Here is a 115,343-nt window from a genome sequence, read left to right as displayed (position 1 = left end):
TTGCGGTTACTATAATCACCCCGAGAAGGAATGCATTTGCCCGCCGGGTATGGTGCAAAAATATCTGAGCAAGATCTCGGGGCCTTTGCTTGACCGTATTGATCTGCACGTTGAGGTTACCCCTGTTAATTTCGACGAACTATCTGCTGAGCGACTGGCAGAGGAAAGTTCGCATATCCGTGAGCGGGTTATTAAAGCGAGAGAGATACAATCAGAGCGTTTTGGCAATAAGCCCGATCTGCATGCCAACGCCCAGATGAGCCCGCAGATGGTGCGCGATATCTGCAAGATAAACACCGCAGGTCAAACCTTATTGAAACGTGCCATGGAAAAGCTTGGCCTCTCGGCTCGAGCTTATGACAGGATCCTAAAAGTTGCCCGCACCATTGCCGACCTTGCCGGCAGCGAAGAGATCTTGCTGGAACATTTGGCGGAAGCTATCCACTTCAGGAGTTTGGATAGAGAGGGCTGGGCGGGATAGCGAGTTAATGTCATTTCGAGAAAGCGGAAGGGCCGGACCCGTGCGCGTGCGCGACGAGAAATCCTGTTAGATGCGGACAGAGAAAAACTTAGCATTGCTAACAAGATTTCTCCTCGCTCCCGCTCGTTCGAAATGACACTTCAAAAAGTGTTCACGTTCACGCACGTGAACATCGTGAACAGACTCGAACGCCTTATTATCAGGCCATTGATTTTAATGGTGACAAAACAGCGTCATCCTCAATTATCTATCCTTGCGTAAAAACCATCGCGATAGCTGTCACCAATTGGTATCACCTGCCCGCCAATAGTTATGCGGCTGCGTTCTATTGAATTAATATGCCGAAGAGCTACAATATATGACCGATGTACGCGCACAAACTCCCGCTCGGGCAATTGCTCTTCAATTTTCTTCATGGTTTGCAGGCTCATCACACGGCCTTGGCTGGTATGTAATACAATGTAGTTCTGCATACCCTCAATAAACAAAATATCGCGCAGGTTCACCTTTTGAATGCGATGCTCCGCTTTAATGAACAGATATTCGGCATGTTTTTGTTCATCGGCAGGATAAATCTCTTCCGACTGATTTATCCTATTATTGTCCAATACCTGCTGAGCTTTCTCCGCCGCGCGGTAAAACCTGTCGAAGGCAATAGGCTTAAGCAAATAATCTATCACATCATGCTCAAAGCCATCCAGTGCGTATTCAGAGTAGGCCGTGGTGAGTATCACTTTGCATTGTTTACCTGCTATCTTCATAAACTGCAGGCCGGTCAGCTCGGGCATTTGTATATCAAGAAATACCAGATCTATATGTTGATCGCGAATGATGGATAGCCCTTCAATAGGGTTAGTTGTGGTGGCTATCAGTTCCAGAAAAGGCACTTTCCGGGTGTAATCGGCCAGTATATCAATAGCCAGTGGCTTATCATCAATAATTAAACAACGGATACTCATAAGCCTGTTTGCAAAACCAAATTTACGTTATAAAACTCGCCATCATCTTTCACATCCAACTCGTGCTTTTGGGGATAGATGAGTTGGAGACGACGCTTTACATTGCTTAGCCCTATGCCACCAGTATGGTCTTTTTGAGCATTATTCTTTTTATTGCTGATAGCAAAGCTGATAGCTTGGCCGGTAGCTGTAAGATGAATATCTACAGGGTTATCCCGATCATTTAAAACTCCATGTTTAAAGGCATTTTCTACAAAAGAGATAAATATCAGTGAGGCCACCTGTTGCTGCCCCACATAGCCCTCTACGTTAAAATTGATGTAAGCATCGCCCTTGGCACTGATGCGCTGCAGTTCTATAACGTTCTCTAAATATTGTATCTCCCGGCTCAAAGGCATCATATCGGCATTGCCATCGCGCAGCATGTAGCGCAACAGTTCTGATAGTTTAAGCAAAGCATCGGGCGCGCGCTCAGATCTCTGGTACGTAAGCGAATAAATATCATTAATAGTGTTGAACAAAAAATGCGGGTTCATCTGCGAGCGCAGAAACGCCAGTTCGGCAGTTGATTTTTCCTGCAGCAATTCTTGTTTTAACTGCTTATCGCGATACCAGCTCTCGGCAAAGAAATAAAGCTGCCCATAGATGAAATATTTAGGGAAATAGTAAAAGAAAACGTTCTCTACATAATCTGTAACCGGCCAGGGATGGCCGCGATAATTATCGAAATGCAACACCGGGATAAAGAAATAATACTCCAGCACATACCGCAAAGTCACCAGCCCTATGAGGGTTAAAACCGAATACAACACACCATGCACATACCGCTTGTGTACAAAAAATTGCGGCGCCACAAAAAAGTAGCTGGCATAAAAACAGCTGATGGGGATGATCTGATAACAGAACTGGATAAGCACGTTCTTCAGAAATTCGTTTGTTGTTTGCGGGCCTTTACTCAAATGGCTTAGCCAAACGCTGCTGATGAACAAAAAGCTCCAGGCAATAATATGGATATAGATGATCTGCTTGCGCTTCATTGCCTAAATATATAACGGGTTTAGGGTTAACCCGCATAAAAATACACCAACAGGCAAATTTCAATGATTAAAATGAGCATGACCAAAGGTGCCGGTTCATCATTAATAATAGGCGGTTTGTCAATAGCATTCTGTTGGGCTGCTTTGCACTGCGCATTTTGCATGCAAATCTTAACTCGTAATGAAAAAACTCATCGTCCTGTTACTCATTATACCACAGTGCATCCTCGCCCAGGATTATGTTGCCAAGGGCGATTCGTGCTTTGCTTTAAAAGATTACGTATGCGCAGCCACCAACTACGATCTGTATTTGAAAACTGATGCATCAAACGGTATCGCTTATCGCGCGGCAGTTTCATGGAGCCTGGCAAACAATAAGGAGAAAGCGCTGGAAGCAGTACGCACATACGTAAAGTTCAACTACTCTAACGGGATGTACGTGTTCAGTAAAAAGTTGATAAACGATAAGAATTTTGATCTGCTGAAAAACGACCCGCAGTGGACAGCCATTATAGCTGATGTACAAACCAAAGAGCAGGAAGTAATTAAAGCGAGACAAAAACGGGTGGATTCGGCACTCGCCGTGCAGCACAGCATAGAACAAGACGGTATGCTGAAAAAGCTTAATTTTGAGGGCGATGACGCTAAGGCAGCTTACCAAAAAATAAAGCATTACAATCGCTATCCGGCCATCAGCGCCAAATATCTTTCCCTGCAATTTCAATTAACTGACAGCTCGCATACGGCTTTTTTGGTGGTGATGCCGCCTAACTACAATAGCAAAAGATCATATCCGGTGATGTTCTTTCTCCATGGGGCGGTAAACTCAAACCTGGGCTATTCTGATATGATAGAATACCCCGAATGGGAAATGGGTGGCTGGAACCGTTTCTATACCAAATATGCCGGCAATGTGATAATGGTTTACCCACACGGCGGCCGCGATTATAACTGGATGTACCCTGATAAAGGTTTCTTTATGGTACCTGCCATGCTTAGGCAAATAAAAAATATTATTAATGTAGATGATAACCGCGTGTTTATAACGGGCCACTCTAACGGAGCAACCGGCTCCTTCTCGTACCTCATGAAACAGCCATCGCCTTACGCGGCTTTCTATGGGTTTAATACCCGGCCAAGGGTAGCAACAGGCGGCACTTACCCACGCAATATCCTTAACCGATCTTTCTTTAACGTATCAACCGATCAGGATTATTATTTCCCGCCCGGTGCAAACGATTCTTTATCTGTAACCATGAAAAAGATAGGTGCCGATTACCAGGATCATCGTTACAACGGTTTCCCGCACTGGTTTCCTAAGTTTGATGAATCGGAACCGGCGTTTAAAATGCTATTTGCCGATCTGGCCAAACGCAGGCGCAACCCCTTCCGCGCCTCGGTAACATGGGAATGCGACGACATAAAATACGGCCGCTGCGACTGGCTGCAAATAACCGAACTGGACACCACCGCTAAACGCGCCGCATGGCAAACGGATATCAACTTTGCTATAAAAAAATGGATAGATCTGGATAAAGAAAGCAAACCCATTGTGCATGATACCACATTAATGGCTTTTAAATACAACAAGAAATCGGGTGCTGTAGAGGCCGTTTACAAAAACAATGTTTTCACCGTAGAGACCTCAGATGTGAAAGCATTTTCCATCTGGCTATCGCCTGAGATGGTTGACTTGAGCAAACCTGTATCTATAATCGTTAACGGCAAACTGCACAGTAAACAAGAGCTTGGTTATAACAAAGAACTTATCCTTGAAAGCTTTAAAACCTCCGCAGACCGTAGTGCGATCTGGGTAAACAGGATTGATGTAAGGTTGTGAAAAGCACGCCCTTTATACGCGTCATTGCGAGGTACGAAGCAATCTCCTTAAGTAAATCCGTTATGCAAGATGTACAATCGGCCTAAAGAGATTGCTTCGTACCTCGCAATGACGTGTGGGGAATAGGAATGATGTCAACTTTTCGTGCCCGCAACGCGTAAAACAAAAAAAGCCCCGGCTACACAACCGGGGCTTATAACAACAAATAAACTTATAGGGTATTAAAATGGCAGGTCGTCGGCATCATTGCGATAGCCGTCGGTATCGTTGGTGCGGCCGCCGTTAGTACGTGGGGCTGCTTCAGTTTCAAAATCGGTTTTGCGGCCAAGCATGGTAAAGTTCTCGGCAACTACCTCGGTGGTGTATTTTTTTATTCCTTCTTTATCCTCAAAAGAGCGGGTACGCAGTTTACCTTCAATGTAAACCAGCTTGCCTTTTTGCAGGTATTTGGCTGCTACATCAGCCAATCCGCGCCACATTACTATGTTGTGCCATTCGGTTTGTTCTACCTTGCGGCCATCTTTATTAAAGGTTTCTGATGTAGCTAACGGGAAACTCGCAACAGCCACTCCACCCTCTAAATGCCTTACTTCAGGGTCTTTTCCGAGGTGACCAACGAGTATAACTTTATTAATTCCAGACATGCCATAAATTAACGGAAAATTATTTAGAAATTAAAAATATCTTTTATAAATATAAAAATAGTCTTAGGCATAGCCAGCTTGTCCAGGTCATTAATATCCGCGTAAAACCAGTCCTTTTGCATTTCTCCGGGGAATTTATCAAGTATTAAAAAACGGATAAATAGGTGTTGATGGGTTAAAACATGCTTAATTACGCCCGAATTGTCCTTTAAGGGGTTACTTTCTCCGAAAATTTTCATTTCAGGCAAAGCCAAAACCTGCATGGGTTCTAACAACTCATCGGTCTCAATAAGCGGCAAATCATACATATTTGCCCATATATCACTATTGCCACGCTTTTTCATGAGGACGCGTTTCTCATCAAAAATTAACAAATAGTTAAAAAATCGTTGCTTAACTTTTATTTTCTTTAGCTTAACAGGCAAACTGCTCGTGGCATTGGTTTTAAATGCTTCGCACCCTGTGCGCACCGGGCATATACCGCAAGCCGGTTTTTTGGGCTTGCAAAGCATCGCACCAAACTCCATCATCGCCTGGTTGTGCAATGCCGGTTGGCTAACATCCAGCACCTCGTCGGCAAGTTTCTGGAAAAGCTTCTTACCTTTAGGTGAGTTGATAGGCTCATCTATTCCAAAATATCGCGCCAGCACACGGTATACGTTACCATCAACAACAGCCTTAGCCTCGTTTGCAGAGAACGATGATATGGCGGCAGCCGTGTATTCTCCTATTCCTTTAAGTTTAATAAGGTCATTATAAGCGGTAGGAAAGTTGCCCCCGTATTGTTCCTGCACCAGTTTCGCCGTCTTTAACATGTTGCGGCCGCGCGAGTAATAGCCCAATCCCTGCCACAGGCGCAGCACCTCGTCCTCGCTGGCTGCTGCGAAATCGGTAACGGTTGGGTAGCGCTCGGCGAAACGATAAAAGTAGGGCATACCCTGCTCAACACGGGTTTGCTGCAGTATAATTTCTGATAGCCATATTATATAAGCATCGGTGGTTTTTCGCCATGGCAGGTCGCGTTTATTGTGCTGGTACCAGGCAATGAGTTGGGCACTAAAATTCATTCAGTGCAAAGTAACAGTATATCACCGCTGTATCATAATTTGTTAGCTTAAATTGCGCTTTGTGCATGCCCCGAAAAAAAATGCGGTATTTATTTTAAGTTTTAATTTTAAAGCGATACTTTTGCAACCCCAAAACAGTTAAGTATTTATACAATTAAATAAAAGAAAACAGGATATGACCAAGGCAGAAATTATAGCTGAAATCTCATCTAAAACAGGTATCGAAAAAGTGGACGTGCAGGAAACTGTTGAGGCGTTTTTCAAAGTAGTTAAAACCTCAATGGTTGGTGGCGAAAACGTTTATGTAAGAGGTTTCGGTAGCTTTGTAGTTAAAAAGAGAGCAAAGAAAACAGCTCGTAACATCTCTAAAAATACTGCCATTATTATCCCAGAGCACTTTGTACCAAGCTTTAAACCGGCTAAAACTTTTGTTGAGAAAGTAAAAACAGGTAACAAAACTGCTAAAGCAAGCAAATAATAAGGTATGAGAACGAAACAAATAGTAGTTATAGTGGCAGTGGTTGCTGTTATGGGCTATTTGTATTCGTTACCCGTTAAAGGTTTTCTAAAACCTAAAGAAACAACACAGGCAAATGCCAAAATGCCCGCAGCAAAGCCTAAGGCAAGCCTTAGCATTGATGCGGTATCAGCTACAGCAAAGGCGGGTTTAACCCCAGCGGCGCAGCAGCAAATAGGCGTTCTTGAAAATAATTTAAAAACTGCTGCCGAGGCAGATAAGGTACCAGCGCAAAAGCAATTAGCTAAAACCTGGGACGATTTTAACCAGGCAGCACCTGCAGGTTTCTACTACCTGGATATTGCCCGCAAAAGCAATGCCCCGGCAGATTGGATACTGGCAGGTAACCGTTTTAATACTGCTTACAAGCTAACGCAGGATACAGCGGCACAAAGCACTTATATAGTAAATGCTACTGAGGCTTTTACCCATGCCAACCAGCTGCAACCCGATAATCTGGAAGCAAAAACAGGTTTAGGTGTTGCTTATGTTAATGGCGGCGGTATGCCAATGCAAGGTATCACACTATTGCTTGATGTTGTTAAAAAAGACCCGAAGAACCACGAGGCGCTGCTTAATTTAGGCATGTTCTCGATGAAAAGCGGGCAGTTTGAAAAAGCGGTTGAAAGGTTTAAAACCCTGATAGCGCAAAAAGAAGAGGTAGAGCCGTATTTTTACCTGGCCGAGAGTTACAAGCAACTGGGCCGTAAAGATGAGGCTATTGCCGCTTACGAAAAATGTAAGGAGTTAATGGGCGACCCTGTTGCAGGCCAGCGCATTGATGAGTACATAAAGGAATTGAAAAAATAATTTGATCACATAAAAACATTATTACTATGCCAAGCGGTAAAAAACGTAAGAGACATAAAATGGCTACTCACAAACGCAAAAAGCGTTTAAGAAAAAACAGACATAAAAAGAAATAAGCTTTTCTTAACAGATAGCTTATATCCCGCCCGTGTGCGGGATTTTTCTGTGTGTTTTATCCACTTACTAACTTGCGGTATGCCTTATGTGCATGCCGCTTAAGAAATGGAGTAGCAATTGATAAAAGAATTAATTATCGATTCATCCCCCAACGGGGCTACTATTGCATTATTACAGGATAAACAACTTGTAGAACTCCATAAAGAGCAGATCACCAATAATTATACTGTTGGCGATATTTACATGGGCCGCATTAAAAAAATTATGCCGAGCCTAAACGCTGCTTTTGTGGACGTAGGTTACGAGAAGGACGCCTTTTTGCATTATCTTGATCTTGGGCCACAGGTGCAAAGCCTGATAAAGCTGACCAAGCAAGTACGTAGCGGTGGGTATCAATCGAAGCTTTTGGATAACTTTAAGCTTGAGGCCGATATAAATAAGGCCGGCAAGATCTCTGAAGTATTATCTAAAGGGATGCTTTTACCTGTACAAATAGCCAAAGAGCCAATTTCAACAAAAGGCCCAAGGCTAAGTTCCGACCTGTCAATAGCAGGCCGTTATGTTGTACTGGTGCCTTTTTCAGAGGTAATATCTATCTCCAAGAAGATCAAAAGCAACACAGAGCGTAACCGCCTGCGTAAGGTGGTTGAAAGCATTAAGCCCAAAAATTTCGGTGTGATCATTCGTACCGTATCTGAGGGCAAAGGCGTACAGGAACTGCAAAAGGACCTGTTAGACCTTATCTCTAAATGGGAAACTTTTGCAACCAAGCTGCACAGCACAGAACCTTCTAAGAAGATTTTGGGCGAGATCGGTCGTACATCTACTATCCTCAGGGATATTTTAAACCCTGATTTTCAGCATATTTATGTGAACGAGCAGAGTATGTATGAAGAGGTGAAATCTTACATTCATGAGATATCGCCCGAGTTGGAGAACATTGTACGCCTGCACAAGCACAAGGATGTAATTTTTGAGCACCATGGTATTGAGAAACAGATAAAATCTGCCTTTGGCAAAACTGTTAATCTTGCCGGTGGCGCTTACCTGGTTATTGAGCATACCGAAGCACTGCACGTTATTGACGTAAACAGTGGTAACCGTACTGCCAACAAAGAAAACCAGGAAGAGAATGCTTTCCAGGTGAATAAAGAGGCTGCACGCGAAATTGCACGCCAGCTGCGCCTGCGCGATATGGGTGGTATTGTGGTTGTTGATTTTATTGACATGCACAAGCCTACCAACCGTAAAGAGCTTTTTGATTATTTAAAGGCCGAAATGAGCCATGACAGGGCTAAGCACACCATTTTGCCGCCAAGCAAATTTGGTTTAGTGCAGATAACACGCCAGCGCGTGCGCCCCGAAATGAATATTGTTACCAGCGAGGTTTGCCCTACTTGTAACGGTACAGGCACCATAAGGCCAACCATTTTGCTGTTGGATGATATTGAAAACAACTTCAATTACATCCTCGAAGAGCAAAACGAGAAAAATATTACGCTTTGTGTACACCCGTACATTGAGGCTTATATCAAAAAAGGATTATTCAACCGCCAAATGAAATGGTATTTCAAATATGGCCAATGGATAAAGGTAAAAAGCAATCCGGCTTACCAGATAACCGAGTTCAGGTTTTTCTCAAGTAAGGACGAAGAAATAAAGCTATGATAGATGTGCATCCCGATTGCTATCGGGAGTGCAGATGAAGGAAAGAGCAGCCGTTTTAGAAACGGCTGCTCTTTTTGTGTTTATTAAGTTCCTGTTGCCTGCTCCTCATCACCACGTTGATTTATAAGAATGCAGAAAGTGGGTTAGATTGACTGCTATAGAACACTCTTCCAAATTTGCTATGAAGGTGAGATGCCGAAATAAATTCGGCATGACGAAAGTTCATAATTTTTGCTAATTTTAATAGCAAAATAATCTACATATTTGCACATCTGTAATCTGCACATCCAAACAATGGCTAAAACCAAAATTGCTTATTTCTGCCAGAGCTGTGGCTACGAATCACCTAAATGGCTGGGCAAATGCCCAAGCTGCCAGCAGTGGAATACTTTTGTTGAGGAAATACTGGAAAAAGGTAACGCCAGCGTACCTGACTGGAAAACCAGCAGCGCTTCAACATCGCTACAGCGCGCCAATAAGCCGGTTGAGGTAGCAGATATCACCTTTAGGGAAGAGCATCGCCTGCTTACGCCTGATAAGGAGTTTAACCGTGTTTTAGGCGGCGGCATTGTTGCAGGTTCATTAGTACTCATAGGCGGCGAGCCGGGCATAGGTAAATCAACCCTAATGCTGCAGCTGGCTTTGAATATGCCCAATGTAAAGGTGCTATATGTATCGGGCGAGGAAAGCGACCATCAGATAAAGATGAGAGCTGAGCGCCTTCGCGAAAGTGAAAAGTCAAAAGTCAAAAGTCAAAAGTCGGAAGAGGAAAAAGGTTGTTATATATTAACTGAGACCTCTACCCAAAACATATTTAAACAGATAGAAGAATTACAGCCTGACGTATTGGTGATAGATTCGATACAGACCCTGCACTCGGCGCATGTGGAATCTACGCCGGGGAGCGTGTCGCAGGTGAGGGAGTGTACAGCAGAACTGCTGCGATTTGCAAAGGAAACTTCTACCCCCGTGTTCCTGATAGGGCATATTACCAAAGATGGTATGATAGCCGGCCCGAAAATATTGGAGCACATGGTAGATACCGTGCTGCAGTTTGAAGGCGACCGCCATCATGTTTACCGTATCTTGCGTACCATCAAAAACCGTTTCGGGTCATCATCTGAGCTGGGTATTTACGAAATGCTTGGCGAGGGCTTGCGCGAGGTATCTAACCCCTCAGAGATATTATTGTCGCAACGCGAGGATGGCTTAAGCGGCATCACTATATCGGCCACTTTAGAGGGCATGAGACCGATGCTGATAGAAACACAAGCTTTAGTGAGCGCATCGCCTTATGGCACGCCACAGCGCACCGCAACGGGCTTTGACACTAAACGTATGAGCATGCTGCTCGCCGTGCTGGAGAAACGCTGCGGTTTCCGCCTTGGAGCAAAAGATGTATTCCTGAATATCACAGGCGGTATCCGTGTAGAAGACCCGGCTATTGATTTGGGCCTCGCGGCGGCCATCATCTCATCGCATGAGGATATCCCCATTTCTGCCAAAGTTTGCTTTGCGGGAGAGATTGGTTTATCGGGCGAGATCCGCGCTGTAAACCGTGTGGAGCAACGCATTGCCGAAGCACAAAAGCTGGGTTTTGAGCAGATCTTTATCTCCAAATACAACATGCCATCGGCGGCAAAAGATAAAGGTAAGCTTGACCTTTCGCGCTATACTATTGATGTAAAACCGGTAGGCCGTATAGAAGAAGTATTTGGATTGTTGTTTGGGTAGAAAATCTATTTCCAAGAAACTCCGTAGAAGTTAAAGGTCGGTATCCTATCAAACATAAATGATATTCGCTCCGTTAGGTGCGGTACATAAACGCGGTGTGGCATATCTACGGCATGCAATGATAATATCATTGTTCTCCTACCAACCTTTTGCACCAACGGTGCAACCATAAATATTAAGAGAGTTAGGTGATTCGTAAAGTAAGCAAAGTAATATCATCTATCAGCTTACCTTTTACCACGTTATTGATGTGGTGCATCAGGCCTTCGTTGAAAGCATCGGGGGTAAGTTCGCCGTTGTCTATCACATACTCCATCATCTTATCCTCGTTCCAGTTTTTGGCGCTCAGCGATTCAAGATCCATCAGTCCGTCTGTGTAATTAAATAACAGGCTGCCCGGTTCCACATCAATCTCGCCTTCGTTAAGGAAGGGCAGATCATCAAAAGCACCTATCATAGTGGTACCCAGTTTCAGTTGCACAGCCCCACCTTCGGCGTATAAAATAGTGGGGTTATGCCCGGCGTTGATATAGTTGAGCTTTCGGGTCTTCTCGTTATACTTGGCCAGGAAAAGGGTAATGAAACGTTCGCCCTGGGTATTGCGCAGCACTATTTTGTTGAGGCGTTCTACTACAGTGGTGAGGTCATCCTCGATAGCAACCAGCCCGTGCAAACTGGCCTGAAAATTCGCCATAAGCAATGCTGCCGAAATTCCCTTGCCCGATACATCGGCGACACACCACATAAACTCGTTCTCGTTCAAACGGAAAAAGTCAAAATAATCGCCACCGATATCCTGGTGGGGCAGGTACTTGGCATCCACCTCTACACTGTCTTCCTTATGCTCGCGCATGGGTACCAGCATATTCTGTACCTCTACGGCCAGCTCCATCTCGCGTTGAAAACGTTCGGCTTGCAAGCGCTCGCGGAACAATCTTTTGTTCTCCAACGCTACCACAATTACGTTTATCAGTGTCTGGATAAAGTTGAGATCGTTACTGAGCATATCGCCCGAAGTATCAAAATCGCCGATGAGGGCAAAAGCAAGTGCTTTATTTTTATGATAAATAGGAATAAAGTAATTGTAAGTGCTCAACACCTTATCGGTATGCTCATGCAGTGGTGCAGGTGATTTGAGTTTGCTCAAGAGCGGCCAGGTATTGTTTAGCACCGTGGGCGACTCGATATTACCCCCGTACTTAGCAATGCAAGTGAAGGTACTGTTCTTCTCTATCATGAACCTGAACTTGCCTATCTGCAGGTAGTTCTTCAGGATCACCTCAAGCATCTGGAACAGCGTGGTAGTAGGGGTATTTTTATTGATAGCACGGGTTACCTCTAATAAAGAGTTTAACTCCGACTGCCGTTTAAGAAGCAGCCTGATGAGTTCATCTTCGCCCGAGCTTTCCTGGTAGTTTTGCATTTTTGGTAATACCCTGTCTAAAATAGACAAATAATATATTTTAGAAAGTCAAAAATGCGGTTTTTTTAAAATACTGCTAACAACGGTTGTTTAGACATTTATCTAACCACCCTACCCTTCCAGGCATAGCGGCGGGTGTTACCCATTAAACCTACGTACACAAAGTACAGGATATGAATAGGCCCCAAAATGATGAGTAGTGAAACCAGCCCCGGGCGCTTAAAGAATGATGTGATAGGCAACAAGAAGGCTGCCTCTATCAAATATTTTAAAAGAAACTGTACCAAAAATAGCAGCAGATAATTTAAGTTATAAAAACTCATTGCCGCGTTAACCAATAACGATAGGTTAAACAACCAGATACAAACTGCCAGGGCAACAACTTTCTTATCCTTATAACGGGTAGATTTTGAAGCCCACCTGCGCCTTTGCTGCAAAAACTCTTTCAGGGTATGTTTGGCATGGGTATAAACCACAGCATCGCGTTCCTTTAAAAATCCTATTTGGTGGGGGTAAACTTCGGCTACCTTTTGCAACAGCAATTCATCATCGCCTGATGCCAGGTCGTCAATACCTTTAAAACCGCCAACTTCATAAAACACATCCTTACGGTAAGCAAAATTGGCCCCGTTGCAGGTTGATGCACGACCGTTACCAATAAATGCAGCACCAATGCCAATAAGGTAACCAAACTCTAAAGTTTGCAAACGCTCAAACAATGAGGTCTCTTCAAAATAAGTTACCGGCGATGAGATCATTACCGGCTTTTTAATCTCAAAGTATGAAACAATTGTTGATAGCCATTTACTGCCCATGCGGCAATCTGCATCGGTACAAACCATCAGCTCGCCGGTTGAGCTGGCTATCGCTTCGGCAATAGCTTTCTTTTTGTAGGAGTTAAGGGGTTTATCCTCGTTTAACTGCAGCAACTTTACTCCACGGTCGGCATAGCTGCGGATGATGTTGGCCGTATCATCAGTAGAGTGATCATCTACAATGATGATCTCTGTAAGATGTTTTGGATAATCCTGAGCCAGGATATCTTCAATGGTAAGATGGATACGCTCAGCTTCGTTACGGGCGGCGATCAATATAGTTATACGGGTAACAAGCGGGGCTCCATCAAGCTTACTGCGTTTTAGTGCCGCCCATCCTTTTATTAGATAAGCAACCACAAACAGATACAAACCCGTGAGCAATAAAGAAACAGAACTATGCAGTACGATCAAAGAATCTTAATTTAAATACAAATACAGAACCGATAATGGCAGGTATGATCAGGTTGATAAGCCAGATAGATGATACCGCTGCAATAATAGCGATTTGCTGATTGGTTATATACAAAAATAAGTGCATAGCCGTAAAACTACGCACGCCGATATCTAAAAGGTCCAGCGATGGCATAGCCGACTGGATGAAGATGAACACTAATACCGTCATGATCATGCTGAAGAATGGCAGCCCTGGCAACAGCAGGTTAATAACCAAATAATACTGGAACGAGAATACAAAAAAACGAGCCAGGCTATAACCAAACACAGTAAACAATTCGCGTTTATCATATCGCCCCATGATATCAAAAAACCGGCGGAATTTTTTCAGGAAACTTATTTTATCCAACCAACTTACCAATGTGCTGATATTGAAGTACAACATCAGGAACAGTGTTAAAAAAGCAATAGATAAAACTGCTACGCCTGTAAATAGCCAGATATTCCAATTCAAAAAATTCCAAATGAACCAAAGTGTGGCCAGGATACCAACCAGGTTAGTGATCACATTTTGCGCAAAGGCGCCAACAGCCATGGCAAATATCCCGTGGATACGTTTGCGGTTAGGCAAAAACATCACACGACCGCCATACTCACCTATACGGTTTGGTGTAAAAATGGCCCAGCTTAATCCGCAAAAAACGGCCTCAACAGCTTGCCATATAGAAATGGGTGTTAGTTTTTTGGCCAGATACTGCCATTTAAAACTCTCAAGCAACCAGTTAACCACCATTAGCAGCACAACTACAACCATGGTATAAATAACCTGGTTGTGGCCTATGGCCGAAGTTAATTGCTTAAACTGCTGCAAACTATCATTTTTGGTAAGCAGTTTATTGTAGACGAACAGAACCGTTAAAACAAGTATGGATGCTTTAAGCAGGTACGAGAGTATCTTTTTGGCAGAAGCGGTCAAGTATCAATATTTGTACAATGTTACAAAAAGCACCTTGCAGCACGGGTAAATTGTAATTTATTTAACCCGGCGTTAAATGCGTAACAATGTAATAAGTTGATACCTACTACAACCCTATAGGGTATTTGTTTTGATGAAAATCTGCTTACTTCTCAGCAAGCAGATCATCAGTAAGCTTCTCAAATTCGGTAATAAACTCGGTATAGTGTTCGCCGGTGCCCGGGCCGTTAAAGCCTGTGTGGATCTTACGCACATCGCCCTTTTTATCAATGATGATAGTAGTTGGAAAACCTACTACTTTGGTTAACGCAGGCAGGCTTTTGGCAGTTTCTACCTTATTACTGGTGTAGCCGGTTATTAATAACGGATACTGAACATCAAAACGGTTCTTGATCTGCGTAACCGCACGTTGCGATTTGGCAAAATCAGTAGTGCGTTCATAAGCCAGGCCAACTACCTCTACACCACGTTTCTGGTATTTTTTATAGTAATTAACCATATAAGCTGTCTCATCCATACAGTTAGGGCACCATGAACCCATCACCTGCAGGATAACTACTTTATTCTTGAACCTATCATCGCTTAGCGATACCGGTTTGCCGTTGAGATCTTTAAAAGTAAAGTCGATCTTTTTATAACCGGGTTTTAGTGCGGCTAAAGAATAAGCATCCGGCAGTTTTGCATTTTCGTCCCTAACCGCAGTCCACACGGATTTACCGGTTAGTCCTGAGTAGAATTTGCCATCGGTGATCGTGTTGTTATCCGCAACTTTAGCGGTGAATAAAAAGGCATGCCCACCATCAAAACAAGACAGGTAAAGGCTATCACCGTTCACAGTACCTTCCAGAAAACGGTAGTCTCCGGTAGTGGTCAGGAAAGTGCCGGTTACTTTTTGTCCCGCTTGCTTAAACTCCCCAACAGTGGTATCGCGGCCATCGCCCTCTCCCATTATGGCCGACCAGCGACCTTCAACGTTTTTATCCGCTTTGGCAGGCTTTTCAAAGAAACGCCATTTCTGTGCCGGTGTAGCGGTAAACTCCATCGGCACATCTTTATCCGCAAGGTGCTTAATGTATTGCCCCGCTAATTGCTTGCCATTCTGCTTTAGCTTAAACTCCGAATCAAACAAAGGCATTTTTATAAATACCGAATCGCCTTTTGCAGTAACATCTGTCACTTTAAAACGCTCGGTACTGTTTATAATATATAGCTCTTGCTTGCCGCCTGCTGTGGTGACATCAAAATTGAAAGGGATCTCGTTGGCCGATGCGGTTTTTAAAACACCTCTCCATGTACCGGTCTGTAGTTTGGTTTGTGCAGCGCTTATCTGAAAAAGCGCGGCAACAAATACCGCGCTGCTTAATATCTTTTTGAACATCTTGATAAAGTCTATAAAATTAGTAGACTTTACAAAAGTAGTAAAATCGCCGAAATTACTTTAATACCCCGCGCGATATTACAATGCGCTGAATTTCTGAAGTGCCCTCGTAGATCTGGGTGATCTTGGCATCGCGCATCAATCGTTCAACGTGGTATTCTTTTACGTAACCGTAGCCACCGTGGATCTGCACAGCCTCTACCGTAGTGCGCATTGCCGTTTCTGAAGCAAATAATTTTGCCATTGATGCCGCTTGTGCGTAAAGCTGGCCGTTATCTTTCAACCAAGCTGCACGATGGCAAAGCAAACGGGCGGCGTCAATCTCGGTAGCCATATCGGCCAGTTTAAATTGGATGGCTTGCAGATCGGCCAGTGTTTTACCAAATGCCTGGCGTTCTTTTGCGTATTGTACCGATAGCTCATAAGCGCCGGCTGCAATACCCAATGCCTGCGATGCTATCCCAATCCTGCCACCTTCCAGCGTGGCCATCGCGAATTTGAAACCGAAACCTTCCTCGCCTATGCGGTTAGCTTTTGGCACTTTAACATCGGTAAACATCAGCGAGTGCGTATCAGATCCGCGGATGCCCATCTTATTTTCTTTGGGGCCAATAGTAAAGCCTTCCATGCCCTTCTCCACTATGAGGGCGTTAATGCCATGGTGTTTCTTGCTGGCATCCGTTTGGGCCATTACTATATAGGTAGATGCCGTGCTACCATTGGTGATCCAATTCTTTGTACCATTAAGCAGGTAGTGGTCGCCCATATCAATAGCCGTAGTGCGTTGCGATGTTGCATCAGAACCGGCCTCGGGTTCGCTGAGGCAAAAAGCGCCTATTACTTCGCCGGTGGCCAATGGTATCAGGTATTTCTGCTTCTGTTCTTCGTTACCATATTTTTCCAGTCCGTAGCATACCAGCGAGTTATTAACCGATACCACAACCGATGCAGATGCATCAACCTTAGATAGCTCTTCCATTACCAGCGAGTAGGAAATCGCATCCATACCGCTGCCGCCGTATTCTGGAGATACCATCATTCCCATAAAACCAAGCTCGCCCAGTTTCTTTATTTGTTCTGCCGGAAACTTCTGGTGTTCGTCGCGCTCAATAACGCCGGGCTTAAGTTCGGTCTGTGCAAAATCACGCGCCGCCTGGCGTATCATTTTCTGTTCTTCTGATAGTTCGAAATGCATATTGTAAATATAGTATTATGCATGCATAGCAAAAAGGTGCAAACAAAAAAAGAGAGCTCTTTTGAAGCTCCCTTTTCCCCTAATTAATTTAAACTATTGATTAAACCCAAAATAAAAGAACATATTCATCTCAACTTGGGCGCCTGAGAATTCAAAATAAAGCCCTTCAACTCAAAGAAATTTTCATAGGTAGATGAAATATTTTTTCAAAGATGTATGCAGGACCGTTTATCTTTTAACAAACACCAAGCCATAAACGGCAAACCAGCATGCCAATAACAGTAGAGCTATATCGTAATTGATATTCCTAAAAGGGGTAAAAGGTTGAACAAAATGGATAATACATTTGCTTATGACTGAAAAAGAACAGATTAAGGCCTTTTTAACTGTTTAAACACAAAAAGCCAAATTTTAAAAACAGCGTAAAATCACGCGCTTTTCAATCTCTTAAAAAAGTTGAAACTATTTGTCGGGACGGCGTTTTGAGTCATATTATGATAAAAATAGGTGTATATTTATCAGTACCTATCTGTTTTTCCATACAGTTGTTGTACCCATTTTAATACAAAACAGCAATATGACCATAAAATTGAACACACTAAGGCTAATAACCGGGGTTGCCATAAGCAGCATACTCCTCAGCGCCTGCACCGATCAAAATAAAGTTTACGAAGAAAATGATGTGCTGATCAATAACATTGATAAAAGCGCAAAGCCCGGCGACGACTTTTTTAAGTATGCAAACGGTGGCTGGCTAAAGAAACATCCTATCCCGGCGGCCTACTCGGCATGGAGCATATTTAATCTGGTGCAGGAAGATCTTCGCAACAAAATGCTGAAAATAAACGAAGATGCCATGAAAGCCAACGCTGCAAAAGGCAGTAATACGCAAAAGATCGGCGATTTCTATTACAGCGGTATGGATACCATTAATATCGAAAAGCTGGGTTTGTCTCCACTGAAAGAAGAACTGGCGAAGATAGATGCCATCCACGATACCAGATCATTGGTTGATGAGTTTGCCAACCTGCTTACCATTGGCGTTACTACCCCTATTGGTGCCTACGCCGGGCAGGACGAACGCAACAGTGAAAAAATAATGCTGCAGCTTTACCAAACCGGTATTGGCCTGCCTAACCGCGATTATTATTTTAAGAATGACGAGCACACCGTCGCTGTACGTAACGACTACCAACAGAAACACTTGCCCGCCCTGTTCAAATTTTTAGGAAACAATGATGATGCAGCCAAAAAAGCGGCTCAGCAAACCTATACGCTTGAAAAATTCCTGGCCGATAGCTCAAGGACTTTAGAGAACCTGCGCGACCCGTACAAGAACTATAATAAAATGCCGCTGGCGGGTTTAAGCAAGCTGTCGCCATTGGTTGATTGGAAAGCCACTTTTGATAAGGCATACTACGAGAAAGTAGATTCGGTTATTGTTGGGCAGCCGGAATATTTGCGCGCGGTGAATACGGCACTTACTAAATTCAGCCTGGATGACTGGAAAAACTATCTGCGCAAGAACCTGCTATCAGAGTTTAGTCCGTATTTAAATAAGGCGGTGGCTGATGAGAATTTCCGTTTTTATGGTACCGTGATATCCGGCAAAAAAGAACAACTGCCGCGTTGGAAACGTGTGCTGGACATTGAAGAAAACGTAATGGGCGAAGTATTGGGGCAAATATTTGTGAAAGAATACTTCCCCGAGAAAACCAAAAAGCGCTACGAGGATATGGTGGAAGCCGTGCGCACATCCTTTAAGGAGCATATTGATAAACTGGATTGGATGAGTGCCGCCACCAAGAAACGCGCTTATGAGAAGTTGGCAAAGGTTTATCCGAAAGTTGGTTACCCCGATCACTGGAGAGATTACTCGGGCCTTGACATTGATAAGCAGAAATACGTGCAGAACATCATGAACAGCGCTAAATTCGACCGTAAGTTTAACGCAGGCAAGCTGGGCAAACCGGTTGATCGTACCGAATGGGGCATGACACCACAAACCTACAACGCGTATTATAATCCATCAAATAACGAGATCGTACTGCCTGCCGCCATTTTCACCGTACCGGGCACTGCCGATGAAAAGATTGACGATGCTGTAGTTTATGGTTACGGTGCAGCATCAACCATTGGCCACGAGATAACCCACGGCTTTGACGATGAAGGCCGCCAGTTTGATGAAAAAGGCAACCTGAAACCATGGTGGACACCGCAGGACTCGGCTAAATTTACCAGTCGTGCAGATATGCTGGTTAAACAATTTAACGGCTACAAAGTGAACGACCTGTACGTTAACGGCAAGGCAACACTCGGCGAAAACATTGCCGACCTTGGCGGTATTGTAATTGGTTTGGATGCTTTCAAAAAAACCAAACAATATAAAGAAGGTAAAACCATTAACGGCTTAACACCGGTGCAACGTTACTTTATGGGTTACGCCCTGGGTTGGTTGGGCCATAGCCGCAAAGAGACTTTATCAAACCAAATACTTACCGATGTACATTCTCCAAACTTCCTGCGTGTGAACGGGCCGTTCAGCGATGTGCCGGAATTCTATGAAGCCTTTGGGATAAAGAAAGGCGACAAGATGTGGATAGACCCTGATAAACGGGTGAAGATCTGGTAGCACCCAATAAAAAAGGAGAGCTTTTCAGCTCTCCTTTTTTATTGATAAATATTTTAATGTTATCCGAAGATCTGATTAAGCAACCCGGCCAGCCTTACGCCGCCTTTAAGCAATTGTTGATTCATGATACCGATGTACTCAAAGTTGTAACGGTAAACGTTCACTTTGTCGCCATCTTTAACGCCGGCATAGATCTTAGCCGCCAAATGGTTCGATTCTAATATCCACTCGCTTATCGGCGCTTTTTGCCACTCGGTACGTTGCGGAAGTGTGGTATGGTTTATCCATGCAACGTACTCGGTAAAGCTCAGTTGCTGAAAATCTATCAGTTGGCTATCCCAAATAGAGTGCAGGTTGGTTTGGTTATTAAACCAGGTAAGTTTAATATCATTACCGCCTTTATCGGCAAAGTGGCCGGTGTGCATAGGCTGATGTATATCTTCAACAATATGGATCACCATCCGCAGAGCGAGCAATTTATCAGCTTTGCTGATGTTTTTCTTCTTCAGTTCGGCTACCAGGTAATTCAGCTTGGTGTAAGCATCAGTAGTGGTATCATTTTTAAGGTGCTCCTGTAATTCAGAACCGGTCATTTCTTTTTCCATGTTGATGAAATGCCAGTTGTACAGGTAATTATATTTAGGGTCTGACTTGATAAAATCGGCCCAATTGCTGGTGATGGCAATAGACTCATCACCAAGAATAGCCTGTATAGCCTTGCGGGCTTTAGGAGTTAAATAACTATCGGCAATTTGCCCGCAAATACGGTGGCCATTGGTACCCCATGCCATGCTTTGCAATGGCAGGTACATAATAGCTAAACCTAATACGATACGTTTTACTAAATTAAGTTTCATCTGTTTATTACAGTGGTTTTGGATTACAAGTTGTTCTTTTTATTAGTTTCAGATCAATAGGCACTACGCCCGATGTTGGGTTCAGCTCTACTATCGAATCTGCTTTTACTTTCACTTTAAAATATTCTTCATATACACCGCTTCGCAGGCAGCCGCCCGGCACTTTATAGCTCATATCGGGGTTGCAGAATATGCCACGTATATGCAGCGTATCGTTCTTTTGCTCATAAACACCTTTGGCGTATTCGGCCCAGCGGCCACTTTTAGTACAACTATCAGCGCCGGCGTTAACTTTACTAAAGGTTTTTATCTGCACAAAAAACGAATCGCAGTTAAACTTAAGGTTATATAAAGAATAATTAACCAACTGTTGCTGCATTGTTACACTATCCTGCCTCCACTCGCCCTGCAGATACGCCTGCCCTGGTGTTTGGGTATTAGGGTTAAACCGGCAGCCGGTTGTTAGTAAGGTAAAAGCTAAAAGGTAAAAGGCGAAAGGTTTTAAAGTGCGAACGAACGGCCTGTCACCCTGTGTTTGTCGAAGGGTAGCGCGTTGGCCCTGCCCGCAATGGTTCCACTGGCTCACCATGATATTCTTTATAAAGGTTAAAGCTGTAAGATAAAAGGCGAAAGGGTTTTTCATAAACCGTATCTGATAATTCAAAAGCCTCTTCCACAAAGGGGGAAGAGGCTAAAAATTCTACTCCCCCTTCAGGGGGCAGGGGGGCGACTTATTTCAAGCTACCGATCATATCTTCGGGGCGTACCCATTGGTCAAACTGCTCGTTGGTTAGCAAACCAAGGCCAATAGCAGCCTCGCGTAGTGATGTACCTTCTTTAAGTGCAGTTTTGGCAATTTTAGCCGCGTTATCATAACCAATGTGCGGGTTAAGCGCTGTAACCAGCATCAGTGAGTTCTCCAGGTGTTTCTTAATACCTTCGTAGTTCGGCTCAATGCCTGCAGCACAATGATCGGTGAACGATACACATGCATCCCCAATTAAACGGGCCGATTGCAGGAAGTTTGCTGCCATTACCGGTTTAAATACATTCAACTCGTAATGGCCGTTTGAGCCACCGATAGAGATAGCCACATCGTTACCCATAACCTGTGCTGCAACCATGGTTACGGCCTCGTTTTGGGTTGGGTTAACTTTGCCCGGCATAATTGATGAGCCCGGCTCGTTATCAGGAATATGGATCTCGCCGATACCAGAACGCGGACCAGAAGCCAGCATGCGGATATCGTTAGCAATTTTCATTAACGATACTGCAATTTGTTTCAACGCACCGTGGCTTTCCACAATGGCATCATGCGCTGCTAATGCTTCAAATTTATTCTCGGCAGTAATAAATGGCAGGTTAGTGAATTTGGCAATGTACTCGGCAACCTTAACATCATAACCTTTAGGAGTATTGATACCGGTACCAACTGCAGTACCCCCCAAGGCCAACTCGCTAAGGTGATCTAAAGTATTGCGCAGGGCTTTAAGGCCATGGTTCAGTTGCGAAACGTAGCCTGAAAACTCCTGGCCTAATGTTAAAGGCGTAGCATCCATTAAGTGGGTACGGCCTATCTTAACCACGCTTTTAAACGCTTCAGACTTCGCCTGCAGGGTATCGCGCAGTTTTTCAACGCCCGGGATGGTAACGTCTATCAGTATCTTGTATGCAGCAATGTGCATAGCAGTTGGGTAAGTATCGTTTGACGATTGTGATTTATTCACGTCATCGTTTGGGTGGATAAAGGTTTTACCTTCGCCCAGTTTGTTGCCTTGTAAAACGTGCGAGCGGTTTGCAACCACCTCGTTCACGTTCATGTTTGATTGCGTGCCCGAACCGGTTTGCCATATCACCAACGGAAACTCAGCGTCTAAAGCACCGGTTAAAATCTCGTCACACACCTGGCCAATCAGGTCGCGTTTTTCGGCAGGCAGAACGCCAAGATCGGTATTGGTGTAGGCAGCTGCTTTTTTCAGGTAAGCAAAAGCTTCGATGATCTCTTTCGGCATCGATGCCTCGGGGCCAATTCTAAAGTTATTGCGTGAGCGCTCGGTTTGCGCGCCCCAGTATTTGTCGGCCGGTACCTGTACCGCGCCCATGGTATCATGTTCGGTTCTGAAACTCATAATGATAGTATGTTTTAGGGCAGCAAATTTAGTTTTTTATGCTGATGATGCTAAAGGTTACGGGTAATCTTTTTGTTAAAGAGGGGCCGTGTCCTTACTCGTCACGTCATTGCGAGCGATAGCGTGGCAATCCCCAACCTACAGGGCGGCTCTGCAAGCAGGGGATTATTAATGTGTTAATATTTGTTTAAGGTATTAATGAGCTCCCTGCGGTCGGTTGTCCACGTCGCTGACGCTCCTCGCAATGACGTAATGGGATCGCGCAATGGCATGTGGATTAATATTATACCTATCAATCCAGAAATATTGCGAAATTTGTAAGCGATGACTGATCTGAACGAATTTGAGTGCGAGATGCTTGATGCGCTGCTGGAAGCCTTCGGTGTTCCAGACAGCCTTACGCGCGACCAGGTGATGATACTGTTTGATGGTGACGAGGCCGCGGCTTTTGCCATGATCCAGATCTTGCTTCGCGAAGGCCTTATAAAAGTAACCGGCGAGCATGGGCCATACGATATCCCTCAGAAATTGATCCTGAAACCCAAAGGAGAAAAGCTCTTAAAATCGGGCGGGTTTGTTGCGCTTTACAATAAGGAGCAGCAAAAACCGGTTGAAGTGGGCGGCACACTGGCCAAACTGCAGCAGCAGAACATGCGCTTGCAAAACCTCAAGTTATCTAACGAATCGCGCATTCGCGATCTGGAGAAAACCATCAGCCAGTCGCAATTGAAACTATACCTGAGCTGGGCTGCGGCGATAGTAGCGCTTATTATTGGCTTCCTTTTAGGTAAGTTTATATAAAATATCCCCTATATTTTTTTGAGCGGTTCCCCTAAACCGTAACAACTGTATTACACAATAGCATGGTAATTCAGCCATAACATTTCCTTAACCAGGGCAGCGTTAATTTGCCCCAATTCATCTGCACGTGAAAAAACTTATACTATTTGTATCGATAGTTGTATTAAGCTTTAATGCCAAAGCACAGTTCTACGGTGCTTCTGCGTCTTACAAATTGGTTGGAAACCATTGGGTAGAATCAAAGAACTACTACCTGTTAACCTTGCTGCAGAATGATAAGCAAGCCAAAGCCCTGTTAAATGCCGATACAGAACTGACAGCCCTTTCAAAAGCCAAACTTGCCGCACTGCAAAACGCCATGAAAACCTGTACCGATGGTTTATGCCTGCCCTCCGCACTAAAATTTAGCGATGAGGATATTGACCTGGTGAGCCGCCGACTGGCTGCTTTGTACAAAACAGGCAATGCGCTGGATAAATTGGTAAAGCTGCATTTAATTCCTTCGGGATGTTATAATCTATATAAAGATGAGTCGCCGGAGAAATTACTGGTAAAGGCCTGGCAACAAGATGCATCGGCAGTGAACTTCACCATCGGGGTTTACGCTGAGGGTAAAAAGCCAAATTATCCGCAGATTGATTCTATTAGCTTTGATGTACATAAAAAGGCCTACTATACTTTAATGTATGATGCCGCTACCGAGGTTAACGACGCAGTTAAACCTGCCGATGGTTTCTTCGCAGCACCATTACATGCAGCCCTCACCTACCTTGAAATTAATGAACGCAACAACGCCGGCTTTTACGAGCCAATGGCCGATGGCGCAAATAAACCGGCCGTTTTAAAAATTAAAACTGTAAAATGGGCTAACTATCCGTACAGCCACATACTGGTGCCGGGGGCAGGCCCCGATAACCTCAGCACCCCGCTAAGCGGCGAAGGTATGCTGCGTTGCCGCAGTGCTGCCCGTGCTTACTTTGCAGGCAAAGCGCCTTTTGTGGTTGTATCAGGCGGTAATGCGCATCCGTTTAAAACACCAAATAACGAGGCCGTTGAGATGCGCAAGTTCATGATCAACACCCTGCACCTGCCTACTAATGCGGTTATTATTGAGCCGCATGCCCGCCATACTACCACCAACCTGCGTAACGATGCAAGGCTGGTTTTTCGCTACGGTATGCCGTTTGAAAAACCGGGACTGATAGTTACCGACAAGTACCAGAACGACTTTATTGAAAAAATGGATAAGCGCTGCATGCAGGAGCTTAAGTATGTACCCTACAAACTGGGCAAACGCTTATCTGAAACCTCGCTTGAATTTTACCCGCTCATCAGCTCGCTGCAGATAGATGCCGACGAGCCGATGGATCCATAAGAAGATATGAAAACCACACTCGCTGCCGCCGCACTGCTTATCGCAGGGCTATCAACCGCCTTTGTTGCAAGAGATATTGAGACCACACTGTTACGTGAAACCACTGTAGACTCTTTAGGGGCTTGCCAGGGTGCATCAAACCAAAACGGGCGCATCTTTTTATACGGCGACCGCGAAGTGGGCATGATCCGCGAGTTTAAGTGGGAACAGGACAGTCTGGTTTACATCAACAAAGAATATAAGCTTACCCAAAATGGCCAGGATGTGATAGGCCACCCAACCGGCATTGCTTACAATGGCAGCGATAAAGTTTTTATAGGTAACTCCATCCGCCTCAACAAAGAAGGCACGCAGTGGAAGGCCGTTATTTACCAGGTAAACTGGCCCGGGCTGCAAAGAACAGGTACGCTTGATGGTAACCTCATCAGCACTATTGACGACGATGCCTGCATACAGGGCACCCGCCCCGAGTATGTTAAATACAATAACAAATGGTATGTAGCCACTGCCGACTATGGCGATAAAGGCAACGAGGTGCGTTTATACGATCCTGAGAAACTGGCGCATTGCAGCAAAACTTCTGAACCTGGTGTGCTCTTCAAAAAATTTACCTGTACGCCCTGGGTGCAAAACGTGCATTGGGTGGCAAAAAAAGGAATCCTTATCCTGATCCAAAACCAGATAGAAGGCCGCAAATGGCGCTTTACTTATGTTGACTTTAAAAAATCTGTTGATGCCGGTACCATGCAGGTAATTAAACAGGTGGATATCAACAGCCGCATGGATGAACTGGAAGGCTTCACTTTTATCAATGATAGTAAGGGCATTGCGGTAACTTCATCGCGCAAAAACAATGTTAACGTTACCAACACACAGTGGTAAACTTTCAAAAGTCTTAACAAAAAGTTAATCTGCGAGCACTGTTTTCTTAAGACAGCGGCGATAGCTTTGTTGCCATTATAGCAAATGCAACCCCTGATGTTTGCTGTTTAATTAACGTACTACCCACAACACGTTCAAAAATCGTTAAACATTTTGCCTATGTAACACTGTTTCCGCTTCGCATTTATATACAGGCATAAAAACACAAAAACCGGAGTTGCGCCAACAATTGTCCGGTTCAAGTGATCGCTTGTCAATTAACTCATACCATAAGTCGTTTTAACAATTAACATTTAAATGTATGCAAAAAAAGATTAATGTCAATCTTTTGAAGCAGGCATTCAAGGGTATAACATTAGTTATGCTATTGGTGTTTGCTATCCCGGCCTTTGCCGGAAAAAGCGCTGCCAGCACAGCTGCTATCGAAAACATCACCGGTACGGTTGTAGACGAAACCGACCTTCCATTACCGGGTGTAACCGTAAAAATTAAAAACACAAATATTGCTACCAGTACTGACGTTAAGGGCCATTTCTCTATCAATGCCGATAAAGGGGCAACCTTAGTGTTCAGCTTTGTGGGTTACCTTACACAAGAGGTTACTTATACCGGCAATACTATCAATGTAAAGCTTAAGCCATCGGCCAATATGCTTAACGAGGTTGTGGCCATTGGTTACCAAACCATGCGCAAAAGCGACCTTACCGGCGCCATATCAAGCGTTAAAGCAAGCGAACTTAACACAGTTGCACCTACTGTAGGCCAGGCCCTGGTTGGTAAAGTAGCAGGCGTGCAGGTATCGCAAATATCAGGCGCGCCATACCAAACCACCAAGATCCGCGTACGTGGCGTAGGATCATTACTGGCAAGTTCAGATCCGCTTTACGTTATTGATGGTTACCCTACTACCGACATGAACATCAACCCTGAAGATGTTGAATCTATCGATGTGTTGAAAGATGCTGCTTCTGCTGCCATTTACGGTTCAAGAGCATCTGGCGGTGTGGTGATCATAACTACCAAACGCGGTAAAGAGGGTAAGGGCAAATTTGAGTATGATGTACAAACCGGTATAAGCCAGTTAGGCAAAAAAGTAAAGCTGCTTAACGCTGATGAATTTGCCCAGCTGGTTATTGACGGCCGTAACAATGCCTACCATGACCTTTGGGTTAATACAGGCCATACCTGGAACGATGCTATGATGTCTGACAATAACACAACCCGTGTAGCCAATGTTGGTAACGCAGGTAGTGTGCAGATCCCTGATTATCTTTATGACTTCCCAACCCAAACGTTAAAACACCAAACGGTTAATACCGATTGGCAGGATGAGTTATATCGTAATACACTTTATCAACGCCACACCCTTTCATTCTCGGGCGGTGCTAAAGATGTGCATTATTACATGAGCGGCGGTTACCAGAACCAACCTGGTATTGTTACGGCATCGGGCCAGGAGCGTTATAACTTCAGAGGCAATATTGATGGCGATATCAGCAAAAAGCTCCACGTTGGCGCCAACATGGCCTACACACAAAACTACAACCGCGAAACGCAGGAAGGACGTTTTGACCACGGCCCTATCTTAGGTGCTTTGATCTACATGCCATTCTTCCCGGCGTATAATGAGGATGGTTCATTGGCTACCAACGCAGCAGCGGCACAATCATCAGCTTATGGTTTCCAGAGCATTGAAAACCCTGTTGCACTGGCCGAGCGTACCAAAGTTAGCCGTAAAGGTTACCGTACACTCATCAACGCCAACGCAGCCTACAAGATACTTCCGGAGTTAACATTTAAAGTTAACGTGGGTACAACCAAGTACAACGAAAAATACGAGTATTACCTGCCTACCAGCTTAAGCAACGGTGCAAATCCTCCGGGCTCACCGCAATCAATTGCGGCGGCAACTGCAGCAGCACAAACCACTGATGTAACCGACCAACTTGGCGAGCTTACGCTTAACTACAACAAATCATTCGGCAAACACCATCTGGATGTTTTAGGTGGTTATACCGCACAAAAAAATGTAAGTGATATTGTCAGCGTAATTGCAACAGGTTTCCAGAACGATAATGTTCCTGAAATTACCGGCAAAGGCGCAGGTAACGAGTTTTTTAGGTTATATACCAATTCATTAGCCTTAGGCCAGGGCCTGGGCACAAACGGCCTCGTACCAACAGGTAAATCATCTTACACCTTGTTATCATACCTTGGAAGGGTTAGCTACAACTATGCAGGCAAATACTTCTTAATGGGTAGTTTCCGTGCTGATGGTTCGTCACGTTTTGGGCCGCAAAACAAATATGGTTATTTCCCTTCGGTATCAGCCGGCTGGACATTGTCTGAGGAGCCATTCTACAATAACTTCCTGGGCGAGCAATCAACCGTTAAACTTCGCGCAAGCTGGGGCCGCAGTGGTAACTTCAATATACCTAACAACGGTTACCTTCAAACACTATCAAGCCCAACGGGTGTTGTGTTTGGCAACGGTGGCACCATAGTTTCAGGCACATACTCAAACGGTATGGCCGATGAGAAACTGAGCTGGGAATCTACCTCGCAATACAACTTTGGTACCGATATAACCTTGTTTAAAGGTCGCCTGTCGTTATTGGCTAACTACTACTTAAGCTACTCTCGTGATGTTTTGTACACGCAGCCAATATCAGCTATATCTGGTTCAACCAGCATATTAACCAACCTGCCAAACTCACAGATCCGTAATACCGGGTTTGATTTCCAGGTTGATGGCCGTGTAATATCTACCAAAGATTTCTCATTAAACCTAAGCGGTAACATTTCTATCAACCGCAACATGGTTACTAAATTCGCCGGCAATAGTACCATTATCGTTAACGGTGCCGAGCGTTCATACCTAACCAACATTACCCAACAGGGCCAGCCGGTTGGTATGTTCTACGGCTTTAAAGTAGCCGGTATAGTAACTGCCGATAACATCAACAAAGTAGCACCTTCTGCATCACAATCAAACCCACTGCACGTTGGCGACCTGTACTTTGAAGACACCAACGGTGATGGTATTGTGAACGATGCTGATAAAACCGTTATTGGTAACCCTTACCCTGATTTTACCTACGGTTTTGTGGTTAATCTTAACTACAAAAAGTTTGATTTTACGGCAGGTTTCAACGGCTCGCAAGGTAACCAGATACTTGATGGCCAGGACTACTACCTGTACAATATGGAAGGCTCAGGTAATCAGTACGCAAACGTGGTTGATCGTTACCGCAACGCAGCCAATCCAGGCAATGGTACCGTTTACCGCGCATCGCGCGCGGGTACGCAAAGTAACAGTACCCGTTTATCAACCTTCTATCTGCAAGATGGCTCTTTCCTGCGTTGTAACAACTTAACGTTGGGTTACTCGCTGCCAAAATCGGTTGATAGCAAACTGGGTATTAACAACCTTAGAGTTTTTGCTACGGTAGTAAACGCCTTTACTATTACAAAATACAAAGGTTACAACCCTGAGGTTGATTACAACTACAGCAGTGGTGCTTCTAACAGCACCCAGGCAACAAACCTTGCACCTGGTATAGATTACGGTGTTTACCCGCTTGTTCGCTCATACAACCTGGGCGTTAAGGTTACATTTTAATTGACCACTTTAAACGAATTTGAAGATGAAAAAAAAGATATTAACCATCAGCTGTTTAGCAGCAATATCGCTAACGGTGGTTTCGTGCAAAAAAGATTTTCTTGAACAACCCTCGCCAAACGCTATCGAGGTAAAAGCGAGCTTCCGGTCCCCGGCTGACGTTTTATCGGCAGTTAACGGTATATACCTGTCGCTGCGCAGCAGCAACAATATCGGCGAGAACAGCGGCCTTTGGACCGATGAGCGCTCTGACGATACCGGCCGTAATGATAACCAGTCTAACGCAGGTGAGCCTTTCCAGTTTGGCGATTTTTCATTGTTGCCAAGTAACACTTACTTAAAAAGCCACTGGGTATCGCTGTACACCACCATATCCCGTGCTAATATTGTTCTGGAGAACATTGACAAGGTTACCTTTGCCGATGCCGACCTGAAACAACAATACATAGCCGAATCTAAATTTTTACGCGCAGTGATGTATTTCCACCTGGTACGTACCTGGGGCGATGTGCCTTTGGTAACTAAATCTTTCACTACGGTTGATGAAGTAAATGCGGCCACTTTCCGCGAGAAACAAGCTACCGTTTACGCGCAAATAGTTGCCGACCTGAAAGATGCCTTAAACAGCACCCTGCCTAACCTGCAAACCGGTGCTGGTATCGGTCGCGCTTCAAAAGCTGCTATCAATGCAACATTGGGCCAGGTGTATTTAACCATGGCAACCACGCAAGACCAGGCAAACCGTACTGCTAATTTAAACAATGCCAAAACTTACCTGCTTGCGGCTTACAACGTACGCACATTCGGCGCTTTAAGCAGCATCCCTTATACCGATGTATTTGATGTGGCTAAAAAGGCAAGCTGCCCTGAGTTGATATGGCAAATTGTTAACAAACAAGGCGACCCAACCTACAGCTCATCAATTGCCTACAACAACCAGGCAAAAGGCGAAACCATTAACTCGCTTAAACCAAACTCTGGTGTGGGCGGTAACGTAACTCCCGATCTGATCAAAGATTATGAAACAGGCGACCCTCGTATGGCTTTCTCTGTAAAGTATGCCAATGATCCTATCGTAAAAGATTATTTCATTACCAAGTTCAGGGATGCAAGCGCCTTGGCTTCAAACCTTGGCTACGGCGGCAACGATTGGATCCTGATCCGTTATGCTGATGTGATACTGATGCTGGCCGAAGTAAACAGTTACCTTGGCGATAATACAACCGCTATCAGCTACCTTGATATGGTTCGTACACGCGCAGGCATGCCGGGCTACACGGCATCGTTAACCAATGCAACGTATGCCGCAAAATATCCAAACCTGCGTTTGGCTATTTTACATGAGCGCCGCGTAGAGCTGGCGTTTGAGCACCATCGCTGGTTCGACTTGCTGCGCACCTTTACCACCGATGAACTGGTAGCATACTTCAGGGCAAAAAGCCAGGCCGATTTCGGTATTCCTAAACTGGCCAACTTTACCACAAAAGACAGGTATTTTCCTATTCCTTTTGATGAGTATAAGTTAAATCCCGAGAAAATGTACCAAAACCCGGGCTATTTATAATATCATTGAAGGGGGATCAAAAGTCCCCCTTTTTTATTTGCACCTGATATGAAACTGAAACTTACCGTACTTGCTCTACTGCTTGCCGCCGGCCAAACCTTTGCCCAAAACAAAGTGATGGTTACCGCCCATCGCGGCGACTGGCGCAATGCTCCCGAGAACTCCCTGCGAGCCTTTGAACTGGCTACAGCAATGGGCGTTGATATTGTTGAGCTCGACCTTAATATAACCAAAGATGGCATACTGGTTATTATGCACGACCAGACCATTGACCGTACCACCAACGGCAAAGGCAAACCAGCAGATTACACTTTAGAAGAAATCAAAAAATTCGGACTGCGCAATGGCCTTGGCCGCGTTACCCGCAATACCATCCCTACCTTTAAAGAAGTAATGCTGGCGCTAAAAGGCAAACCTGTAATGGTAAACCTCGATAAAAGCTACCCTTACTATCGCGAAGCTTATGCAGTACTTAAAGAAACCGGCACCCTAAAACAAGCTATTTTTAAGGCAGAGGTAACCTATCCTATCCTTAAAGAACGCTATACAACCTTGATAGACAGCATTACGTATATGCCGGTGGTTAACATGGATAAACCGGATGCCAGAGCCGTAATAAACGATTACCTACAGCACATGAAACCATGGGCTTTTGAGCTGAACTTTAAGACCGATACATCATCTATTCTAAAGGACAATAAGTTCATCAGGAAAACTGGCGCAAGGGTTTGGTTAAACTCGCTTTGGGCATCGCTCAACGCAGGCCACGATGATGACCTTGCCGTTGAAGAAGGCAACAAAAACGACAGCTGGGACTGGCTGCTTGCCCATGGCGCTACAGTGCTACAAACAGACCGCCCGAGGGAGCTGATACTTTACCTGGAAAGCTTACATCTGCGGAAGAAACCGCTACAAAAGTAATTACAGCCTATCTGGATAATCGGAGATAATGCCGTCAACACCAAGGGCTTTAACAGAGGCTATGTCTTCGGGTTTGTTTACCGTCCATGGCAGTACTTTTATGCCGAGGGCATGGCAATCATCAACCACCTGCTTGTTCAACATTTTAAAGTCGGGACTGTAAATGGTTGGTTTAAAACTTAAGCTTGAAAGATTTTCTTTCAGGCTTTTTTTATTGACTACCAGGAAAGCAGTTGGCACCTTAGGGTATTGTTTATGGATGATCTCCAGCGTCCGCGGATCGAATGATTGGATGATCGTCCTCGCCAAGACGTTTTTCTTAACCAGCACAGCCATCAATAGGTCAACAAATTCCTGCGGGGCGGGATGCTCGGTATTATCGCTTTCGGGCCTAAGCTTGGTTTCGATATTGTAGTGAGGCGGCTTGGCTCCTTTTTGTTTGGCATAGGCTTCCACGCTATCTATCAGTTCGGCCAGCACTGGGATATGCTCTTTAATTTTCTGCTGCTGAGGGAACAAGGGATAAAATTTGCTGCCTACATCATAGCCCCTAATATCACTGTAAGGCATATCATACATGCGTAATGAGGTTGCTTCCTGCTTAGTGATGCTATCACCGTTAGGCTTTAACGAAAAGGCCGGGTTAATGTATTGATCGTGTGATACAACGGGCAATTTTTCTTTCGTGAAAGAGATATCCATCTCCAGCGTAACCCCCAGATCAACTGCTTTCTTCATGGATGAGAGGGTATTCTCCGGCATCAATCCACGGCCGCCGCGGTGGCCCTGCTTATCAAAAGCCTGTTGTGCTTTTACAAATGAAAAACTTAAAACGGACAGACTGCTCAACAAGATAGTTTTTACAAGTTTCATAGATACTGCTAAAATAAAAAGCCGGTCGTAAAATACCTTGCTGCCTTTAGCTGATTGTATATTTTAGTTTGCCATTACGTTAAGCGATTTTAATAAATCCTGCTGACATACCCTTGTCACTCCGCTGCCGCAGTTTTGCATAAACAAAAAGTAAAAACCCATGAATTTAGCATCAGTAAGAATTATCACTGCGGATATTGAGCCATTAGTAAAGTTTTATGAAGACGTAACCGGCAGTAAAATTATTATGTACACACCCGATTTTGCCGAGCTGCAAACCCCGCAGGCAACTTTGGCTATTGGCAGTACCAACACACTGGCACTCTTCGGCGGCAACGAAATTGCAGAAACAGCAGCCAATCGCTCGGTAATTATCGAGTTTAGGGTAGATGATGTGGATAAACGCTATGAAGAAATAGCAGGCACTATTGGCGATAAACTTGTTCAAGCGCCCACCACTATGCCTTGGGGTAACCGCTCCCTGCTATTCCGCGACCCTGATGGTAACCTGGTCAATTTTTTTACGCCCGTTTCGCCGGAAGCTAAGCAGCGGTTTGGTGTTTAGTTAACCCAACTCAGCGTTTTCAGTAGCATGTGCATGTAATTCATCTGTGCAGTAGGTGCCGTTCCACTCGGCAATTTGTTGCAGGATGGGCAGCAGCGCCAGGCCGCGTTCAGTAAGTCCGTATTCAACCCGCGGGGGCAATTCTTTAAATTCCTCGCGGGTTATGATCCCATCTTTTTCCAACTCCTGCAAGGTGGTGGTCAATACTTTTCTTGATATAATGTGGATACTGGCCGCTATCTGCCCGAAGCGGGCTTTACGTTCGCGCAGTACCCATATCACAATAGGTTTCCATTTGGTGCCTAAAATGCCCATCGATCGCTGCATGTTGCAGTTGCTGTATTTTAAATTTTGAGCTTGCATTCTACTAATAGTTACCTATTGGTTACTACTAACAACCAATATTAGTTACAAAAGTAAACTAAAGTATTTTACTTTGCATCATCAAAATTTAAGATAATGAGCTACGAACAATTTTTTTCGCCGTTTAAACATAAAAGCCTTCAACTGCGCAACCGCTTTGTGATGGCCCCCATGACACGCGTTCAATCTCCTGATGGCGTACCTACCCAACAGGTAGCCGACTATTACGGCCGCCGCGCCGCTGCAGATGTGGGCTTAATTGTTACCGAAGGAACAGTTATCGACCGCCCATCGGCTAAGAACTTGAAAGACATCCCCAACTTCCACGGAGATGACGCCCTGCAAAACTGGAAGCACATTGCCGATACCGTACACGCTAATGGCGGCGCCATTGCACCGCAGATATGGCACGTGGGCAATACGCCCTACGGATGGCAGCCACCAGCGCCGTTCGAGAGCCCGGCAACCATGTCGCTGAATGATATCCATGATACCATTGAGGCATTTGGCCGTGCAGCCAAAGCCGCCAAAGAGATAGGTTTTGACGCCGTTGAGATCCACGGTGCGCATGGCTATCTGATAGACCAGTTCTTTTGGGACAAAACCAATAACCGCACCGATGAGTATGGTGGTAAAACCCTTAAAGAGCGTACCCGCTTTGGAGTGGATGTAGTAAAGGCCATCCGCGCTGCTGTTGGCGATGACCTTGCTATTATCCTGCGCCTGTCACAATGGAAAGGTTCTGATTTCGACGCCAAAATGGCTCAAACCCCGCAGGAGCTCGAAAACTGGGTACAGCCATTGGCCGATGCCGGTGTTGATATTTTCCACGGTTCGCAACGCCGTTACTGGGAGCCCGAGTTTGAAGGATCAGACCTGAACTTTGCGGGCTGGATAAAAAAGATAACCGGTGCACCAACCATCACGGTAGGCTCGGTAGGCTTAAATGCCGATGTGGTAAGTTTCTTTGCCGGTGGCCAGGGAGCCGAAAGCGCAAGCTTTGACGAACTGCTTCGCCGTTTTGAGCGTGGTGACTTTGACCTGATAGCCGTTGGCCGCCAATTACTGCAAGACCCTGAGTGGGTGAAGAAAATTAAAGAAGACCGTTTAGATGAGATCCGCGCGTTTGAATCTGCAAGCGCAGGTATCTATCACTAAAAACAAAAATAAAAGGCTAACACCATAACTCGGTGTTAGCCTTTTATCATCAGTTTACCTGCTTCAAAAAATCGCATAAAAGCGGCGAGTTCAGTATCTCGGGAATAACACCATTCCCTGTCACGGTTATTATCTTCTTACCGAATATATCGGTCGATTTTTCCACCTTTGATGCTACAGCGCCATTACCGTCGCGGATAGTTACCGATTTATTGCCGAATATATCGGTGCCCCGCTCAATGGAAGCGAGGGGAGTTCCGTTTCCGTTCACCTTTGTAGTAACGTTACCAAAAATATCAGTTGAATTTTCCGCGGTCAGTTCTGTTCTGCCGTTTCCGTCAGACACTATTAGTTTCTTATTGCCAAAAATATCGGTAGAGTTTTCTATAACGGTTTGTTTGCCGTTGTAACCATCAGAAATGGTTATGGTTTTGCGACCAAAAACATCGGTTGACTCTTTGCTTTGCTGTAGCACTTTAGAATACTCATCTGTTACGGTCACTATCCTGTTACCGAAAACATCGCGCTTTATAGTGGTTATTTTAATGATCCTGAGATCGGGTCCGCGTACGGTTTCCGTACTATCTCCAAGAAAGTTTTTTCCGCGTTCAATAGAATAAGATTGCGCCGATACGGTACCGGCCAGCACCATCAGCAAAACGAATAGGTAAGGTATTTTCATCAGATTTAGATTGAATGTGATACCTGTTCGACCGTGCAGTAACCCGATAGTTTAAACCCCGAACCAAATAAATCCGGGCAGGCCTTTTAATCAGGAACCACCCGGATCATCCTATAAACCTTTTGAAATATCGAACACCGAATTTTGAATGCAGAATAATGAACTTCATCATTCAAAATTCTACATTCAGTGTTGGGTGTTACCCTTTTTAAACTAAGCCCAATCCTTTCAGGATGCTTTCCAACTGCGCGGTCTCAGTAGTGGACAAAGCTTGTAATGGTCTTCTTAACTCGCCGCCTTCAACGCCAATCAACTCCAAACCGGCTTTTATGGAACGAGGTAGGCCCGTAGCTACAATAAAGCGCAGCAGGTCTATCTGTTTCAGAAAAATGCTTTGGGCACTTTTCAAGTCGTTTTGTTGGATGGCATTGTACAGGCCTATGTTTAGCCCGGGGATGAGGTTTGATGCCGCAGTACACCAACCCGTTGCACCGGCAGCAAAAGCAGCAAGCGCCAATGGGTTTGATCCGTTATAGAAAGCCACCTCTTCGCCTAACTCTCGTTTAAGGAAGTGCATACGTTGCACATCGCCGGTGCTTTCTTTTATCATGGTTACATTGGGTATTTCCAGCAAGCGTTTCAGCAAAGCCGGCGACATATCCACACCGCCGATAGCCGGGTTATTGTAAGCCATTATAGGCACATTTATTTTTGACGCCACAGCATCATAATGTTTTACTATTTCATCATCGGTAAGCTTCCAGTAACTCATCGGGATGATCATAATGGCAGTGGCGCCCGCCTTCTCTGCAAATTGCGCATGATAAATAGTACGCTCGGTAGTGAGGTTTGATACGCCAACCAGCACCGGTACACGGCCTGCAACCTGTTCAATGGCTGCTTCGGTGACGGCCTCTTTCTCGGCATCGGTTAAATAAGGTAAAACGCCTGTACTACCCAGCGGCGCAATACCATGCGAGCCGGCAGCCACCAGGCGCTCTACCTGGGTTTTAAAAAGGGGGATATCTACTTTTTCTTGTTTATCAAAAGGAGTAATGGGATAAGATATGATCCCTTTAAATGGTACTTGTTTCATGTTGATGGGGTTTTAAATGTTTATGAATTATCGCTGGCGAATTGACTCACCCGGTCTACGCTCCGCTGGCCCACCCTCTCTTCGCTGCGCGAAAAGAGGGATAAAAAAATCTCGCTCCTTACCCTCTTTGCTGCTTGCAGCAGAGCGGGTCGACAATCCGCCGCGGCGGAGATGTCGGGGTGAGTCTACTATGCAAGCGACTGTTGATTTACAGATCTCTGCCTTCTTCCTCGCGTAACGCTACGCCAAGGTTTTGCAGTTGTGGTGCGTTCTCACATGCAATGTATTTTGCAGGCTCGGTATCGCTCATGTTTTGGTGGCAGTGCCATGCCCATGATGGAATGTAAACTGCATCGCCTTTTTGCCATTCCACTTTTTCGCCTTCTACTTCGGTATAGCCTTTACCTTCCAGCACGTACAAAACAGTCTCATAAGTATGCCGGTGTTTGTTGGTGAGCTGGCCGGGTAGCAAACCGCCTATAGTCATGCTTACGTTTTTACTGGGTAGGTCGACAAAGAAAACGGGGTGCTTACGTTCGGTTGAGAATTGGTTGTGTTCGCCAGCATTCTCTACATTGCGGTGTACCAGGTGCGAAGGTTTCACAAAAACCGGCCTTGCATAGGTTTTATGAAAATCTTTTGAGCTGAATGCTTTCTGTTCATCATGGATAGCTGTCCTGATCTCAGTTTCGGGGGTTAATTCTGTATTTGCCATTGTCTTAAAAATTTACGGTGTAATGCATTATTGCATTACAAAATTGCGGTATATTTGGACTGCCTTACTGATACAGAATTTAGAAAATAAGGTAGTCCAGATATGCTTAGACCATGGGACCTGCAAATACCAATTGATGTAACCTGCGAACGTGCTTTTTATATCCAGATAGCCGATGCCATCATCAGCGCCATAAAAGCAGGCAAGCTGCAAAGCGGCGACCCGCTGCCCGGCAGCAGGCAACTGGCAGGCCAGCTAAAGCTGAACAGGAATACCATTATTGATGCACTGGATGTTTTATTGGCCGAGGGCTGGCTCATCTCTAAAGAGCGCAAAGGCACATTTATAGCCGATAAGCTTCCCACTTTTAATGATGCCAAACAACGCGCTAAAGAACCTGCTGAAGAGAAGCGCGCAGTACTGCCCGATATTATTTTTGATGATGGCGTGCCCGATACGCGCATAGCCCCCATCACCGAATTAGCGGGTGCTTACCGGCAGATATTTAACCGTAAAGGCCGCTGGCAAATGATGGGCTATAGCGAAGCAGATGGTGACGGAGATTTTAAAAATGCCATTGTGCAAATGCTGAACTACAAGCGTGGCATGCGCCTTACCGCAGATGAGGTTTTTATAACCCGCGGCAGCCAAATGGCCATGTACCTCAGCGCACATTGCCTGCTGCAACCCGGCGACCAGGTTGTGATAGAAAACCCGGGCTATCGGCCGGCATGGCAGGCTTTTGAAAGTGCCGGCGCACAACTACTGCCTATTAATGTTGATAAGGACGGACTGGACGTTGAGGAACTGAGCCGATTGTTAAACAAGCCTAACAAAATAAAAGCTATTTACATCACACCGCATCACCAGTTCCCTACTACGGTTACGTTGAGCTTACAACGGCGGCTGGAATTGATAGCACTCTCCAACCAACACGGTTTTACTATCATAGAGGATGATTATGATAACGAATTCCATTTTGGGCAGCGGCCGGTATTGCCTGTTAGTAGTTTTGAGAATATCGAACATTTTGTGTACGTAGGAACCATGAGTAAGATAGTGGCCCCCGCCCTGCGCACAGGCTACCTGGCATCGTCAAACGCACTGATAAAAAAGGTTGGCGCGCTGCGCAAAATAATAGATGCCCAAGGCGATAATATGATGGAGCAAGCTTTGCTGCAGTTGATAAACGATGGCCATATTAAACGCCACCTGCGCCGGGCCACCCTGCTTTATAAAAGCAAGCGCGATGTGTTTGAGAACATCATCAACCAGCACCTTGCAGATAAGGTAGTTTTCCAGAAACCCGAGGGCGGCTTAGCATTTTGGCTGCAACCCAAAGAGAGTATTGATCTTGACGCATTATCAAAAAGGCTTTTAAGCAAAGGCGTACAGATCCTCTCTCCGCAAGGCTTCAGCTTCGGTAAACCGGTGAGTGGGTTACGCCTTGGCTATGGCTCATTGAAAGAGCAACAACTGGAAGAGGGTATTAAAATGATAGCAAAACTTTGGTAAGCCCTACTTATTCATCTCCCGCCCGGCTTGTATAACCGCCTGGTTAACTTCTCTGATGCGCTTGGTTTCCATTTTCTCCACCTTACGATCGTAGGTTAGCACACCGTTCACTTCGTGTTCAACATCGGTAGTTTGGGTATAGATGGCTACGCTTAGGCCTTTGTATTTCATCAGCTGCTCTACGCGGTCTAACAGGAAAACATACCTGTCGGTTAACCTTGCTTTGGTAGGCTCATAATCATAAGCATTATTCTCTACCGGCCACATGTGGTCGCGCACAAACAAGCCCACGCCGCCAAATTCGCCTAACGAGGCTGCCCGTTTAGCATCAGGTACGGATGCACCATACGGACCAACATAGATGTGCGTATCCACGTAATCGCCATTGCCGGGGTCGCCGTAAGGTTTTTGGTAGTCGGGGTTATTGTTAAAACCAGAGTTACCGTTCACCAGGCGCGATGGATCATATTGTTTTGTCCAGTTGGTGATGTTCTTTACGTCAAAGGCACCCCAGTTCTCGTTAAACGGCACCCAGGTAACAATAGAAGGCGAATTATAATGCTCATCTATAATTGCTTTCCACTCTTTACGGAACACGCGGCGGTTAACCGTAGTATCTTCATTTTGGTACCAGATAGCCGGCATATCCTGCCAAACCATCAGGCCCATTTTATCGGCCCAGTAGTAAAAACGCTGTGGCTCGGTTTTCATGTGCTTACGGATGAGGTTGTAGCCCGCGTTTTTGGTATATTCTATATCAAACTTGAGGGCCTCTTCTGTAGGGGCAGTTAATACACCATCCGGCCAGTAGCCTTGGTCAAGCAGGCCCAATTGCATCATAAACTTTCCGTTGATGAACGGGCGCACAACACCATTAAGCTTAGCCAGCTTGATATCGCGCATACCAAAATAGCTGCTCACCTCATCGGCTACACTGGCATTGCTGTTATGCAGGGTTATCTTCAGGTCGTATAAAAACGGGTTCTCCGGCGACCATAGTTCGGGCTTATCAATTGGCAAATAAAAATAAGTGCCCGAGGTTGCTTTAGCTTGCGATACTTCTTTTCTGCCGTTTAACGCAACTGCAGTAACACTACCTGCGCCACTGGTATTTACCAAAACTTTAAGGCGTTTGCCGTCCACATCGGGCAACAGCTTTATCCCGGTAATGTGTGTGTGTGCAACAGGTTCCAGCCAAACCGTTTGCCAGATGCCTGAGCTAAAGGTATAATCGCCGCGCGGGCCGTTCTTACCGCTTGGGGCTTTACCGTCGTTAGGGTCATAGGCCGCTACCACTATTGTGTTCTTGCCTTTTAACAAATACGGCGTAATGTTAAAACTGAAACCATCATACCCGCCCGAGTGGCTCCCCACCTTTTTACCGTTGATGAAAACGGTTGCATCGTGGTCAACGGCGCCAAAGTTTACCAGCACATCTTTACCTTTCCATGAAGCAGGGATCTCAAACGTACGGCGGTACCACAGGTTGATTTCCTGCTTTTTCTGTATGCCTGATAGATAAGACTCAGGGCAGTAAGGCACCAATATCTTCTGATTAACCCCTTCAAATGATGCTGCACTTTGCGGGTTCAATGCATTCGGTGCCGATTTACCACCCGTGTAATCCCACTTACCGTTAAGGTTCAGCCAGTCGGTACGTTGCAATTGCGGGCGTGGATATTCATTCAGCGGTACTTCTGCTTTTTGAGCCGCTTCTGTCCATGGGGTTGGTAGTTTGGCTTGTTGGGCGTAAACCCTTGCAGAACAAACGAGCAACAAGGCCAAACAGAAATTTCTTGAAGCAATGGTTATTGATGTCATCATTTTCAGGCAGATTGGAGTTCCAATATATAGCATTTATGTAAAACTGACAATTAATCGCACAAAAAACGCCGGGCTTATAAAAAAGCACCGGCGCAAGGGGTAGTGAAAACGATTCGGAAAAAGGCAGTCTGCTTATCCTTTTACATCGGCCATTGAAGCGCCGAAGTTAATGTGCAATACATTGCCATTAGGCGTAATTAAAGCTGGTACCGATTTTACGCCTGCAGCTTCGGCCTCGGCAATACGTGCGCGGTCTTCGCCAATGTTAACTACTTCTACATTTGGTTCGCCTATAAGGCTAACAATGTCTTGCTCTGCACTAACACAAACAGGGCAACCTGCGTGATAAAAAATTGATTTTGCCATTTTATTGATCTTAAATTTTTGAACTGTTTATGGCTACAAACTTAGTCGGTAGTATTACGCACATGCTCATCCAGTTTGGTAATTTGCAGGGTAAACTGGCTTGCCATTATTCTTTACTTCTAACCGGAATAAAGCCTATCTTGCTATGGATTTTATCATCACAAAACCTAAATACTTATGGACAAAAATTTACGCGCCACCCCTGGTGTTTATATTACCGAAACCAACGCATTCGGCAATTCGGTTGTGCCCGTGGCTACAGCGGTACCGGCATTTATAGGATATACGGCGCAGGCTGCGTATGAAGGCAGATCGTACACAAACGTTGCGCAAAAGATAACATCGTTTGCAGAGTTCGAGGCTCTCTACTGCCTGCCAGATCCGCCTGCTCCTGCTAACCCCGCAAAACAATACAGCCCGCAATACTATCTTGTGCCGCAAAAAAGCCAGCCAACAACATCAAACTACCTGGTTCTTGACGGCGCTTACTACCTTTATGTACCCGATCCAAACTCGATATACTACCTCTACAACAGCGTGCAGCTATTTTACCAGAATGGTGGCGGCGATGCATATATTGTTTCGGTAGGGGGGTATGGCCCGCTATCGGGTAATCCGGCGGATTCCAATGATCGATTTGTTAATCCCAATGTTAAATTAAACGACCTGCTTGGCGGCCTCGCTTTGTTAGCGAATGAACAGGAACCTACCATGTACATTTGCCCGGAGGCAACGCTATTGTCAATGGCAGATAACGGCACTTTAATGCAGGAGATGTTACTGCAAAGCTCAAATATGCAAACAGCCATCAGCATTTTTGATATTATTGGCGGCAAAACGCCCGACCCTGTCCTGTACACTAATGATATCACTAATTTCAGGAACAACACAGGCGTAAACGGGCTTGATTACGGCACGGCATATTATCCTTTTATAGGGAGTGATATTGTGGAACAATCTAATATAGATTACACTAATTTATTTGGTGGTGATACTAAGCAATTGGCAGTCATCATCAACCCGCCGGCAAACCCGGATAGTACAATTACCTCAATTTTAAATGCCATACAATCGGACACATCTACGCAAACTGTAAATCAATTAAATACTGCCCTGTTAAACGCAAGTAAAAACTATTCGGTTATTATGCAGGTTGTTTTAGCCGACCTGAATATACTACCACCCAGCGGCGCAATGGCCGGAGTAATGACCACTATTGATAACCAGGAAGGTGTATGGCAAGCACCAGCCAACACATCTATTGTAGGAGCTGTGTCCTTGCCAATAAAGTTATCTGAAAGCCAGCAGGCTAATCTTAACGTAGATGCAGTATCCGGTAAATCTATTAACGCTATCCGATTTTTTAACGGTATAGGCATCTTAATTTGGGGGGCGCGTACATTAGACGGGAATAGCCAGGATTGGAAATACCTTTCTGTACGGCGTACCATGATCATGCTCGAACAATCGTGCAAACTGGCGGCGCAACCTTACGTGTTTCAACCAAACGACAACAATACATGGGCAGCCGTTATAGCAATGATAAGCAATTTCCTAACCTCGGTATGGAAACAGGGCGGCTTACAGGGGGCCACAGCCTCTGATGCCTTTAGTGTTGCATGCGGACTTGGCACTACCATGACCGCACAGGATATTCTCGACGGATTTATGAACGTAACCATTAAAGTTGCAGTTGTACGCCCTGCAGAGTTTATAGTGATCTCCTTTCAGCAACAAATGGCAACCAATTAACAATAAAAAATAATGACAGCAAATAACGGAACAGCCGATAGCCAAACCTGGCCGATGCCAAAATTCAGGTTCGAGGTGGAGTTTGGAGATGGATTTGGACACGTAGCCTTTCAAGAAGTATCAGGCTTGGATGTAGAAGCATCGGTTATAGATTATCGAAACAGCAACAGCCGGGAGTTTGCGCCGATTAAAATGCCGGGCTTAAAAAAATACGGCAACGTGACCCTAAAGGGTGGGGTGTTTGTAAACGATAATACCTTTTGGGACTTGCATACAGCAATTAACATGGGCACCGTTAAACGGCGTACGGTAGTTATAAAACTATTAGATGAAAATGGTAGTATAGCCATGCAATGGACTCTCATGAACGCCTGGCCAACAAGAATAACCAGCACCGATCTAAAATCTGACGGCAACGAAGTTGCTGTTGATACTATGGAATTAGCTCATGAGGGGCTTACAGTTTATACCGGGGGTTAATAATACCAACGATGCATTTACTCCAGCCAAACCGGCTGGGTAAATGCGCCGTTTGCGGCAATATCCCAAAGCTCAACCCTAACCCATTTGCGGTTCTTTAAATCAACAGAGAACTCAAATTGCTTTTTGCCGAAGGCCTGAGTATTGTTTAGGCTGATGCGTTCGCGGTAGGTTTTATTGCCATCGCCGGATACTACTTCTGCAAAGTTGAGCGGGAATGTCCAGTCGGCAGTGAGCGTGATCTTTGTCTGGCCGGATGGGCTGATCTTAGCGGTTTCGCCTGCACCTTTGCCGTTTACTGCGAAGGCCGGCAACAGCACCTCTCCTGTTGAAACAAAGAATTTACCCTGGCGCATCACATCCAGTACGGGTTGCCAACCATCTTTAAAGTTGGGGATCTTATCCAACTGCAGATAATTCACATTAAGGTGGGCATACATCTCGTTCTGCTCCGTGATGGTAAATATGTCCGATTCGCCGATGACGTGTTTCTTCAAGCCCCAATTGCTCATATCATCAAGCAGGTTAAGTACACGATGGCTTAGCGTAGGATTTGAAAGATCGGCCGGGATAGCCTTCCAGGCTGCCCCCATAAACGTTGGCGACTTGTAGAACGCCTCTTCCTTATAAGCATCAGGATATCCGGTTGAAGCCTTGGTACGGGCATGAGCCGTCCATGCCAAACCGTGTTCAAGCTCCAGCAGTTTAAGCATCTCATCTTTGTTGGCGATGCGGTACACCTTGCCGTACTTAGGGTCGTCGGTAACAAAAGGCATATCTGCCTTGCGCGACATGATCCAGTTTACCGGATGCGGGAAAAAGCTTAGCCAGTGGCCGCCGTAAAAATTGTTAGGCTCCTCGCCGGGCAGCAACAGGAAATTATTATCTGATAAACGTTCGCATTGCTCGTGAAGGGCATGCAGCTCTTTCAGGCGCTCATCATCAGGCCCTTTGGGATGGCCGGGACCATGAAACTCCGCCAGGTGAACTATGTTTAAACCCGTCTTTTCAAACACATCCTTAAACTCCGGCTGCTCCGGTACGGGGCCACCCTTCAGCACCACATCCATAATAAACTCGTTATGAAAATGGCTGGCCATGGTTTTATATCCCGGCAGGGGTTTGTATGAATCCCCGTGCGTAAACTTCTTTACTTCGGCCAACGCTTCTGCAGGGGCATCAGCACTCAGCAAACAGAAAAAGTTTAAACGCTGCTGCGTTTTTGGTGGGGCGTTAAACCAAGGTACAAAGCGTTTATCGCCCAAGGGATCTTGCCTTATCCCAATACCATAGCCCGGCATCAGGCCTGCATAGTTCTGCCCGTGCCAGGTAAATTTTAAGTTGAACGCCTCATCCAACGGATAAAAATACTGGTGTGGTGCGGGGAACAGCGCCAGGCTACCCTGCTTTCCCTGCCCTATTATAGTACGGTATTTTACTTCCTGGTTTGTGGCTGCAGTATTCTGCTCTACTTTTATGGTTTGCAGTTTATTCTTCACATCAGCCCAGGCCACATTTTGCCAAACCTGCTTTTTGCTTACCAGCCCGGCGTCATACAAAATAGCGGTCGAGTCGTTATCGGTTGCCATTACCGCAGCAACATTAAACAACGGCGAGCCATTATATAAGGTGATCTCTAACGCGCCTTTAAAAGTTGATGCATGCATATCCGAAACCCTGATAATGGTATGCGCCCCAAAGCTTACTACACTTGCCGAGTGTTTATCAAACTCTACCGGGTAAGTTTTATATGGCTTAAGCGGCACCCTATCGAAAAACACATCCCAGCCGCCGCTTTTAGGGTCTAAGGTTCTTTTACCGATGGTGAGTGTATAAGCAGGATCTAAGCCTGCTGCAATTTCTTTAGAAACAGTTCCTTTATTGATAACTATGCTTTTGAATAGCGGCGCGCCCTGCTGAAGATCTAACACCAATTTACCACTGCCATCTTTACCGGCCGGCCAGCTTACGCTGAGCTGCTTGCCTATTACCCTAACGGTAGCACCTTTGCTTTTATCAAATTTGGATAGATTGACCACTGATTGTGCGCTTGCATTTTCGCAAACTATGAACAGTAACAATAAGGCAAGGCCCTTTACAAAGCTGGCAGAAAATGTTCTCATAGGTTATAATTTTAGGGCCTGGCGGCTCAATAGGTATGCTTCGAAAATAGCGCATAACCCTCATTATTCAAAGCAATTACCTGGATATTAACCAATTCGTGGCAATTATTGATATCATCTGCTTCGCAAAACACTCATTTTTAATGTATTTATAACATTTACTACTATGAAGCAAGATTGTCCATAGATTTTAAATAATTGTCCATTTTTTTTCGCTGCAATTGCTTTTATGTTTAACCACCCGTTAATACCCCGCTCGTAACTAACGGATAAACTAATTATAAACATCTACTAAAAAATTATGCAAAAGCTTATTCAAAAAGCCTTTAGGGCGTTTTGCGTGGTATTGTTGGCTGTCTGTATGTCATCGTATGCGTATGCGCAAAATCTGAATGTTACCGGGCAGGTAACCGGTAAAGACGACGGCTTAACCGTACCCGGCGTTACCGTTTCTGTAAAGGGTACTACCCAGGGGGTTATTACCGATGCAAACGGCAAATTCTCGCTCAGCGTAACAGACGGCGCTACGCTTGTGTTCACGGCTGTTGGTTATGACCGCCTTGAGGCACAGGCCACAACATCACCTATGAAAATTGTTTTAACATCATCAAACAGCAACCTTACCGAGGTTACCGTGGTGGGTGTTACCATCAAAAAGCGCGACCTTACCGGCTCTGTAGGTAGCGTTAGCGAAAAGGTGATCAAAGAACGCCCTACAACCAATGTTAACCAGGCTATCCAGGGCCGCGTATCCGGCGTGCTGGTGCAAAACAACGACCCTCGCCCGGGTGGCGCATCGGCCATTAAGATCCGTGGTAACAACTCCATACAGTTTGGCGCCAACCCAATTTATGTAGTTGATGGTTTGGTTATAGATGGCAATTTTAACACCATCAACCCCGATGATATTGCCAGTATAGACATTTTGAAAGATGCATCGGCAACGGCACTTTATGGGTCGCGCGGTGCTAATGGTGTGGTATTGGTAACCACCAAAAAAGCCAGGAAAGGCGAAGGCAAAATTGAGTACAATGCCTGGGCGGGCGTTCAATCATTCACCAAGAACATCCCATACCTAAACGCACAGCAGATAGTTGACCTTAGGCTTGATGCTTATGCCAACCGTTATATGGATCAAAACCCGGGTGCTGATCGTAACACGTACATCCAATCGTTACTTAACCCTGCCGGCTCTGCGGCTTTTGGTGCCGATGAGTTGCGTGTTTACAACGCAGGCGAAAGCTATAACTGGCTAAACGAGATCCGCCAAAAAGGTGTGCAGCAAAACCACACGGTAAGTTTTTCAAAAGGCTCTGACGATGGCTCATCAGTATACGTAAGCTTTAACTATACCGACCAAAAAGGCTTGCTTAAAACATCAAACTATAAAAGATTTGGCGGCCAGGTAAACCTCGATCAGAAAATAAAACCCTGGTTAAAAATTGGTACCAACACCAACTTTACCCGTACCGAGGAGCGTTACATTGATGGTGGCGTATTCAACATTGCGGCCAACGCCAACCCGCTGCTACCTATTAACAACACCGACCCTTACCTGAGCTGGAAGGGCATCACCAGTACCGATCTTTACAACCCGCTGCGCAGTTTGAGTATTGATGGGCAGGGCAACCAAAACCGTTTGCTCACTACAAACTACATTGTGGCTACCATTATACCGGGTTTAAATGTACGCTCGGGCTTTTCTGTTGAGGCGCGTAATCAGAATTACTATAACTACATCCCACGCGATCTGGGGCAATCGCTTCGTAACTCAACCGAGGGTAGTGCCACCCACAAAAAAGAGGATTGGTTGAACTGGCAATGGGACAACTCCATATCCTACGAGAAAACTTACGGCAAGCACAACATCTCGGGCTTGCTGAGTTTCGGCCTCACCAAAAACAACTACGACTATACCCAAGTAGATGCCCAAGGATTTGCCATCGACGATTTCTCGTTCAGGAACCTTGGGGCGGGTTACAAAAAAGACCGCTTTAACCTTGCATCAGATTTTAACACCTACACCCTTACCAGTTACGTAGCGCGTTTCAACTACAACTACGATAACAAATACTTTGCTACTTTAACCAGCAGGTATGATGGTTCATCGCGTTTTGATACCGGGCAAAAATGGGGCATATTCCCGTCGCTGGCCCTGGCGTACAACATAGCACGCGAAGATTTTATGCAGGGCTCTATGCTAAGCACCCTTAAACTGCGCGCCGGTTACGGTATTGCGGGTAACCAAAACATACCCAACTTTGGTTACGCATCACTAACCAATGCGGTATACAGCTCCGGCTCGGTTTATATTGTATTGGCCGACCAGATGGGCAACCCTAACCTGCGTTGGGAAAAACAAAAACAACTTAACGTAGGGCTTGATCTGGGCATACTGCAGAACAAGATCACCCTGAGTGCCGATTACTTCATTATCCATAATGATGACCTGTTGATGCCCCGCTCGCTGGCATCTACAACCGGCTTTACAACGGTTATTGAAAACGTAGGCTCGTTGTTGAATAAAGGCGTAGAGGTAAATATTAATGCACAGGTTATCAGCAATAAAGACCTGCAGTGGAATGTAAGTGCCAATCTATCATCTTATCGCAACCGCATAACCAAATTGTACGGTAATACCGATGCTATTTACAGGTACGGCGGCTTTACCGGGGTAGAGATACAGCGCGAAGGCAACCTGTTCCTGGGTAAATCACTCAACTCTATCTATACCTATAAGTTCGAGAAAATTGCTCAGCAATCAGACATGGACCGCGTATCACAGATCGATTATAACGGCCGCACTATCCGCCCAGGCGATATTATCCCGGCTGATATAAACGGTGATAAGAAAATTGACGATGCCGACCGCATTGTGGTGGGTAATACCGATCCTAAATTCTATGGCGGTTTCGCTTCTGATCTTACTTACAAAGGCTTCGGCCTAAATGCGGTATTTAACTACAACGTAGGCGGCAAGCGCATCAATTACCTTTACGAAGGCCTGCTTGGCGGAACAGGCGAATACGCCGCCCATACTGATGAGCTTAACCGATGGACACCAACCAACACCAATACTAACATCCCGCGTGCCTACCAGGGCGCCGGCCGATATGGTGCGGGCGAAACCGACTATGCTGTGCAAAGTGCCGCTTACCTAAGGCTATCTGCCCTTACTCTGTCATACAACTTTACCGGCGATTTTATGAAGAAGGCAAAACTAAGTACACTAAGAGTATACCTAACCGGCAGCAATGTGTTCACCTCAACCCCATACAAAGGTTATGACCCTGAAGGCGGCGATAGTTACCCAACCGCCAAGATGTTTGTGGCCGGCGTTAATGTTGCATTTTAATTATTACGATCATGAAAAAAAGATATATACTTATACCGGTTGCACTGTTGATGGCGCTAACCACTTCATGTAAAAAATTTATTGAGCAGGAGCCGCAAACAAGCCTTTCAGAAGAACAGGTTTTTAGCAGCATTAAAAACACCGATCTTTTTGTTTTAGGCCTTTATACCAGATGGCGGGATACAAAAAAAGACCGTGCAGGGTTCATATTCTCTTTAGGGTCTGATGAATCGCAGCAGGGTGCTTACCAGGTACTAACAGATGATAGGCAAGCGGGCATAGACCGCTATAACGGCTTCCTTACGGCAAGTAACACAGCTTTAACCCAGCAATGGGATACCCGCTTTAAAATTATATATGCCGCTGCCGCAGCTATCAACGGGCTCAATACCATCAATTCTGATGATCCGCTTAAGAATGTTTTATTGGGCGAAGCAAGTTTTATACATGCTGCCTTAGAATTTGAAATGACCCAATACTGGGGCGAGATACCGGTACTCGATAAAGCCAAACAAGCCGAATATGGTTACCGCCGCCAACCTTTGCCGGTTGTTTACGCTTCAATTATTGCCGACCTTGAAACTGCTGTAAAAAACCTGCCCGAGACACAATCAGAGAAACGCCGCGTAACCAAAGGCGCCGCAATAGCTTTGCTGGGCAAGGTTTATCTGTACGCGCCTGAGGCGTCAGGCGTGCGCGATTATGCCAAAGCCCGCGACCAGTTTAAAACCCTGGTAGACGGTGGCAGGTACCAATTGGTAGCTAACTACAACGACCTTTGGGACCCGCAGAAACCAAACAGCAGCGAATCAATATACGAGTTTCAGTTTAACAACACCCAGCCTGATAATAACCAAACGCAATGGCAAATGGGTTCGCGTTCATTAGCCGAGCTTGACCAGTACTGCTATTTTGGTGGATACGACCTGATGGTACCCACCATTTACGCTTACTCTGATGCAGCCGATGGCGGTGTTTGGGAAACCGGAGACCAGCGTAAAGAGGCCAGCATCCGTTATGATTTTACTTACAAGGGCAAAACGCCTACACTAAACCCAAGCTTTGGCGGCGACGAACTTGACCCGCACGTAAAAAAATATGAAGATGTGCGTACTGACGGCAAGCTCACTTTCTGGCTATCGGGCAAGAATATCTTCTATCTGCGCTATTCTGATATACTGTTGTGTTATGCTGAAACTTTGAACGAAACCGGCGCTACCGCACAAGCTGTGCAGCTGGTGAACAGTACAGTGCGCAAACGTGCATGGGGTGGTACACTACCGGCAGCAGCAACCTGGGATGCAGGTATGTCTCCGGCAGATTTCCGCACCCATATCCTGGATGAGCGGATGCGCGAACTTTGTTTTGAAGGATGGCGCCGCATGGATCTTATCCGCAGCGGTAAGCTGGTTGATCTGGTTAAACAACGTAACAAATGGACAAAACAATCAAACACCATACAGCCGTTCCATAACCGATACCCTATCCCGTTGCTGGAGATAAAGCAGAATGAAGATATTTCAGAAAGCGATCAAAACCCGGGATACTCCAACAATTAATTCCAAACACTCCAATACACAACAAAAAGGGGGTGGCGAAAGCCATCCCCTTTTACATTTTAAAGCATATTAGTTAACCTGTCGCTTATTGCCTTTGTAATCTGTAATGGTCATATCCTTAACATCGTTACCCACCTCAAACGTACGGGTTGATTGCGAGAGAAATGATGAGCCATAATAAAACTCTACCCGCTTTTTGCTGCCATTCTTAAAATTAAGTATGGCATAGGCATCCGTTGGCTTCAGCCTGATGCTTTTTACTTTATCGGGCGCGGTTGTTTTAAATGCCTTTATCACATCCTGGTTTTGGGTGGCCACAAAAATATTGCTACCATCGCTGCCGCGTACTTTGGCAAAGCCCTTGGCATCGCCTGGGACAAGCAGGCCACTTTGGGCGAGGCTTGTACTTACAAAACCGCCTTTACCGTTGCCCTTCAGGAATAACCCATTAAACGCATCATGCCTGCCGGTGAATGGTTCCATACCAAAATCGTTACCGGTCATCAGCAGGTCGAGGTTGCCATCATGGTCAATATCCTGCGGAATGAGACCATACACCGGCGCTATCTGGGCCTCATAAGGCAGGGCCGAGATGGCGAACTGCCCGTTGCCTTTATTGATAATAATGCTGGTGTTCATATCCGTTGCTTTCAGCGTTAAGGCGCCTTTTTTATCATCAGCGCTCCAAAGGTCATCCATGGTAGCGCGGCCAAATTCTTTATAGCTCTTGTACTTTTTGCGCATGGATATCATCTGCGTGATCATATCATCACGGGTATGCATAGGGAAAGGTTTGCACTCGCCGTTCTCATCTTTCAGGTAACAGAAAATCATGGCATCAAACGATCCGTTGTTATCCAGGTCTTTCCCTAAAATAGTCATCGGCTGATCAAAAGAAGCTTTAAAGTTTGAGTTCTGCCCCAGGTTACCTGCTACGTAATCTATCTTGCCATCATTATTAAAATCGCCGGCGGTAAGGCTGTTCCACCAGCCTACGTGGCCGTTTATCCCGCTCTGCGGCGTTACATTCACAAAGCCTTTACCTGTATTTTTATAGAAGGTGATGGGCATCCACTCGCCAACCATCACCAGGTCGGGGCGGCCATCGCCATCAAAGTCAGACCATAAAGCATCGGTTACCATGCCGGCCTGTTTTAGTTGCGGGCAAAGGTTTGCGGTTGCATCGGTAAACTTACCGTTGTTATTGATCAAAATACGGCTTGCCGGCGATGTAGGGTAAGCTCCCGACACCGACCTGCCACCAACAAAAAGATCAAGATCGCCATCACCATCAATATCGGCAGCCCGTACGCATGAACCATTGTCGTAATCTACCGGTATAGCGGCATAATCGCGCGTAAACTTCCCTTTGCCATTGTTAAAGTAAAGCCTATCCTGCGCGGCGGTGTTGCCTTTGCCAAACTCAAAGCTACCGCTTACTACATAAAGATCTAAGAAACCATCGTTGTTGGCATCAAACAGCAGGGCGCCCATATCTTCTTCGTCTTTATAGTCTTCGCCAACAAAGCGCGTGCTATCCTTGGCAAATTTGCCATTGGCTCCCTGCATAAAAAATACGCCTTTATTGCCCGCTGGGCCACCTACAAAGAAATCATCAAAGCCATTGTTATCAATATCGCCAACGGCAATGCACGGGCCATACTGGCTCAGCTTATGCGGCAGGGTTATCTGGATATTGTAGTCAATCGCATCTTTCTCTTTATGCAGATAATTAATGCCCAGTTGTGCGGCCACCGAAGTGAACACCGGGCTAACCAGTTGAGGTATACCCGGCGGGTAACTGCCCGATGCATCTTTCTTTTGTAGCGTAAGTGTTTGGTTAGCCTTTACATTTTTAACCAACTGCGTGCTGCCATCAGGCCAACGCACCCTTATCGAGTCGACGGTTGATGCATTGCCCAAGCCGAAATGCACGCGGTTATCATAAGAGCTCATGTACCCGCGCGCCGGCTGCTGATCAAAAAACTGTTGCTGGCCGTTGTAATAGATCCGCATGGTGGCGCCAATTCCGTCAACATTTTTACTATCGCCTTTTAGCTTAACGGTAAGGAAATTTGATGAGCGTTTAGCCGGTTCTTTAGTATTGGTGGTATTCTCGTACACAAAAGCATCATCATTAATATTATTGATCACCAGGTCAAGGTCGCCGTCGTTATCCAGGTCGGCGTAGGCACCACCGGTAGAAAAGGTTGATTTGGTGATACCCCAATTTTTTGATACGTCGTTAAAGCCTGCACCTTTCTTATTACGAAAAGCATAGCTGGCTATCTTCACTACCGGAAACGAATCTGCCGCGGCGAGCGTAGTATTCTCTTGCACGGTGCGGCCCTGGTCGTTGGTGTAAAGCGCGTGGTCAAGATCAGTAATATCACGGGGATAGCCGTTGGTGATCATCATATCGCGGTAACCATCATTATCAAAATCGGCCACCAGCGGCGTCCAGCTCCAGTCGGTTTGGTAAATGCTGTCAATAAAGGCCACATCGGCAAAACGGGTTTGCCCGTCGGCCCCCTGCCCCTGGTTAAGCTGCATTACATTACGAATGTACTGGTGCTCATATTTGTATTTAGCATTATTGATGTAGGTGATATAATTATCGCCCATGAGCATGGTTTTCTTACGCAGGTTCTGCTCGGGCAACATCTCCAGCGACACCAGATCTGGCAGACCATCGTTGTTGATATCCACCATATCAGATCCCATTACAGACCAGCCCGTGTGCTTAAAATATTCGCCGGCACGGTTGGTAAAAGTGCCGTTCTTATTGTTTATCCACAGTACATCGTTCGAGATAAAATCGTTACCTACGTAGATATCCGGCCAGCCATCATTATTAAAATCGTTAACCGAAATCGAGTTGCCAAAACCCTCTATCAGTATACCTGCTTCTTTTGATACATCGGTAAACGTATTGTTGCCGTTGTTTCGGTACAGGCGGTCATTATTCTCGGCGCTGCCATCGGTAATTTTAGGGCGATAGGCCACAGGCGTGCTTTTGCCCAGGAAGTTGTTGAGCAGGTACATATCCAGCAGGCCATCGTGGTTATAATCAAAAAATACAGCCTGGGTGCTGTAACCTGTATCGGCCAGGCCATAAGCAGCTGCCGACTCTTTGAAAGTCGGCACGCCATCCTTATTATTTCCCTGGTTAATGTAGAGCAGGTTCTTACGCTGCTGCGGATCGCCTTTGAATGAAGCGCACACGTAAATATCCAGCCAGCCATCATTATTGATATCAATAACGGAAACACCTGCGCACCAGCGGCCACCGCCATCAACACCGGCGGTAGATGTGATATCCTCAAACTTCAGCGCCCCTTTGTTAAGGTACATTTTGCCGGGTACCTGGTTGCCTGCAAAGTAAACATCGGGTAACGAATCATGGTTAAAATCGCCTATGCCTACGCCCGCTCCATTGTATAAATAAGGATGGTTAAGAATGTTAATGCTATCGCTTGCGGTGATGGTATTTTTAAAATCTATACCGGTTGCTGATGGTTTAAGTAATTTAAAAAGTGTGGGCTTGCCGCCATTGCCGCCACAGCCTGCGCAAACCAGCGCAATAAGGGCACAGTATAGTATTTGCCTTGCAGACATCATCTAAATCTTAAATTAATAGGGTTTCGCAACGCGAAATTTATTGGTTTATATGGCCGGAAATTAACAGCTTAATTTCCTGTATGTGCTTGTAAAGAAACTCATTTTCAAGATAAGCATTTCTGCAAATCATATCAAAAGTTAGTCAAATCGTATCGGGCATGCGGGGCTTAAGTATTTACTGTTTAGATTTATAGCGCCGCCGCCCGGCTGCTACCAGTTATTTTGCTTTTGATATATGAGAATATTTTACGCTGTATTAACCTTTGCGTTGTGCCTTTGTGCCTGCAAAAACACTAATAACAACTGGCAACAAAAAGCCGAAGACCCGGCGTTCATTCACCGATCTATAAGGCAGGTAACCGATGTAATGGTACGGGATATTTACTCGCCGCCGGTGGCCAGCCGCATTTATGCCTACATCAGCGTAGCCGGGTATGAAGCCGCTGTGCATGGCGATAAAAAATACATCTCATTAGCTAAACAATTAAAAGGATTAGACAGCATACCTCAACCTGTTACGGGCAAGCCTTATTGCTACTCGCTGGCAGCATCGCACGCCATACTGATCGTGGGGAAAATACTGGTAATGTCTGAAGGGCGGATAGAAAAATTTCATGATGAACTATTGCAGCAGTTCCGCGATACGGGTATACCCGATGATGTTTACCAAAACTCATTAGATTACGGCAAACTGGTGGCCAATCATATCCTGAAATGGGCGGGCAGGGATAACTACAAGCACACCCGTACGCTTGCCCGTTACGATGTGCAAACCGATGCCGCTACCTGGAAACCAACACCGCCGGCCTACATGAAAGGTGTTGAGCCACATTGGAACGAGATACGCCCGTTCATTTTAGATTCGGCGCAGCAATTTAAACCGGCCCATGCTATGGATTTCTCAACCGCCCCAACCAGCTATTTTTATACACTGGCTAAAGATGTACAAAACGCCGGCAACAAACTTACTGACGAGCAGCGCGATATTGCCAATTTTTGGGATGATAACCCATTTAAGGTAAATACCAATGGCCATACCATGTTTGCTATTAAAAAGATCTCGCCGGGCGGGCACTGGATAAATATTGCCGCGCAGGTTTGCCGCAAAGCAAAAGCCGACTACGTGCAAACGGCAGAAACCTACGCGTGTCTATCTGTCGTGATAGCAGATGCCTTTATTAACTGCTGGGACGAGAAATACAAAAGTAAAGTGATACGCCCGGAGACTTACATTAACGAATACATTGATGAGCGTTGGCAGCCGCTGTTGCAAACCCCGCCCTTCCCCGAGTACACAAGCGGACACAGTGTGGTTTCCAATGCATCGGCCGTGGTCATGTCAAAACTATTTGGCGATAAGTTTGCCTTTGCAGATTCAACCGAGACTTTGTTTGATTTGCCTGTACGCAAGTTTACATCATTTAAAGCAGCTGCTGATGAGGCCTCGATAAGCCGTTTTTATGGGGGGATACATTACATGCCGTCTATCCGCAATGGGGTTGATGAGGGTGTACGCATTGGCGAGTTTGCCCTCAACAAATTACATACCCGCAAAGCAGATTAAATTGTTTTGGTTTTAGCTGCAGCAGCGCGTTTAGCCTGCTGATACTCGGTTGGTGTAGTACCAAACTGTTTAAGGAAGTTGCGCCCAAGGTGCGATTGCGAACTGTAACCCACCATGGCTGCTACCTCGTAGATCTTATAGTCGGCCTCTTCAAGCAAACGGGCAGCGGCTTTTAAACGGGTAATGTTGATCAACTCGTTAATAGTGAGGTTTGAGATAGCTTTTACTTTACGGTAAAGTGTGGGCTTGCTCATGTTCATAAAGTTAGCCACCTGTTCTACATCAAGCTCGGTATCTTGTATATGCTTAAATATCACCGAGTTCAGCTTATCCAAAAAACTCTCATCGGGCGCCGAATATGCCATTGACTTTAACAGCGCCTGTGGTGTGCTGGCAAAGTAGTCTTTAATTTTATTACGGTTGATAAGCAGATTGGCTATCTGCACCTGCAAATGCTCTGGCGAGAATGGTTTCTCGATATAAGCATCAGCACCAACTTCTAAACCTTCAATTTTACTTTGCAGGGTATTTTTGGCCGTAAGCAGGATGATTGGAATATGGCTATGATCAAAGTTTGTTTTAACTACTTTACACAGTTCAAAACCATCCATCACCGGCATCATCACATCACTTATTATGAGCTGAATGTTCTCTATCTCTATCATATCAAGCGCCTCTTTGCCATTAAGCGCTTTTACTATCGCATATTTTTCACTTAGTTCATCTGAAATGAAATCAAGTATTTCTGGATTGTCATCCACAACAAGAATAATTGGTTTCATGAAGTCTAAATTTTCGTTTCGGTTTACCACAACGGCCTGCTCATAAGCATCATTGGTGTTATGCAGGTCAAATTCTTTCTCCTGGTGTACAGGTAAAGTAAGCGTGAATATATTAAAACCGTTGGAAGATTCACTCAAAAAAAGCGCTCCGTTGTGCAATTCGGCCAAAGAACGTGATAAAGAAAGGCCAATACCGGTACCCACTTCCTTCACCGATTCTTTCATCCTGAAGAAGGGTTCAAAGATCTTGTCGCGCAATTCAAAAGGTATCAGGTGCCCGTTGTTACGGAAGGTGATGCTGAACGAGCAATCTTTGGCTCGATGCGGCAGCAGCTCAACCTCAACTTCTGATGTGCAGTATTTTAACGCATTGCTAATAAGGTTGCTTATGATCTTGGTAAAGGCCTCGGCATCAACATAAGCATACAGCGTTTTGCCTGGCTGCTTCAGTTTATAGGTGATGTTGCGTTGCTCGGCCATGGGGTTAAACTGCTGAAAAGTGCCTGTAAGCAAGCTGTTAATATCCGTTTTAACAAAGCTGAGGCTAAAACCATTGGTCTCGGTTTTCCGGAAATCAAGCAACTGGTTGGTCAAATCCAATAATCTGTCGGTATTGCGTTCCATGGTTTTAAGGCTGTTCTGTATCTCGGGCAGGCTTTCTGCCTTCTTCATCACCTTTTCCATAGGGCCTTTTATCAGCGTAAGCGGCGTGCGTATCTCATGGGCAACATTGGTAAAAAACTCTATCTTGGCGTTATAGATCTCTTTCTCCTTATCATTCTCTAATTGCTGAATAATGCGTTTGTTCTTCTCGCGGGTACGCCTGTGGTACTCGCGCAGCAAATAAAATGCACCCAACAATACAGCCAGCGCATAACAAATATATGCCCATGTACTTGCCCAAAAAGGCGGGTCGATATCAATCTCGATCGATGTTTCCTTATCACTCCATTCGCCGTTATTATTAGCTGCTTTTACAACAAAGGTGTAATGCCCGGGTGCTAACTGGGTAAAGTATACTTTGCGGTTGGTTTTCAGATAGGTCCATCCCCTATCAAGGCCTTTCATTAAAAATTTATACTGGCTCATTTCGGGGGCTGAAAAGCTGAGGGCAGCAAAATCAATACTAAACGACGACTGGTTGTGGTTTAACCTTATTTCTTTAGCGCAAATAATAGATTGCTTTAATAATGAATCGGGGCCATTAACCGAGATCTCGTTGTTATGCACCTGGAAACCTGTAATGTACACCGGCGCAACAAAATTATTAGGCTTAAACTGGCCGGGGTTAAAGCTTACCATCCCCTTAACACAGCCAAAATACATGGTACCGTCGGTATCCTTAAATGCCGAGTTGTAATTAAACTGATCGCTTAGCAGGCCATTAGCGCGCGTGTAGGTTTTTGTGTAACCGTTTACCAAATTAAGAGATACCAACCCGCGGGTGGTGCTTACCCATATATTCTTGTTATCATCTTCTAATATTTTAAATACATAGTTACTTGGCAGGCCTGTGTTGAGGCCGTAATACCTAAACCGCTTATTTTGCGGATTATATTTCCAAAGGCCAAGCCCTTCAGTTGCAAACCAGATATGATGATCGCTGTCTTCAAAAATACCGTTAACGGTTGAGGTTTGCAGCGCATCTTTTACAGGGTAGTCATAGGGGATCTTTTCAGATCGGTTTGTTTCGGGGTTGTAGGTATAAATGCCATCGCGCACGGTTCCTAACCATATTAAACCGTTATGGTCTTCAATAATAGAATAAACAAAATCATACGATGGTATTTTATCTATCTGCGTAAAAACATTATTTGCCGGGTTATACCGGTATAAACCTTTAGTGGTAGCTATAAAAATAAGCCCGAGGCGTGTTTTGCAAAAGCCTATAATAAAATTACTCTTCAGCATGTTTGCCCCGTTGCCGGCAACAAATATTTGCTTTACTTTACCGGTTGGGATATCAAAAATATTCAGTCCCCGCTCAAAAGTACCCACGAGCAGATTGTCTCCGTTAGCCAACAGCCCGTGTATATTACTGTTTGATAAGCCATTGGCAGTACCGGGGTAATAGTGTGTCCAGGTAGTTTTATCGGCACTTAGCTTATTTAGGCCATTATCTTCGGTGCCCAGCCAAATATTGCCGAAACGGTCTTTGCATATCTCGCGCACTACGTTACCTTTCAGGCTATTATCATCAGCCCCGGGGTAATACTTATTAAAGTTTGAGTATTGTTTAGGATAATGATTTACACCGCCAAAGTAAGTGCCGGCCCACATCCCACCTTCCCTATCGCGGTAAAGGCTGTAAACCGCATTGTCTGAAAGCGAATAGTGATCGTTATAGTTCTTTTTAATATTGGTGAACTTACGGGTAACTATATTATAAATAAATATCCCCGATTCTGTAGCTATCCAAAATTCCTTTTCACTGTATTTAACAAAATCGCGCACATACACTTCTGTATGGTCGGTATTATAGGTGAGGATATCGCTATAGGTGCCGGTAAGGCAATCAAACTCTTTTACCCCCTGGTTAGCCGTGCCAACAAATAGCTTATCATCGCCTGCAGCATACAGCCTTTCAATAAAATTTGAAGCAACCGGTTTTGAATGATCAAACAGGTTATAGCTTTTAAAAGTGCCCCTTGCCGGGTTAAGTTTCTCAAGCGTTCCGCGCGAAGTGGTTACCCATATATCGCCATTGTTTATTGCTATTGATGTAGCCTCAAACTGCCGTTTAGGCAAATAATCTGTTGAAATACCGGTTTTCTTATTGAAGCGCATAAGCGCCTCGCCGGTTACAAACCAGCAGTTATTATTTTCATCCTGCGTTATGCTTCTTACCCCCTGCCGGCTATCGTGGTAAACATGATCAAAATCCTCGGTCTTAAAATCATAACGATCTAAGCCATTATCAGTACCCACCCACAGGTTACCCTCGGCATCAGTACTTAAAGCGTGTACAATATTGTTAGAGATGCTTTTTGCGTCGCGCGGGTCGTGCCTAAAAGTTTTATAGGTGTACCCGTCAAATCTGTTAAGCCCATCCTTAGTACCAAACCACAAAAAGCCGCGCTTATCCTGTATAATACAATACACGGTATTGTGCGATAAGCCTTGCTCAACCTGGTAGTGCTTAAAGTAGTGCGGTTGCGCATGGCCGTAGCCCGGCAATGCAAGCCAGATAAGTAAAAAGAGTAAAAGTGGTTTCAAATTGGTGTGCTTAAACAAATATATATATTCTGTTTAAGCAATTTCTTTTCAGCTAAAAATGATACGTTTTAACTAAGTATTGAGAAGATTTGATTAATTAATGGTAAACAAAATGGCTTTCCTTTACACTGTGATTTAAACCCGTCTCCCAGACATTTATAATCACATAAACCAATTTAATTAATAACCATTATGAGCAAACTTCTACTTCTCAGGCAACTGGGTTACGCCCTTTTGCGATTGCCCGGCGGCAAATGGTATCCTAAAGCGGCGTTAGCCACCCTTTTATTAGGGAGCTTAATGTTCTCGCAGGGAGCAAAGGCACAAACCGTAAAAGTTACCGGTACGGTAACCGATACAGCAAACCTTGTGTTACCCGGCGTTGCAGTAAGGGTGCAGGGTTCACAAAGCGGTACAAGTACCGATGTTAACGGTAACTTTAGCTTAAACGTGCCATCAACCGGCACCGTATTACTATTTACTTATGTTGGGTTTGTTTCTCAGGAAATCCCCCTTAATGGCCAAACCAACATTAAAGTACGTTTAAAAGCCAGCAACTCATCATTACAAGAGGTTGTTGTTACGGGTTTCACCTCGCAGCGTAAAGAATCAATTACGGGTTCAATTGCCAGTACCACCAGTAAAGATATTGAAAGGGTACACGCGGGTTCAACCGTTAGTACGGCGCTTGCAGGTAAAATTGCGGGTGTAAGTTTCAGGCAGTCTGAAGGCCGCCCTGGTGCAACGGCCAACATCCAGATCCGTAACATGGGTACACCGCTTTACGTAATTGATGGTGTACAACAGAACGTTACCGCGTTTAACAACCTTGCATCAAATGATATTGCCAGCGTAACCGTACTAAAAGATGCTTCGGCAGCTATTTACGGTGTACAGGCGGCAAATGGTGTGGTGGTGGTAACCACTAAAAAAGGATCGGGCGAGGCGCGCATCAATATTGACGCTTATACCGGGTTCCAAAACTTTTACAGGTTCCCTAATGTAGCTACAAACGCGTATGATTACATGTTCTACCTGGCTGATGCACAGATGAACACCGATCGTACTACATCTATAACCCCTGCAGAGCTTGATAAATATAAAGCCGGTACTGAGCCGGGCTACAGAAGCTTTAACTGGCGCGATTATATTTTAAAAAGCAATAACAATGCGCCACTTAACTCGGTAAATGCCAACTTCTCTGGCGCGAGTGACAGGGTTAACTACTATGTATCGGCAACAAACCTGTACCAAAACTCGCAATTGGGTAAAGAGTATGAGTTTAAACGCTCTAACATCCAATCAAACATTGCGGTAAAACTGGCAACCGGTTTACGCGCAAACGTTAACATCAACGGCCGTATCGAAACGGTTGAAAACCCTGGTGTACCGGGGCTTGATGACTATGGCCTGGCTAAATTTGCCGTTTTAAGGAACACGCCTTTAGAGCGCCCTTACGCTAATGATAATCCTGACTATCTGAATGATATTGGCCACACCGAATCAAACTATGCTTTCCTTAACAAAAAGCTTTCGGGTGTTTTCCATAGCGACAGGCGCGTATTGCAGGCCAACTTTGGTGCCGAGTATGATATACCGGGCGTTAAAGGTTTAACTTTAAAAGGCTTGTATTCTTATTATGTAGAAGATTTCCTGTTGAATAACCAGGAGTACACATATAACGCATACACTTACCTGCCTGCTTCTAACGAGTACAAAGTAACCGGCGGTAGTACCAACCCTTGGCGCGAGCGCGAGCAGATAAAAGAGTTTAACAAAACATCGCAATTACAGTTAAACTACAACAACACCTTTGGTAAGCATACCATAGCCGGTACGTTTGTGGCCGAGCGTATAGAGCTGCAGCACTTACGTAACTGGATCCACGCTTCGCCAATTTCAAACAACCTGCCTTTAATTTATTTCCCAACTGCCGACCAATACCAGGACAGGGATAATAAAGAATCGAGATTAGGTTATGTTGCACAGATAGATTACAATTATGCCAATAAATATTACATTCAGTTCTCTGGCAGGCGAGATGCATCATACCTTTTTGCACCAGATAAACGTGTAGGTTATTTCCCTGGCGTATCTGCCGGTTGGAGGATCACCGAAGAAGGTTTTGTGAAAAAACTACTTGGCGAGAACAGTATTCTTAATGATTTAAAGATCAGAGGTTCATACGGTATCCTGGGTGATGCCCGTAACCCTAATGATCCTACCCAAACCATCGTGCCACCTTATGCCTACTTAACAGGTTACAACTACAACCTTGACAACAACGGCACGGCAATTTTAGATGGTAACTCTATCATCGTATCGCGCGATAAGGGCATACCTGTTACCCGCGTATCGTGGCTGCGAAGCAAGATCACTAACGTTGGTTTTGATTTTGCCATGTTCAACAGCAAGTTATCGGGTTCGGCCGAGTACTTCTACAGGAAACGCACAGGTTTGTTAGGCCCTCGTAATGACGTAATTATACCAAAAGAATTGGGTTATGATCTACCACAAGAAAATGCCAGCAGTGATGCACAGTCGGGTTTCGATGTAGCCCTTTCTTACAACTCAAACATTGGCGATGTGAAATATAACATTGGCGGTAACTTCTCATACAGTCGTCAAAAAAATCTGCAAAGCTATAATCCACTGTTCTTTAACTCGTGGGATCAGTACCGCAACTCTACCGAGAACAGGTACTCGCACATAGACTGGGGCTACCAGGTTATTGGTCAATTTAAATCTCAGGAAGAGATCAATAATTACCCCGTAAATATGGATACTAAAGGTAACCGTAGCTTATTACCCGGCGATTTGATCTATAAAGACCAAAATGGTGATGGTAAGATAGATGTTTATGACGAGCGCCCAATTGGTTTTGGTTATGGTACGCAGCCAAACATTAACTTCGGTTTATCAATAGGGCTTGCATATAAAGGCTTTGATTTCCATGCCGATTTCTCGGGTGGTGCGGGCTATACCTGGTTCCAGAACTACGAAACACGCTGGGCGTTCCAAAACGGTGGTAACTTTAACACCATATTTGCCGACAGATGGCACCGTGCTGATCCGTACGATCTGAACAGTGCATGGATACCTGGCAAATACCCGCCAAACAGGACAAACCCTGGCTTTGGGTACTCGAGCTACGCGCTTAATCCGGACCCGGACAGGAACATGCCTAACGGACAAACCAACTCAACTTTCTGGCTACACAGTGTACGCTACATTCGTGCACGTACCATAGAAATTGGTTACACTTTACCTGCCGGTATACTGGCAAAAGCCAAAATTAAGAGGGCAAGGTTCTACGTTAACGGGTACAACCTGTTCTCGGTTGATAACCTTAAACAATACGCCGTGGACCCTGAAACAACTGATGACAACGGTTTACAGGTACCACAAAGTAAAGTTGTTAACATAGGCGTTAATTTATCATTCTAATTAACCCTAAAGCGTAAATTCCATGAAAAAGAAATTTTTAATAATGATAGTTGCCGGCTTGCTTGTGGGTGAGTCGTGCAAAAAAGACAGCGCTTTTTTAGATATACCACCCAAATCGGTACTCCCTACCGAGCTGGTGTTTTCTGACCCTGCGCTTGTACTTTCAGTTTTGGGCGACCTTTACAACAGGGTGCTTGACTTTTCGGGCCTTGACAATGGCTGGTCGTCTTTTACCGATTTTAGCGAGGCTTTCCCGTCAGAGAACGGCAGCTATTTCTTTGTACAAAGAACAGGCTGGGGCTTTGGTGAGTGGAGTACCTGGGATTATGGTTACATCCGCGACCTGAACCTATTTCTGCAACGTGCAAATGCAGCCACTAAACTTACCGAAGACGATAAAAAACGTTTTATTGCCGAGGCGAGATTTTTAAGGGCCCAATACTATTTTGAAATAGTAAAAAGAATGGGTGGCGTGCCTTTAATTACCGAGCCGATGGAGTACGATTACTCTGGCAACGTAACGCAGTTGCAAAAACCACGTGCAAAAGAATCAGAAATATATGATTTTGTAATAAGCGAAGCTGAGGCCATTAAAAACGACCTTCCAACTAACATAGATGTCAAATCAAGAGCCACTAAGGCTGCCGCTTTAGCGATGGAAGCAAGGGCAGCTTTATACGCCGGTTCTATTGCCAAATATGGTGCAAACACGCCACAGGTATCATTGCCTGGTAACGAGGTTGGTATACCGGCAAGCATGGCTGATGCTTATTACACAAAAGCGCTTGCCGCTGCCCAGCAAATCATTAATCAACAAGCTGGCGCTTATAAACTTTACCAGGTACTGCCTGATCTGAGCGATAACTTTGCTGCTTTATTCCTGGATAAAAGTTCAGTAAACCAGGAATCGATATTTATTGAGGACTTTAAAGCCAATGGCGGTAAAACACACGGTTTTACTACCAACAATCAGCCTTTCTCTATCTCTGATGAGGGTTTGGATGCAGGCCGCTTAAATCCATCATTAAACCTGGTACAATCTTTTGAGAAACTGGACAATACTTATGCTCCTATCCCTACAAAAGATGGCTCAGGCGATCCGATCTATTATACCAACCAGCTTGATATATTTGCCGGCCGCGATGCCCGCCTTGCGGGTACGGTATTGCTACCAAACGGTTTGTTTAAAGGCAAACGCACCGAAGTTTATGCGGGCTATCTTTTAGGCGATGGTAGTATTATTACCAGCGGCGATGCAACACAACCGAAAAATGTACCGGGCTTAGGTACTACACAAGTTGTTGGTAAAGATGGTGTTGTAAGCGGCCAGGAGTTCCGTACACAAACCGGTTTCTTTATCCGTAAATATCTCGACCCAACCGTTGGATCGGGCCGCAGAGGCCGTGGTAGTGATGTTGCCTTTATCCGCTACAGATATGGCGAGGTTTTACTTAACGCTGCAGAGGCTGCCTTTGAGCTTAATCAACCTGGTATTGCTCTTGGTTACATTAACCAGGTACGAGCACGTGCGGGTTTAACCACACCATTGGCTGCTTTAACCTTTGACCGCATTGTGCATGAGCGCCGTGTAGAACTTGCATTTGAAGGCCATACGCTGTTTGATATGAAACGCTGGAGAATTGCGCACCTTGTTTGGGATAGTAACAAAATGTCTGTTGCCGATTTGGTTAGCAATATTGGTAAGGCAACAAAACACAATACCCAACCTTATGGTTTGTGGCCATATAAATACTATAACCCAAGCAGCCCTAACAATAACAAATGGGTATTTAGAGAGGTGTTGCCGGGCCCTGTTACAGGTGCAAATAGTTTTTCGTTTGGTAACTATTATTCGCAAATTGGGAATGATATACTATCTGCTAACCCATTAATTGTAAAGCAACCCAATCAATAGTAAATACGCACGATCATGAAAATAAAATTTCAATACCTCATATTAATGTTAGCCCTTTTTGCAGCGTATGGTTGCAAAAAGGATAACTACGATGCCCCTACGCTTACTTTAAAAGGGCGTTTGGTTTACAATGGCGAGGCCGTAAACGTAGAGTACAACAAAGTTCCGTTTGAACTTTACCAGCCCGGTTTTGGTAAAACCGGCCCTATCAACGGTACTTTTGCCCAGGATGGCACATACTCAACCTTACTGTTTGCCGGCGATTATAAGTTCACTATCCCTGCAAACCAGGGCCCGTTCAGGTGGAAAGAGCTTGGGCCAAGTAAACGCGACACCCTGGCAGTAAAAGTTGGTGCAAACCAAACGCTTGATATTGATGTGATACCATACTACATGGTACGCAACGCCACATTTACTCCAGCAAGTGGTAAACTTACCGCCAAATTCAATATCGAGAAGGTGATAACTGATGCCAATGCGAAAAACATTGAGACCGTTTTTCTTTACATCAACAAAACACAATTTGTATCAAACGCAGATAATATGAATATCTCGAGCGATCCGAATGTGCCTGAACCTGCTATAGTTGCCGGCTCTTCTATTACCGACCTGAATAATGTTACCATAATAGATGACCTGCCTTCTATAACGCCAACTCAAAACTATGTTTTTGCACGCGTGGGTATCAAAATAGCCGGGGTTGAGGATATGATATTCTCTCCGCTGGTAAAGGTTTCGCTTTAATAATTAAGGGGGCGCAATTTAGCGCCCCCATTTTTTCCATAACAATCACACTCTAATTACATGAAAAGACTTAGTTTAAGCCTTTCCCTGCTACTTTTTGCCTTTGCCGGTAATGCCCAGCAAAACAACTGGCACGTTATTAAAGACAAGATAACCACGCCTTGGGCTGATAAAGTAGACCCGAAAAAACCGCTTCCTGAGTACCCCCGCCCACAATTGGTTAGGGATAACAACTGGCAAAACCTAAACGGCCTTTGGGATTACAGCATTGTGCCAAAAGCCAATACCCCATCAAAATACGATGGTAAAATATTGGTGCCTTTTGCGGTAGAATCTGCCTTGTCAGGCGTTGGCAAAACCGTTGGTAAGGATAGTATGCTTTGGTACAAAACCACATTTAAAGTTGCAAGCGCGCTTAAAGGCAAACAAGTATTGCTACATTTTGGCGCGGTTGACTGGCGTACCGAGGTGTTTGTTAACGGCAAAAGCGTAGGTAAGCACGAAGGTGGCTTTGATCCTTTCACGTTTGATATTACCGCAGCACTTAAAGGCGGTGGCGATCAACAAATTGTAGTGAGCGTTTGGGACCCTACCGATGATGGCCCGCAGCCACGTGGTAAACAGGTTAAAAATCCTGAGGGTATATGGTATACCCCGGTAACAGGTATATGGCAAACCGTTTGGTTAGAGGGTGTTGCCAAAACGCATATCAGTTCAACCAAACAAACGCCGGATATTGACAAGAAAACATTATCGGTATCTGCAGCTATTGCAGGCGTGCAAGCAGGCGATAAACTGCGCATAACTGCTTACGATGGCAAAACCCGCGTTGATGAGCAGGTAGTTGATGCAGGCGCTACAGCAACGTTAAACATTTCCAACCCTAAGTTATGGTCAACAGAGAGCCCTTTCTTGTATGATCTGCAGGTGGCCGTTATTCGCAACAACAAGGCGGTTGACCAGGTGAAGAGTTATTTCGCGATGCGTAAGATATCGCTTGGGCCTGATGCCAACGGTGTACAGCGCATGTTACTGAACAATAAATTTGTGTTCCAGTACGGCCCGCTTGACCAGGGCTGGTGGCCTGACGGTTTGTACACCCCGCCAACTTACGAGGCCATGGTGTATGATATTGACAAGCTGAAAGAAATGGGCTTTAACATGATACGCAAGCACATTAAAGTTGAGCCTGCGCGTTATTACACCTATTGCGACCAGCACGGCATGTTGCTATGGCAGGATATGCCAAGCGGCGATTTGGGTAACGGCTGGGAAAATCGCCCGGGCGTTGTTGACCGCGCTACCGATAAAGCCCGCACGCCTGAGTCTGAAGGTTATTACCGCAAAGAGTGGAACGCCATTATGGACGAGCTGCACAACTACCCTTCTATAGTAGTTTGGACGCCGTTTAATGAAGCCTGGGGCCAGTTTAAAACCGTTGAGATCTCTGAGTGGACGATGAAGAAAGATCCATCGCGCCTGGTGAACAGCGCCAGCGGTGGTAACTTCTACACTACAGGCCACATTGTAGATCTGCACAATTACCCGCAGCCGGCAATGCCTCGCCCCGATATTTTTGGCAAGAATACCGCAGTAGTATTAGGCGAATTTGGCGGCCTGGGCTGGCCGGTTGAAGGCCATAACTGGCAAGCCAACAAAAACTGGGGTTACCAGACATTTAAAAACGGCGATGACCTGCTTAAGCGCTACATTACGTTTACCGATCGTTTGCAGGATCTGATAAAACTTGGCCTATCCGCAGCGGTATATACCCAAACTACCGACGTTGAAGGCGAAGTGAACGGTTTCTTGACCTACGACCGTAAAGTGATCAAAATGCCGGTAGAAAGCCTGCACAGAGAAAACACTAAACTATACAACCCGGCTTTGGCTAGATAGCAGATTCGGTGTTAATTAATAATTATATAAAGCAAAAGCCTGCAGTTTTTATTCTGCAGGCTTTTTGTTTTTTAACATGAATTAAAAGAGCAATAAGCAGTGTGTGCCTTTCAGGATTCGAACCTGCCCGCTTGCGCGGTTTCACCAACGAAGTATCACACACTTACGGCATCTTTTAACAAAGGGCTAACGAGCAACCGGTTTCTTTTTTTCCTGAACTACATACGATCTGTTAGATCGCAGGCCGGGATCGAACCGGCGTCCTTCCGCGCGTGTCGGGTGTTCTGACCGAAGTATAACCGGTTTACGGCACCTTTTAAGGTTTAGGTAAAAGATCATTAAAAACAGAGCAAAAGGCGGCAAGTGCTTTTTGGGTTGAATTGACAGTTCGAAGTAACACTCGCCTACGGCATCTGTATAAAAGGGTAAAAATCGATAAGCGCGCTTTTTTACTGTGCTCTAACCAAATTGAGCTACAATGGCAAACCATTGGCCGGACTCGAACCGGCAACCGCAGCGTCCCTAAACGAAGTAACGCTTATCTACGACACCTTTTTATCTTTAATAAAGAGCAACTATCGAACCCGGGCCGGGGAATCGCATTGGGACTCGAACCCACAGTTTGGTTTTCACCATACTGACCATCCCCAAAATTGAGCGAAGTAACCCGTTTCTACGGCATCTTTATATTTTAATTTTTTTTAAAAGAAGGGCAAAAAGCAACAGTGGCTTTCTACTCTGCGTTTTACCAGCTAAACTACCCCTCTGTTGCAGTGGGGGCCGGGATCGAACCGACGTTTCAAAAGGGTAATCGAAGTAACACTTGTTTACGGCACCTTCTTTATTTTTAAAGAGCAACAATTGACCGGGTGCCTGTTTTCAGTTGGATGTGAAGTAACCCGGATCTTACGGCATCTTTATCTCTTAAATTTCTTTTAAAAGTATGGGAGGTTAGCCTTCCCATACTTGGGTTATAATTCTATGTTATTGATAGCGCTTAACGCCGAGTCGCCGTTCTCTAAGGCAGCTAACACCTCAAAAACTTTATCGCTCCAGCCGGCTATCAGGTGTACACCGTTCTGCAATACCTGCAATGGCGTGTTGCCATAACCTTTCAGGTCAAACAGGTAGAGTTTTGCATTTGGTGCTACCTCTTTGCGGTAACGCACCCATTGTTTCTGGATATCGTTAGCAAAGCTGTTACTGTTCCACAACTGGCAGTCGGTAAATAGCATCACTTTATCCATCACCACACGGCGTGCTAAAATATCCTGTATAACCAGGTAGCCGTTAGTGGCATAACCCACCTCGCCCTCGCGGCGATAAAACTCCTGTACGTTACCCAGTATATTGTTACGTGGTACAGCAATGGTTTTCCAGGTATCGCCAAACATACCTACCTCAACGTTTTTACAACGCGATTGCAGTAGCATGGCCAGCATCAAACCCACATCGTACAACAATATTTTGCTTTTGGCTGATACCGGTGTTTGCATAGAGCCGGATACGTCGCAAGCCAGCAACACGCGTGTTTCGTAACCAAATCCTTTTATGTTGGCAGCGCTTGCCTGTACCGCTTTCTCCAAAGCATCCAGCAATGCGCCTGTAAAACCTTTGTTATCGGCAACTACCGCACGCACTTTTGCTGGTGCAACGCTTTGCGCCATTAACTCGCGGCAAGCCGCCAGGTAACGGAACGGAAACTGCTTTGCTTTCGCTACTTCATTTGCATCAGCCAAACGTGCGCACACTTTATCGAAATGAGCATAGCTAACACCCGCATCCTGTATGTTGCGCAGGTTACGTAACAAGGCCATGTAACCCAGTTTGCCGCTGTCTATCAGCTCTTCCCATTTTGCTTTAAAAGCCAGGGATTTCGCTTCAATGCTATCGAAACCTATCTGGCCTAAGGCAGATAGTTCGGTTTCCCAGGTGTAAGGCGTTTGCAGGTCATTGTTTGCTATTTTGTTGAATAGTAATTGCTGCAACTCATCTTTTGCTTTTGGGTGCACCAGGAACAATGCGTCGCGCATTTTTATAGCACCATCGCGGTTGTACTTGGCAAACTGGTACTCATCAAAGCGGTTAAAGGCGGTTGATAAACCTTTTTGCAATTGCTTGCTTAAGCGGTTTAGTTTTTTGGTTCCTTTACGCTCGTTCAGCATACCGTAGCAGGCCAGCAACTCGGTTATCTCATCGGCGCGATTGATAACGCCATCGGTAACCCGGGCAACCAGATCGTCGCCCGAGTGCAGCTTAGCCAGCTCAGTAACCAATACCAATGGAACCGAACGCATATACATTTTGGTACGGGCATATACTGCAAGCTTACCCACAAAAACAGGATTGCATTGTGCAATCAGCTTGCGTACGCGCTCCATACGTTTTTCATCTTTCTCATAAAAGGAATCGTTAAGGCTCCAGGTAACTACCGCGGTGTATAATTCCATTTCGGGCGATAGCTCATAGGCTATTGCACCTTCATAATTGGTAACTGTTGCTTTTAATTTACTTAACAGGTTGAATTTCATTTTTAACATCCTTCTTTGTTTTGTTGATACAAAGGTTAGGGCCTACTGCGCAGCCTTTTTGCGCAGTAAAAAATATTTTAAAAAAAGTTTAAAATAATCTCCGTTATAAACAAAAAAATCCCCTCAGCCTGCCGGCCAAAGGGATCCAATCAAATATATAACCAACAATAATTGATCTATTGCACCAATACCATGTGCTGATAAGGCTGTAGTTTTAAAGTACTGCCCAATGTTACCGCAGCATTGGTGAAAGCATTTTTCCAGGCGCCGTTTGCCAGGGCAGGCGGCACATTATAAGTTTTGTTATCATTACGGATGTTGGCTATTACCAGCACTTTTTGCTTATCGTTGCTTTTTGTGAATACTGATACATCATCGCTGCTGTACAGGCTCAGGTCGCCGGTTTTTACGGCATCGCTTGTTGCACGGAAATTGAGGATATCTTTATACTCTTTGGTCATATCCGGGTTGGTGCTCCAGTCGATAGGTGTATTGTAGAAGAAATCTATCTTCAAAGTAGCACCCACTTCCTGTCCGTTGTAGATCATCGGCACACCTTTCATGTAAGAGGTTACCAGGAAAGCGGCCATTGAACCGGTTTTACCGCCGAAAATATTAACGGGGCTACCATCACTTAAATACACATCGTGGTTAGTGGTGTAACGTACTACTTGTGAACCCGGCAGCGCAGTAGCATACTCGGTAGTATTGAGGTTTTGCAACACAGATAATGATGCATTTTTATCGAATATGTTGTTTTTCAGGTTTCCGTAGTAACCCATACCGTACACCATCTGGAAACCGGCTTTGAAATGGTCTGCACGCGTACCCTCGGCCAACATCAGCAATTTGTGCGAGGTAATGGCTTTCATGGCATCATTAACTTCTTTCCAAAAATCAAGCGGAACAAAGTCTGCTGCATCGCAACGGTAACCGTCAATGTTTGCGGTGTACACCCAGTAGCGCATAGCATCAATCATGGCTGCACGCATATCTTTATTATTGTAGTTCAATGCAATAACGTCAGACCAGTTGGTGCCGGCCGGCGGGATAAAGTTGCCGTTTGCATCCTGCTGGTACCAGCTTTTGTTGGCTGTCCAGGCGTTATCCCATGAGGTATGGTTAGCCACCCAATCCAACATTACGGCCATGCCTTTGCTGTGGGCTGCATCAACTAACTGGCGCAGGTCATCAAGGTTACCAAACTCGGTATTGATGGCTTTGTAATCCTTAACCGAATATGGAGAGCCTAAGCCACCTGCAGATTTAACCACACCTACAGGATATATCGGCATCAGGTAAACTACATTTATGCCCAGGCCTTTTATCTCATCCAGTTTGGCGGTAACAGCTTTAAAGTTATGATCGGCGCTAAAGGCACGCAGGTTAACCTGGTAAATAGCGGCATCTGACACCTTAGGCACATTGGCAAATGGAGTGCCGTACTGCGGATATTTTGCATCATTATTTTGTTGTTGCGCGCTTGTGTCTTTTTTGCAAAAGCTGAATATGGTAATAAGCGATACCAGTAGTAATTTCATTACAATTTGTATTGGTTTTAATTTCATGATCAATAGTTGATATAGGGCGGCTTGCGCCGCCCTAAGCCTAATTCTTTTTCAATTTATAGTTGTAGTTAGATGGATCGTGCAGATCAAGCGTAATGGTGTAGTTGCCGTCTGATGGCACAGTGATATTGGCAACCGAAGCATCATAACCATATACCGGGCTATCGGCATAAGCCAGCTTACCTTCGGCATCAACACCAAAATCAATTACCCAGGCATTATTAGCACGGAACTTGAACGAGCCATCCTTCTTCATATCACAGGTAACTGTCCACACCTCTTTGGCTTTATCATAGGTTAACTGCGTATCAGTATTCCAGCCGCCCGGTGATGCATCGCCCAGTATTGACCAGGTGGTTGGCACTGCCGCCCATGTTTTGGTATTGAGGTTGATAGAAACCTGGATATAACCCGGTCCGGGTGCTACCATGCCACCGGCAAGGCCATTATCGGTAACCGCGTTGTTACCGTTATCGCCATAGTTGATGTGTGTCCAATCCCTCGCGGTGGTAAACTTAAAGTAGTAGTTATCAGCCTGCGGCATATATACATAAGCTTCATAAATGTTTGTTTTTAGAGCTGCCGCGGTTGGCGCTGTTTCTGGATTCCAGCCCTGGTAATTGCCGGGGATAAACAACAGCGGATAGGTTACTACAGGTTTGTACGGTGTTATTTTAATAGTTAACGGATTGGTGTAGGCATACTGATCCTGGTAAGAACGCACACGCACAACTATGGTATTCTCTACTTCAGGTATAAGTCCCATATCAAGCGCCAGTGTGTTCAGATCTTTACCTAAATAAGATTTGCTGAGCACATCGTTACCTACAACTATGGTTTTGGCATTAGCCCATGCATTGGTACCAACAGTATCGGCAGGTACATCAACCTGCAGGGCATAAGTAACAGATGCTTTAATGGTATATTTTACAGCAGGCCACGAGAAAGCTATAACCGATGTGGTATCTTTAGCTTTGGTAAGTACTACCGAATTAACGGAACTACTTAACGAAGTGCCATTACCAAACGATACTGTTTTAAGTACGGTAAGTGTCTGGTCTTTCTTGCAGCCAAAACCCAGGCATACAAGTATCAGTGTGAATAAATAATATATTTTTTTCATGTTGATGAATGCTTTTAATAACCCGGATTTTGTTTAAGGCTGGTGTTGGCATTTAGCGCATTGGTTGGGATAGGGAATAGCTTCCTGAAATCGCCAACCGCAGGCACTACGCCACGCGCCTGTGTAAATGTGCCAAAGCGGATCATATCCTGGCGGCGGTGGCCTTCAAAGTTCAGCTCAAAACCGCGCTCATTGTAGATATCTGTAAGGGTTGGGTTGCTGGTTAATGCACCTAAACCCGCGCGCTGCCTTACGGCATCAACCAACGGTTTGGCTGCGGCAGCATTACCCAGCCGAACATTACACTCGGCCTGCATCAGCATAACATCAGCGTAGCGGAAGATCGGAAAATCATTAGAGGCGCCGCCACCGTTCATTGGCAAAGCAGGCACAAACTTGGTATCGCGCACGCCTTCGTTAGCGCCGGCACCGGGGTTATCTAATGATGATATGGTAGCCGTATAAGTAACACCGCCATCTTGCGAACCAACCAGGAATTGTTTCTTACGGATATCGTTATCGGCATATTTGTTATAAAAATCCTCCGGGATAACAGTACCGTTCCAGCCACTGTAGCCGTAAACAGCCATAAAGTTAGGCCCGTTTAAACTGCGGATAGTAAGAATATTGCGAGATACAATATCAACGGTAGCGTAAATAGAAAGGATGGTTTCATCCGTAGGGTTTTTATCGCCAAACAGTTCATAATACTGGTAACCCAGCGGGCTTGTGGCATTTGCACTGCCGGGGTGTAGTGTAAAGCTACCTTGTGCAACCTTATTACAGGCGGCTAAGCTTTCTGCCCACTTTGGCGTACCGGTGTACACTTCTGCATTTAAATAAACTTTGGCTAACAGGGTGTAAGCCGCCCATTTATTAAAGCGGCCATAATATGCACCGCCTTTGGTTTCGCTGAGTTTATCGGCGTTTTCGGTGATTTCTTTCACGATGAAATCATAAACATCCTTACGCGATGCCTGGGGCAGTTTATCAACCGTTACGTTGTTATCGGTAAAGAAAGGCACGTTGCCGAAATCATCTATCAACAAATAATAGAAGAAAGCGCGCAGCACTTTGGCTTCGGCAATTTTTGCTTCATCGGCTTTAGCCGCTTCCAGTTGCGATACGGCAAGGTTGGCTATGTAAACAGATTTGTACAACCAATTCCAGGTGTTGTTAATGATACCAAAACTTGGCAGCCACTGGCGCTGGTAAAGCTGGGCAAAATCAAGCTGCCAGTCGCCGGTGTTGCGGTGGGGGATCACCTGCTCATCGCTCGAGAAGCTGTTTAGGTCATACCATCCATTATCTGCACCGGCATAGCCCACGCCATCCCAGTTGCCCCCTACCTGTGCGTAAACACTGGCCAGCGCAATATCCGCCCCTTTAGGCGACGAATAAAATTCACTGGCAGGGTATTTATCATATACATTCTCGCTAACCTTGGTACAGCTTTGTGCTACCAGGCCAACCGCTAAAATGCTTAATATTATCTTTTTCATTATCGTTACATCATTATTTTAATACCACATTTAGTCCTAAGGCAAAACTGCGCACGCGCGGATAGGTACCGTTGTCAACACCCATAGTGCTGCCACCGTCTGCAATCAGCTCCGGGTCGGCGCCGCTGTATTTGGTTATCACCAGCAGGTTGGTACCGGTTAGTGACAGCCTTAACGAGCTGATGTATTTTGACTTGGTATTGATGCGGTAACCTACGTTTAGGTTTTCCCAACGGATAAATGAGCCATCCTCAAGCCACAGGTCGCTGCCATATTGTGAGTGGTACAGGCCCAGTGGTACGGCGCTTTGCAGTACGTTGGCTTTACCCAAATTCTCAAAGTAGCTCAGGTTAGCACGGATAGCGTTATAGATCTTGTTACCGCCCGATCCTCTCCAAACCATTGATGCATCAAAGTTTTTGTAGCTAAAGCTTGGTGTAAAGGCAAAGGTGTATTTAGGCAATGCCTGGCCTGATAATACCCTGTCGGGGCTTTGGTTACCCTGATCAATAATGCCGTTACCATCCTGGTCAACAACGGTCTCGGAGTTGCTGGCATCTTTACCCAGGTGTTTAATGATATTGAAGGTACCAACAGGCTGGCCTTTTATCAGGTACGCGTTAGCGCCCCAAGGTATGTAATCGGTATTTTGCTGGATGCCGTTGATAGTGCCGCTTAGGTTAAGTACCCTGTTCTTCAGGAACGATGCATTACCAGCCAAAGTAAGCGTGGTATTGCTGTTGCGGATAACCTGGTAAGCTAATGATACCTCTAAACCTTTGTTAAGCAGGCTGCCCACGTTTGCCTTAATGCTTCCGTACGGGTACGGTGGCTGAGGCACAGTGTAGTTGAAAAGCAGGTTACTGGTTGTTGCGGTAAATACATCAACCGTAGCAGTTAAACGATCATTAAGGAAACCGAAATCGGCACCTAAGTTGGTTTGTTTACGGGTTTCCCAGCGCAGGTCGGCATTCTCGTTCTGGCTCACAAAGTAATTGGTGATCTGCTGGCCACCGAAATAAGTAGCACCTGCATAACCTACCAAACGTATTGAGCCTTGTGGCAATAGCCCCTGCTGGTTACCGGTTACACCATAACCACCACGCAGTTTAAGCGTGCTGAAGATGCGTTGGTTCTTCATGAAATCTTCCTGGTCAATTCTCCAGGCTAATGATGCCGAAGGGAAATCGCCCCACTTGTGGTTGGCTCCAAATACCGATGAACCATCACGACGGAAACTTGCCGTTAACAGGTAGCGGTTAGCAAAAGTATAGTTTACCCTGCCCAGGAAAGATACCAGGTTGCGGTCGTTCTTGTATGATGAAATGTCGCCGGGGGTAACTTTTGTAAGGTCGCCCAGTTGCATGGCGTTGTAAGTAGCAAGGTCGTTAATAAAACCTTTAGCCTGCGCAAAATTGCCGTTGTAGGTTTGCGACTGGTATTCATAAACCGCTACCGCATCTAAGTGGTGCTGGCCAAAATCTGCTTTGTAATTCAGGCTGATATCGGTTAGCTTTTCATCCGTATGGCTGTTGCTGATATTGGCAATACCACTGTTATCAATAGCACTTGGTACGGTAGATTTTGCAGGCAGGTAATAACCTGTGTTGGTATTCAACCTTCTCCAGCTGCCAAACCAACCTGCAGTGAGGCCTTTGGTCAATTGCAGGTCGGCACGCAGGCTACCGAACAGTGCATCCTCATGTACCTGGTTAATTACCGTTTTGGCAACAGCATACGGGTTAATGTACTGGAACACGTTAGGATCGGTATAGTATGAACCGTCAGGGTTCAATACCGGGTCTGTAGGGCGGGCCACATACGTATTGTTGAACAGGCCCGATGTAAATGCAGCACGGCCAATGCTTGGCGGGCTGTAAGTTGCATCGTTGATACCACTCGTCAGGTTCATGGTCAGCGTTAACCTGTCGTCAAGCGCTTTTTGCGTTGCGGTTAGGCGGCCAATGTTGTTCTTGTATTTTGAGTTGATTACCGTACCGGTTTGCGCAATGTTGGTAAGCGATGCGCGGTAGTTAAACTTATCCGCTCCGCCGCCAAATGCTACAGTATGGTTCTGGGTTGATCCCGTTTGTTGCAGCAGGTCTTTCCAGTTAGTGCTCGATCCGTGGTTGGTCTCGGCAGGCACGTTGTAAAGTTGTGCTTGCTCCCACCACTGATCGGCGTTTAGTACTTTCAGGGTTTTAGAATTTACATCAACCGATGCACTTGCGTTATACTCCAATGAAGTTTTACCGGCTTTGCTCTTTTTAGTGGTTACGATGATAACACCCGGCGCACCGCGCGAACCGTAGATTGCCGTTGCCGATGCATCTTTCAGCACGTCAACAGATTCTATCTCGCTTGGCGGCAGTTGCTTTAACAGGTCCATATTACCCTGTATCCCATCAACCACAACCAATGGGTCGTTACCGCCAATAAGCGATGTTATACCTCGGATACGTACACTTGGCGATGTACCCGGCTCGCTACCCGTTTGGCTAACGTTAACGCCCGCAGCCCTGCCCGCTAATTGTTGCAGAGGGTTGGTGATAGGGCCGGGGTTAAGGTCTTTGGTACCCAAAGTGGTTACTGCACCGGTAAGGTCTGATTTTTTGGTTGTACCATAACCTACCACAACCACCTCTGAAAGTGATTTGGCATTTGGCACCATCTGTATGCTCAGCGACTGATTGGCAGTAAGCGTTTTCTCAATGGCATCATAGCCAATAAAAGTGATGTTTACCACAATTGCCTCGCCGCTGCCGGTAACGCGGAACGCGCCGTTGGCATCAGTTGAGGTGGCCTGATTGGTGCCTTTTACACGCACAACAGCACCCGGCAAAGGGTTGTTGGTTTCGTCAACTACCTTGCCCGAAAACACCGGTGTTTGGGCAAAAGATAGTGTACACAGCGAAAGTAAAAGCACGGCAAGGCCATACTTAAATAAGGAAATGTGTTTCATTTAAATGGGTTTAATTGGTTTAATATGGTTGGTACCGGATAGGGCCTGTACCACAACATCAAAGTAAAAGAGCTTTACGCGCGGTTACAATATTCCGGAGAGCCGATATTAAAAATCAAACCGAATGAATAATTATAAATAATTAATAATCAATTATTTATAATTATAATAAAGGAGAGCTGATATAGAAAATATGGAATAAATATGGGCTTAAGATGCCGAAACAGGCTGCTCTTTAAGGGCTTTTATCTGCATAATGCGGCCCTCAAATTCGTCGTTAGCAACGAAGGAGCGGTTCTTCACTTTGGTTTTGTAGGTGTAGATGGTATTCACCGAGTAGTTGAGGATCTTGGCGATGGTCTCGTTCTCATCAATCCCCAAACGTATAAGCGCAAAGATGCGCAGCTCGTTATTCAGCACCTGGCCGGTAATCTGAGTTTGGTGTTCGGCATCAAACAGCAGGTTAAAATCCTCAACAAAATTGGGGAAGAGGTTAAGGAAAACTTTATCAAAACTGTCAGACAAGTTCTCGCGGTCGTAACTCGTGTTAAGGCGATTGATCACCCGCGCCAGTTCATCATAGCTTTTATCTTTCGAGATCTTTTCAAGGCTGCGTTTCAGGCGGTCAATCTTCTCGATGTAGCCCGAGTTAATGGTGAAGAAGTTGCCGATATACTCGTCCTTGATCATGTTGGCCTCATCCAGTTTGCTGTTCATGTGTTTAAGCGAGCGGTTGGCCTGGTCGAGGGTTTGGTTGGTGCTTAGCAACAATTCGTTGGCTGCATTCAGATCGTTGTTCTTTTTAACAATGAGCTCATCGGCAATGCGCAGTTTCTTCAGTTGCCTTGCTGTTATCACCGCGAATACGATCACAACAACAATCAAAGAGGTAATGGTGGCCGCATATACCAGCAGTGTACGCCGCTCCTTTTCCATGCCCTTTATCTTTTCGGTTTCAATAATGGGCAGGATGCTGCTTATCTGTGCTTCGCGATGGCGGGCTCCGTAAAAATTGGCATCGTTTATCGCATTGTGAATGTACAGGAATGCAGATTTGGTATCGCCATCCTCATACAAACGCTTGGCCAGATTAGTTAGCGCAACCGACTCTTTAGTGCCGTGCATATTATCGATAATAGCCGCTTTGGTGAGCAGTTGCAGGCTCAGATCAGATTGTTTTGAAACGTAATAGATGTAGCTGAGGCAGCTTAAATTCACCGCGCTATCCTGGTAGGTTTGCGGCAAACGCATGATCTGCTGATAAGGTTCCAAGGCTGCTTTATAATCGCCGCTGCGCAGAGCTTTTAAACCAGCTGCCGAAAGATATTCATAAGAGCCGGGTTTATGGGTTGCAATGATAGAATCGCAAAAAGCCAAACCCTCACGGCTGTATGGATAGTAATAGTCTGCTATTTTATCATAATCGGCAATATCAAAATGACTGCGGGCCTGCAGGAAAAAGTATTCAAAGTGTTGTTTCTCGTTCAGGTATCGGGTATTAACGCGAGACAACGTATCCAAACCCTCTTTAAACATACCGGCAGAAATGAGCACAAAGCCCATGTTCACCTTCGCATTGTTGATGCGGGCGGGGTCTTTTAGCTGATAGGCTACCTCGTCCAGCTTCTTGCAGTAGAAGTAAGCAGAATCGTGCACAAAGGATTTGTAGGCATCAAACAACTTCTCGTAGTTATCATACCGCGCATTCAGCGATGCGTAGTTGGCGTGCAGGCCTTTTTTGATTTTTTCTATTTCGGCAACCTTGGCCTGGTCTATCTTTTCTTTGCTATCCAGCACTTTGTTCAGTACACGCAACAGGCCATCGGTAGTTTGCTGCGCACGCGAAATTGCAGGCTGCATAACAACCAGCGCCATAACTATATAAACGATATTTAAAACCTTGCCGCGCAGCATCCTACTAAGTTAATAAATTGTAAAGGTATTTAGCCCTCAATTTTCTTTACTGATAAAGCTACAAAGATGGGAAATCTGCACGGTACTATAAACCCACAAGCGAGACGCTTGCGGAAGCGATTCGGACTTAAAAAACGAAGCCCGCCAAATGTTACCATTTGAACGGGCTTGCTCACCATTATTAATTAACCTGTATCTCTCTTAGTACTTAGTCACCTTAACCCAATCAACCAGCATTTTTGCTTTGCGTTGTTTGATCAGATCAAGCGCTTTTTCTGATAAGCCGTAGTATGGTTTTTTTAACCCGTTTATCTTGAACGGATAAATACCGCCTACAGCAAAGTTGAGGATGAGGAACTGCTTATCGGTAAATACCCATTTGCCATAATGCTCGGCCATGGTTTTTGTTACCCTGAACATTGGTACACCATCGTATTTAAACACCAGGCTCTCGGGTGTCCATTCAACGGCATAGATATGCCATTTGGTAACATCATTGTTTTTAGGCAGATACAAGCGGTTAACAAAAGGAGTTTCGCCGTTGTAGCCGGGGCCGTGCACTGCGGCACTTACCCAGTCGCCTTCGCCAATAAACTCCATAATGTCGGTTTCGCCACCTGCGGGCCACTCGGGGTACCCCAGCATCCACCAGGCCGGCCAAAGGCCATCTGCAGCAACCAGTTTAATGCGGGCCTCGGCAGTACCATAAGTAAAATCGAACTTGTTTTGGGTAACCAGCCTGCCCGATATAAAATCAAAAGTCTGGTTATCAAAAGTTTTAAAGCCCGGCGAGTATTTTGGCGTGAGTACCAGCGCACCATTACCGGCACCCTGCGCCTCGGCACCGTTTACAAATGATATCACCTCGGCCGAATCAACATAAGCCTGCAGCTCTCCGTTAACATGGAAACCGGTTACTATGGGCGTCCACTTTTTGCGATCGAGCTTGCCGGTAGCGAAATCATCAAAAAAGATGACCTTGCCCGTCTGCTTTGGCTTATCTGCCGTAGTTTTCTTTACCTGCGCAAACGCGGGCAAAGCTGTTACCGCTGCCACAGCAACGGTTATAAATAGTTTTTTATTGAGCATAACCTGTTTAAGGGATTTATAATAAAAGAGCATCCCCGCAGGGATACTCCTTTACGTTTATTATCTGTAAACTCGTACATACTCAACTTCCATGGTACCACCGGTAACCGCCGGATCAACAGCGCCACCAAAGTTACCGCCCATTGCCACGTTCATGATCAGGAAGAAATCGGCATTGAAAGGAGTATCGGCACTGTTGGCAAAGGTATGGTACACCTTGCCGTCAACAGCAAACTTGAGTTCGGTTTTAGTCCACTCCAGGCTGTAAACATGGAAGTCTGTTGAAGCAGTTGGGTTCATCACCGTTTGGCTTACACCACCGCCACCGTAGTGGCCGGGATAGTGCAGGGTAGAGAATATTTTATTTTGCTGATTACCCACGTGCTCCATAATATCTATTTCGCCACAGGCCGGCCAAGGGGTGGTATCAACATTGCTACCCAACGCCCAAAGCGCAGGCCAGGTACCACCGCCCGATGGCAATTTGGCCTTAAACTCAACCCTACCATATTTAAAGTTGAATTTGCCTTTTGATAACAATCTTGCCGAAGTAAATGTGTAGCCCATGTAAGCTTCTTTCTTCAGCATAATTTTTAGCTTGCCATCAGCCACTATCACGTTCTCGGGGCGGTTGGTGTAGTACTCCAGCTCGTTATTACCCCAGCCATTGTTGTTGCCCAGGTCATAACCCCATTTACCCGGATCGGGTGCGCCGGCTTTATCAAACTCGTCTGCCCATACGAGCGTTTCGCTTGCGGCTACGGTAACGCTTGAGGTTTGGGTTGTTACCTTACCCGCAGCGCTTTTAGCGGTAACTTTTACCGTGTAAGTACCCGCTACCGGATATTTGTAAGTTACCTGCCCTGTTTCAGAGCTTTGGTAAATACCATTGCCAAAATCAAACTCGTATGATACCGCGTTGGTTGCCGTAACCGCAAAGGTTACGTCGCCGCTGTTATCGGTACTTGGTGTGGCTTTTATCTGGACGTTTGATGGCTTGTTAGGGTCAACCTTACCGCCATCATTTTCTTTGTTGCAGGCTGCTATCAGCGCTACAAGCGCTATCAGTATGTATGTGCTTATGCGTCTCATATCCTTATTGTTTTACTTTAAATATCTGGTACCAGGCCAATCCGTCTGTGCCTATGTTACGCAAATGGATAGTTGTTGGGGTGATAGATAATATCTCGTAATTTTTACCGCCGGTACCAAAGGCTATTAAACCATTACCCGGAACCATAAATTGTATACGGGTTGAGTTTGCCGTTGTTGAGCTTGATGTTGCATCCATAAACGCTAATTTACGAGGTGCGCTGTTATCAATTGTAAAGCAGTTATCGCCGCCGCTAAAACCGTAGTAAACGGTAGATGCTGCTACCAGGAAAGACTGACCTTTGTTATTAACAGTCATGGTTACTCCGTTATTAGCATCCTTGGTAAAGGTTACTTCATCATCGTACAAACAAGGGTCGCGCTGGTTTGGCGGGGCTGCATAATGATCTGGAGTGAATGTATTAACCGGGCCAACACCTACGTGACCAGGCGTTTCGCGATCAATAACCCATGTTTGCGAACCGCCGTTGGTAAGGTTTTGCAACATCTCGGCAGGAATTTCAAACAACACAAAAACACTTATCTTTTTTGTAGCAGTTGAAGTTACACCACCTGTACCTATAGCGCTTACAATGATGGTGTAATCAGAAGTGCCGGGGCTTGCATATTTATGCGTTACCTTGCCCGATGTTACTATCTCGGTATTACCATCGCCGTAGTCAATTTTGTAGGATATGACGTTACTTGCCGTAACGTCAATATCCACTTTACCGCTGCCATTGCCGTTAGGGTTGGCCGCATCAACACCCTCAATATTGGTATTAAGGGTTACATCAGAAGGGGTAACTATCTTGCCGAACGTATAGTCGGGCTTTTTGCAGCTAACCACTGCAATAACAGCTGCCAAACAGGCCGTTGCTAATATTTTGAAATTAATTTTCATGGTTATATAAATTAATTAAGGGTTATATCATCTAAATAGAACGTGTAGTTAGCCGAGCCATCGCCTTGCGTACCGTTATCAAATATCAACACTATCTTCTGGTATGAATTGGCCGTATTGATGGTACTGTAATCAAAGGTCAGTTCTTCCCACTCGTTGGCTTTGGTGGTAGCAACTTCTTTCTCAAAGCTGATACCGCCATTGGTAAGGTTTTCTACTTTCAGCAACACCTTAGCACCCACGCGCGGCGACCATACCTTCATTTTGAAGGTTTTCTTAGTCGAGAAATCTATTGGGTTATCCAATGCGATAAACGCTCCACCCCATGGCTGGCCGCCATTTTTAATCATGCGGGCAACTTTGGCACTTGCGTTAATACCTGTTGCATGCGGGTTAGCAATTACAGTAACGCCACCACCATCAAAACCGGTGAAAGCATAGGTCAACAGATCAGACTCAAAAGTTAATGGCAAGCCCAATATCATTGATGCCGGAGTAGGGATTTGCAGGTCATCCATATAGAATACCTTTCCGCTGCCATCTGCCCCAAAATCAAAGAATACCGATGCTTTATCGTACACTACTGCATTATCAAGCGCAGGCGTGCCGGGCGAGCTGTGCGTAAAATCAAACGTTAAAGTTTCCCACTGGTTGGCTTTGGTGGTCAGCACATCTGTTTCTACTGATTTTGCCCCGTCGCTGTGATTCTCCAATTTCAGTTTAATAGTTAAACCTGCAGCCGGCGAGTAAATACGCATGGTCATTTTTGTGTTCGAGGTATTTACCGGGATACGTGTTGCAAAGCCTGATGCAGTACCCAAGGTAGTACCAGACCAAGTTGCTGCGCCGCCGTTTTTAACTACTTTAAGCACTTTATTTGATGCATTAGCAGGATCAACCTCTACCGATGATGAGTTGCCACCAAAATCGCTCGTGGTGTAATCAAAGTTAGGATCATCAAACATCAACGGCAGATCTATCTGCCTGCCAACTTTAACAGTTTGGGTAATTTCAGAAGTTGCCGCGCCACCGCTTAGCGCTACAATACGAATGGTGTAAGTACCAGCAGCTTTGTAGGTGTGTACAGCGGGCTGGCCTTCAATAAAGGTATCAAACGGCTCAGGGTTGGTAGCGGGCTCGTCGCCGTAGTACACGTGGTACATGGTTTCGTAATCGGCTGTTGCATCTACAGTAACACCAAGCCCGTTGGTGGTTACTTTGGCTTGCAGGTTCTCGGGCTTGCGGAATGATACCGTTAGCTCCTGGGTTAACTCCACGCTTTTGCCGGCTACGTTATGCCCAACAATTTTAACGGTGTATTTTCCTTCGGCGTATTTATGGTCGATGGTTTTGCCGCCGCTCAGCTTGGTGTACGTATTGCCGCCATCGCCAAAGTAAACATCGTAGCTGGTAACCGCTTCGCCGCTCGGCACAATGGTAACCAGGCCCGAGTTATCCTGAGTTATATTGAACAGTATGCCTAATTTACCCGGCGCTGTTGCCTGGTTAACAAAAGCAGTATCTGTATAGTCCTTTTTGCAGGCCGCGGTAGCAGCCAGCATCAAGGTTAATCCTAAATAATATTTTATTGCCTTCATGTTTTTAAATGATAAGGTTTAATAGCCAGGGTTTTGTGGAATACCGGTAACGTTGATCATCTCTATCGGGATAGGGAATACCTCATGTTTGCCGGTTACAAAACCACTAAGTTTAGATGCAGCCTGCCCGGTTCTTACCAGGTCAAAGAAACGGTCGCCGTCCATAGCCAGTTCGCGGCGGCGCTCATCCCATATTGCTTCTTTTAAAGCAGTGCCAGATACGGTAATATCATGGTTATTATCTTTAAAAGCACGGCGGCGAACAAGGTTAACATAACCACGGGCCTTTGCATCGTCGCCACCACTGCGGTTAATAGCTTCGGCAGCCATCAGCAATACTTCAGAGTAACGCAACACGCGGAAGTTGTTCAAATAGTTCAACTCCACCTGCCCAGATGTTTCACCTTTACGTGGCAGGTATTTACCATTGTATAAACCTGTGTTTTTGTATGGGGCAACCTGGTAGCTGATACCATAATCAGGGTGTGCAGCTTTGTAATCCTCAATATTAAAAGCAGTAATATCTTTACGCTGATCACCTGCCGAGTAGGCATTAGCCAGATCTTTTGTAGGCAGGTTTGTGCTCCAGCCGGCAGCATAAGGCATAGCGCCGCTGCCACTTATACCTCTTATACCATTTTGTTGTACGGCATAGTTACCCTGGCCGCGGGTTGCGCCACCCCAGTTGTAATATGGCGAGCCATTAGTGTACTGGATCTCAAATACAGACTCGGGGCCGTTCTCGCCTGATGCCAGGTAGATAGAAGCATAATCTGCCACCAGGCTAAATGCACCTGATGCGATAACCGGTTCCAGAACGCCATCGGCTTCGGTAAACTTATTCTCGTACAAGTAAACTTTACCCAAAAGTGCCTGGGCAGCATATTTAGTTATACGGCCTTGTTGTGCCTGCGTAGTTGGCAATACGGCAATAGCAGCCTTAAGATCGGCCTCAACCTGCGCATAAACCTCTGCTTTAGGGGCTCGTTTTGTAGCTCTTGCGTTGTTATTATCATAGCGGCCATCGGTAAATAAAGGCACATCGCCCCACATTTTTACCAGGGTGAAGTAGTAGTAAGCGCGCAAAAAGTACATCTCGCCATAAAGCGCATCCTTACCATTAAAATCAACGGTTTGGCCAGCCTTGTTTTTGTCTTTGTACTGGATGATATAGTTAGCGCGGTTAACACCCTCATAAGCTACCTGGAAAAGGTCGGTAAGCGTTGAGTTAACCGGGGTGAGCGTAAAATCATCTATTTGCTGCAGTGGCAAAACGTCTGATGCGCTCTCGCCGCCGGCAACCGAATTGTCTGAAGCAATATCGCCGATAACGGTTACCTGGTTAAGCCATTGCAATGGCGAATAAACGCTGATAGCCATGGTACGGTAGTCGCTCTCTGATTGCAGGTAATCCAGGTCTGTTACCTGGTAACGATCATGCGGATCGTTCTGAACCCATTTTTTACATGCTGTTAGCGAGGTTATCAACATAACCACTCCAATTAGCTTTATATATTTTCTATTCATTGTATTATCTTTTAATGAATTATAATTTAATATCAATACCCATAGTGTATACGCGAGGCTGTGGATATGAGCCGCGGTCAACACCGGTATCGAAAATACCGCCGCTTATTTCGGGGTCAAATCCTGAATACTTGGTGATGGTAATGGCATTTCTCACCTGAGCATAAACCCTTATGCTTTTGAATACTTTGCCGCGTAATATGCTTGGGAAAGTATAACCTAACTGTATGTTCTTGATCTTTGCAAATGATCCATCCTCAACATACCTGTCTGATGCACGGATGTTGCTATTATCATCAATGAAAGTATATCTTGGGTATCGGGCGTCATTGGTGCTGCCTTCGCCGGTCCAACGGGCCAGTACACTGCGCGGTTTGTTAGTTAAGTTACCGTTACGCTCGTAAGCACGGTAAACATCGTTGCCTAATGAGATATAAGTAAATGCATTGAAATCAAAATTCTTGTAACTCATGGTCAGCGTCCATCCCAAAATGGTTTTAGGGAATGGATTACCAATATTGGTACGGTCGTCACCGTTTATTACGCCGTCTTTGTTTACATCCACATAGCGGATATCGCCAGGCTTGGCACCCGGCTGCGTAGCCGCAGCTGCAATTTCTGCAGTATTTTGGAATAGGCCGTTGGTTTTATAACCGTAGAAATAGCCCGGAGCATAGCCTTTTTCAAATACAGTAACCGATTGTGACTGACCGTTGAAATAGTTACCACCAAATATTTTGGCTGTACCATCGGTATTGGTAGCAGTAACCAGGCTTTTTACAGTAGTTAATGTAACGGTGTTACCCAATTTAAATGCACTGCTCAGGCTGGCGTTATAACTAACCGATAAATCTAAACCGTTATTTTTAGTTGAACCAATGTTGGCCGCAGGTATTTGTATGGTACCTACAGGTAATGCCGTTGCAGGATAGAATATCAAACCTTCCACTCGTTTCTCATAATAATCTGCAGAGATGCTTAGCTTACCATTAAACATGGTAAGATCGAAACCAACGTTGGCTTGTTTCTGGGTTTCCCAACCAAGTAACGGGTTAACGGTTGAAGACAGGGTTGAACCCGGATAAAACACATTACTGAAGTTGTAACCGTTACTGTTTGCATTAGGTCCGTAATCGGGGCCACCGGTTGTAATACCGTTTGCTTGCGGCGGGGTAATGTCATTGCCCACGGTACCGTAGCTTCCCCTTATTTTTAACAGATCAATATCCTTTACATTAAAGAAACTTTCTTTACTTACTACCCAGCCTGCTGACCCTGCAAAGAAGGTTGCGAATTTCCTGTCCTCACCAAATGAAGTTGAACCATCGCGGCGGGTACTGAATGATGCCAGGTAACGCTCTTTATAATCATAGTTCAACCTTCCAAAAACCGACATGTTTCTTTTGAAACCCTCGTAATAGTAGCCACCTGCAGCTGCGGGGTTGGTTGCTGTATTGGTACCGGTTGCAGTATTATAGTTGGCAAACGTCCATGAGTTAAATGGTACATCCTGCCTGTTAGCACCTGCTCCGTTGTTTGTTTCTTTTAGAAGAGAAAAACCTACAACTGTTTCAAAATTATGATCCTGTGCTACCTTAAAGTTGTAGTTGGCAAATGTCTCCCAGCTATAGTTAAAGCTGCTTGCTTTAGCGTGGTTTACGCTATTGTGCCTGTCAATAACGGTTGATCCATCGGCATTAAGGCTGTTATCAACGTTAAGCGGACCATAAAATACAAGCGGGGTAAAACTCTTACCATTATCGTCATACTTGGTGTAACCAAACCTGCTGGTTAATTTCAGGTTCTTCAATATATCGTACTGTGCCTCAAACTTACCGTAAAGCTTACTGCCGGTGTTTGTATTGTAAGTATTATCCAGCTTGGTTAGCGGGTTGTAGATCTCTGAAAGAATAAGGTTGCTGTAACCATACTTACCCACTGTGTTGGTAGTATTTAACACAGGAACAGTAGGATCAAAATTTAACGCGCTGCCAATAACACTGTTAAAAGAGTTTTCCTGGATACCTTTTGAGTGCAAAATAACACCGGTAGTATTCAAAATAAACTTCAATTTTGGTGCTACCTGGAAATCGATATTTGCAGTGAAGTTACCCCTGTCAAACCTCGATTTATCGCTGCCGCCTACAATACCGCTCTGGCTGGTATAACCACCGGCTAAGTAATAGCTAACCGTTTCGCTGCCGCCGCGTACACCAAAGTTGTGCTGCTGTAAAGGTGCTATTTTAAATATCTCTTTTTGCCAGTTTGTACCTGTACCCAGTACAGACAGATCCGGGAATATTGGGTTACCGCCTGAGATAACGCTACCTTCATTCACCATAGCTCCGTACTCGGTTGCATTTAATACCGGAATATAACGGGGTACTTCCTGAACGCCATAGCTGCTATTCACGGTAAGCTCGGTTTTCATATTCTTTTTACCCGTTTTGGTAGTTACCAAAATAACACCGTTACCACCTCTTATACCGTAAATTGCTGTAGATGCAGCATCTTTTAGTATAGTTAATGATTCGATATCAATAGGGTTTACCGCGTTAAGATCACTCAGCCCCTGCTGCACACCATCAATTACCACCAGCGGATCTGACCCGCTGTATGATGGGATACCCCTGATAATAATTGTTGGATTTGAGCCCGGTGTGCCGCCCTGTACTACCGTAACACCTGAGGCACGGCCTTGTATGGCTTCTTCTGCACGTACCGGGTTCTGGCGTTGTATATCAACACTCTTAACGGTAGATAATGCACCTGATACTTTGGCTGCCTTTTGTGTACCGTAACCAATAACTACTACCTCTTCTAAGCTTTTCCTGCTGTCGTCAAGGGTAAAGTTTTCAACTCCGGCAGTGGTTACAGCCCGCTCAACGGTGCCCATGCCAATAAAGGTTACTACTATGGTACCGCCATTTTGCGGCAAGTTAAGGGCGTAGTTACCGTTTACATCGGTAACTGTACCCTGCGATGTGCCTTTTAGCGCTACTGAAGCACCCGGCACGCTTTGTCCGTCTGATTTCTGGGTTACTTTACCTGTTATGCGGATGCTTTGCGCGTAAGCTGCATTCACAAAACAAAACAGCAAAGCTATACCCACAATAAACTTGAGTTTAATTTGCATAAGGTTTACTAATTAGTTTAAAATTGATTGAAGGGGTGCGGAACCCATAATTGGTTGTAAAAGTTTAATCATGTAAAAAAATAAGGGGTGCAAAAATGCACACTAATACATTAGGTAATTTAAATTGGTTAATACGTTTATTATTGGTTTATAAAAAGCGCAAGGAGCGCCGGTTTATGAGCTCAAAAGTAGGCTCCTGAGGTGTTGATAAGCAAATTTGGCACTACATCACTACTACAACAAGCATAAAAAAACTATAAAAAAAGCGATATTAGCATCACCAATATAAGCCCCCGGTTAATGATGTTCGCTGCACGGTATAAATTGCTGTATTTGACCTTTTTGCCGCTTTTGCTTTTTGTTTCAGCACAACAAAAGGCATCGGCACAGGCCTATATTGCGCAACGAAAAACCATTAATTACGAGAAACGAACCTACAGTGCGGGTACACAAAACTGGAAAATACGCCAGGATGCGCAGGGCCGTATGTATTTTGCCAACAATGAGGGCGTGCTGGTTTTTGACGGGGCCAACTGGGAGCTTTTCCCCTTACCTAACCGCACCATTGTACGCTCAATGGAGTTTGGTAAAGACAAGCGTTTGTACGTAGGCGGGCAGGATGAGATAGGCTACTTTGCACCGGGCAAAAACGGGTCGCTGGTTTTCACTTCTCTGAAAGATCTTATCCCTAAGGCTGACCAGATCTTCTCTGACCTTTGGGATATTGTTGCCTTTGGCGACGATATCTACTTCCGCTCAAACGATAAGATATTTAAATACAGCAAGGGAAAGATCACGGCTTACCATAGCCATTCGTGGTTGTTTCTTGGCGCTTATCAAAACAGGCTTTTGGCACACGACGAGCAGAAAGGCCTGCTGGAATATGTAAACGGCAGCTGGCAAACGTTCATCGAAAAGAAAGACCTGCCCGAAGGTTTTTATATCACCTCGATATCTAAATACAGCACATCGTTCAGCTTGGTTACCACCTCAAAAAGCGGGGTTTTTATACTGAGCGATAAAATCTTGCGCAATTTTAACCTGCAAGGTTTTGGGATCGATAACCATCAGCATTTTTCGGCAGCTATTGCGCTGGATGATGGCACGTATCTGCTGAGCACTTTCCTTAACGGGATCTATCAAGTTGACCGCACCGGCGCTGTGATAGAGAATCTCTCCAAAAAAGAAGGTCTGCAAAACCCATTTGTACGCACCATGTTTGCCGATGCCGGCCACAACGTTTGGCTTGGGTTGGATAATGGGATCGATTTTATCGCCTACAACAACCCTATTAAACACATCGGCCCGGCCATTTTTAGGGAAGGTGGTGGCTATGCTACAGCTTTTTATCACAACAGATTGTATTTTGCCCTATCCAACGGCATTTACCAGGTGCCCGTAACCGACATGGGCGACCTGAGCTATGTTAAAAACGATTTTAAAATTACAGCCGAAGGCCAAACCTGGAATGTATCTGCTGTGGGCGGCCATTTATTAGCCGGAAAAGATGATGGTATTTTTGAGGTACAGGATGGATACATCTCCCCTATTTATAACGCCACCGGCTTCTGGATCTTCCAATCGCTGATAAACAAAGCTGGCAAGCCTTTGATAGCTGCCGGTAATTATTACGGCGTACGCTTGTTTGAAAATAACGGAGCCACGTTGTTAGATAAAGGCAATTTAGGCAAGTATTACGAGTCGGCGAGGTTTTTACAGGTTGATGAGCATAACATTATCTGGACATCGCACCCCTACCGCGGCATTTACCGCCTTGATCCTGAAAGCAACCAGGTAAAAAACTACACCAACGCACAAGGACTGCCATCAACTAACAACAATTTCATTTTTAAGCTGAAGGACAAAGTAGTGGCCGCTACCGAGAAGGGTATTTATGAGTACGATGCCGCTACGGATAAGTTTAAACCATCGCCCATTTATCAGCCGATATTTGGCACGCGCAGTATCCGTTATTTAAAAGAGGATGGCAGCGGCAATATCTGGTTTGTTGAAGGCAAAAACCTTGGCGTGGTTGATTACTCGGCCAAACCTGTCATCATCAATTTCCCCGAACTGAACAACCGCGTGTTAAGTGGTTTTGAGAATGTGTATCCTGTTAATGCCGAAAATATTTTTGTGGGCAGCGAGAATGGCTTTTACCATATCAACTACGCCAGGTACAAGCAAAACATCCGCCCGTTGAAAGTATACATCCGCAGCGTACGCTCGGGAGCGAGCGGTGATAGTGTCCTTTTTGGTGGTTATACAAATGAAAAGCGATCAGACGCAGATATCCTCAACCTGAAATATGCCCTTAACTCCCTGCACTTTGATTACTCATCGCCGGCATTTGAGGAGCAATCAAACGTGGAATACCGCTATTTGCTTGATGGCTTTGACAAGGGATGGTCTGAGTGGTCAAAGAAATCGGAGAAGGATTATACTAACTTACCGGCTGGCCGGTACACCTTTAAAGTGCAAGCGCGCAGCCATCAGAATAACCAATCGGCGGTTACCGGTTATACTTTCAGCATATCACCGCCGTGGTACCAATCTATCTGGGCTTATTTGATTTACATGGCGGGCATAGTGGCTTTGCTATATACCATTTACCAGAAACAAGAACAGCGACTGGTAGCCAAACAGGAAAAAGAACTGCGCCTGCAGCAGCAGAAAAACGAGGAAGAGCAGCAGCAATTAGCCTACCAGCATCAGCTGGAAATGGAGCGGTCTGAAAAAGAACTGGCCAACCTGAAGAACGAAAAACTGCAATCAGAAATAGAGTATAAAACATCTGAGCTGGCATCATCGGCGCTAAACCTGGTGCAGCAAAAAGAGTTCCTTACCAAGGTGAGGGAAGAACTTACCCGCCTTCAAAAAACAGGCAATGCGGTAGAGGTATCGGAGATCAAGAAGATCCAGCGGATGCTTAATGATGAGGATAAACTGAGCGAGCAGTGGGAACAATTCTCTATCCATTTCGATAAAGTGCATGCAGGATTCCTGTCGCTGTTAAAAAGCCGCTACCCCACCATTAACCAGCAGGAGTTAAAGCTTTGCGCCTACCTCATCATGAACCTATCCAGCAAGGAGATCGCCCAACTGATGGCCATATCCGTGCGGGGTGTGGAGATAAGCCGGTACCGACTGCGCAAAAAACTGCAGATCCCAACAGAGGCCAACCTGTTCGAGTTCTTGTTCGAGATCCAGCGCGAGCTGATGAAATAATCTGTTACAGCTTATCGTATTCCGGCTTCCAGGTAACCGGCATTTTGCCATACAGCGCCGCGTTTGCCGAGTGTACACATATTGCGGTACGCGCCCCGGTGAACACATTACTATCTGGAAGGGTTTTGTTTTGCACGCTTTTGTAAAACTCGTTAAAGGCATACCAGGTACCATCCTTAGTTTTCTCGGGCAATATTGGGCTGCCGCCTTCTTTATTCCACACAATGCGGGTAGCGCCGGTAACGCCATCTACCAGTGTTTTATCACTCAGGAGTTTCTTTTCGGGGAAGAACTTGCCTTCATCTGTCAGTAATGAGATAGTACCGAGTGTCCCTTTTATCTTGAACAGGTAACCATCATGCGCGTTACCGCAAGTTGCACCAAAGTTGCCCACCATGCTGTGCTGCCCCTCGTAACGGAACATGACCTGTACGTTATCGAAAGTTTCGCGGCCATCTTTAAAGGTATCAATACCACCGGTGGCAAAGATCTGCTGCGGGTGGGTATCAAAAGCCCAGTTGATAAAATCTATCTGGTGCGATAACAATTCGGCCATTAAACCGCCCGAGTATTGCTTGTACATGCGCCAGTTGATCTGCCTTTCCAGCGCGGGCGATGGCACCGGCCTGCGCCAGTTGCCGTTGCGGTCCCAGCGGCAGTCTATCTGGTTAATATCGCCCAAATAGCCTTTGTTTATCATCTCCTTTACCCTGTAGTAAAGCGGCGAGTAACGGTATTGGTGACCAACCTGTACCACCTGCTTTGGTTTGCTCTTAACAAGCTTAACCAGTTCCAATGCCTGCGGAATATCGTAGGTCATGGTTTTCTCCAGGTACAGGTGCTTGTTGGCGTTAAGCGTATCAACCGCAATGGCGTAATGCATATTCAGCGGAACGGCAACCACTACGGCATCTACATCTTTGTTATCTAACAAACGGCGGTGGTCTTTGTAGGTGGTGAAGTTTGCGTCTTTGCTTTCCTTTTTGGTTTCGTCTAACCTAAAATCGAGCACATCGCAAACGGCAATTACCTTGAACTTGCCAGGCAATTGATTCAGCACCTGTATAATACCCTTGCCACGATCGCCGCAACCGATTACGCCTATTCTGATGATACCGGCGGCATCGTCTTCGGCAAAAACATTAGTAGTATTTAAAAATGATGCACCGGCAAGCAGGCCCGCGCTTTTAACAAATGTCCTTCTCTCCATTACTTTACTTCAAGCGTTTTAAAGTTGGCAGTAGCCGTATCAGCAACGGCACCATTAGCTTTTTTATAGATGATGTAGGCGGCCAAATTACCGTTTTTAGAAAGAAAATCAAGCGTTTGGCGCAATCCCATGGTAACAAATCCGTTATCAAAACCATCAGCAGTAATACCATCTTTAGCCACCACGGTAACGCTGATAATATCCTTTTGTGTAGGGTAACCCGTTTTAGGATCGATGATGTGCGATATCTGCCTCCCGTTTGCCTGCAGGTGTTTGCGGTAATTGCCCGATGTAGTTACTGCCCTATCGCCCGGCGCAATGATCTTCAACAGCGGCGATGGGTTGATATCGTTATCATCGATAGCCTCAATGCCTATTTTAAAAGGTTCGCCATCGGGTTTGTGGCCTCTAATGCGCAGCTCGCCGCCTATCTCAGTCACGTAGTTTTTAATGCCGTGTTTCTCTAAAAGTTCAGCCAGCAGATCAGCGGTATAGCCCTGGGCAATGCCATTGAGGTCTATCTGCACCTGTGGGTCTTTCTTGTGCAGAAAATTCCCGCTGAGCCAGATCTTATCCGGACCAACATGTTTTAGTATCTCGCGCACTTTAGCAGAATCAGGAAACTCTGTTACCTTTTTTGCGCCAAAACCCCATGCTGCAACCAATGGTTTTACAGTGATATCAACCAGTCCGCCGGTAGCACGGTTTATCTCCTGCGCTTTTTTAATGAGCACCATAAATGTTTTATCTATGATGATGCCTTTAGCCGAATGATTAAATTTTGTGATGAGCGAGGTTGGCGAATACAACGACACCGACCTATCTACAGCGGCCAGCAAGCTATCTGTTTGCTGCTGAGTCACAATGCTATCGGCAGCGTAATAAGTTACTTTATATGTAGTGCCCTGCGCGTAGCCATTTATCTCAAAACGTTTTACCTCAGCCAAAGGGTAGCGCATTGCCGTTGCCCCTGTTAATATGCAAACCGCAAATAAGCTTAATAAGATCTTTTGCCTTTTCATATATAGATACTTGCCTTACTGCCGAAGCATAAATAACAAAGCCTGCAAGTTAATTACTTGCAGGCTTTATAAAATTATTAATTGCTAACCCGGGTAGTTATTTTAAAACAGTACCGATAGCATCCCCTACCTCGTGGCCGGCATTCTTTTTAAAATCGAAGCCAAGCAATTGGGCAATAGTTTGCGCCAGTTGTTTGTGGTAGGTTGTGGTTGATGTTTTTATTTCGCCAAGGCCTTTAGTATCGGGGCCAATAACGGCAAACCAGGTTTGCTCGGCGCCTTTAATATCAGCACCGTGGCTGCGCCAGGTATCAATAGGTGTTTCGCCGCGGCCATGGTCGCAGGTTATTAGCAAAGTAGTTTTGTCTTTGTATAACGGATCAGCCTGTACCATTTCCCAAAGGGTTTTAATGTAGCCATCTTCCTGGCGGGCACGCTCAAGGTAGGGTTTGTATTTGCCTTCGTGCGCCATGTCATCGGTCTCGTCAAAAGCCATGTATAATACACGTGGTTTGTACTGCTTCATGTACTCCTTGGTAAACTCGTAAGTAATGAAATCTGAACGGGTAGAGTCGCCCAGGTAACGCGGCACATCTTTTTGCAGCTCGTTCAAATATTTCAAACGGTCATTAGCATCCGTATTTTTCAGATCGGCATAGCCCGAATACACAGGCAAACCGGAGCGACTAACATTCAGGATCTGCGGAAAACGTTCCCATGATGAGAATGCGATAACTTTACCCTCATAACCTTTTTGTTTGTTGATAAACTCCAGCACGTTCATATTCGGGTTGGTGATTGGGTCGTTGGTGTTCATGCGCACATCCGGGAAACCAGTGAAGATCTCGTTATAACCCGGATATGAAAAGCGATAAGGGTTGGCTACCTCATCTTTGCTGCCCAAGTCGCGGTTTCCATAGATCTGCCCCTGAGTGCTTACAACCGACCATAAAAAAGGGAAAAGCAGTTTACGGCGTTCGGCAGAGGTTTGTGCCCAAAATTGCTTCTTCACCTCATCTTTATCATCCGTATATTTTGAGTTGATCAAAGCAGAATCCGCTCCGCGGAAAACATCCTGCCAACGCATGCCATCAAGGGTAACAATAATAACGTTCTGGGTTTTGTGCGATTGTGCAAAGGCTCCCGCAAATAGGGTTACCAATAACAATATCAAAAGAGATTTTTTCATAAGCGATAAGAAAAAAGAACGGCCGTTATTGCTAACGGCCGTTACATATTAAATCAAATTATTTCAGGATCCACATAACGCCGTTAATATCGTCGTTGCCATTGTATTGGCTTTTAAGGGCATTTTGGTAGTTAGCAACGTTTGCGGTACGCTCGCTATCAAAATAGGTAAAGCGTTTGGCTATACGGCTGCTATTACCAGTACCCGGGCCGGTTGTAAAGTTTGGCACACCGGTGCGGCGGTAAGTAAAGTACGACTCTAAACCCGAGTGACGGAACAACGCAAGGTATTTTTGCTGCAGTATTTTGGTGACACCTGCTGCTCCGGCCTCGTATTTAACGCCTGCCTGGTTATAGTAGGTATTAAACGCTACCGTGATAGGGAATGTATCATAGTTGCCCTCAGCCTTCACGTCTGTTGAACCCGGGCGGTAGAAGTAAGCAATGAAAGTACCGGTTTCCGGGATACCATAAGATGCCATTGACGCTTTGATACCATTCTGGTAAAACGCCTCTGCACTGCCTGTTGCCCAACCGCGGTTAATACCTTCGGCAATGTTAAACATCAGCTCAGGGTAACCTATCTGGATACTTGGCTCGCCGGTGTAGGTTGAGTAGAAGTGCTTACGGTTAATGAACGAGTACTTTTGCAAACCGGCATTGTTGTACATGGCACCCTGGTCTTCACCCGGATCGGCGCCTACGAATGATGCAAAATCGGTAGCGCTTTTATGTTGTTTATCAACCAGGTCGCGCGAAGGCTCGGCAGTAACATAAACACGAGGGTCTTTCAAAGAGGTAAGCAAGCCAACATAAGTTGATGACATGTTTTTACGTGATCCGCTTTGGCCGAAGTTGTTCGGGTTCATCGGGTAAAAGTTTGCAGGCGTTACAAACACATACTGCATGTTATCCGCAGGGCCTTCCATCAACGGATATTTAGTTGGGTTGGCAATAATGCTTGCAAAACGGCTGGTTATTTTTAAATCTGCGTCGCCGGTTTTAGCGCTCAGTTGTATCAGCAAACGGATGTAAAGGGCGTTAACTGTTTTCTGCCATTTTTTAAGATCGTTATTGAAATAGATATCGTTCTTTAAAATAGCACCTTCACCCGTACCAAAATCATTTGGTTTAGCTATTAACTGGCCAAGGTCGCTGTTGGCGCTCTCCAACCAATCTAATGATTGCAGCATTATAGATTTTTGGGTATCATAAGCCGGTTCCAGTTTATCAAGGCCTTTTAAGGCTTCGTTCATCGGCATATCGCCCATCTCCAGGCTCATTTTGCTGAAAAGGTAGGCCTTAAAAAATTTACCCAGAGCCTCGTAAGGGTTAATGGCAGCACCACCGGTTGCGGTAGCCTGTTTCTCCATAGCCAAAACGTTTTTAAGCGTAGTGTAGTAGTTATCACCGGCACCAAGGTCATAACGGTTGTTGCCGTAGTAATCGTAATTGTACAGGTAGTATTGTGCAATGATCTCTTTCTGGCCATCAGGCAATTCAGAAACATCGTTAAGGATCCCGTTAAAAAGCAACGATGCCGGTACAACGTTAGCTACGTTGGTATTTTGCGAAAGCTCGTCAAAGCTCTTTTTACAGCCGGTTACTGAAAGCAGCAGGGCCGCAGGCAGTATATATTTCTTTAATATCGTTTTCATGATTTACTGCTTATCAGTTATTAGAATGATACGTTTAGGTTAAAGCCATAGCTACGCACGGTTGGCGACTGCAAACCGCTTAAGCTTGTGGCATAGTTATACTGGTCAAGGTCAACATCTTTAAAGCGCTTGTCTTTATAGAAATAAAGCAGGTTACGACCGTATACAGATACAGTAGCTTTTTGCACGAAGGTGTTTTTAAGCAATTGTTTAGGGAAATCAAAGCCTAAAGTAACCTCGCGCAACTTTGAGAAAGTTTTGCTCATCAGGTTTGCTTCATCTACGTTGTAGTATTTACTTACGTAATCCTGTACAAAGGTTTTGGTTCCGTTTTGCTTGTATTGCAGGTCGCCGTAGTTAATAACGTTACCGTTTGAGTCGTAGTTGATAGGCATCGGTTTACCATCGGCACCTTTGTTTGCTATCTGTACACCTTCGCCAATATAGCTACCGCTGTAGCCGGCTTTGCCATAGTTAGACCAATCCTGGTAGCGGGCAGCGCCTAACGCACCTTCTGCAGTTTCTATGTTAGCACCACCACGCATGGTTTTGTTGTGCATATAATCAACCATTACACCGCCAACCGAGCCATCAAACTGGAAGCTCATGCTGAAGTTTTTGTACTGTAACTTGTTGTTAACAGCCCATGCATATTTAGCATTCATGTTACCCAGATATTGTGGCCTTGGGTTAGCAAGCGGCTTGCCGGCTTCATCATTAATGATCTTACCATCCGGTGTTCTTACGAATGCTGTACCGTACAATTTATCGGTACGGTCGCCGGCTTTAAAGAAGGTTTGGTAAGTATCCTGGCCCTCAGGCAACTCAAGGTATATATCCTTAAAGGTTGATACGTTAACTAATACGTTCCAGGTAAAACCACCCATGTTTTTGATAGGTGTACCTTGTAATGATAGCTCGTAACCTGTTTTACGGGTTTTAAGCGCATTAACATACTCAATAGTGTAACCGGATGCTGTTGAGATCTGGTTAGCCAATATCTGCGGACCATCTATATACTGGAACGCAGTAGCAGTTAAACCTAAACGGTTTTGCAGGAACTTGATATCGAAACCTTCCTCGTAATTTACACGGGTTGATGTTTTAATACCGGTTTGGAAAAGATAATCTGTTGCAAAACCTGCCGGTTGGTTATTGTAAACTTTACCGGTAGGATAGTAAGAATTTAATGCATAAGACGGGCCGTTATAAGGCGACGCATAAGCAGTACCGTAACCCAGTGGATTGGTCATTAACGGGTTGCCTGTATCAGGGCTGCCACCTAAAGCAGTGATTGAGCTGAACGGCGCAGGGCCAATGGTTGTAGAAGTAGCATCAGCCTTGATGCTCGAGTATGAACCTCTTACTTTAAAGTAGCTGATAGCCTCAGGCAAGGTAACATAATCTGATACCACAGAGCTTAACGAGAAGCTTGGATATACGTAAGTAGTTGGTTTTTGGAATGCCGATGATTTATCAACACGCAGCGTGTGCGATAAAGTAGCATATTTACCAAAGCTTGCATCAATTGAGTAGTAAGCACTCAGTACGCGCATATCAGACCTAAAGCTGCTTGCCTGTACGTTGTTAAGCGAGTTGCTGAAAGAGTAAACCTCTGGCACGCTCAGATAATCTGTTGATGCCCAGTTAGAGTTGTAGCTAAGGTTACGCATGTTACCACCCACTAAACCCGATAGGTTTAAGAACTTGGCAATAGTGTAATCATAGTTGATCATCAACTCGGTGTTGTTGTCAAACAGGTTACGGCGGTCTTCGCGGTAATCGCCCATGTTACCTTCACGGCCATAAGGGTGGGCCGAGTATGGCATTTTTTCGGTACGCAGCAAGCTGTAAGTATCCACCTGCGAACGGAAAGTTGCGTTGAGGTTGTTATTGATCTTAAAATTGGCTGATAAATAACCGGTTGTATTGTTTTTGTAATGGCCACGTGTCCACTCTTTAACCATTAACCACGGGTTATGGTAACGGGTATACTCGGCAAATTGTGATTGTGTACCCACTTTGCCCGGCTGCCAAATAGCTTTAATATCAGGAGCGTTAACGTTCCAGTCGGCACCTGTCCAGATAGCAACGTTATAGATCAAGCTATTAGGGCCGTAACTAACATCAGGGAAGTTATCGGTAGTTTGGCGGTTAAAGTTTACGTTACCTTCAAATTTCCAGCGCGGGGTTGGGTTAAATGATGCGTAAAGGTTAGCATTGGCAATATCCAGGTATTGCTCTGGGATGTAGCTGTTCTGGTGTTGCTGTGAAGCCGAAAGGCGGATGTTATAGTTATCGCCGTTAGCAGTTAAAGCAACGTTGTTGTTGGTTTGATAACCGGTGCGCAAAAAGTTCTTCAGGTTATCAGCACCACGTGCGGTGTAAGGGGTAGCCTGGCGCACACCATCAATTACAGGGCTATCATACTGTTTAATCAGCTGGCCTGCAAAGTAAGGGCCCCAAACGTCGTAGTCGGCGTCAACACCACCCGGTGCACCACCTTTACCATCCACAAACTCGTAGAAAGTGTTCTCGCCCGCACCATAAGATTTTTGTACACGCGGGAAAGCCAAAAAGCCGCTGTTGATAACGGTACTGCTGTTAATATCAACAGTAAGGCCTTTCTTGTTTTTGTTACCTTTTTTAGTGGTGATCAAAATTGCACCATACTGCGCGCGGTTACCATAAAGTGCCGCAGCAGCAGGGCCTTTTAGCACAGTATAAGTTTCAATATCATCAGGGCTGATGTTATAAGTATCAGTATTGATAGGGAAACCATCAACCACGTATAATGAAATGGCATTACCACGCAGCCTTACACTTGGTGCGCCCAATAACTCGGCACTTGCACCTACTGATAAACCTGCAACTTTACCGGTTAAGCCGGTGATAGGGTTAGGGTCGCGAGCCATGGTAAGGTCGTCGCCGTTAACGGTTTGTACAGCGTAACCCAGGCGGCGGGCTTCTTTCTTAACACCTAATGCCGTAACAACTACCTCGTTTAAGGTTTTGTTATCGCCTTTAAGCGCTATAACCATATTTTTTGAAGCACCCACGGTTACCTGCTGATCGGCAAAGCCTAAAAATTTAAATACCAACACTTGCCCTTCGGCAGCATTGATAATAAAGCGGCCATAAACATCGGTAGTAGTACCCTGGTTAGTACCTTGTAACATAACACTGACACCAGGCAACGGTTGCTTGGTCTCATCTGTTACAGTACCCGAAATTTTGCTCTGAGCGAGCAAAACCGCAGGCGAAAGGCAGCATATCATTACGATAGTAAGCCTTCTTAAATAGAGGTAAAATTGTTTCATCTGCTTTTAAAATCTGTGTTTGTTTAGTTTGATCTTATCAGCAGCAATAGTAAACTTTGTTTATTATTTATAAACTAAGTTTAGATTAAGTAAACTTTATTGTTAAATCACCCAAAGGTTAAGGCCTGGGGCCAACGGTAATATTTTAGTTACAGAAGAGTATAATTAATTTAACACAGCCATTTATGCAACAGCCTGATTTGCATACAAATGCTTTAAAGCCATTTGTTTCAACTCATTAACACTGGTAACAGGTACGTGTTCTACCTTGGCTTCATCATCCCAATGCCTGAAACGGATGATCAGATCTTTATCAGGATTGGCCTCAAATTCAACAGCTTCTTCAGCTGTCATCACCCCACCCTGAAAGTTTAAGGTAGCGCGGCTGGCCGGCGAGAGCTTTTCGTAATAATCGGGATATTTAAAAGTAAGGTAGCGTTTGGCTATTACATGGCCTTGCACCAGGTTGGCCAGGCGTTTAGAGAACCCTAAATTAAGCAAATAATCGTGCCCAAGTTTTTCATGATCAACATTACCCATGCCATCCATGCTCTCGGCTTCGCCTTCGGCAGCGCACAGGTGGCCAATGTCATGAAAAAACGCAGCAAGCACAACTTCATCGTCATACCCCTCGGCTTTAGCCAGATCAGCAGCCTGTGCCATGTGCTCTAACTGAGACACAGGCTCGCCAATGTAATCTTCGTCGCCATGTTGTTCGTATAAAGCAAATACTTTATCTACAACTTGTTCCGGGGTATAGTGCTCTAATTCCATTCTAATAAATACAAAAGAATAGGGCTATTGTTACCTCTGCATTAAGCCCTGATTATTAAATATAGCTTAACTTTATTTAACATCTGTAAACTTAATTTTTCTTGCTATATGTATATATAATACATACTTTGCCAACTCCAACAACCTAAATAAGTAATGGAAGATGATATACTGATACAGATAAGTAACCGTATAAAAGAGAAACGCCGCGAAAAAAATATCACAGTACAAGAACTGGCAACCAAAGCCAATGTAAGCAAAGGGCTTATATCGCAGATAGAGAACAGCCGTACTATACCTTCTTTAATAGTATTAATAGATATAGTAAAGGCCCTGGATATTGACCTTAATGTTTTCTTTAAAGATATCCGCCACCGCAACGAGAACTTTCCGCTTATTATTAAGCGCAAAAGCGAGTACGAACATTTTGAGAAAGAACATGCCGAGGGGTTCCACTACCAGCGCATTTTTACACAGCTCATTAAAAACTCAACGGTTGATATTGTGATACTTGAACTTGAACCCGATGCCCACCGCCCGCTGGTGGAAACCGAGGCTTACGAGTACAAGTATATTATTGATGGCGAGATAGAATATATTTTTGGTGATGATACCACACACCGTTTAAGCAAAGGCGATAGCATGCTTTTTGATGGCCGCATGTCGCACACACCGCGCAATATTGGCAAAGGCATTGCAAGCATGCTGGTGATCTATTTCTTTGAAGAGAAGAATGTTGGTTAAAGTATTCTTAACAATAGCTTAGTTTATATTTAATAAACATTGTTTAATATTGCTAAACAATAATTCTCATTTAGCATGTCTATTAAACTTGTTGTTTTTGATATGGCCGGCACTACCGTTGCCGACGAAAGTGGCGTAATGGATACTTTTAAAGCATCGCTTGCAAAGTATGGCTATGATGTACCTCTAACAGAAATTGGCCCTTTAATGGGTTACGAAAAAAGGCTGGCCATTAAAACTATGCTGGATAAGCATGAACCAGATGTCGCCAAACTTACTGATGAACTGATAGATAACATTCACCAGCATTTTGTTGATACCCTGGTAAACCATTACCGTAACGCAACAGACCTGGAAGCATTGCCTCATGCCGAAGAAACACTTCTGGCGCTTCGTGGCCAGGGCATTAAAGTTGGCTTAAACACTGGTTTCTCGCGCATTATTGCTGATAGCATCATCAACAACCTGCAGTGGCGCGAGCGTGGCTTGTTCGATTACATGATCTGTTCTGACGAGGTTGCTGCCGGTCGCCCTGACCCGGCAATGATCCACCATATTATGGCCGAAGCAGGCATAACCAACCCTGCCGAAGTTGCCAAAGTAGGCGATACCGAAGTAGATATTAACGAAGGTAAAAACGTAGGCTGTAAATATATTATAGCGGTTACCACCGGCGCCTTCACCCGCCAGCAGTTAGAGCCCTACAGCCCTACCCACATTATTGATGATGTGGCCGATGTTGTAGCAATTGTTACCGAAACAAGCAATGCAACTGCTTAACAACATAAAAAAGCAAGTAGCAAGGTGGCCTTACAGCCTCATCTCTGTTATGGCCGGGCTATCGGCATTTGGGGCATACACATCTATGTATGCTTTCCGCAAGGCGTTTGCAGCCGGCACTTTTACCGGGCACCAGTACCTGCATGTTGATTATAAAGCATGGCTGGTAATAGCGCAGGTGCTGGGTTATATGCTTAGTAAATTCTATGGCATCCGCTTTATTGCCGAAGTAAAATCAAAAAGCCGGGGCAAAAGTATTTTAGTATTGGTTGGCATATCATGGCTGGCCTTGCTGCTATTTGCCGTTATTCCTGCTCCTTACAACATCATTTGCCTTTTTATAAACGGTTTCCCGCTGGGGATGATATGGGGGCTGGTTTTTGGCTACCTGGAGGGTCGCAAGGCTACCGAGTTTATGGCGGCGGTACTTTCTATCAGCTTAATATTCGCTTCGGGCTTTGTAAAAACCGTGGCGCGTAATGTAATGGGCAGCATGCACATCAGCGAGTATGTAATGCCTTTTGTAACCGGGGCAATTTTTGTGGTCCCGCTTCTGCTCTTCGTGTTATTCCTGGAAGTGATGCCGCCCCCAACCGAGCAGGACAGGCAGCTACGTACCGAGCGATCGAGCATGAATGCAACCGAGCGCAGGGCTTTTCTTACCCGTTTCCTTCCGGGTATCATCCTAACCATTATCGTTTATCTTTTGCTTACCGTTATGCGCGATATCCGCGATAATTTTGAGGTGGAGATATGGCATGGCCTCGGGGTTAAAAACAATAACATTTTCGCCAGTATAGATTCGGTGATATCTGTTGCCGTATTGGTGGGCATCAGTTTACTCATCCTCATCAAAAACAACCTTAAAGCATTCGCAGTTATCCATATCTTCATTATCTGCGGATGCCTTTTAGCGGGCGTTGCAACGCTGTTCTTCAATGCCGGTGCTATCAGCCCCATTTGGTGGATGACCATGGCCGGCTTAGGCCTGTACGCGGGTTATGTACCTTACAATGCTATCTTTTTTGAGCGGATGATCGCATCATTCCATTATAAAAGCAACGTAGGTTTTATAATGTACGTAGCCGACGCTATCGGTTACCTGGGCAGTATTAGTGTTTTGTTGTTGAAAGAGTTGGGCAATCCACACATCAGCTGGGACTTATTCTTCAAAAACGGACTAATTATCCTTTCAGTAATAGGCACCTTAAGCGGCATCCTGTCCCTGATATATTTTATGCAGAGTGCGCGTAAAAGCACTAACGAGAAAAAGAACTTAACATTTTTCACAGTATGAGCAACAAAACAGCCATTGTAATAGGTGCCGGTATTGTAGGCCTTGCTACCACGCGTGCATTAGCCATAAGAGGTTACCAGGTTACCGTTTTTGAACGTAACGAGCGTGCCGTAGGTGCATCTATCCGCAACTTTGGGATGGTGTGGCCAATAGGGCAACCAACGGGGCCGCTGTTTGAGCGCGCCATGCTATCGCGCAGCATCTGGAAACAGGTTTGTACCGAAGCCAATATATGGCATGATGAAGTAGGCTCACTGCACCTGGCTTACAACGATGACGAACTGCAGGTAATGCAGCAATACGTTGATGTAAATGCATCAGCGCGCGATTGTGCTTTATTATCGCCAGAGCAGGCTTTGCAAAAATCTGAAGCCGTAAACACCAACGGGCTTAAGGGTGCATTGTGGAGTGGCACGGAGATGATCATCGAATCGCGCGAGGCAATCGGAAATGTAGCTGCTTACCTGGCCGAAAAATATGATGTTAAATTTCACTGGAACACCGCTATAAGCGAAGTTAAAACAAACAGCGTGCGCACCGGCAACCAAACCTACAGCGCCGACGAGATCTTTATCTGCAGCGGCACCGAGTTTGAAACCCTTTACCCCGAGCTATTTGCCGCAGCACCGCTTACCAAATGTAAATTACAAATGATGCGCATGGCTGCACAGCCTAATAACTGGCGCATTGGCCCATCACTTTGTGGTAGCTTATCAATGGTGCATTACCCGGGCTTCCAGGCGGCGGCATCACTGCCTGCATTGCGTGCAAGGTACGAAGAGCAGTATGCCGAATACCTGAAATGGGGCATCCACGTAATGGTATCACAAAACCAGTACGGTGAACTTACCGTGGGCGATTCGCACGAGTACGGCCTGGTGCATGATCCTTTCGACAAAGAATTTATTAATAAGATGATAGTAGATTACCTGCACACTTTCACCAACCTGAAAGATACACGGGTAATACAAACCTGGAACGGCATTTACGCCAAACTTACCAACGGCCAAACCGAACTGATACTTGAAGCCGAACCGGGTGTAACCATCATTAACGGCCTTGGCGGTAACGGCATGACACTTTCTTTTGGCTTATGCGAACAGCTGATAGCCTCGCGTGTTGGCACCGTTTAGTGAATAACCAACTTGATTTAATTGAAAAGGAGCGCCGCAAGGGTGCTCCTTTTTATTTTGTGAACCATTAGCTCTCACTTAACCACCCACTCGTGTATGCCGCTGGAGTTATCTGCAGGTAACTGCACTTCCATCCGCAAAGCTGTGGTGGTAACCGCATCAAAGTTGATGATGTTAAATTTATCCTTGCTGGTAGTGTAGTCGTCTTTATTTTTCACCGGTACCCATTGCCCGTCTTTTTTGTACAATAGCTTGTAAGTAGCCGGGATGCGGCAACCGCCCCAAGGCCCGTCATCATACCAATACACCAGCGATTGGCTTATGGTATGTGCCGTATCAAAATTATATTCCACAAACTCGGTGGTGTTTTTGGCAGGCCACCAGTGTAGATACGGGTAATTGGTGTCTTTAGAATCTGCCGGCTCGTACTGGTCTTTTATGGCGGCAAACATTCTTGTATTTTTCAATGAGGCAGTTACTTTGCTTGTGCTTGCAATGGTTGGTGCCGGTTTTGGCCTCACGGCCGATGTTTCGTACGGGATCCAAACCGTCATTTCGCTGGAGCCGCGGTTGGCCCAGGCATAATAAGGTATGGCCCTAACAGATTGCTCGGTTTGTAAAATGCTGTCGGTTTTCAATTGGCGTACGGCGCTTTTCCCTTCGGTATTAATTACCTCTACACCATTCAGCAAATTGTCCTGATAAGTAGATGTAGCCACGGCATTTTTATCTACCAACAGGTTTTGCACCAGGCTGTCTTTATTATCAGGCCCCTCAAGGCAATAGATGATAGGGCCGCGTTCAAACGCAAACCTGCCCCTATCAGCTTTAACTTTAGCGTTGGCGATAACTTTCTCTATCTCCATAGGCAGCGTTATCGAAACCACATCCCCTTTTTTCCACTTGCGGGTAAATACAGCGTATCCTTTTTCTATGTTGAATGATTTTGCTTGTCCGTTTATTACCACGGTAAGCGGTGTAGGCTTGCTACCAACAAAGCTATACAGATCGCCGGGAACGGGTTGTTGTTTTGCCCATCCCGGTATGCGTACCCTCAGCGTAAACACACCCGCTTTATCAGGGTTAACCGTGATATCCACTTTGCCTTTCCACGGGTAATCTGTTTTCTGGATGATGTTAACATTGCCCTCGGTAAGTTTAATGCTACTGCTGTTGCTCATGAACAGGTTAACGTACAGGTCATTATTGTTTTTTGCGTACACGTAGCCGGGCAACGATGGTAAAAAGCGCGTCATGTTGCTTATGCAGCATGCGCAGCTTATCCAGGCACTGCGTTGGTGCTGAAACATTGATGCCAGCGGGTTAGGATAAAAGAACCTGTTGCCGCTAAGCGATACTCCCGAAAGCAGCCCGTTATAAAGCGTGCGTTCCAACACATCAATATATTTTGAATCGCCGTGCAGCAAAAACATTCTGTTGTTCCAATACACGTTGCCAATGGCAGCACAGGTCTCCGCATAGGCCGACATGTTCGGCAGATCATACGCTTCCCCAAAAGCTTCGCCGTTACCGGTAGCGCCTATCCCGCCGGTTATGTAAAGCTTTTTATTTACCACATCACCCCATATATCATCAATGGCAGCCAGGTAGGTTGTATTACCGGTTAAGGCGGCAATATCGGCCATACCGGTGTACATGTAGGCCGCCCTAACGGCGTGGCCTTCTGCTTCGTGCTGGTCTACAACTTTTTTATCAGCCTGGTTATAGGCATCGCCTTTAGGCCCTCTCACATCTAAGAAAAACTTAGCCAGATCGAGGTATTGCCTCTTCCCGGTTATGCGGTACATTTTTGATAAACCTATTTCCACTATCTGGTGCCCCGGGTACTCTTCAATTTTGCCCGGCCCGAAGGTTTTGGTCAAAAGGTCGGCATTCTTAATAGCAATGTTGAGCAACGTTCGTTTTCCGGTAGCCTGGTAATGGGCCACGGCGGCTTCGTAAAGATGGCCGGCATTGTATAACTCGTGGCTCAGGTCTTCTTCCTTTTCCCAGCGCTTAGCACCTATCCACTCGTGCGGTTTTTTAGCGTTTACGGTTCTGAAGGTGTACAGGTACCCATCCGGCTCTTGTGCGGCACCAATTATACTGATCAAAGTATCCAGGTACATATCAAGCTTGGGGTTCTTCTTGTTCTGCATGGAATACGATGCACCCTCAATAGCCTTATAAACATCGGTATCATCAAACGGAAATTCGCTTAACTTATCTCCGTCTAACTTTTTGGCAGCACGCAAAAAATTATCCATGCGCCCGTTTGCCTTACATTGGGCAAGTACATAAGGGATAGTAACAGTAGCGTTTACTTCCATTTTTGGCTGCCAGAAGTTATCGTTCACATGTACACTGGTAAAGGCAACCGGCTGTATAGGATAATCTTTTTGCTGCGCGGATACGTTGCCCACATACGCCGCCAGTAATACTAAAAGACACGCGAACTTATATTTACGGTTAATGATCATTGTAAATTATTGATTGCTGCGCAAAACGCATGCATATATATTATCAGGGGGAACCTCAGCAGTAGTTAAGATCGCCTCAATTAAACTTCAACTAAGTTAGCATGACAGCAGAGATAGTTTTTAAACGAATTTTGCTTTTAGTAGCAATATTTTAACCCAACAGGTATTATTACACGTTTTTTAACCCGTGCAGCGCCATATTTTTGGCTACTGGTTAAAATATGGTAAGTGTCTGCTAAATTGTTAACTTCAAGCTATTCCATTGCGGGCTAAATTTGTTAAAAATACTAACGATGATAAATTTTGATTGGAAAGGGGTGTTCCCTGCGGTAACTACCAAATTCACAGATAACGACGAACTTGATCTTGATGCTTTTGATGTAAACCTTAACGCCCAGCTTGAAGCCGGTGTTGATGGCTTTATCTTAGGCGGCTCATTAGGCGAGGCCAGCGTTTTAACTGACGATGAAAAGTTCACGTTACTTACCCACACGGTAAATTATGTACAAGGTAAGGTGCCTGTTCTGTTAAACATTGCCGAGGCTACCACCAAAGCTGCGGTAGCATACGCGCAAAGAGCTTATGATAGCGGGGCTGATGGCCTGATGGTTTTACCGCCGATGCGTTACAACAGTGATGCCCGCGAAACCGTTGCTTACCTTAGCGCTATTGCCAAAAGCACCCAACTACCTATCATGATCTACAATAACCCTGTTGATTACAAGGTTGAAGTTACACTTGATATGTTTGAGGAACTTGCTGCTTACAGCAACATCCAGGCGGTTAAAGAATCAACCCGTGATGTATCTAACGTTACCCGCATGATCAACCGCTTTGGCGACAGGTTTAAAATATTTACAGGTGTAGATCCATTAGCTATGGAAAGCCTTGTAATGGGTGCCGATGGTTGGGTAGCCGGCCTGGTTGATGCCTTTCCTAAAGAAACTGTTGCTATCTATCGCCTGGTAAAAGCTAACCGGATTGCTGAGGCTTTAACAATTTACCGTTGGTTTTTACCGGTATTGGAGCTTGATATACATGCTAAATTGGTACAGTATATTAAACTTGCCGAAGTTGCAACCGGTATTGGTACCGAGAACGTACGCGCACCACGTTTACCATTAATAGGTGCCGAACGCGAGAAAGTTCTGAAAGTAATTAACGATGCACTGGCTAAAAGGCCGCAACTGCCTGTAGGTAGCTGGGGGGCTGTAAGCGAGCTGGCAGTATAAATAGCTATGGCAAGTAAAACTTTTTTTTGCGTTGATGCCCATACCTGCGGCAACCCGGTAAGGTTGGTTGCAGGCGGTGGCCCTACTTTACAGGGCGACAATATGAGCCAGAAACGCCAGCATTTTTTGAAAGAATACGACTGGATCCGCACCGGGCTGATGTTTGAACCGCGCGGGCATGATATGATGTCGGGCAGTATCTTATACCCACCTCATGACCCTCAAAATGATGTTGCTGTACTGTTTATTGAAACCAGCGGTTGCCTGCCCATGTGTGGCCACGGCACTATCGGCACCATCACCATAGCCATTGAGGAAGGTTTGATACAGCCAAAAGTACCCGGCGTAGTCCGCATGGAAGCGCCGGCCGGTTTGGTATTGATAGAGTACAAACAGGAAGGTAAAAAAGTAACATCGGTTAAGCTGAGGAACGTTGCATCGTATTTGGCCGCAACAGACCTGGAAGTAGAATGTCCTGACCTTGGCACTATCAAGGTTGATGTAAGTTATGGTGGTAATTATTATGCTATTGTTGATCCCCAGCCAAACTTTAAAGGCATTGAGCATTATACTGCGGGCCAGCTAATAGCCTGGAGCCAGGAGTTACGCAAACGCATCAACGAAAAATACCAGTTTGTGCACCCGCAGGATCCTACCATTAATGGCTGTTCGCACATCCTTTGGGCAGGTGCAACCTTATCTGATGATGCTACTGCACGCAACGCTGTATTTTATGGAGATAAGGCAATTGACCGCTCGCCGTGTGGTACGGGTACTTCTGCGCGGATGGCACAGTGGTATGCCAAAGGCAAGCTTAAAGTAGGCGAACTTTTTATACACGAAAGCATCATAGGCAGCAAGTTTATTGGTAAGGTTGAGGATGTGGTGAAGATAAACGGCATAGACGGCATTATACCAAGTGTTGAAGGCTGGGCAAAAGTTTATGGCTACAATACCATCAAGATAGATGATGACGACCCTTATGCCCATGGCTTCCAGGTGATCTGATAAAATTCTCCTTATAAATTAATTAAAATCAAACATCCGCCGGCAATGCACGGGGGATCTAAGGCTCAATATAAATGGCAAATGTGCTCATTATTGGTGGTGGTATTATAGGGCTTAGCTCGGCTTATTATTTACAAAAGGCCGGGCATCAAGTTACTGTTCTGGATAAGGGCGATATGCTGGATAGCTGCTCATACGGCAACGCAGGTATGATAGTGCCCAGTCACTTTATCCCCCTGGCAACACCGGGCATGGTATCGCAGGGTATTAAATGGATGTTTAACAGTAAAAGTCCGTTTTATGTTAAACCTTCGCTTAACCCTGATCTGATCAAATGGGGACTCAAGTTTTTGAAAAAGGCCAATGCAGATCATGTAGAGCATTCTGCTGTGCCGTTAACTGAACTTTCGCTGCTTAGCAAAAAACTTTACGAAGACCTGAGCGCCGAACCCGGTTTTGATTTCGACCTGGTTGAAAAAGGCATCCTCATGTTCTACAAAACTGAAAAGGCTGCCGAAGAAGAAGCACACCTGGCCGAAAAAGGCAGGGAGCTTGGCCTGGATATGGCCGTGCTAAGTGCTGATGAATGTAAGCAACTACAGCCAAAACTGGCGCTTGATGTATTGGGTGCGGTTCATTATCGTTGCGATGCGCATCTGTCGCCCAATAAACTGATGGCTGCTTTAATTAAGTACCTGAAAACCGCCGGTGTGAAATTGCTGAGCAACACCGAGGTCACCAAAATTGAAAGCAAGGAAGGAAAAGTTACCGGCGTAATTGCCGCTAATCAAAAGTTCACTGCCGATGAATACATCATTGCAGGTGGCTCATGGTCGCCCGCCATTGCAAAGCTGTTGAAGATAAACGTATTGCTGATGCCGGGCAAAGGTTACTCCTTTAACGTGACCGATGATAGCGATACTATGCAGATCCCGGCCTTACTGGCAGAAGCAAGGGTTGCCATAACCCCCATGAATGGTGGCTTACGCTACGGCGGCACTATGGAATTAGATGCCATCAACAGCCGCATCAACATGAACAGGGTAAAAGGCATTGTTGAATCGGTACCAAAATATTTCCCTGAGCTGCAGCCTGCTGTTCCGGAGCAAAAGGACATCTGGTTCGGGTTCCGCCCTTCATCAGCCGATGGCTTGCCGTACATAGGTAAAAGCAAACACTATTCAAACTTAACCATCGCAACCGGTCATGGTATGATGGGGCTTAGCCTTGGTGCTGCGACCGGGTTATTGACCAGCGAGATCATATCAGGCAAAGCAACAACTATCGATATAAAAGCATTTGCGCCGGATAGGTCGTAATTTTAATAGCTCATCCATAAAAATATCAAAAGCGGTTCGCCCATCAGGCGGGCCGTTTCTGGTTTATGGTTACGCCTATCGCCATCATAAATTACCGACTATTGACCATATTTTATCCTATTTAATCGTTTCTTTATAAAATTAAGGTAAGTAATGGTAAATTAATGGTGTAAATAAGCGCAGATGAAAGTATTACAGTTTACCATCCCGGTGCTACATGATAAAAGCGTTATAGCAGAAAAGGTTGTGTTACCCTATCACTATCCTTACCTGCACCGCCACAAAGAGATCCAGCTTACCTGGGTGCAACAGGGCGAGGGTACTTTAATAGCCGGCAATAACATGCATGATTATGCGCCCGGCGATATTTTCCTGATAGGTGCTAACCTGCCGCACGTATTTAAAAGCAATCCCGAATACTTTGCGCCCAATGCCAATAAGCAAATAGAAGCCCTGACAATCTTTTTTGATCCGCAGGGCGCGTTGGCACCATTGTTCAATCTGCCGGAAATGAAACCTTACCTGATGTTTATGCAACAGCATCAGCAAGGTGGTAAAATTCCGCATGATATGGTTGATAAGATCTCTAAGATCATGATCGCATTAGAAGAAGCTGCCGGCCCCGATCAGCTGGTGCAGTTTTTCCACCTGCTTAAAGCGGTTACCGGTATCAAAACCAAGTTAATGCCATTGTCAACTTATGGCAACCTGCCAGGCATCACCGATAATGAAGGCATCAGAATAGGTAATATTTACAACTACATTATGCAACACTACAGCGATGCCATCACCTTGGAAGATGTTGCCAAAGTAGCCTTCATGACGCCCGAATCGTTCTGCCGATACTTTAAAAAACACACCGGCCACACCTTTATCGCATTCCTTAACGAGGTGCGCATAAACGAAGCCTGCAAAAAACTTATCTCGCACAGGTTTGAAAGTATCAACACCGTTGCTTATAAATGCGGCTTTAAAAGCATCACCAACTTTAACCGGGTATTCAGGTGCGTTATCGGAACATCGCCGCGTGCTTATCTCGATGCATATAACAACAATGTGGTAAGCCTTAACAGGGCTGCAAGTTAATTCCCGCTATACTTTACCTTAATTAAAAAATTGTGCTGGCAACTATTAAAATCCTGATAAAAGGTACCCCCTTTTATGCACTTGCGCTGTGCTCATTTGGCGCAATAGCCCAAACCCAGATAAATACAAACCTGTACGAGCAAACCAGCGAAATGGCGGGCACCATCATCAAATATGGGCAGGACATGAACGCTATCCGCGATTTTTATTCGCCATACAACATTAATGATAGCGGCGAAGACCAATGGCGACAGGATGTGCTTAACAACCCAGAGCAACGTAAACGCTTTACAGAAATTGACAGGGATTATCTGAAGCAAATGGATGCGGCCGATTTTAACGCCATGAGCATTTACGGCAAGGTTGACTACATACTGCTCAAAAAACGCATCAACGCCGATCTTAAAGACTTGGGCAAAGAGGATGAGCTTTATAACCAGGCAGCTAAGTATATTTCATTTGCTGATGATATTTACTCGCTGGAAAAAATGCGCCGTCGGGGCCAGTTTTTAGATGGCGAAAAAGTGGCTGCCCAACTTAATAATGCACTACAAAAATTGAAGGCCGATAGCACAAATTACAGCAAACTGCCATCGGTTGATATGACTGTGGCCAAAACCACCCAAGCCGCTTTGCAGGGATTAAAAGGCCGTTTAAAAAGTTTCTTCGGCTTCTACAACAACTTTGAGCCGGCTTTTACCTGGTGGGTACCACAGCCATATAAACAACTTGATGAGGCCCTTGATAAATATGGCAAGCTTGCCCTAAGCAAGGGGAAACTGAACACCACCCAAAAAAGCGATAACAGCGGCATAAAAGGCGTGCCGATTGGCAGGCAGGAACTAATGAACCAGCTACAGGCCGAGTTGATCCCCTACACTCCCGAAGAATTGATAAAACTTGCCAACCAGGAATTTGCCTGGTGCGATAAGGAAATGCTGAAGGCATCACAGGAAATGGGGTTTGGCAAGGACTGGAAAAAGGCGCTGGAGAAGGTTAAGAACAGTTACGTGCCCGTTGGCCATCAGCCGGAACTGATCGTTAAATTATATAACGATGCCATTGATTTTATCAAGCAGCGCGACCTGATCACCATCCCGCCCCTTGCCGAAGAAACCTGGGGCATGGTAATGATGTCGCCGCAAAGGCAATTGGTTAACCCATTTTTTACGGGTGGCAAAGAGATCAGCATTTCCTACCCCACCAATACCATGCAATACCAGGACAGGTTAATGAGCATGCGCGGTAATAACCCATATTTCTCAAGAGGTACGGTGCAGCATGAGCTGATCCCCGGTCATAACTTACAGTATTTTATGAACAGCCGTTACAAAGCTTATCGCCAGGATTTTGGAACGCCTTTTTCTATAGAAGGCTGGGCATTGTATTGGGAGTTGTTGTTGTATGATAAAGGCTTTGCCAAAAGTCCCGAAGAACGCGTGGGGATGTTGTTCTGGCGCATGCACCGTTGTGCACGCATTATTTTCTCACTTAACTACCATTTGGGCAACTGGTCGCCGCAGCAGTGTATTGATTTTTTGGTCGACCGCGTTGGACACGAAAAGGCTAACGCCGAGGGCGAAGTAAGGCGCTCATTTGAAGGTGGCTATAGTCCGCTGTACCAGGTAGCTTATTTGGTTGGTGGTTTACAGCTATTGGAGTTGAAGAGAGAGTTGGTTGATAGCGGAAAAATGACCTATAAACAATTTCATGATGCTGCGATGAAAGAGAACCTTATCCCTATAGAAATGTTAAGAGCTACGTTGACTAATCAGCCGCTGTCAAAAGATTTTACTACGAGTTGGAAGTTCTACCATTTCGATAAAAGGTAAACTGCCTCTGTAGGCGGCAACACTTATGGCAACCATTTTTTGACTTTTGTTAGGATCTATATTTACCCAACAAGTTAAAATACTGCTACAATTGGTTAGGAATTTTAGGGATACCCGGCAAAAGCTTAATACTTTTGTTGTTGGGGCTATGCCTCATTTTAACAAATACGTACACCATGGATAACAACTTCAAAGACGTAAGTACAGAAGATATAAAACTGATCATGCAGCGCTCGCATGCTGCGTTTTTAGAATATCAAACCTTTAGCGCCGGGCAAAAAGCCACATTTTTAGATGCAATTGCCGAAGAGATTGAGGCCTTAGGAGATAGCTTATTGCAAAAAGCATCAGAAGAGACCAATTTGCCTTTGCCGCGTTTAACCGGCGAGCGCGGGCGCACCACTGGCCAGCTACGCATGTTTGCCGAAATGCTGCGCGAGGGTAGCTGGGTTGAGGCAAGTATAGATACAGCTCTGCCATACAGAACACCACTGCCACGCCCAGATTTGCGTAAAATGCTTATTCCGCTTGGCCCGGTGGTGGTGTTTGGCGCCAGTAATTTCCCGTTTGCCTATTCAACCGCAGGCGGCGATACATCAAGCGCCCTGGGCGCAGGCTGCCCGGTGGTAGTAAAAGCACACCCTGCCCATGCCGAGACATCTGAAATGGTTTACCAGGCCATCAAAAAAGCGATAGCCCGCACGGGCATGCCAACGGATGTATTCCAGCATGTTCACGGTACATCGTTCGAAACAGGCAAGGCCCTGGTACAGGCCGATGAAACCGCTGCGGTGGGCTTTACCGGCTCAACAGTTGGTGGTTTGGCGCTGTTGAAATATTCATCAGAAAGAAAAAATCCTATCCCGGTATTTTCTGAGATGGGCAGCATAAACCCGGTCATCTTTTTACCGGATACGCTTAAGCAAAATGCCGCCGAACTGGCTACACAATATGCAGGCTCTATCACTTTAGGTATGGGCCAGTTTTGTACCAATCCCGGCCTTATGCTGGCTGTTGAGGGCGAAGGTTTAGATGAGTTTTATAAACACCTTGGCGGGCAAATTGAGCAGGTTAAACCAGCCAACATGCTGCACGCGGGTATCCATGAGGCTTACCAGAAAAAGAGCAGCGCCGCGCTTAGCCAGGACGGTGTTACCGATGTAGCCCGTACCAGCACCAAAGGTGTAGATATACAAGCCGAACCCATTATTGCTACCGTAACTGCCGAAACATTTCTACAGAACCACCTGCTGAGCGAAGAAGTTTTCGGCCCATTCTCGCTGCTGGTAAAATGCAAGGACGAGCAGCAACTGATGCAGGTTTTAAAAACGGTATCGGGCCAGCTTACCACAACCGTAATGGGTACGGATAGTGATCTTGCATCGCACCCTAACCTGCTGCAAATGCTGCCGTTATTAGCCGGCAGGGTATTATTTAACGGTGTACCTACGGGTGTAGAAGTTTGTGCAAGCATGGTGCATGGCGGCCCTTTCCCTGCCACTACCGATAGCCGTTTTACCGCTGTTGGTATAAACGCTGCAAAAAGATGGGTACGCCCGGTTTGCTTCCAAAATTGCCCTGATGCTTTGTTGCCGGTTGCCCTGCAGCAAGCCAACCCAACTAATATATGGC

At 45.4% G+C, this 115,343-nt stretch carries 77 protein-coding genes (2 of these 77 only partly in view); 36 read left to right on the top strand and 41 right to left on the bottom strand.

The annotated features are described in order from the left end of the window. On the top strand, positions 1–481 hold the 3' portion of the coding sequence (locus D0C36_RS15350; protein ID WP_117392481.1) for a YifB family Mg chelatase-like AAA ATPase. It extends 1,058 nt beyond the left edge of the window; the window shows 481 of its 1,539 coding nt (coding positions 1,059–1,539); the start codon falls outside the window, past its left edge; it ends in the stop codon at positions 479–481. 239 nt (positions 482–720) lie between these two features. Here D0C36_RS15350 and D0C36_RS15345 read toward each other — a convergent pair whose 3' ends face one another. Both D0C36_RS15345 and D0C36_RS15340 read right to left on the bottom strand, forming a co-directional pair. Continuing rightward, on the bottom strand, positions 721–1,440 hold the full coding sequence (locus D0C36_RS15345; RefSeq protein WP_117392480.1) for a LytR/AlgR family response regulator transcription factor: 720 nt from the start codon (positions 1,438–1,440) through the stop codon (positions 721–723). Beyond that, the gene (locus tag D0C36_RS15340; RefSeq protein ID WP_117392479.1) at positions 1,437–2,477 is read right to left on the bottom strand and encodes a sensor histidine kinase; all 1,041 of its coding nucleotides are present in this window, start codon (positions 2,475–2,477) and stop codon (positions 1,437–1,439) included. The genes D0C36_RS15345 and D0C36_RS15340 overlap by 4 nt, the downstream gene beginning before the upstream one ends. A 181-nt stretch (positions 2,478–2,658) precedes the next feature. Between D0C36_RS15340 and D0C36_RS15335 the strand changes: the two genes are divergently transcribed. After that, a complete protein-coding gene (locus D0C36_RS15335) occupies positions 2,659–4,317 on the top strand; it encodes an alpha/beta hydrolase (protein WP_117392478.1) in 1,659 nt (552 codons plus the stop codon). A 221-nt stretch (positions 4,318–4,538) separates the two neighbouring features. On the opposite strand, the gene D0C36_RS15330 is transcribed toward D0C36_RS15335, so the two are convergent. Both D0C36_RS15330 and mutY read right to left on the bottom strand, forming a co-directional pair. Continuing rightward, positions 4,539–4,961 (bottom strand): single-stranded DNA-binding protein, encoded by a 423-nt coding sequence (locus D0C36_RS15330; RefSeq protein ID WP_117392477.1) that lies wholly within the window; start codon positions 4,959–4,961, stop codon positions 4,539–4,541. Positions 4,962–4,984: 23 nt separating this feature from the next. Further along, a complete protein-coding gene (gene mutY, locus D0C36_RS15325) occupies positions 4,985–6,028 on the bottom strand; it encodes an A/G-specific adenine glycosylase (RefSeq protein ID WP_117392476.1) in 1,044 nt (347 codons plus the stop codon). A gap of 175 nt (positions 6,029–6,203) precedes the next feature. Between mutY and D0C36_RS15320 the strand changes: the two genes are divergently transcribed. From D0C36_RS15320 to radA, 4 genes are all read left to right on the top strand, one after another. Next, positions 6,204–6,506 (top strand): HU family DNA-binding protein, encoded by a 303-nt coding sequence (locus D0C36_RS15320; protein WP_117392475.1) that lies wholly within the window; start codon positions 6,204–6,206, stop codon positions 6,504–6,506. 6 nt (positions 6,507–6,512) lie between these two features. Next, positions 6,513–7,355: a tetratricopeptide repeat protein gene (locus tag D0C36_RS15315; protein WP_117392474.1), complete on the top strand. Its 843-nt coding sequence runs from the start codon at positions 6,513–6,515 to the stop codon at positions 7,353–7,355. Positions 7,356–7,589: 234 nt separating this feature from the next. Then, positions 7,590–9,140, top strand: a complete 1,551-nt coding sequence (locus D0C36_RS15310; RefSeq protein WP_117392473.1) for an Rne/Rng family ribonuclease — start codon at positions 7,590–7,592, stop codon at positions 9,138–9,140. A gap of 294 nt (positions 9,141–9,434) precedes the next feature. Further along, complete coding sequence (radA, locus tag D0C36_RS15305; RefSeq protein ID WP_117392472.1) at positions 9,435–10,874, top strand: DNA repair protein RadA; 1,440 nt, start codon at positions 9,435–9,437, stop codon at positions 10,872–10,874. 184 nt (positions 10,875–11,058) lie between these two features. On the opposite strand, the gene D0C36_RS15300 is transcribed toward radA, so the two are convergent. The 5 genes from D0C36_RS15300 to D0C36_RS15280 form a co-directional block, all read right to left on the bottom strand. Beyond that, entirely contained in the window at positions 11,059–12,297 is a 1,239-nt protein-coding gene (locus D0C36_RS15300; RefSeq protein ID WP_117392471.1) for a PP2C family protein-serine/threonine phosphatase, read from the bottom strand. Between the two features lie 98 nt (positions 12,298–12,395). Then, positions 12,396–13,526: a glycosyltransferase family 2 protein gene (locus D0C36_RS15295; RefSeq protein WP_117392470.1), complete on the bottom strand. Its 1,131-nt coding sequence runs from the start codon at positions 13,524–13,526 to the stop codon at positions 12,396–12,398. Continuing rightward, the gene (locus tag D0C36_RS15290; protein WP_117392469.1) at positions 13,510–14,484 is read right to left on the bottom strand and encodes a lysylphosphatidylglycerol synthase domain-containing protein; all 975 of its coding nucleotides are present in this window, start codon (positions 14,482–14,484) and stop codon (positions 13,510–13,512) included. The genes D0C36_RS15295 and D0C36_RS15290 overlap by 17 nt, the downstream gene beginning before the upstream one ends. A 145-nt stretch (positions 14,485–14,629) precedes the next feature. Further along, positions 14,630–15,862: a TlpA disulfide reductase family protein gene (locus tag D0C36_RS15285; RefSeq protein ID WP_117392468.1), complete on the bottom strand. Its 1,233-nt coding sequence runs from the start codon at positions 15,860–15,862 to the stop codon at positions 14,630–14,632. A gap of 55 nt (positions 15,863–15,917) precedes the next feature. Beyond that, on the bottom strand, positions 15,918–17,057 hold the full coding sequence (locus tag D0C36_RS15280) for an acyl-CoA dehydrogenase (RefSeq protein WP_117392467.1): 1,140 nt from the start codon (positions 17,055–17,057) through the stop codon (positions 15,918–15,920). 577 nt (positions 17,058–17,634) lie between these two features. On the opposite strand from D0C36_RS15280, the gene D0C36_RS15275 reads away from it, so the two are divergent. Beyond that, complete coding sequence (locus D0C36_RS15275; protein WP_117392466.1) at positions 17,635–19,689, top strand: M13 family metallopeptidase; 2,055 nt, start codon at positions 17,635–17,637, stop codon at positions 19,687–19,689. Positions 19,690–19,748: 59 nt separating this feature from the next. On the opposite strand, the gene D0C36_RS15270 is transcribed toward D0C36_RS15275, so the two are convergent. The 3 genes from D0C36_RS15270 to fumC all read right to left on the bottom strand — a co-directional run bounded on the left by D0C36_RS15270 (position 19,749) and on the right by fumC (position 22,675). Beyond that, positions 19,749–20,546, bottom strand: coding sequence for a S1/P1 nuclease (locus tag D0C36_RS15270; protein WP_117392465.1), 798 nt, complete (start codon positions 20,544–20,546; stop codon positions 19,749–19,751). 7 nt (positions 20,547–20,553) lie between these two features. Beyond that, positions 20,554–21,189, bottom strand: coding sequence for a fumarate hydratase (locus D0C36_RS15265; RefSeq protein WP_117392464.1), 636 nt, complete (start codon positions 21,187–21,189; stop codon positions 20,554–20,556). A gap of 88 nt (positions 21,190–21,277) precedes the next feature. Continuing rightward, a complete protein-coding gene (gene fumC, locus D0C36_RS15260; protein ID WP_117392463.1) occupies positions 21,278–22,675 on the bottom strand; it encodes a class II fumarate hydratase in 1,398 nt (465 codons plus the stop codon). Between the two features lie 324 nt (positions 22,676–22,999). On the opposite strand from fumC, the gene D0C36_RS15255 reads away from it, so the two are divergent. From D0C36_RS15255 to D0C36_RS15230, 6 genes are all read left to right on the top strand, one after another. Then, on the top strand, positions 23,000–23,476 hold the full coding sequence (locus D0C36_RS15255; RefSeq protein ID WP_117392462.1) for a hypothetical protein: 477 nt from the start codon (positions 23,000–23,002) through the stop codon (positions 23,474–23,476). Between the two features lie 127 nt (positions 23,477–23,603). After that, positions 23,604–24,851, top strand: coding sequence for a YdcF family protein (locus D0C36_RS15250; RefSeq protein ID WP_117392461.1), 1,248 nt, complete (start codon positions 23,604–23,606; stop codon positions 24,849–24,851). 6 nt (positions 24,852–24,857) lie between these two features. Beyond that, the gene (locus D0C36_RS15245) at positions 24,858–25,733 is read left to right on the top strand and encodes a hypothetical protein (protein ID WP_117392460.1); all 876 of its coding nucleotides are present in this window, start codon (positions 24,858–24,860) and stop codon (positions 25,731–25,733) included. 301 nt (positions 25,734–26,034) lie between these two features. After that, complete coding sequence (locus D0C36_RS15240) at positions 26,035–29,355, top strand: SusC/RagA family TonB-linked outer membrane protein (protein ID WP_117392459.1); 3,321 nt, start codon at positions 26,035–26,037, stop codon at positions 29,353–29,355. 25 nt (positions 29,356–29,380) lie between these two features. Then, positions 29,381–30,919 carry a RagB/SusD family nutrient uptake outer membrane protein gene (locus tag D0C36_RS15235; RefSeq protein ID WP_117392458.1) on the top strand — a complete coding sequence of 513 codons (1,539 nt, stop codon included), beginning with the start codon at positions 29,381–29,383 and terminating at the stop codon, positions 30,917–30,919. 48 nt (positions 30,920–30,967) lie between these two features. Then, positions 30,968–31,840: a glycerophosphodiester phosphodiesterase family protein gene (locus D0C36_RS15230; RefSeq protein ID WP_117392457.1), complete on the top strand. Its 873-nt coding sequence runs from the start codon at positions 30,968–30,970 to the stop codon at positions 31,838–31,840. On the opposite strand, the gene D0C36_RS15225 is transcribed toward D0C36_RS15230, so the two are convergent. After that, on the bottom strand, positions 31,841–32,713 hold the full coding sequence (locus D0C36_RS15225) for a glycerophosphodiester phosphodiesterase family protein (RefSeq protein ID WP_117392456.1): 873 nt from the start codon (positions 32,711–32,713) through the stop codon (positions 31,841–31,843). A 160-nt stretch (positions 32,714–32,873) separates the two neighbouring features. Here D0C36_RS15225 and D0C36_RS15220 point away from each other — a divergent pair, with 160 nt between their 5' ends. Beyond that, positions 32,874–33,278 (top strand): VOC family protein, encoded by a 405-nt coding sequence (locus D0C36_RS15220; RefSeq protein WP_117392455.1) that lies wholly within the window; start codon positions 32,874–32,876, stop codon positions 33,276–33,278. Here the strand turns inward: D0C36_RS15220 and D0C36_RS15215 are convergent, their stop codons facing one another. After that, positions 33,279–33,641, bottom strand: coding sequence for a winged helix-turn-helix transcriptional regulator (locus D0C36_RS15215; RefSeq protein WP_199502034.1), 363 nt, complete (start codon positions 33,639–33,641; stop codon positions 33,279–33,281). A gap of 96 nt (positions 33,642–33,737) precedes the next feature. Here D0C36_RS15215 and D0C36_RS15210 point away from each other — a divergent pair, with 96 nt between their 5' ends. Then, on the top strand, positions 33,738–34,799 hold the full coding sequence (locus tag D0C36_RS15210) for an NADH:flavin oxidoreductase (protein WP_117392454.1): 1,062 nt from the start codon (positions 33,738–33,740) through the stop codon (positions 34,797–34,799). A gap of 49 nt (positions 34,800–34,848) precedes the next feature. On the opposite strand, the gene D0C36_RS15205 is transcribed toward D0C36_RS15210, so the two are convergent. From D0C36_RS15205 to D0C36_RS15195, 3 genes are all read right to left on the bottom strand, one after another. Next, positions 34,849–35,481 carry a hypothetical protein gene (locus D0C36_RS15205; protein ID WP_147322002.1) on the bottom strand — a complete coding sequence of 211 codons (633 nt, stop codon included), beginning with the start codon at positions 35,479–35,481 and terminating at the stop codon, positions 34,849–34,851. Positions 35,482–35,689: 208 nt separating this feature from the next. Beyond that, positions 35,690–36,577, bottom strand: a complete 888-nt coding sequence (locus tag D0C36_RS15200) for a dihydrodipicolinate synthase family protein (RefSeq protein ID WP_117392452.1) — start codon at positions 36,575–36,577, stop codon at positions 35,690–35,692. Between the two features lie 208 nt (positions 36,578–36,785). Further along, entirely contained in the window at positions 36,786–37,292 is a 507-nt protein-coding gene (locus tag D0C36_RS15195) for a cupin domain-containing protein (protein WP_117392451.1), read from the bottom strand. A gap of 102 nt (positions 37,293–37,394) precedes the next feature. Here D0C36_RS15195 and pdxR point away from each other — a divergent pair, with 102 nt between their 5' ends. After that, a complete protein-coding gene (gene pdxR / locus D0C36_RS15190) occupies positions 37,395–38,807 on the top strand; it encodes a MocR-like pyridoxine biosynthesis transcription factor PdxR (protein ID WP_117392450.1) in 1,413 nt (470 codons plus the stop codon). A gap of 3 nt (positions 38,808–38,810) precedes the next feature. Here pdxR and D0C36_RS15185 read toward each other — a convergent pair whose 3' ends face one another. Both D0C36_RS15185 and D0C36_RS15180 read right to left on the bottom strand, forming a co-directional pair. Further along, positions 38,811–40,631, bottom strand: a complete 1,821-nt coding sequence (locus D0C36_RS15185) for a glycoside hydrolase family 2 protein (protein WP_233524494.1) — start codon at positions 40,629–40,631, stop codon at positions 38,811–38,813. A gap of 132 nt (positions 40,632–40,763) precedes the next feature. Continuing rightward, on the bottom strand, positions 40,764–40,997 hold the full coding sequence (locus D0C36_RS15180) for a thioredoxin family protein (RefSeq protein ID WP_117392448.1): 234 nt from the start codon (positions 40,995–40,997) through the stop codon (positions 40,764–40,766). Positions 40,998–41,174: 177 nt separating this feature from the next. Between D0C36_RS15180 and D0C36_RS15175 the strand changes: the two genes are divergently transcribed. Both D0C36_RS15175 and D0C36_RS15170 read left to right on the top strand, forming a co-directional pair. Continuing rightward, on the top strand, positions 41,175–42,749 hold the full coding sequence (locus D0C36_RS15175; RefSeq protein WP_117392447.1) for a phage tail sheath family protein: 1,575 nt from the start codon (positions 41,175–41,177) through the stop codon (positions 42,747–42,749). A 12-nt stretch (positions 42,750–42,761) separates the two neighbouring features. Then, positions 42,762–43,229, top strand: coding sequence for a phage tail protein (locus D0C36_RS15170; protein ID WP_117392446.1), 468 nt, complete (start codon positions 42,762–42,764; stop codon positions 43,227–43,229). Positions 43,230–43,246: 17 nt separating this feature from the next. Here the strand turns inward: D0C36_RS15170 and D0C36_RS15165 are convergent, their stop codons facing one another. After that, the gene (locus tag D0C36_RS15165; protein WP_199502033.1) at positions 43,247–45,352 is read right to left on the bottom strand and encodes a CehA/McbA family metallohydrolase domain-containing protein; all 2,106 of its coding nucleotides are present in this window, start codon (positions 45,350–45,352) and stop codon (positions 43,247–43,249) included. A gap of 301 nt (positions 45,353–45,653) precedes the next feature. Between D0C36_RS15165 and D0C36_RS15160 the strand changes: the two genes are divergently transcribed. Continuing rightward, positions 45,654–48,707: a SusC/RagA family TonB-linked outer membrane protein gene (locus tag D0C36_RS15160; RefSeq protein ID WP_199502032.1), complete on the top strand. Its 3,054-nt coding sequence runs from the start codon at positions 45,654–45,656 to the stop codon at positions 48,705–48,707. Positions 48,708–48,718: 11 nt separating this feature from the next. Further along, positions 48,719–50,266 carry a RagB/SusD family nutrient uptake outer membrane protein gene (locus D0C36_RS15155; protein WP_117392444.1) on the top strand — a complete coding sequence of 516 codons (1,548 nt, stop codon included), beginning with the start codon at positions 48,719–48,721 and terminating at the stop codon, positions 50,264–50,266. A 69-nt stretch (positions 50,267–50,335) separates the two neighbouring features. Here the strand turns inward: D0C36_RS15155 and D0C36_RS15150 are convergent, their stop codons facing one another. Then, positions 50,336–53,884, bottom strand: coding sequence for a VCBS repeat-containing protein (locus tag D0C36_RS15150; protein ID WP_158557121.1), 3,549 nt, complete (start codon positions 53,882–53,884; stop codon positions 50,336–50,338). A gap of 238 nt (positions 53,885–54,122) precedes the next feature. Between D0C36_RS15150 and D0C36_RS15145 the strand changes: the two genes are divergently transcribed. Next, positions 54,123–55,451: a vanadium-dependent haloperoxidase gene (locus D0C36_RS15145; RefSeq protein WP_117392442.1), complete on the top strand. Its 1,329-nt coding sequence runs from the start codon at positions 54,123–54,125 to the stop codon at positions 55,449–55,451. Here the strand turns inward: D0C36_RS15145 and D0C36_RS15140 are convergent. Further along, positions 55,448–59,449, bottom strand: coding sequence for a hybrid sensor histidine kinase/response regulator transcription factor (locus D0C36_RS15140; RefSeq protein WP_147322001.1), 4,002 nt, complete (start codon positions 59,447–59,449; stop codon positions 55,448–55,450). The two genes, D0C36_RS15145 and D0C36_RS15140, sit on opposite strands and share 4 nt — an antisense overlap. A gap of 192 nt (positions 59,450–59,641) precedes the next feature. Between D0C36_RS15140 and D0C36_RS15135 the strand changes: the two genes are divergently transcribed. Genes D0C36_RS15135 through D0C36_RS15120 form a run of 4 tightly spaced genes read left to right on the top strand, consistent with a single transcriptional unit; the run spans position 59,642 to position 67,454 of the window. Continuing rightward, a complete protein-coding gene (locus tag D0C36_RS15135) occupies positions 59,642–62,896 on the top strand; it encodes a SusC/RagA family TonB-linked outer membrane protein (protein ID WP_233524493.1) in 3,255 nt (1,084 codons plus the stop codon). Between the two features lie 22 nt (positions 62,897–62,918). Then, positions 62,919–64,811, top strand: coding sequence for a RagB/SusD family nutrient uptake outer membrane protein (locus D0C36_RS15130; protein WP_117392440.1), 1,893 nt, complete (start codon positions 62,919–62,921; stop codon positions 64,809–64,811). Positions 64,812–64,826: 15 nt separating this feature from the next. Then, positions 64,827–65,555: a DUF3823 domain-containing protein gene (locus D0C36_RS15125; protein ID WP_117392439.1), complete on the top strand. Its 729-nt coding sequence runs from the start codon at positions 64,827–64,829 to the stop codon at positions 65,553–65,555. A 60-nt stretch (positions 65,556–65,615) separates the two neighbouring features. Continuing rightward, entirely contained in the window at positions 65,616–67,454 is a 1,839-nt protein-coding gene (locus D0C36_RS15120; RefSeq protein WP_117392438.1) for a glycoside hydrolase family 2 protein, read from the top strand. A gap of 971 nt (positions 67,455–68,425) precedes the next feature. Here D0C36_RS15120 and D0C36_RS15115 read toward each other — a convergent pair. From D0C36_RS15115 to D0C36_RS15060, 12 genes are all read right to left on the bottom strand, one after another. Further along, a complete protein-coding gene (locus tag D0C36_RS15115) occupies positions 68,426–69,985 on the bottom strand; it encodes a TROVE domain-containing protein (protein WP_117392779.1) in 1,560 nt (519 codons plus the stop codon). A 176-nt stretch (positions 69,986–70,161) separates the two neighbouring features. Continuing rightward, positions 70,162–71,526: an alpha-amylase family glycosyl hydrolase gene (locus D0C36_RS15110; RefSeq protein WP_117392778.1), complete on the bottom strand. Its 1,365-nt coding sequence runs from the start codon at positions 71,524–71,526 to the stop codon at positions 70,162–70,164. Positions 71,527–71,593: 67 nt separating this feature from the next. After that, complete coding sequence (locus D0C36_RS15105) at positions 71,594–72,676, bottom strand: SusE domain-containing protein (protein ID WP_117392437.1); 1,083 nt, start codon at positions 72,674–72,676, stop codon at positions 71,594–71,596. Between the two features lie 14 nt (positions 72,677–72,690). Beyond that, positions 72,691–74,178, bottom strand: a complete 1,488-nt coding sequence (locus D0C36_RS15100) for a RagB/SusD family nutrient uptake outer membrane protein (RefSeq protein WP_117392436.1) — start codon at positions 74,176–74,178, stop codon at positions 72,691–72,693. 13 nt (positions 74,179–74,191) lie between these two features. After that, on the bottom strand, positions 74,192–77,140 hold the full coding sequence (locus D0C36_RS15095) for a SusC/RagA family TonB-linked outer membrane protein (RefSeq protein ID WP_117392435.1): 2,949 nt from the start codon (positions 77,138–77,140) through the stop codon (positions 74,192–74,194). Positions 77,141–77,350: 210 nt separating this feature from the next. Beyond that, on the bottom strand, positions 77,351–79,015 hold the full coding sequence (locus D0C36_RS15090; RefSeq protein ID WP_147322000.1) for a DUF6377 domain-containing protein: 1,665 nt from the start codon (positions 79,013–79,015) through the stop codon (positions 77,351–77,353). A 240-nt stretch (positions 79,016–79,255) separates the two neighbouring features. Next, the gene (locus tag D0C36_RS15085; RefSeq protein WP_117392777.1) at positions 79,256–80,143 is read right to left on the bottom strand and encodes a glycoside hydrolase family 16 protein; all 888 of its coding nucleotides are present in this window, start codon (positions 80,141–80,143) and stop codon (positions 79,256–79,258) included. A gap of 60 nt (positions 80,144–80,203) precedes the next feature. Beyond that, on the bottom strand, positions 80,204–81,235 hold the full coding sequence (locus D0C36_RS15080) for a family 16 glycosylhydrolase (RefSeq protein ID WP_117392433.1): 1,032 nt from the start codon (positions 81,233–81,235) through the stop codon (positions 80,204–80,206). Positions 81,236–81,239: 4 nt separating this feature from the next. Continuing rightward, the gene (locus tag D0C36_RS15075; protein WP_117392432.1) at positions 81,240–82,139 is read right to left on the bottom strand and encodes a PKD domain-containing protein; all 900 of its coding nucleotides are present in this window, start codon (positions 82,137–82,139) and stop codon (positions 81,240–81,242) included. An 11-nt stretch (positions 82,140–82,150) separates the two neighbouring features. Further along, positions 82,151–83,737 (bottom strand): hypothetical protein, encoded by a 1,587-nt coding sequence (locus D0C36_RS15070; RefSeq protein WP_117392431.1) that lies wholly within the window; start codon positions 83,735–83,737, stop codon positions 82,151–82,153. Between the two features lie 18 nt (positions 83,738–83,755). Continuing rightward, positions 83,756–85,264 (bottom strand): RagB/SusD family nutrient uptake outer membrane protein, encoded by a 1,509-nt coding sequence (locus tag D0C36_RS15065; RefSeq protein WP_117392430.1) that lies wholly within the window; start codon positions 85,262–85,264, stop codon positions 83,756–83,758. Positions 85,265–85,283: 19 nt separating this feature from the next. Further along, on the bottom strand, positions 85,284–88,400 hold the full coding sequence (locus D0C36_RS15060) for a SusC/RagA family TonB-linked outer membrane protein (protein ID WP_117392429.1): 3,117 nt from the start codon (positions 88,398–88,400) through the stop codon (positions 85,284–85,286). Positions 88,401–88,700: 300 nt separating this feature from the next. Between D0C36_RS15060 and D0C36_RS15055 the strand changes: the two genes are divergently transcribed. Next, positions 88,701–91,628 carry a triple tyrosine motif-containing protein gene (locus tag D0C36_RS15055; protein ID WP_117392428.1) on the top strand — a complete coding sequence of 976 codons (2,928 nt, stop codon included), beginning with the start codon at positions 88,701–88,703 and terminating at the stop codon, positions 91,626–91,628. A gap of 4 nt (positions 91,629–91,632) precedes the next feature. Here the strand turns inward: D0C36_RS15055 and D0C36_RS15050 are convergent, their stop codons facing one another. The 6 genes from D0C36_RS15050 to D0C36_RS15025 form a co-directional block, all read right to left on the bottom strand. Continuing rightward, the gene (locus tag D0C36_RS15050; protein WP_117392427.1) at positions 91,633–92,838 is read right to left on the bottom strand and encodes a Gfo/Idh/MocA family protein; all 1,206 of its coding nucleotides are present in this window, start codon (positions 92,836–92,838) and stop codon (positions 91,633–91,635) included. Further along, on the bottom strand, positions 92,838–93,860 hold the full coding sequence (locus D0C36_RS15045; protein ID WP_199502031.1) for an FAD:protein FMN transferase: 1,023 nt from the start codon (positions 93,858–93,860) through the stop codon (positions 92,838–92,840). The genes D0C36_RS15050 and D0C36_RS15045 overlap by 1 nt, the downstream gene beginning before the upstream one ends. Before the next feature lie 97 nt (positions 93,861–93,957). Beyond that, complete coding sequence (locus D0C36_RS15040; protein ID WP_117392426.1) at positions 93,958–95,049, bottom strand: alkaline phosphatase family protein; 1,092 nt, start codon at positions 95,047–95,049, stop codon at positions 93,958–93,960. Between the two features lie 58 nt (positions 95,050–95,107). After that, positions 95,108–96,706: a SusD/RagB family nutrient-binding outer membrane lipoprotein gene (locus D0C36_RS15035; protein WP_117392425.1), complete on the bottom strand. Its 1,599-nt coding sequence runs from the start codon at positions 96,704–96,706 to the stop codon at positions 95,108–95,110. A 20-nt stretch (positions 96,707–96,726) separates the two neighbouring features. Then, a complete protein-coding gene (locus D0C36_RS15030) occupies positions 96,727–100,026 on the bottom strand; it encodes a SusC/RagA family TonB-linked outer membrane protein (RefSeq protein ID WP_117392424.1) in 3,300 nt (1,099 codons plus the stop codon). A gap of 183 nt (positions 100,027–100,209) precedes the next feature. After that, the gene (locus D0C36_RS15025; protein WP_117392423.1) at positions 100,210–100,800 is read right to left on the bottom strand and encodes a phosphonate degradation HD-domain oxygenase; all 591 of its coding nucleotides are present in this window, start codon (positions 100,798–100,800) and stop codon (positions 100,210–100,212) included. Positions 100,801–100,956: 156 nt separating this feature from the next. Between D0C36_RS15025 and D0C36_RS15020 the strand changes: the two genes are divergently transcribed. The 4 genes from D0C36_RS15020 (at position 100,957) to D0C36_RS15005 (ending at position 104,754) form a co-directional block, all read left to right on the top strand. Continuing rightward, positions 100,957–101,544 (top strand): helix-turn-helix domain-containing protein, encoded by a 588-nt coding sequence (locus tag D0C36_RS15020; RefSeq protein WP_117392422.1) that lies wholly within the window; start codon positions 100,957–100,959, stop codon positions 101,542–101,544. 75 nt (positions 101,545–101,619) lie between these two features. Then, a complete protein-coding gene (locus tag D0C36_RS15015) occupies positions 101,620–102,324 on the top strand; it encodes an HAD-IA family hydrolase (protein ID WP_117392421.1) in 705 nt (234 codons plus the stop codon). After that, positions 102,311–103,621 (top strand): DUF5690 family protein, encoded by a 1,311-nt coding sequence (locus D0C36_RS15010; RefSeq protein WP_117392420.1) that lies wholly within the window; start codon positions 102,311–102,313, stop codon positions 103,619–103,621. Before D0C36_RS15015 ends, D0C36_RS15010 begins: the two co-directional genes overlap by 14 nt. Further along, a complete protein-coding gene (locus tag D0C36_RS15005) occupies positions 103,618–104,754 on the top strand; it encodes a TIGR03364 family FAD-dependent oxidoreductase (RefSeq protein WP_117392419.1) in 1,137 nt (378 codons plus the stop codon). Before D0C36_RS15010 ends, D0C36_RS15005 begins: the two co-directional genes overlap by 4 nt. A gap of 74 nt (positions 104,755–104,828) precedes the next feature. Here the strand turns inward: D0C36_RS15005 and D0C36_RS15000 are convergent, their stop codons facing one another. Beyond that, entirely contained in the window at positions 104,829–107,234 is a 2,406-nt protein-coding gene (locus tag D0C36_RS15000; protein WP_117392418.1) for a glycoside hydrolase family 127 protein, read from the bottom strand. A gap of 293 nt (positions 107,235–107,527) precedes the next feature. Here D0C36_RS15000 and D0C36_RS14995 point away from each other — a divergent pair, with 293 nt between their 5' ends. The 6 genes from D0C36_RS14995 to D0C36_RS14970 all read left to right on the top strand — a co-directional run. Further along, a complete protein-coding gene (locus tag D0C36_RS14995) occupies positions 107,528–108,466 on the top strand; it encodes a dihydrodipicolinate synthase family protein (protein WP_117392417.1) in 939 nt (312 codons plus the stop codon). 6 nt (positions 108,467–108,472) lie between these two features. After that, positions 108,473–109,474 (top strand): 4-hydroxyproline epimerase, encoded by a 1,002-nt coding sequence (locus tag D0C36_RS14990; protein WP_117392416.1) that lies wholly within the window; start codon positions 108,473–108,475, stop codon positions 109,472–109,474. A gap of 74 nt (positions 109,475–109,548) precedes the next feature. Further along, positions 109,549–110,793 (top strand): NAD(P)/FAD-dependent oxidoreductase, encoded by a 1,245-nt coding sequence (locus tag D0C36_RS14985; protein ID WP_117392415.1) that lies wholly within the window; start codon positions 109,549–109,551, stop codon positions 110,791–110,793. 183 nt (positions 110,794–110,976) lie between these two features. Continuing rightward, positions 110,977–111,879 carry an AraC family transcriptional regulator gene (locus D0C36_RS14980; RefSeq protein ID WP_117392414.1) on the top strand — a complete coding sequence of 301 codons (903 nt, stop codon included), beginning with the start codon at positions 110,977–110,979 and terminating at the stop codon, positions 111,877–111,879. A gap of 32 nt (positions 111,880–111,911) precedes the next feature. Next, the gene (locus D0C36_RS14975; RefSeq protein ID WP_233524492.1) at positions 111,912–113,711 is read left to right on the top strand and encodes a DUF885 family protein; all 1,800 of its coding nucleotides are present in this window, start codon (positions 111,912–111,914) and stop codon (positions 113,709–113,711) included. A 176-nt stretch (positions 113,712–113,887) separates the two neighbouring features. Further along, positions 113,888–115,343: the 5' portion of an aldehyde dehydrogenase (NADP(+)) gene (locus D0C36_RS14970; protein WP_117392413.1), read on the top strand. It continues 29 nt past the right edge of the window; only the first 1,456 of its 1,485 coding nucleotides appear in the window; its start codon is at positions 113,888–113,890; its stop codon lies off the right edge, out of view.

The organism is Mucilaginibacter conchicola, assembly GCF_003432115.1.
Lineage (GTDB): Bacteria > Bacteroidota > Bacteroidia > Sphingobacteriales > Sphingobacteriaceae > Mucilaginibacter > Mucilaginibacter conchicola.
The sequence above is the reverse complement of the archived record's forward strand: the minus strand, read 5'-3'. Positions and strand labels throughout refer to the sequence as shown.

What these genes read in the sequence shown, in the direction of transcription:
- D0C36_RS15345 (WP_117392480.1), bottom strand. Translation starts at nt 1,440, where the DNA reads ATGAGTATCCGTTGTTTAATTATTGATGATAAGCCACTGGCTATTGAT.
- D0C36_RS15340 (WP_117392479.1), bottom strand. Translation starts at nt 2,477, where the DNA reads ATGAAGCGCAAGCAGATCATCTATATCCATATTATTGCCTGGAGCTTT.
- D0C36_RS15335 (WP_117392478.1), top strand. Translation starts at nt 2,659, where the DNA reads ATGAAAAAACTCATCGTCCTGTTACTCATTATACCACAGTGCATCCTC.
- D0C36_RS15330 (WP_117392477.1), bottom strand. Translation starts at nt 4,961, where the DNA reads ATGTCTGGAATTAATAAAGTTATACTCGTTGGTCACCTCGGAAAAGAC.
- mutY (WP_117392476.1), bottom strand. Translation starts at nt 6,028, where the DNA reads ATGAATTTTAGTGCCCAACTCATTGCCTGGTACCAGCACAATAAACGC.
- D0C36_RS15320 (WP_117392475.1), top strand. Translation starts at nt 6,204, where the DNA reads ATGACCAAGGCAGAAATTATAGCTGAAATCTCATCTAAAACAGGTATC.
- D0C36_RS15315 (WP_117392474.1), top strand. Translation starts at nt 6,513, where the DNA reads ATGAGAACGAAACAAATAGTAGTTATAGTGGCAGTGGTTGCTGTTATG.
- radA (WP_117392472.1), top strand. Translation starts at nt 9,435, where the DNA reads ATGGCTAAAACCAAAATTGCTTATTTCTGCCAGAGCTGTGGCTACGAA.
- D0C36_RS15300 (WP_117392471.1), bottom strand. Translation starts at nt 12,297, where the DNA reads ATGCAAAACTACCAGGAAAGCTCGGGCGAAGATGAACTCATCAGGCTG.
- D0C36_RS15285 (WP_117392468.1), bottom strand. Translation starts at nt 15,862, where the DNA reads ATGTTCAAAAAGATATTAAGCAGCGCGGTATTTGTTGCCGCGCTTTTT.
- D0C36_RS15280 (WP_117392467.1), bottom strand. Translation starts at nt 17,057, where the DNA reads ATGCATTTCGAACTATCAGAAGAACAGAAAATGATACGCCAGGCGGCG.
- D0C36_RS15275 (WP_117392466.1), top strand. Translation starts at nt 17,635, where the DNA reads ATGACCATAAAATTGAACACACTAAGGCTAATAACCGGGGTTGCCATA.
- D0C36_RS15270 (WP_117392465.1), bottom strand. Translation starts at nt 20,546, where the DNA reads ATGAAACTTAATTTAGTAAAACGTATCGTATTAGGTTTAGCTATTATG.
- D0C36_RS15265 (WP_117392464.1), bottom strand. Translation starts at nt 21,189, where the DNA reads ATGAAAAACCCTTTCGCCTTTTATCTTACAGCTTTAACCTTTATAAAG.
- fumC (WP_117392463.1), bottom strand. Translation starts at nt 22,675, where the DNA reads ATGAGTTTCAGAACCGAACATGATACCATGGGCGCGGTACAGGTACCG.
- D0C36_RS15255 (WP_117392462.1), top strand. Translation starts at nt 23,000, where the DNA reads ATGACTGATCTGAACGAATTTGAGTGCGAGATGCTTGATGCGCTGCTG.
- D0C36_RS15245 (WP_117392460.1), top strand. Translation starts at nt 24,858, where the DNA reads ATGAAAACCACACTCGCTGCCGCCGCACTGCTTATCGCAGGGCTATCA.
- D0C36_RS15240 (WP_117392459.1), top strand. Translation starts at nt 26,035, where the DNA reads ATGCAAAAAAAGATTAATGTCAATCTTTTGAAGCAGGCATTCAAGGGT.
- D0C36_RS15235 (WP_117392458.1), top strand. Translation starts at nt 29,381, where the DNA reads ATGAAAAAAAAGATATTAACCATCAGCTGTTTAGCAGCAATATCGCTA.
- D0C36_RS15230 (WP_117392457.1), top strand. Translation starts at nt 30,968, where the DNA reads ATGAAACTGAAACTTACCGTACTTGCTCTACTGCTTGCCGCCGGCCAA.
- D0C36_RS15225 (WP_117392456.1), bottom strand. Translation starts at nt 32,713, where the DNA reads ATGAAACTTGTAAAAACTATCTTGTTGAGCAGTCTGTCCGTTTTAAGT.
- D0C36_RS15220 (WP_117392455.1), top strand. Translation starts at nt 32,874, where the DNA reads ATGAATTTAGCATCAGTAAGAATTATCACTGCGGATATTGAGCCATTA.
- D0C36_RS15215 (WP_199502034.1), bottom strand. Translation starts at nt 33,641, where the DNA reads ATGCAAGCTCAAAATTTAAAATACAGCAACTGCAACATGCAGCGATCG.
- D0C36_RS15210 (WP_117392454.1), top strand. Translation starts at nt 33,738, where the DNA reads ATGAGCTACGAACAATTTTTTTCGCCGTTTAAACATAAAAGCCTTCAA.
- D0C36_RS15205 (WP_147322002.1), bottom strand. Translation starts at nt 35,481, where the DNA reads ATGAAAATACCTTACCTATTCGTTTTGCTGATGGTGCTGGCCGGTACC.
- D0C36_RS15200 (WP_117392452.1), bottom strand. Translation starts at nt 36,577, where the DNA reads ATGAAACAAGTACCATTTAAAGGGATCATATCTTATCCCATTACTCCT.
- D0C36_RS15195 (WP_117392451.1), bottom strand. Translation starts at nt 37,292, where the DNA reads ATGGCAAATACAGAATTAACCCCCGAAACTGAGATCAGGACAGCTATC.
- pdxR (WP_117392450.1), top strand. Translation starts at nt 37,395, where the DNA reads ATGCTTAGACCATGGGACCTGCAAATACCAATTGATGTAACCTGCGAA.
- D0C36_RS15185 (WP_233524494.1), bottom strand. Translation starts at nt 40,631, where the DNA reads ATGATGACATCAATAACCATTGCTTCAAGAAATTTCTGTTTGGCCTTG.
- D0C36_RS15180 (WP_117392448.1), bottom strand. Translation starts at nt 40,997, where the DNA reads ATGGCAAAATCAATTTTTTATCACGCAGGTTGCCCTGTTTGTGTTAGT.
- D0C36_RS15175 (WP_117392447.1), top strand. Translation starts at nt 41,175, where the DNA reads ATGGACAAAAATTTACGCGCCACCCCTGGTGTTTATATTACCGAAACC.
- D0C36_RS15170 (WP_117392446.1), top strand. Translation starts at nt 42,762, where the DNA reads ATGACAGCAAATAACGGAACAGCCGATAGCCAAACCTGGCCGATGCCA.
- D0C36_RS15165 (WP_199502033.1), bottom strand. Translation starts at nt 45,352, where the DNA reads ATGAGAACATTTTCTGCCAGCTTTGTAAAGGGCCTTGCCTTATTGTTA.
- D0C36_RS15160 (WP_199502032.1), top strand. Translation starts at nt 45,654, where the DNA reads ATGCAAAAGCTTATTCAAAAAGCCTTTAGGGCGTTTTGCGTGGTATTG.
- D0C36_RS15155 (WP_117392444.1), top strand. Translation starts at nt 48,719, where the DNA reads ATGAAAAAAAGATATATACTTATACCGGTTGCACTGTTGATGGCGCTA.
- D0C36_RS15150 (WP_158557121.1), bottom strand. Translation starts at nt 53,884, where the DNA reads ATGTCTGCAAGGCAAATACTATACTGTGCCCTTATTGCGCTGGTTTGC.
- D0C36_RS15145 (WP_117392442.1), top strand. Translation starts at nt 54,123, where the DNA reads ATGAGAATATTTTACGCTGTATTAACCTTTGCGTTGTGCCTTTGTGCC.
- D0C36_RS15135 (WP_233524493.1), top strand. Translation starts at nt 59,642, where the DNA reads ATGAGCAAACTTCTACTTCTCAGGCAACTGGGTTACGCCCTTTTGCGA.
- D0C36_RS15130 (WP_117392440.1), top strand. Translation starts at nt 62,919, where the DNA reads ATGAAAAAGAAATTTTTAATAATGATAGTTGCCGGCTTGCTTGTGGGT.
- D0C36_RS15125 (WP_117392439.1), top strand. Translation starts at nt 64,827, where the DNA reads ATGAAAATAAAATTTCAATACCTCATATTAATGTTAGCCCTTTTTGCA.
- D0C36_RS15120 (WP_117392438.1), top strand. Translation starts at nt 65,616, where the DNA reads ATGAAAAGACTTAGTTTAAGCCTTTCCCTGCTACTTTTTGCCTTTGCC.
- D0C36_RS15115 (WP_117392779.1), bottom strand. Translation starts at nt 69,985, where the DNA reads ATGAAATTCAACCTGTTAAGTAAATTAAAAGCAACAGTTACCAATTAT.
- D0C36_RS15110 (WP_117392778.1), bottom strand. Translation starts at nt 71,526, where the DNA reads ATGAAATTACTACTGGTATCGCTTATTACCATATTCAGCTTTTGCAAA.
- D0C36_RS15105 (WP_117392437.1), bottom strand. Translation starts at nt 72,676, where the DNA reads ATGAAAAAAATATATTATTTATTCACACTGATACTTGTATGCCTGGGT.
- D0C36_RS15100 (WP_117392436.1), bottom strand. Translation starts at nt 74,178, where the DNA reads ATGAAAAAGATAATATTAAGCATTTTAGCGGTTGGCCTGGTAGCACAA.
- D0C36_RS15095 (WP_117392435.1), bottom strand. Translation starts at nt 77,140, where the DNA reads ATGAAACACATTTCCTTATTTAAGTATGGCCTTGCCGTGCTTTTACTT.
- D0C36_RS15090 (WP_147322000.1), bottom strand. Translation starts at nt 79,015, where the DNA reads ATGGCGCTGGTTGTTATGCAGCCTGCAATTTCGCGTGCGCAGCAAACT.
- D0C36_RS15085 (WP_117392777.1), bottom strand. Translation starts at nt 80,143, where the DNA reads ATGCTCAATAAAAAACTATTTATAACCGTTGCTGTGGCAGCGGTAACA.
- D0C36_RS15080 (WP_117392433.1), bottom strand. Translation starts at nt 81,235, where the DNA reads ATGAGACGCATAAGCACATACATACTGATAGCGCTTGTAGCGCTGATA.
- D0C36_RS15075 (WP_117392432.1), bottom strand. Translation starts at nt 82,139, where the DNA reads ATGAAAATTAATTTCAAAATATTAGCAACGGCCTGTTTGGCAGCTGTT.
- D0C36_RS15070 (WP_117392431.1), bottom strand. Translation starts at nt 83,737, where the DNA reads ATGAAGGCAATAAAATATTATTTAGGATTAACCTTGATGCTGGCTGCT.
- D0C36_RS15065 (WP_117392430.1), bottom strand. Translation starts at nt 85,264, where the DNA reads ATGAATAGAAAATATATAAAGCTAATTGGAGTGGTTATGTTGATAACC.
- D0C36_RS15060 (WP_117392429.1), bottom strand. Translation starts at nt 88,400, where the DNA reads ATGCAAATTAAACTCAAGTTTATTGTGGGTATAGCTTTGCTGTTTTGT.
- D0C36_RS15055 (WP_117392428.1), top strand. Translation starts at nt 88,701, where the DNA reads ATGATGTTCGCTGCACGGTATAAATTGCTGTATTTGACCTTTTTGCCG.
- D0C36_RS15050 (WP_117392427.1), bottom strand. Translation starts at nt 92,838, where the DNA reads ATGGAGAGAAGGACATTTGTTAAAAGCGCGGGCCTGCTTGCCGGTGCA.
- D0C36_RS15045 (WP_199502031.1), bottom strand. Translation starts at nt 93,860, where the DNA reads ATGAAAAGGCAAAAGATCTTATTAAGCTTATTTGCGGTTTGCATATTA.
- D0C36_RS15040 (WP_117392426.1), bottom strand. Translation starts at nt 95,049, where the DNA reads ATGAAAAAATCTCTTTTGATATTGTTATTGGTAACCCTATTTGCGGGA.
- D0C36_RS15035 (WP_117392425.1), bottom strand. Translation starts at nt 96,706, where the DNA reads ATGAAAACGATATTAAAGAAATATATACTGCCTGCGGCCCTGCTGCTT.
- D0C36_RS15030 (WP_117392424.1), bottom strand. Translation starts at nt 100,026, where the DNA reads ATGAAACAATTTTACCTCTATTTAAGAAGGCTTACTATCGTAATGATA.
- D0C36_RS15025 (WP_117392423.1), bottom strand. Translation starts at nt 100,800, where the DNA reads ATGGAATTAGAGCACTATACCCCGGAACAAGTTGTAGATAAAGTATTT.
- D0C36_RS15020 (WP_117392422.1), top strand. Translation starts at nt 100,957, where the DNA reads ATGGAAGATGATATACTGATACAGATAAGTAACCGTATAAAAGAGAAA.
- D0C36_RS15015 (WP_117392421.1), top strand. Translation starts at nt 101,620, where the DNA reads ATGTCTATTAAACTTGTTGTTTTTGATATGGCCGGCACTACCGTTGCC.
- D0C36_RS15010 (WP_117392420.1), top strand. Translation starts at nt 102,311, where the DNA reads ATGCAACTGCTTAACAACATAAAAAAGCAAGTAGCAAGGTGGCCTTAC.
- D0C36_RS15005 (WP_117392419.1), top strand. Translation starts at nt 103,618, where the DNA reads ATGAGCAACAAAACAGCCATTGTAATAGGTGCCGGTATTGTAGGCCTT.
- D0C36_RS15000 (WP_117392418.1), bottom strand. Translation starts at nt 107,234, where the DNA reads ATGATCATTAACCGTAAATATAAGTTCGCGTGTCTTTTAGTATTACTG.
- D0C36_RS14995 (WP_117392417.1), top strand. Translation starts at nt 107,528, where the DNA reads ATGATAAATTTTGATTGGAAAGGGGTGTTCCCTGCGGTAACTACCAAA.
- D0C36_RS14990 (WP_117392416.1), top strand. Translation starts at nt 108,473, where the DNA reads ATGGCAAGTAAAACTTTTTTTTGCGTTGATGCCCATACCTGCGGCAAC.
- D0C36_RS14985 (WP_117392415.1), top strand. Translation starts at nt 109,549, where the DNA reads ATGGCAAATGTGCTCATTATTGGTGGTGGTATTATAGGGCTTAGCTCG.
- D0C36_RS14980 (WP_117392414.1), top strand. Translation starts at nt 110,977, where the DNA reads ATGAAAGTATTACAGTTTACCATCCCGGTGCTACATGATAAAAGCGTT.